The 114677-nt window shown below is 70.5% G+C and carries 97 protein-coding genes and 2 pseudogenes (2 of these 99 cut by a window edge); 57 read left to right on the forward strand and 42 right to left on the reverse strand.

Annotation, left to right across the window (positions count from 1 at the left end; translation table 11 throughout):
• The 3 genes in view from ACWFRJ_RS17355 to ACWFRJ_RS17365 are tightly spaced (at most 23 nt apart) and all read left to right on the forward strand, a layout consistent with a single transcriptional unit that may run on beyond the window.
• Positions 1 to 120, forward strand: partial view of an NUDIX hydrolase gene (locus tag ACWFRJ_RS17355; RefSeq protein ID WP_453530681.1) — the 3' end only. It extends 417 nt beyond the left edge of the window; 120 of the gene's 537 nt are visible here — the last part of the coding sequence; its start codon lies beyond the left edge, outside the window; it ends in the stop codon at positions 118 to 120.
• A gap of 23 nt (positions 121 to 143) precedes the next feature.
• Positions 144 to 536: a YidH family protein gene (locus ACWFRJ_RS17360; protein WP_453530683.1), complete on the forward strand. Its 393-nt coding sequence runs from the start codon at positions 144 to 146 to the stop codon at positions 534 to 536.
• Complete coding sequence (locus ACWFRJ_RS17365) at positions 533 to 865, forward strand: DUF202 domain-containing protein (protein ID WP_453530686.1); 333 nt, start codon at positions 533 to 535, stop codon at positions 863 to 865. The genes ACWFRJ_RS17360 and ACWFRJ_RS17365 overlap by 4 nt, the downstream gene beginning before the upstream one ends.
• Positions 866 to 911: 46 nt before the next feature.
• Here ACWFRJ_RS17365 and ACWFRJ_RS17370 read toward each other — a convergent pair whose 3' ends face one another.
• Positions 912 to 1868: an NADP-dependent oxidoreductase gene (locus ACWFRJ_RS17370; protein ID WP_453530688.1), complete on the reverse strand. Its 957-nt coding sequence runs from the start codon at positions 1866 to 1868 to the stop codon at positions 912 to 914.
• A 154-nt stretch (positions 1869 to 2022) separates the two neighbouring features.
• Between ACWFRJ_RS17370 and ACWFRJ_RS17375 the strand changes: the two genes are divergently transcribed.
• From ACWFRJ_RS17375 to ACWFRJ_RS17400, 6 genes are all read left to right on the forward strand, one after another.
• On the forward strand, positions 2023 to 2319 hold the full coding sequence (locus ACWFRJ_RS17375; RefSeq protein WP_453530691.1) for a hypothetical protein: 297 nt from the start codon (positions 2023 to 2025) through the stop codon (positions 2317 to 2319).
• Between the two features lie 220 nt (positions 2320 to 2539).
• Entirely contained in the window at positions 2540 to 3571 is a 1032-nt protein-coding gene (locus tag ACWFRJ_RS17380) for a phosphotransferase family protein (protein WP_453530693.1), read from the forward strand.
• A gap of 7 nt (positions 3572 to 3578) precedes the next feature.
• A complete protein-coding gene (locus ACWFRJ_RS17385; RefSeq protein WP_453530695.1) occupies positions 3579 to 4793 on the forward strand; it encodes an acyl-CoA dehydrogenase family protein in 1215 nt (404 codons plus the stop codon).
• Positions 4794 to 4865: 72 nt separating this feature from the next.
• Complete coding sequence (locus tag ACWFRJ_RS17390; RefSeq protein ID WP_453530698.1) at positions 4866 to 5903, forward strand: AAA family ATPase; 1038 nt, start codon at positions 4866 to 4868, stop codon at positions 5901 to 5903.
• The gene (locus tag ACWFRJ_RS17395) at positions 5900 to 6913 is read left to right on the forward strand and encodes a hypothetical protein (RefSeq protein WP_453530701.1); all 1014 of its coding nucleotides are present in this window, start codon (positions 5900 to 5902) and stop codon (positions 6911 to 6913) included. Before ACWFRJ_RS17390 ends, ACWFRJ_RS17395 begins: the two co-directional genes overlap by 4 nt.
• Before the next feature lie 38 nt (positions 6914 to 6951).
• Positions 6952 to 8751: a type IV secretory system conjugative DNA transfer family protein gene (locus ACWFRJ_RS17400; protein WP_453530704.1), complete on the forward strand. Its 1800-nt coding sequence runs from the start codon at positions 6952 to 6954 to the stop codon at positions 8749 to 8751.
• 14 nt (positions 8752 to 8765) lie between these two features.
• Here ACWFRJ_RS17400 and ACWFRJ_RS17405 read toward each other — a convergent pair whose 3' ends face one another.
• Genes ACWFRJ_RS17405 through ACWFRJ_RS17420 form a run of 4 tightly spaced genes read right to left on the reverse strand, consistent with a single transcriptional unit; the run spans position 8766 to position 12735 of the window.
• On the reverse strand, positions 8766 to 9602 hold the full coding sequence (locus tag ACWFRJ_RS17405) for a hypothetical protein (protein WP_453530707.1): 837 nt from the start codon (positions 9600 to 9602) through the stop codon (positions 8766 to 8768).
• Between the two features lie 51 nt (positions 9603 to 9653).
• Positions 9654 to 10247 carry a TetR/AcrR family transcriptional regulator gene (locus ACWFRJ_RS17410; RefSeq protein WP_453530710.1) on the reverse strand — a complete coding sequence of 198 codons (594 nt, stop codon included), beginning with the start codon at positions 10245 to 10247 and terminating at the stop codon, positions 9654 to 9656.
• A 26-nt stretch (positions 10248 to 10273) separates the two neighbouring features.
• Positions 10274 to 12022: a class I adenylate-forming enzyme family protein gene (locus ACWFRJ_RS17415; RefSeq protein ID WP_453530713.1), complete on the reverse strand. Its 1749-nt coding sequence runs from the start codon at positions 12020 to 12022 to the stop codon at positions 10274 to 10276.
• Positions 11968 to 12735, reverse strand: a complete 768-nt coding sequence (locus tag ACWFRJ_RS17420; protein WP_453531189.1) for an SDR family oxidoreductase — start codon at positions 12733 to 12735, stop codon at positions 11968 to 11970. The genes ACWFRJ_RS17415 and ACWFRJ_RS17420 overlap by 55 nt, the downstream gene beginning before the upstream one ends.
• A gap of 155 nt (positions 12736 to 12890) precedes the next feature.
• On the opposite strand from ACWFRJ_RS17420, the gene ACWFRJ_RS17425 reads away from it, so the two are divergent.
• The 4 genes from ACWFRJ_RS17425 to ACWFRJ_RS17440 all read left to right on the forward strand — a co-directional run bounded on the left by ACWFRJ_RS17425 (position 12891) and on the right by ACWFRJ_RS17440 (position 18341).
• Entirely contained in the window at positions 12891 to 14159 is a 1269-nt protein-coding gene (locus ACWFRJ_RS17425) for an exo-beta-N-acetylmuramidase NamZ family protein (RefSeq protein WP_453530716.1), read from the forward strand.
• A 104-nt stretch (positions 14160 to 14263) separates the two neighbouring features.
• The gene (locus ACWFRJ_RS17430; RefSeq protein WP_453530719.1) at positions 14264 to 15592 is read left to right on the forward strand and encodes an erythromycin esterase family protein; all 1329 of its coding nucleotides are present in this window, start codon (positions 14264 to 14266) and stop codon (positions 15590 to 15592) included.
• 59 nt (positions 15593 to 15651) lie between these two features.
• Positions 15652 to 17016, forward strand: coding sequence for an MFS transporter (locus tag ACWFRJ_RS17435; protein ID WP_453530722.1), 1365 nt, complete (start codon positions 15652 to 15654; stop codon positions 17014 to 17016).
• Between the two features lie 53 nt (positions 17017 to 17069).
• Entirely contained in the window at positions 17070 to 18341 is a 1272-nt protein-coding gene (locus ACWFRJ_RS17440) for a serine-threonine protein kinase (RefSeq protein ID WP_453530725.1), read from the forward strand.
• A 15-nt stretch (positions 18342 to 18356) separates the two neighbouring features.
• Here the strand turns inward: ACWFRJ_RS17440 and ACWFRJ_RS17445 are convergent, their stop codons facing one another.
• A complete protein-coding gene (locus tag ACWFRJ_RS17445; protein WP_453530727.1) occupies positions 18357 to 21170 on the reverse strand; it encodes a penicillin acylase family protein in 2814 nt (937 codons plus the stop codon).
• Between the two features lie 238 nt (positions 21171 to 21408).
• Between ACWFRJ_RS17445 and ACWFRJ_RS17450 the strand changes: the two genes are divergently transcribed.
• Complete coding sequence (locus ACWFRJ_RS17450) at positions 21409 to 22017, forward strand: hypothetical protein (protein WP_453530730.1); 609 nt, start codon at positions 21409 to 21411, stop codon at positions 22015 to 22017.
• 19 nt (positions 22018 to 22036) lie between these two features.
• Here ACWFRJ_RS17450 and ACWFRJ_RS17455 read toward each other — a convergent pair whose 3' ends face one another.
• Positions 22037 to 22561, reverse strand: coding sequence for a hypothetical protein (locus ACWFRJ_RS17455; RefSeq protein WP_453530733.1), 525 nt, complete (start codon positions 22559 to 22561; stop codon positions 22037 to 22039).
• Between the two features lie 40 nt (positions 22562 to 22601).
• Between ACWFRJ_RS17455 and ACWFRJ_RS17460 the strand changes: the two genes are divergently transcribed.
• Complete coding sequence (locus ACWFRJ_RS17460; RefSeq protein ID WP_453530736.1) at positions 22602 to 23324, forward strand: 3-keto-5-aminohexanoate cleavage protein; 723 nt, start codon at positions 22602 to 22604, stop codon at positions 23322 to 23324.
• Between the two features lie 109 nt (positions 23325 to 23433).
• The gene (locus ACWFRJ_RS17465) at positions 23434 to 24513 is read left to right on the forward strand and encodes an RNA ligase (ATP) (protein WP_453530739.1); all 1080 of its coding nucleotides are present in this window, start codon (positions 23434 to 23436) and stop codon (positions 24511 to 24513) included.
• A gap of 709 nt (positions 24514 to 25222) precedes the next feature.
• Here the strand turns inward: ACWFRJ_RS17465 and ACWFRJ_RS17470 are convergent.
• Positions 25223 to 25804, reverse strand: coding sequence for a helix-turn-helix domain-containing protein (locus ACWFRJ_RS17470; RefSeq protein WP_453530742.1), 582 nt, complete (start codon positions 25802 to 25804; stop codon positions 25223 to 25225).
• 92 nt (positions 25805 to 25896) lie between these two features.
• Between ACWFRJ_RS17470 and ACWFRJ_RS17475 the strand changes: the two genes are divergently transcribed.
• Together ACWFRJ_RS17475 and ACWFRJ_RS17480 are read left to right on the forward strand one after the other, a co-directional pair.
• A complete protein-coding gene (locus ACWFRJ_RS17475; protein WP_453531191.1) occupies positions 25897 to 27039 on the forward strand; it encodes an aryl-sulfate sulfotransferase in 1143 nt (380 codons plus the stop codon).
• Positions 27040 to 27044: 5 nt separating this feature from the next.
• A complete protein-coding gene (locus ACWFRJ_RS17480; protein WP_453530745.1) occupies positions 27045 to 28415 on the forward strand; it encodes a uracil-xanthine permease family protein in 1371 nt (456 codons plus the stop codon).
• Here ACWFRJ_RS17480 and soxR read toward each other — a convergent pair.
• Complete coding sequence (soxR, locus tag ACWFRJ_RS17485) at positions 28372 to 28839, reverse strand: redox-sensitive transcriptional activator SoxR (protein WP_453530748.1); 468 nt, start codon at positions 28837 to 28839, stop codon at positions 28372 to 28374. The two genes, ACWFRJ_RS17480 and soxR, sit on opposite strands and share 44 nt — an antisense overlap.
• A 116-nt stretch (positions 28840 to 28955) precedes the next feature.
• Here soxR and ACWFRJ_RS17490 point away from each other — a divergent pair, with 116 nt between their 5' ends.
• Positions 28956 to 29420, forward strand: a complete 465-nt coding sequence (locus ACWFRJ_RS17490) for a MaoC family dehydratase (protein WP_453530751.1) — start codon at positions 28956 to 28958, stop codon at positions 29418 to 29420.
• 29 nt (positions 29421 to 29449) lie between these two features.
• Here ACWFRJ_RS17490 and ACWFRJ_RS17495 read toward each other — a convergent pair whose 3' ends face one another.
• The 3 genes from ACWFRJ_RS17495 to ACWFRJ_RS17505 form a co-directional block, all read right to left on the reverse strand.
• The gene (locus tag ACWFRJ_RS17495) at positions 29450 to 30079 is read right to left on the reverse strand and encodes a TetR/AcrR family transcriptional regulator (RefSeq protein ID WP_453530754.1); all 630 of its coding nucleotides are present in this window, start codon (positions 30077 to 30079) and stop codon (positions 29450 to 29452) included.
• A 70-nt stretch (positions 30080 to 30149) separates the two neighbouring features.
• Positions 30150 to 30440 (reverse strand): YiaA/YiaB family inner membrane protein, encoded by a 291-nt coding sequence (locus ACWFRJ_RS17500; RefSeq protein WP_453530757.1) that lies wholly within the window; start codon positions 30438 to 30440, stop codon positions 30150 to 30152.
• Positions 30441 to 30552: 112 nt separating this feature from the next.
• A complete protein-coding gene (locus ACWFRJ_RS17505; protein ID WP_453530760.1) occupies positions 30553 to 31704 on the reverse strand; it encodes an acyl-CoA dehydrogenase family protein in 1152 nt (383 codons plus the stop codon).
• Between the two features lie 96 nt (positions 31705 to 31800).
• Between ACWFRJ_RS17505 and ACWFRJ_RS17510 the strand changes: the two genes are divergently transcribed.
• The 3 genes and pseudogenes from ACWFRJ_RS17510 to ACWFRJ_RS17520 all read left to right on the forward strand — a co-directional run bounded on the left by ACWFRJ_RS17510 (position 31801) and on the right by ACWFRJ_RS17520 (position 34316).
• The gene (locus tag ACWFRJ_RS17510) at positions 31801 to 32451 is read left to right on the forward strand and encodes a TetR/AcrR family transcriptional regulator (protein WP_453530763.1); all 651 of its coding nucleotides are present in this window, start codon (positions 31801 to 31803) and stop codon (positions 32449 to 32451) included.
• A 43-nt stretch (positions 32452 to 32494) separates the two neighbouring features.
• Positions 32495 to 33213, forward strand: a pseudogene (locus ACWFRJ_RS17515) (ArsR/SmtB family transcription factor).
• 98 nt (positions 33214 to 33311) lie between these two features.
• On the forward strand, positions 33312 to 34316 hold the full coding sequence (locus tag ACWFRJ_RS17520; protein WP_453530766.1) for an urea transporter: 1005 nt from the start codon (positions 33312 to 33314) through the stop codon (positions 34314 to 34316).
• Positions 34317 to 34331: 15 nt separating this feature from the next.
• Here ACWFRJ_RS17520 and ACWFRJ_RS17525 read toward each other — a convergent pair whose 3' ends face one another.
• Positions 34332 to 35435 carry a Zn-dependent alcohol dehydrogenase gene (locus tag ACWFRJ_RS17525; RefSeq protein WP_453530769.1) on the reverse strand — a complete coding sequence of 368 codons (1104 nt, stop codon included), beginning with the start codon at positions 35433 to 35435 and terminating at the stop codon, positions 34332 to 34334.
• 59 nt (positions 35436 to 35494) lie between these two features.
• Entirely contained in the window at positions 35495 to 36883 is a 1389-nt protein-coding gene (locus ACWFRJ_RS17530) for an aldehyde dehydrogenase family protein (protein ID WP_453530772.1), read from the reverse strand.
• Positions 36884 to 37213: 330 nt separating this feature from the next.
• Between ACWFRJ_RS17530 and ACWFRJ_RS17535 the strand changes: the two genes are divergently transcribed.
• From ACWFRJ_RS17535 to ACWFRJ_RS17560, 6 genes are all read left to right on the forward strand, one after another.
• On the forward strand, positions 37214 to 38428 hold the full coding sequence (locus tag ACWFRJ_RS17535; protein WP_453530774.1) for a S8 family peptidase: 1215 nt from the start codon (positions 37214 to 37216) through the stop codon (positions 38426 to 38428).
• Between the two features lie 287 nt (positions 38429 to 38715).
• The gene (locus ACWFRJ_RS17540; RefSeq protein WP_453530777.1) at positions 38716 to 39729 is read left to right on the forward strand and encodes a LacI family DNA-binding transcriptional regulator; all 1014 of its coding nucleotides are present in this window, start codon (positions 38716 to 38718) and stop codon (positions 39727 to 39729) included.
• Between the two features lie 129 nt (positions 39730 to 39858).
• Positions 39859 to 41196, forward strand: coding sequence for an ABC transporter substrate-binding protein (locus ACWFRJ_RS17545; RefSeq protein ID WP_453530780.1), 1338 nt, complete (start codon positions 39859 to 39861; stop codon positions 41194 to 41196).
• The gene (locus ACWFRJ_RS17550; RefSeq protein WP_453530783.1) at positions 41193 to 42089 is read left to right on the forward strand and encodes a carbohydrate ABC transporter permease; all 897 of its coding nucleotides are present in this window, start codon (positions 41193 to 41195) and stop codon (positions 42087 to 42089) included. The genes ACWFRJ_RS17545 and ACWFRJ_RS17550 overlap by 4 nt, the downstream gene beginning before the upstream one ends.
• On the forward strand, positions 42086 to 42979 hold the full coding sequence (locus ACWFRJ_RS17555) for a carbohydrate ABC transporter permease (protein ID WP_453530786.1): 894 nt from the start codon (positions 42086 to 42088) through the stop codon (positions 42977 to 42979). The genes ACWFRJ_RS17550 and ACWFRJ_RS17555 overlap by 4 nt, the downstream gene beginning before the upstream one ends.
• A gap of 13 nt (positions 42980 to 42992) precedes the next feature.
• Positions 42993 to 45227 carry a beta-xylosidase/alpha-l-arabinosidase gene (locus tag ACWFRJ_RS17560; RefSeq protein WP_453530789.1) on the forward strand — a complete coding sequence of 745 codons (2235 nt, stop codon included), beginning with the start codon at positions 42993 to 42995 and terminating at the stop codon, positions 45225 to 45227.
• Between the two features lie 10 nt (positions 45228 to 45237).
• Here the strand turns inward: ACWFRJ_RS17560 and ACWFRJ_RS17565 are convergent, their stop codons facing one another.
• The 4 genes from ACWFRJ_RS17565 to ACWFRJ_RS17580 all read right to left on the reverse strand — a co-directional run bounded on the left by ACWFRJ_RS17565 (position 45238) and on the right by ACWFRJ_RS17580 (position 51083).
• A complete protein-coding gene (locus tag ACWFRJ_RS17565) occupies positions 45238 to 46482 on the reverse strand; it encodes an MFS transporter (RefSeq protein WP_453530792.1) in 1245 nt (414 codons plus the stop codon).
• On the reverse strand, positions 46482 to 47927 hold the full coding sequence (locus ACWFRJ_RS17570) for a CitMHS family transporter (RefSeq protein ID WP_453530795.1): 1446 nt from the start codon (positions 47925 to 47927) through the stop codon (positions 46482 to 46484). The genes ACWFRJ_RS17565 and ACWFRJ_RS17570 overlap by 1 nt, the downstream gene beginning before the upstream one ends.
• A 121-nt stretch (positions 47928 to 48048) precedes the next feature.
• Complete coding sequence (locus ACWFRJ_RS17575) at positions 48049 to 50325, reverse strand: molybdopterin-dependent oxidoreductase (RefSeq protein ID WP_453530798.1); 2277 nt, start codon at positions 50323 to 50325, stop codon at positions 48049 to 48051.
• 179 nt (positions 50326 to 50504) lie between these two features.
• Positions 50505 to 51083 carry a TetR family transcriptional regulator gene (locus ACWFRJ_RS17580; protein WP_453530801.1) on the reverse strand — a complete coding sequence of 193 codons (579 nt, stop codon included), beginning with the start codon at positions 51081 to 51083 and terminating at the stop codon, positions 50505 to 50507.
• Between the two features lie 191 nt (positions 51084 to 51274).
• Between ACWFRJ_RS17580 and hmgA the strand changes: the two genes are divergently transcribed.
• From hmgA to ACWFRJ_RS17595, 3 genes are all read left to right on the forward strand, one after another.
• Entirely contained in the window at positions 51275 to 52630 is a 1356-nt protein-coding gene (gene hmgA, locus ACWFRJ_RS17585) for a homogentisate 1,2-dioxygenase (protein ID WP_453530804.1), read from the forward strand.
• A gap of 61 nt (positions 52631 to 52691) precedes the next feature.
• Positions 52692 to 53441 (forward strand): GntR family transcriptional regulator, encoded by a 750-nt coding sequence (locus ACWFRJ_RS17590; protein WP_453530807.1) that lies wholly within the window; start codon positions 52692 to 52694, stop codon positions 53439 to 53441.
• A gap of 15 nt (positions 53442 to 53456) precedes the next feature.
• On the forward strand, positions 53457 to 54656 hold the full coding sequence (locus tag ACWFRJ_RS17595) for a type ISP restriction/modification enzyme (RefSeq protein WP_453530809.1): 1200 nt from the start codon (positions 53457 to 53459) through the stop codon (positions 54654 to 54656).
• Between the two features lies 1 nt (position 54657).
• On the opposite strand, the gene ACWFRJ_RS17600 is transcribed toward ACWFRJ_RS17595, so the two are convergent.
• A complete protein-coding gene (locus tag ACWFRJ_RS17600) occupies positions 54658 to 56073 on the reverse strand; it encodes an MFS transporter (protein ID WP_453530812.1) in 1416 nt (471 codons plus the stop codon).
• Positions 56074 to 56274: 201 nt separating this feature from the next.
• Here ACWFRJ_RS17600 and ACWFRJ_RS17605 point away from each other — a divergent pair, with 201 nt between their 5' ends.
• From ACWFRJ_RS17605 to ACWFRJ_RS17615, 3 genes are all read left to right on the forward strand, one after another.
• Positions 56275 to 57258 (forward strand): zinc-binding dehydrogenase, encoded by a 984-nt coding sequence (locus ACWFRJ_RS17605; RefSeq protein ID WP_453530815.1) that lies wholly within the window; start codon positions 56275 to 56277, stop codon positions 57256 to 57258.
• Between the two features lie 29 nt (positions 57259 to 57287).
• Positions 57288 to 58202 carry an NADP-dependent oxidoreductase gene (locus ACWFRJ_RS17610; protein WP_453530818.1) on the forward strand — a complete coding sequence of 305 codons (915 nt, stop codon included), beginning with the start codon at positions 57288 to 57290 and terminating at the stop codon, positions 58200 to 58202.
• Positions 58203 to 58502: 300 nt separating this feature from the next.
• Positions 58503 to 61307: an ATP-binding protein gene (locus ACWFRJ_RS17615; protein ID WP_453530821.1), complete on the forward strand. Its 2805-nt coding sequence runs from the start codon at positions 58503 to 58505 to the stop codon at positions 61305 to 61307.
• A 37-nt stretch (positions 61308 to 61344) separates the two neighbouring features.
• On the opposite strand, the gene ACWFRJ_RS17620 is transcribed toward ACWFRJ_RS17615, so the two are convergent.
• The gene (locus ACWFRJ_RS17620) at positions 61345 to 62055 is read right to left on the reverse strand and encodes a TetR/AcrR family transcriptional regulator (protein WP_453530824.1); all 711 of its coding nucleotides are present in this window, start codon (positions 62053 to 62055) and stop codon (positions 61345 to 61347) included.
• 62 nt (positions 62056 to 62117) lie between these two features.
• Here ACWFRJ_RS17620 and ACWFRJ_RS17625 point away from each other — a divergent pair, with 62 nt between their 5' ends.
• Both ACWFRJ_RS17625 and ACWFRJ_RS17630 read left to right on the forward strand, forming a co-directional pair.
• Positions 62118 to 63056 carry an ATP-binding cassette domain-containing protein gene (locus ACWFRJ_RS17625; protein ID WP_453530827.1) on the forward strand — a complete coding sequence of 313 codons (939 nt, stop codon included), beginning with the start codon at positions 62118 to 62120 and terminating at the stop codon, positions 63054 to 63056.
• A gap of 64 nt (positions 63057 to 63120) precedes the next feature.
• Positions 63121 to 63903 carry an ABC transporter permease gene (locus ACWFRJ_RS17630; RefSeq protein WP_453530830.1) on the forward strand — a complete coding sequence of 261 codons (783 nt, stop codon included), beginning with the start codon at positions 63121 to 63123 and terminating at the stop codon, positions 63901 to 63903.
• A gap of 17 nt (positions 63904 to 63920) precedes the next feature.
• Here the strand turns inward: ACWFRJ_RS17630 and ACWFRJ_RS17635 are convergent, their stop codons facing one another.
• Positions 63921 to 65093 (reverse strand): epoxide hydrolase family protein, encoded by a 1173-nt coding sequence (locus tag ACWFRJ_RS17635; RefSeq protein ID WP_453530833.1) that lies wholly within the window; start codon positions 65091 to 65093, stop codon positions 63921 to 63923.
• Positions 65094 to 65196: 103 nt separating this feature from the next.
• On the opposite strand from ACWFRJ_RS17635, the gene ACWFRJ_RS17640 reads away from it, so the two are divergent.
• Entirely contained in the window at positions 65197 to 65790 is a 594-nt protein-coding gene (locus ACWFRJ_RS17640) for a CGNR zinc finger domain-containing protein (RefSeq protein ID WP_453530836.1), read from the forward strand.
• 202 nt (positions 65791 to 65992) lie between these two features.
• On the opposite strand, the gene ACWFRJ_RS17645 is transcribed toward ACWFRJ_RS17640, so the two are convergent.
• The 3 genes from ACWFRJ_RS17645 to sigK form a co-directional block, all read right to left on the reverse strand.
• Positions 65993 to 66259 carry a hypothetical protein gene (locus ACWFRJ_RS17645; protein WP_453530839.1) on the reverse strand — a complete coding sequence of 89 codons (267 nt, stop codon included), beginning with the start codon at positions 66257 to 66259 and terminating at the stop codon, positions 65993 to 65995.
• 116 nt (positions 66260 to 66375) lie between these two features.
• Positions 66376 to 66906 carry an anti-sigma factor gene (locus ACWFRJ_RS17650; RefSeq protein WP_453530842.1) on the reverse strand — a complete coding sequence of 177 codons (531 nt, stop codon included), beginning with the start codon at positions 66904 to 66906 and terminating at the stop codon, positions 66376 to 66378.
• A complete protein-coding gene (gene sigK / locus ACWFRJ_RS17655) occupies positions 66903 to 67460 on the reverse strand; it encodes an ECF RNA polymerase sigma factor SigK (protein WP_453530845.1) in 558 nt (185 codons plus the stop codon). The genes ACWFRJ_RS17650 and sigK overlap by 4 nt, the downstream gene beginning before the upstream one ends.
• A gap of 177 nt (positions 67461 to 67637) precedes the next feature.
• On the opposite strand from sigK, the gene ACWFRJ_RS17660 reads away from it, so the two are divergent.
• The 4 genes from ACWFRJ_RS17660 (at position 67638) to ACWFRJ_RS17675 (ending at position 73792) form a co-directional block, all read left to right on the forward strand.
• Positions 67638 to 69197 (forward strand): DUF4331 domain-containing protein, encoded by a 1560-nt coding sequence (locus tag ACWFRJ_RS17660; protein ID WP_453530848.1) that lies wholly within the window; start codon positions 67638 to 67640, stop codon positions 69195 to 69197.
• A gap of 128 nt (positions 69198 to 69325) precedes the next feature.
• Entirely contained in the window at positions 69326 to 70615 is a 1290-nt protein-coding gene (locus ACWFRJ_RS17665) for a tetratricopeptide repeat protein (RefSeq protein WP_453530851.1), read from the forward strand.
• Between the two features lie 43 nt (positions 70616 to 70658).
• Positions 70659 to 72065, forward strand: coding sequence for an urease accessory protein UreH domain-containing protein (locus ACWFRJ_RS17670; RefSeq protein WP_453530854.1), 1407 nt, complete (start codon positions 70659 to 70661; stop codon positions 72063 to 72065).
• 44 nt (positions 72066 to 72109) lie between these two features.
• Complete coding sequence (locus tag ACWFRJ_RS17675) at positions 72110 to 73792, forward strand: serine/threonine-protein kinase (RefSeq protein ID WP_453530857.1); 1683 nt, start codon at positions 72110 to 72112, stop codon at positions 73790 to 73792.
• Positions 73793 to 73806: 14 nt separating this feature from the next.
• Here ACWFRJ_RS17675 and ACWFRJ_RS17680 read toward each other — a convergent pair whose 3' ends face one another.
• Complete coding sequence (locus ACWFRJ_RS17680) at positions 73807 to 74631, reverse strand: SGNH/GDSL hydrolase family protein (RefSeq protein ID WP_453530860.1); 825 nt, start codon at positions 74629 to 74631, stop codon at positions 73807 to 73809.
• Between the two features lie 234 nt (positions 74632 to 74865).
• Here ACWFRJ_RS17680 and ACWFRJ_RS17685 point away from each other — a divergent pair, with 234 nt between their 5' ends.
• From ACWFRJ_RS17685 to ACWFRJ_RS17710, 6 genes are all read left to right on the forward strand, one after another.
• Complete coding sequence (locus tag ACWFRJ_RS17685; protein WP_453530863.1) at positions 74866 to 75297, forward strand: hypothetical protein; 432 nt, start codon at positions 74866 to 74868, stop codon at positions 75295 to 75297.
• A gap of 1 nt (position 75298) precedes the next feature.
• Positions 75299 to 76399, forward strand: coding sequence for a GNAT family N-acetyltransferase (locus ACWFRJ_RS17690; RefSeq protein ID WP_453530866.1), 1101 nt, complete (start codon positions 75299 to 75301; stop codon positions 76397 to 76399).
• A 380-nt stretch (positions 76400 to 76779) separates the two neighbouring features.
• Positions 76780 to 77616, forward strand: a complete 837-nt coding sequence (locus tag ACWFRJ_RS17695; protein ID WP_453530869.1) for a glycosyltransferase family 2 protein — start codon at positions 76780 to 76782, stop codon at positions 77614 to 77616.
• The gene (locus tag ACWFRJ_RS17700; protein ID WP_453530872.1) at positions 77613 to 78647 is read left to right on the forward strand and encodes a glycosyltransferase family 2 protein; all 1035 of its coding nucleotides are present in this window, start codon (positions 77613 to 77615) and stop codon (positions 78645 to 78647) included. The genes ACWFRJ_RS17695 and ACWFRJ_RS17700 overlap by 4 nt, the downstream gene beginning before the upstream one ends.
• A gap of 31 nt (positions 78648 to 78678) precedes the next feature.
• The gene (locus tag ACWFRJ_RS17705) at positions 78679 to 79479 is read left to right on the forward strand and encodes a polysaccharide deacetylase family protein (protein WP_453530875.1); all 801 of its coding nucleotides are present in this window, start codon (positions 78679 to 78681) and stop codon (positions 79477 to 79479) included.
• Positions 79472 to 83494: a lipopolysaccharide biosynthesis protein gene (locus ACWFRJ_RS17710; protein ID WP_453530878.1), complete on the forward strand. Its 4023-nt coding sequence runs from the start codon at positions 79472 to 79474 to the stop codon at positions 83492 to 83494. Before ACWFRJ_RS17705 ends, ACWFRJ_RS17710 begins: the two co-directional genes overlap by 8 nt.
• A gap of 30 nt (positions 83495 to 83524) precedes the next feature.
• Here the strand turns inward: ACWFRJ_RS17710 and ACWFRJ_RS17715 are convergent, their stop codons facing one another.
• Positions 83525 to 84952, reverse strand: a complete 1428-nt coding sequence (locus tag ACWFRJ_RS17715; RefSeq protein WP_453530881.1) for a GH39 family glycosyl hydrolase — start codon at positions 84950 to 84952, stop codon at positions 83525 to 83527.
• A gap of 223 nt (positions 84953 to 85175) precedes the next feature.
• Between ACWFRJ_RS17715 and ACWFRJ_RS17720 the strand changes: the two genes are divergently transcribed.
• Complete coding sequence (locus ACWFRJ_RS17720) at positions 85176 to 86270, forward strand: DUF5925 domain-containing protein (RefSeq protein ID WP_453530884.1); 1095 nt, start codon at positions 85176 to 85178, stop codon at positions 86268 to 86270.
• A 57-nt stretch (positions 86271 to 86327) separates the two neighbouring features.
• Here the strand turns inward: ACWFRJ_RS17720 and ACWFRJ_RS17725 are convergent, their stop codons facing one another.
• A complete protein-coding gene (locus ACWFRJ_RS17725) occupies positions 86328 to 86735 on the reverse strand; it encodes a GntR family transcriptional regulator (protein WP_453530886.1) in 408 nt (135 codons plus the stop codon).
• A gap of 70 nt (positions 86736 to 86805) precedes the next feature.
• On the opposite strand from ACWFRJ_RS17725, the gene ACWFRJ_RS17730 reads away from it, so the two are divergent.
• Complete coding sequence (locus ACWFRJ_RS17730; protein WP_453530889.1) at positions 86806 to 87735, forward strand: N-acetyltransferase family protein; 930 nt, start codon at positions 86806 to 86808, stop codon at positions 87733 to 87735.
• The gene (locus ACWFRJ_RS17735) at positions 87716 to 88225 is read left to right on the forward strand and encodes a DUF402 domain-containing protein (protein ID WP_453530892.1); all 510 of its coding nucleotides are present in this window, start codon (positions 87716 to 87718) and stop codon (positions 88223 to 88225) included. Before ACWFRJ_RS17730 ends, ACWFRJ_RS17735 begins: the two co-directional genes overlap by 20 nt.
• Positions 88226 to 88229: 4 nt before the next feature.
• Here the strand turns inward: ACWFRJ_RS17735 and ACWFRJ_RS17740 are convergent, their stop codons facing one another.
• Positions 88230 to 89351, reverse strand: a complete 1122-nt coding sequence (locus tag ACWFRJ_RS17740) for a methyltransferase domain-containing protein (RefSeq protein ID WP_453530895.1) — start codon at positions 89349 to 89351, stop codon at positions 88230 to 88232.
• A gap of 108 nt (positions 89352 to 89459) precedes the next feature.
• Here ACWFRJ_RS17740 and ACWFRJ_RS17745 point away from each other — a divergent pair, with 108 nt between their 5' ends.
• Positions 89460 to 89600: a hypothetical protein gene (locus ACWFRJ_RS17745; protein WP_389913414.1), complete on the forward strand. Its 141-nt coding sequence runs from the start codon at positions 89460 to 89462 to the stop codon at positions 89598 to 89600.
• Between the two features lie 48 nt (positions 89601 to 89648).
• Here the strand turns inward: ACWFRJ_RS17745 and ACWFRJ_RS17750 are convergent, their stop codons facing one another.
• From ACWFRJ_RS17750 to ACWFRJ_RS17765, 4 genes are read right to left on the reverse strand one after another with little or no spacing between them, the layout of a single operon-like run.
• On the reverse strand, positions 89649 to 90104 hold the full coding sequence (locus ACWFRJ_RS17750; RefSeq protein ID WP_453530899.1) for a GNAT family N-acetyltransferase: 456 nt from the start codon (positions 90102 to 90104) through the stop codon (positions 89649 to 89651).
• Positions 90101 to 91609 carry a tripartite tricarboxylate transporter permease gene (locus ACWFRJ_RS17755; RefSeq protein ID WP_453530902.1) on the reverse strand — a complete coding sequence of 503 codons (1509 nt, stop codon included), beginning with the start codon at positions 91607 to 91609 and terminating at the stop codon, positions 90101 to 90103. The genes ACWFRJ_RS17750 and ACWFRJ_RS17755 overlap by 4 nt, the downstream gene beginning before the upstream one ends.
• Position 91610: 1 nt before the next feature.
• Positions 91611 to 92174, reverse strand: a complete 564-nt coding sequence (locus ACWFRJ_RS17760; protein WP_453530905.1) for a tripartite tricarboxylate transporter TctB family protein — start codon at positions 92172 to 92174, stop codon at positions 91611 to 91613.
• Entirely contained in the window at positions 92171 to 93154 is a 984-nt protein-coding gene (locus ACWFRJ_RS17765) for a Bug family tripartite tricarboxylate transporter substrate binding protein (protein ID WP_453531194.1), read from the reverse strand. The genes ACWFRJ_RS17760 and ACWFRJ_RS17765 overlap by 4 nt, the downstream gene beginning before the upstream one ends.
• A gap of 204 nt (positions 93155 to 93358) precedes the next feature.
• Between ACWFRJ_RS17765 and ACWFRJ_RS17770 the strand changes: the two genes are divergently transcribed.
• Both ACWFRJ_RS17770 and ACWFRJ_RS17775 read left to right on the forward strand, forming a co-directional pair.
• Complete coding sequence (locus ACWFRJ_RS17770; RefSeq protein WP_453530908.1) at positions 93359 to 94045, forward strand: response regulator; 687 nt, start codon at positions 93359 to 93361, stop codon at positions 94043 to 94045.
• A 317-nt stretch (positions 94046 to 94362) separates the two neighbouring features.
• A complete protein-coding gene (locus ACWFRJ_RS17775) occupies positions 94363 to 95355 on the forward strand; it encodes a lytic polysaccharide monooxygenase (RefSeq protein ID WP_453530911.1) in 993 nt (330 codons plus the stop codon).
• A 131-nt stretch (positions 95356 to 95486) separates the two neighbouring features.
• On the opposite strand, the gene ACWFRJ_RS17780 is transcribed toward ACWFRJ_RS17775, so the two are convergent.
• The 3 genes from ACWFRJ_RS17780 to ACWFRJ_RS17790 all read right to left on the reverse strand — a co-directional run bounded on the left by ACWFRJ_RS17780 (position 95487) and on the right by ACWFRJ_RS17790 (position 98461).
• Complete coding sequence (locus tag ACWFRJ_RS17780; RefSeq protein WP_453530914.1) at positions 95487 to 96368, reverse strand: esterase/lipase family protein; 882 nt, start codon at positions 96366 to 96368, stop codon at positions 95487 to 95489.
• A 165-nt stretch (positions 96369 to 96533) separates the two neighbouring features.
• The gene (locus ACWFRJ_RS17785) at positions 96534 to 97211 is read right to left on the reverse strand and encodes a response regulator (RefSeq protein ID WP_453530917.1); all 678 of its coding nucleotides are present in this window, start codon (positions 97209 to 97211) and stop codon (positions 96534 to 96536) included.
• On the reverse strand, positions 97208 to 98461 hold the full coding sequence (locus ACWFRJ_RS17790; RefSeq protein ID WP_453530920.1) for a sensor histidine kinase: 1254 nt from the start codon (positions 98459 to 98461) through the stop codon (positions 97208 to 97210). The genes ACWFRJ_RS17785 and ACWFRJ_RS17790 overlap by 4 nt, the downstream gene beginning before the upstream one ends.
• A 236-nt stretch (positions 98462 to 98697) precedes the next feature.
• Between ACWFRJ_RS17790 and ACWFRJ_RS17795 the strand changes: the two genes are divergently transcribed.
• Positions 98698 to 99606, forward strand: a complete 909-nt coding sequence (locus ACWFRJ_RS17795) for an ABC transporter ATP-binding protein (RefSeq protein ID WP_453530923.1) — start codon at positions 98698 to 98700, stop codon at positions 99604 to 99606.
• A complete protein-coding gene (locus ACWFRJ_RS17800) occupies positions 99603 to 100448 on the forward strand; it encodes an ABC transporter permease (protein ID WP_453530926.1) in 846 nt (281 codons plus the stop codon). The genes ACWFRJ_RS17795 and ACWFRJ_RS17800 overlap by 4 nt, the downstream gene beginning before the upstream one ends.
• 50 nt (positions 100449 to 100498) lie before the next feature.
• On the opposite strand, the gene ACWFRJ_RS17805 is transcribed toward ACWFRJ_RS17800, so the two are convergent.
• Entirely contained in the window at positions 100499 to 101683 is a 1185-nt protein-coding gene (locus ACWFRJ_RS17805) for a DNA polymerase Y family protein (RefSeq protein WP_453530929.1), read from the reverse strand.
• 118 nt (positions 101684 to 101801) lie between these two features.
• A pseudogene (locus ACWFRJ_RS17810) lies at positions 101802 to 104939 on the reverse strand (DNA polymerase III subunit alpha); the annotation flags it as partial.
• Between the two features lie 159 nt (positions 104940 to 105098).
• Here ACWFRJ_RS17810 and ACWFRJ_RS17815 point away from each other — a divergent pair.
• On the forward strand, positions 105099 to 106145 hold the full coding sequence (locus tag ACWFRJ_RS17815; RefSeq protein WP_453530932.1) for a DUF3533 domain-containing protein: 1047 nt from the start codon (positions 105099 to 105101) through the stop codon (positions 106143 to 106145).
• Positions 106146 to 106194: 49 nt separating this feature from the next.
• Positions 106195 to 107340: an AAA family ATPase gene (locus ACWFRJ_RS17820; protein ID WP_453530935.1), complete on the forward strand. Its 1146-nt coding sequence runs from the start codon at positions 106195 to 106197 to the stop codon at positions 107338 to 107340.
• 68 nt (positions 107341 to 107408) lie between these two features.
• On the opposite strand, the gene adhE is transcribed toward ACWFRJ_RS17820, so the two are convergent.
• The 5 genes from adhE to ACWFRJ_RS17845 all read right to left on the reverse strand — a co-directional run.
• Positions 107409 to 110036 (reverse strand): bifunctional acetaldehyde-CoA/alcohol dehydrogenase, encoded by a 2628-nt coding sequence (adhE, locus tag ACWFRJ_RS17825; protein WP_453530938.1) that lies wholly within the window; start codon positions 110034 to 110036, stop codon positions 107409 to 107411.
• Positions 110037 to 110257: 221 nt separating this feature from the next.
• Positions 110258 to 111343, reverse strand: a complete 1086-nt coding sequence (locus ACWFRJ_RS17830; protein WP_453530941.1) for a S1 family peptidase — start codon at positions 111341 to 111343, stop codon at positions 110258 to 110260.
• A gap of 275 nt (positions 111344 to 111618) precedes the next feature.
• Positions 111619 to 112545 (reverse strand): slipin family protein, encoded by a 927-nt coding sequence (locus tag ACWFRJ_RS17835; protein ID WP_453530944.1) that lies wholly within the window; start codon positions 112543 to 112545, stop codon positions 111619 to 111621.
• 202 nt (positions 112546 to 112747) lie between these two features.
• On the reverse strand, positions 112748 to 113647 hold the full coding sequence (locus ACWFRJ_RS17840) for a S1 family peptidase (protein WP_453530947.1): 900 nt from the start codon (positions 113645 to 113647) through the stop codon (positions 112748 to 112750).
• A gap of 271 nt (positions 113648 to 113918) precedes the next feature.
• Positions 113919 to 114677, reverse strand: the 3' portion of a protein-coding gene (locus ACWFRJ_RS17845) for a DUF1684 domain-containing protein (protein ID WP_453530950.1). Its footprint extends 60 nt past the window's final position; the window shows 759 of its 819 coding nt (coding positions 61-819); its start codon lies beyond the right edge, outside the window; its stop codon occupies positions 113919 to 113921.

Consider the following 114677-nt stretch of genomic DNA (forward strand, 5'->3'; position numbering starts at 1 on the left):
GAGGTCGCCTGGCACACCTTCCTCACCGACGCGGAGCTGGAGGAGCGGCTCGGCGAGTGGGCGTGGGTGCCGGACGGTCTCGCCGCGTACGAGCGGCTGCGGGAGTTCCGTGCGGGTTAGGACCCCCGGTTAGGGTGCGACGAGTGAGCAACTTCGTGAACAGCCTGCGCCTGTGGTTCGCGCCCGAGCGGATCCGCGACGAGGGCGACACCCCCGACTACCGCTTCTCGCTCGCCAACGAGCGCACCTTCCTGGCCTGGCTGCGCACCGCGCTCGCCCTCATCGGCGGCGGTTTCGCGGTGGACCAGTTCCTGCCCGACCTGCGCTGGGGGTGGCGCATCGGGCTCGCGCTCGCGCTGCTCGCCGCGGGGGTGCTCAGCTCGCTGCGCGCGGTCAACCACTGGGTGCGCTGCGAGCGGGCCATGCGGCGCGGCGCCGATCTGCCCGTATCGCGCTTCCCGACCGTCCTGAGCCTGGCCGTCGCGGTCGTGGCGCTCGCCATGGTCGTCGTCGTGCTCTTCGGGTGGGAAGGGTGACGGACCGGGACGAGGGGCAGGCCTCAGGCCGCGATCCCGGGTTGCAGCCGGAGCGTACGAGGCTCGCGTGGCGGCGTACGACCCTGTCCTGCACCGTCGCCGCGGTCCTCGCGGCGCGGGCCGCCCTGCAAGAAGGAACGACCGCGGTGGGCGTCGTCGCCTGCGCCTTCTGCCTGCTCCTGTGGCTCGGATTTCTGGGCGTGGCGCACCACAGGATGACCGAGCTCGCTGCCACCAACAGACCGCTGCGGCTTCCGGCGCGGGCCGCGGCGACGGCGGCGCTGTGCACGATGGCGCTCGCCGCGTGCGCGACCGTCATGGTGTTCTGAGCCCTCAGTTCTGAGCCCTCGGCTCTGACCTCTCAGCTCTGATCTCTCAGTCCGTGGTGGACCCGTCCTCCGTCGTCCAGTCCACCGTGACGACGATCTTGCCCCGCGTACGGCCCTCCGCGTTCAGGCGGTACGCGTCCGCCGCCCGCTCCAGCGGGAACGTGTCGGAGACGTGCACCGTGACGACGTCCTGCTCCGCGAGCCGCGTCAGCTCCTTGAGGTCGTCGGCGTCGGGACGTACGAAGCAGTAGTGGCCGCCGAGGCCGATCACCGCGCCGTCCGCGATCGACGCGAGACGGCCGTCGGGTGCGAGGAGCTCTGCGGACACCCTGAGGGTGTCGCCGCCGACCGTGTCGAAGGCGGCGTCCACTCCCTCAGGCGCGAGGGCACGGACGCGTTCGGCCAAGCCGTCGCCGTAGGTGACCGGCTCCGCGCCGAGTTCGCGCAGGTAGTCGTGGTTGCGCTCGCTCGCGGTGCCGATGACGCGGGCGCCCGCGTGCCGGGCCAGCTGGACGGCGATCGAGCCGACGCCGCCGGCCGCCGCGTGCACGAGGACGGTGTCGCCCTCCGTCACCGCGAGCGTCTTGGTGATCACCTGGTAGGCGGTGAGCCCGGCGAGCGGCAGGCCCGACGCCTCGGCGAAGCTGAGGTTGCGCGGCTTGCGGGCGAGGGTGCGCACGGGGGCGGCGACGTACTCGGCGAAGGTGCCGCGCGAGAGGAAGTCCTCGCGCACGTAGCCGATGACCTCGTCCCCCACCGCGAACTCCGGAACGGAGGCGCCCGGCTGCACCACGACGCCCGCGACGTCCCAGCCGGGGATCACCGGGTAGACGGGGTCGAGGATGCCGTCGAGGTGACCGCCCATGCACTTCCAGTCGACGGGGTTGACCGACGCGGCGCGGACTTTCACCAGGACGGTGTCGGGGCCGACCTTGGGGTCGCGCACATCGCCGTACTCGAGGACTTCGGGTCCGCCGTAGTGGCGGTAGCTGATCGCCTTCATGGGGTCGGCTTCCTGGGGTCGGCTTCCGGGGAGTACGCAGTGGGGGAAAGCTGAAACATCAACAAGGCTTCCATATCCCCATCAAACGGGCATCGAGTACTAGCCTGAGAGGGGCACTCCCCTCCCCCCGGCTCCCACAGAAGGTGCACGCGCCATGACCACGCTCCACCACGAACATCCCGTACACGAGCACGTCCACGGCCCGGCCTGCGGGCACCCGGAGGTGCCGCACGGCGACCACGTCGACTACGCGCACGACGGACACATGCACCGCCTGCACTCCGGCCACTGGGACGAGTGCGAGCCCGCCGAGCACGCCGTCCACGAGGCGCACGACCACAAGCACGGCGAGGGCTGCGGGCACAGCTCGGTACTGCACGGCGACCACGTCGACTACGTCCACGACGGACACCGGCACGCGGCGCACGGCGACCACTGGGACGATCACTGAGATCCACCGCCACCTTCCCCCGCACGGGCGCCGACCGGCACTCCGTGGCGGGGGATCGCCATGTCCGGGGGGTCTGACACCGCCGCGATCCCGATCACGTTCCCACTGCGCTCTGGACTACATACCGACTGGTCGGCATCATGAACGTCAGCGCAACGCGCGCCCGACGCGCGCCCGACGCGCGCGGCATTCGACGACGACCGTCCGACCAGGAGCGAAGATGAGCTCAGACCATCCACCAGGCCTCGATCTCGACCAGTTGCGCGGCCATCTGGACAGTGTGCGGCCTGGCCTCGTGGTCGGGCCGCTCTCCGCACGGCTGATCGAGGGCGGCCGGTCGAACCTCACGTACGCGGTGACGGACGGTACCTCGCGCTGGGTCGTACGGCGGCCACCGCTCGGGCACGTGCTCGCGACCGCGCACGACATGAAGCGCGAGCACCGGGTGATCAGCGCGCTGCACGGGACCGCCGTGCCGGTGCCGACGCCGCTGCTGCTCTGCGAGGACGACGCCGTGATCGGCGCGCCCTTCTACGTCATGGAATTCGTGGACGGCACCCCGTTCCGCACCGCCGAGGAGCTGGCCCCGCTGGGCGCCGAGCGCACCCGGGCCGCGGTCCTCGGGCTCGTCGACACCCTCGTCGACCTGCACTCCGTGGACCCACAAGCGGTCGGCCTCGGTGACTTCGGGCGGCCCGACGGCTTCCTCGACCGGCAGCTGCGCCGCTGGGGCAAGCAGCTCGACGCCTCGCGCAACCGCGACCTGGCGGGGATCGACGAGCTGCACGCCGCCCTGGGACGGCAACTGCCCGTCTCCCCCGCGGCCACCGTCGTGCACGGCGACTACCGGCTCGACAACGTACTGATCGGCGATGACGACCAGATCAAGGCGATCCTCGACTGGGAGATGTCCACCCTCGGCGATCCGCTCACCGACCTGGGCCTGCTCGTCATGTACAGCACCAAGCTCGAGCTGCCCGGCTCCCCCATCAGCACCACGGCGGGCGCGGCCGGACACCCGCAGGCCGCCGAGCTGATCGAGCGGTACGCCGCGCGCTCGGGGCGCGACGTCTCCGCGGTCGCCTGGTACACGGCGTTCGCGTGGTTCAAGCTCGCCGTGATCCTGGAGGGCATCCACTACCGGTACACGCTCGGCCAGACGGTCGGAGCGGGCTTCGACCGCATCGGGGAGCTGGTCCCCGTCTTCATCGAGCACGGCCTCACCACCCTCCAAGGACGACAGGAAGGCTGAGACAGCCATGGATTTCGCATTCGACGCCCGCACCGAAGAGCTGCGCGACAAGCTCCTCACCTTCATGGACGAGCACGTCTACCCGGCGGAGCCGATCGCCGATGAGCAGCGCGCCCTCCTCGCGTCGCCCTGGGACACCCCGGCGATCGTCGGCGAGCTGAAGGCGGAGGCCCGCAAGCAGGGGCTGTGGAATCTTTTCTTGCCGGACGCCGAGCACGGTGCCGGGCTCACCAACCTCCAGTACGCCCCGCTCGCCGAGATCACAGGGCGCTCCCCGCACCTGGCGCCCACCGCGCTGAACTGCGCGGCCCCGGACACCGGCAACATGGAGGTGCTCGCCCAGTTCGGGAACGACGAGCAGAAGAAGCGCTGGCTCGAGCCCCTGCTCGCCGGTGAGATCCGCTCGGCGTTCGCGATGACGGAGCCCGAGGTGGCCTCGTCCGACGCCACGAACATCACCACGCTGATCGAGCGCGACGGCGACGAGTACGTCATCACCGGACGCAAGTGGTACATCTCCGGGGCGATGAACCCGGACTGCCAGATCTTCATCCTCATGGGCAAGACGGACCCCGAGAACGCCGACCCGCGCCGCCAGCAGTCCATGGTGCTCGTGCCGCGTGACACCCCGGGCGTCGAAGTACGGCGTGCGATGCAGGTGTACGGCTACGAGGACCACTCCCACGGAGGGCACGCCGAGGTCGTCTTCGACCGGGCCCGGGTCCCCGTGAGCAGCCTGATCGGCGAGGAGGGCGGCGGCTTCGCCATCGCCCAGGCGCGCCTGGGTCCCGGCCGTATCCACCACTGCATGCGGCTCATCGGCATGGCCGAGCGGGCCATCGAGCTGATGTGTCAGCGGGCGGTGGCGCGTACGGCCTTCGGCAAGCCCCTCGCGCAGCAGGGCGTCGTCCAGGAGTGGATCGCGGACGCCCGCGTCGCGGTGGAGCAGCTGCGGCTGCTGGTCCTGAAGACCGCGTGGCTGATGGACACCGTCGGCAACAAGGGTGCGCACACGGAGATCCAGTCCATCAAGATCGCCACCCCGCGCACGGTGGTGGGCATCCTGGACCAGGCCGTCCAGCTACACGGTGCGGGTGGAGTAAGTCAGGACTTCCCGCTCGCCGAGCTCTGGGCCGCAGCGCGGACGCTGCGCTTGGCTGACGGGCCGGATGAGGTGCATCAACGGTCTCTGGCCCGGCGGGAGTTGAAGAAGTACCTCTGATACAAGAGGGCCTCCCACACATCCTCCTCATGTGTCCACCTGGCGTAGCATTGGTTGCGCCGGGAGGGCAACATGACCAATTCAGCACGTGCGGCGCTGGGGCGCCTTGTGGTGGGGCAGGCCCAGGCAGTCGCAGCCCTGAGCCGCCTCATAGACATGCACTTCTCGTGGTTCGAGATGCCGGATCCGCAGCATCGGCCGCCGAACGCCCTCATCATCGGTCCGACCGGCACGGGAAAGACCCATGCCATCAAAGTGGCCGCCGCCGCACTCGGGATTCCCTGCCTGGTGGTCGATTCCACCCGCCTTGTGAGCACGGGAAGTTCGACGACCCTCACGCTTGAGGACATCCTGCAGTCGCTCGTCAAGCGTGCCCGGCCGGTGTCCGGGGGCAGCGCTCCAGAAGACGTGGCGGCACGCGGGATCATCTTCCTCGACGAGTTCGACAAGCTGCGCTACATCAAGCCCACCGACGACACCGCGGCAGTGCAGCGACGGCTGCTGCAGTTCATCGAGGGCGACAGTCTCGACCTGGCGCCCGGCGAGTACGACCTCCCCCGGGACCTGGACACACAGGGAATCCTGTTCATCGCGGCAGGTGCTTTCACCAACATCGAGAGCGTCAAGCACAAGCGGGTCGGGGGAGGTTACTGGGGGGATCTCATCAGACCCGAGGACGTTCACCAGTACGGCTTCCTGGAAGAGCTCGCCGCCCGACTTCCGATCATCATCCAGTTCGACGAGCTCGACACGGAGGATCTGCACGAGATCCTCGACCGCGAAGAAGTGTCGCCACTGAAATTCTATCGCGAGTACTTCAGTCGGCACGGATTTCACCTGGACATCACGCCCGAGGCGCAGGTCGAGATCGCCAAAGCCGCTGCCCAGTCGAAGCTCGGCGCGCGCGGCCTGCACCAGGAGCTGTTCCCGATCCTCAACGATCTCGCGAATCAGCTGATCCCCGCCGACTCGACCCGGCGCGACGCCCCGCCGCACACGCGTTTCGAAATGACGTCGACGATCCACCGTCAGCTGAAGAGCAACAGCTTCACGCTGCAGCCCGAACACTTGACCAGCATAGGCCGACCGTCGACGGAGCCTGATCTGTGAACGAAGAACTAGAGCGTGCCCTGCGTACCCGCAACTACGCAGGCGTCTTCCTCGACCGGGTGACGTGGGGCGACTTCTGCACCGGGTTCACCGAATCTGTCGGGAACATCCGGGGGTTCACCTTCGAGGCCATTCTCTCCGGTGTGGGGCGATGGGCGAGTCTCGTCGATTCGAGCCGGGTGGCACTCCGGCTGCACGGTGCCATCGAAGAGGCGCTCGTCGAGGCCCGGTTCGCCAACATCCCGAACTTGGAGACGAGCATCGGTGACGAGCGGCTCAACTTCCATTTCCGGGACACCGATTACGCTTTCGACCTGGACCTCCACGGCGACGGACGGATCCAGATCAGCCGCCCCGGATCGACACTGCGCACGTTCCACCGCTGGTACACACTCTTCATGCCCACCGTGCCCGGCATCCTCATCAAGGCCATCGCCGCCCTCGATGCGGAGCTCCACAGAACCCTGGAGGGCAACGACAGCGGAACAGTGGCGGCCGACGAGATCGAGCGACGGGTGAAACTGCTCACCGCTTCCTTCACCTTCGATGTCGTCTGCCACAATTTCCACCCGCACCACGTGCGCGACCAGCAGGTCCGCAACCTCGACGTCATGATGCAGAACATCGCCATCCGGCTGCCCGATGCCAACGGCCGCATCGACCGGAGCCTCGACGGCGCACACCACCGGGACTTCGGCAGTTACGGCCGCATGGACTACCGGGTGAGCCGCACGCATCCTACCCACGAAGGCATCATCCAGCAGATGCAAGTCATGGCGCCCTCGGCCTCCGACTGGAGCGGACTGTTCTTTCAACTCGTCTACAGCGGGGCCGACTTCGGCTCCACCCTCCACGGGGAGCGGGTCCGCATCGACTCGCAGCACTTCCTCCAGCCGGCCGCCGGAGCCGACGCCTACATCTCGTTCTTCCGCGACATCGGACTCAAGGGGTTCGTCCACTCCGTCACCGAGGGGTACGACTTCGACACCACATCGGGAAGTCTCGCCTGACGGCACCGGGAGCACCATCGGGAAAGGACGCGACAGCCATGGCGGACGACCTGACCGGCAGCCTTCTGCGGACATCCCGGGACGAGGAGCATCCGCACCGTGTCGCGATGGGCCTCGCCGACGAAGCCGTCCACCGCTGCGAAGTGCTCCAGCCATTGATCGTCTTCGGCCCACAGCGCAGCGGCAAGACCACGAGCGTCGTCATTCCCGCGGTCCTGGAGTGGGCCGGTCCCTGTCTGGTCACCTCGGTACGGTTCGACGTGGTCTCGGCCACCCTCGAACACCGCAGCTCGCTCGGCGAGGTGTTCATTTTCGACCCGGCCGGGCTCACCGAATCCATCGGACGGCGGTTCGCGGCGCACTGCGTGGGGTGGAGTCCGCTGGACTCGATCACGGTCTGGGACGACGCGGTGCGCCAGGCTGAAGCGCTCTCCACCGGCACCGACTTCAAGAGCGTCGCAAACGGCGACTTCTGGTCCAGCCAGGCACGGCTGCTGCTCACCCCGCTGCTGTTCGCCGCGGCACGCACCGGTGGCACGATGGGCGACGTACTGGACTGGCTCGGGATGGACGCACCGGAGCTGGTGGACGTCATGGTGGATCGGCGTCGGCTGCGGGAGGGCGAGCCCGAGTCCAGCGGCTGGCGGCGCTGCCTCAGCCGCCTGATCAACTATGAGAGCTACAACAGCACCACCTACGGCTCCATCTGCGCCACGGCCGCCACGACGCTGGAGGCCTTCGCTCTCGAAGGCGTCGACCGGCGCTGCGCACAGACCAGGCGCCTGTCGCTGCAGACGTTCCTCGACGGCGGCCGCCACACCCTCTTCCTGTGCGCACCACCCCATCAGCAGCGACAGTTCATGCCGCTCTTCACTGCCCTGGCCCGGCAGGTCGTCGGCGAGACGATCGACCGCAACGGCGTGCCGGACGAGCAGGACGGCCAAGGCATCATCGAGATCCCGCTCATGCTCTGTCTCGACGAGGCCGGGAACATCGCCAGGCTCGACGACCTGGACACATTCGCGACGACGGCGGCCGGCAGCGGCATCCAGCTGATCTCCGTGTTCCACGACATGAGCCAGCTCTACGCGGCCTATGGCGAGGACCGCGGCGCCCTCATCGTCAACAACCACCGGGGCAAGCTGTTCCTGCCCGGCAACAGCGACACTCGCACGGGCGTCTTCCTCCAAGACCAGCTGGCGACCACGGACGTACGCCGCCACAAGCGTCGCGGCTGGGACCGCTCCGACCTGCGCGAGATGTCGTCCAAGTCCGCGCTGTGCCTGTACGGAGGGCTGCAGCCCGAGCTGCTCGACCTGCGGCGCTGGAAGGACGATCCGACGCTGCACGGCCTCGTCGACGAGGCGCGCGCCGCCTACCGCATGCCCGTGACGGGAGCGGCTCCTCCGCCGCCGCCCGCGAGTCCGCCCGAGCCCGAGCCCGTCGCCACGCGTGAGGAGCTCCTTGACCTGCGGGACTTTGTCCTCGACATCATCGAGCAGCGCGACCTCGACCGCTCGATCCTTTCGTGCTGGTACGCACACCGCGGCGTCATCGACGAACTCCTCTCTCTCAAGGCGGCCAAGGAACCCAGCGCGGGCGTCGACTGGTACTACTGGCTGGACAACTCGGCGCGGCGTATCGCGGTCCTGTTGCGCCGCTGTCGGGCGGGCCATGTTCCGGCGGCCGCGCACCAGGCCCGCGAGGAGCATCGCAACCAGATCGACCGGGTCATCGCGGCCCTGCCCGCGCCCGTGCCGCCTCCTCCACCCTTGCCGGACCCCTGGTCCGCCGCGGACCCGCCCTGGGCACGCTTTTCTGAGGATGACCCCTTCTGACGCGGTGCACAATCTCAGGTCGTCGGCGCCGCCAGGCCCGGATAGGCCCGGCTGCGCTTGGCGACGGTTCCACGGACGACGTCCAGTTCCCGCAGGGTGAGCCGCGCCGCATTGTCGACATCGAAGACCGTGATCTCACGCGTCCATGTGTGCGTGTCCCGGACGTCACCGCCCAGGTCCTCGGCAAGTACCTCGATGGTGTGCTGCCAGCACCCCCGCTCCACCTGCCACTCGCCCACCGCACGCTCTTGCTCGTGGGAGAAGGCGTGCTCGCCCGACGGCAGGATCCGCACGTCCTCGGTGCCGGACGGCGTGCGTGGATAGCGCACCACGACGGGTTCCGTCCCCCAGTTCTTCACGACCCAGCGGGTCGCCACGCGGACGGCCAGCCCGGGCGGTCCTTCCGGGACGGCCGTGCCGGCCCGGATCGCGGTGGTGCGCCCGTTGCTGACCAGGGAGGCCGTCCAGGTGTCGAACGTGACGCTCACCCGGGGCGCGGACTGGTCGAGGCGGGCGCGTACGGCTTCGTGGTAGGTCTCCAGGGCATTGCTGTACTCGCGACGCCAGGCCTCGTTCTGGGCCCGTGCCTCGCCGCGCATCTGGGCGAGCTGGTCCTGGCCCGCTTTGAAGACCGCCCAGGTGAAGATGACGAACGCCACGTTCGCGCCGGCCACCACGGCGTTCACCAGGTTGCCGCCGAGGTTGCTGTCGCTCAGGGGCACCACCAAGCCGATCAGCAGCACCAGCGCGGCACTGCCAAGGACGGCGGCCCACCGGGTGACAGCGCGCTGCCACACGTCAGGCTGCGGTGAACTGCCGGTTCGCGTAGGGCTGTTCGGGTCTGCGCTCATGGCAGCATCGTGGACGCAGAGGGCGGCCACGACAAGATCCCCAGCCGTGCGCTACGGCCGCAGCGCCCTCAGCAGCAGGTCCGCCAAGTGGTCCGCCACCTGCTGCTGGGTGAGCGGGCCGTCCGGGCGGTACCACGTGGACAGGTGGTGGACCGAGCCGAAGTGGTAGTCCACCACCAGGTCCGCGGGGGTCGCCTCGGAGAAGACGCCGGCCTTCTGGCCCTCCTCGATCAGCGCGCGGAACCGCTCGTGGTAGCGGCGGCGCTCGGCGCGCACCTGCTTGTTCTTCTCCGGGCTCAGGTGGTGCATGGAGCGGAAGAAGATCGAGGCGTCGTCGAGATTGTCGATCGTCGTGACGACCACGTCCGCCGCCGCGTCCCGCACCCGCTGCTCGATGGGCGCGTCGGCGTCCGCGAAGGCGTCGAGACGCTCCTGCTGCACGCGCAGGACGCGTGCGTACACCTCGTGCAGGAGATCGTCCTTGGATCCGAAGTAGTGGTAGAGCGCGCCCTTGGTGACGCCTGCCGACTCCACGATCTCCTGCACCGATGTGCGGTCGTAGCCGCGGTCGGCGAAGAGCCGCGTGGCGGCGGCGAGCAGCCGCTGAGGGACGGGCGTGCCGTCACCGTCCGTCGTCCTGGCCACTGCCGCCACCTGCCTTTCGAGTTTGGCTAGCTCTCGTCTTGCCGAGAGCCCGTGTTGTGGGAGGAACGCAGTTCCCGCCGGAGGATCTTCCCACTTGTGGTCTTCGGGAGTTCCGGCAGGATCTCGACCGCACGCGGGTATTTATAGGCGGCGAGCCGCTCCTTGCAGTACGCGGCCAGCTCGTCCGGTGCGGCATCCGCGCCGGGTCGCAGGCTGACGTAGGCCTTGACCGTCTCGCCGCGGTAGTCGTCCGGGACGCCGATGACCGCCGCCTCACGGACCGCCGCGTGGCTGTAGAGGACGTCCTCGACCTCGCGCGGCCAGACCTTGAAACCGGACGCGTTGATCATGTCCTTCTTGCGGTCGACCACGTAGAGCCAGCCGTCGGCGTCCATGAAGCCGATGTCGCCGGTGCGCAGCTCGCCGCCGGGGAACGCCTCATCGGTGGCGTCGGGGCGCTTCCAGTACCCGGGCACGACCTGCGGGCCGCGCACGGTGATCTCGCCCTGCTCCCCGAAGGGCACGTCCGCGCCGTGGTCGTCGACGATCCTGACGACCGTCTCCGGTCCCGGGACGCCGACGGCCAGCGTGCCGGACACCGGGTCGACCGGCGCCTGAAGGCCCGGCGGCACGGAGGCGCAGGGCGCGGTGCACTCGGTGAGGCCGTAGCCGTTGTGGAGGTAGGGGCCAAGACTCGCGCGGAACTTCTCCACCAGGGCGGGCGGCAGCGGCGCGCCGCCCGAGGAGATCATCTCGAAGGAGTCGAAGTGCTCCCGCGTCACGGAGGGGTGCGCGGCGAGCGCCATGAAGGCCGTGGACGGGCCCACGGTGTACGCGGGCCTGTGCTCGGCGAAGGCGTCCAGGACCACCCCGGCCTCGAAGCGGTAGGCGAGCGCGAGGGTGCCCGCGTTGGTCAGCGCGCCCGCGACCTGCGCCACCATGCCCGTGATGTGGAAGAGCGGCGCCATCGCGAAGTAGCAGGCGCCTTCGGGGATGCCGGAGCCCGTGCGCTGCCGCTCGGCGTTGTAGGTGATGTTGCCGTGGGTGTTCATGGCGCCCTTGGGGGTGCCGCTCGTACCCGACGTATAGCTGATCAGGGCGATGTCGGAAGGGCCGAGCCTGCGGTCTCCCGGTGCGGGCAGTCCCTGCTGTGCGACCGTCACCAGGTCGTCGGCGTCGGCGGCCTGCGGGAGGCGTTCGAAGTCGAGGACGCGCTTGTCGCCCCGGGTCTGCAGGTCGAGCTGGCACGCGGTGAGCACGATGCGTACGGGAGAGGGTGCGGCGCTCTCGCGCAGATACGTCTCCCATGCGTGGTCCGAGCAGATCAGCGCGGTCACGTCGGCGTCCGCGAGGACGTGCCCGACCTCCGCCGACTTGTACATCGGGTTCACCGGTACGACCGTGGCGCCCGCCTTCCACGCGCCGAGCAGCGCGATCACGAAGTGCGGGGTGTTCTGCAGGAGGATCGCGACCCGCTCGCCCCGCGCGAGGCCGCGCGCGGCCAGGTGCCCGGCGACGGAGTCGGTGAGGGCGTCCACCTCGCGGTAGCTCAGGCGGCCGTCGAAGTAGGCGAGGGCGGTGTGCTCGGGGGCCCTGAGCACCGAGGCGCGGAAGGCGTGCACCACGGACTCGGCCGGTTCGACCGGGGCGCGCTGGGCCTCGTTGAGGCGAGCGAGCCAGGGCTTGGCGGCGTATATGGATGCGGTCGGGGTCGCCTCGCTCACTGCTCCGTCGCCTCCCACTTCTGCTGGATGTGGTTCATCCCGGAGAGCCATTTGTCCGGTTCGGCGGCGCGGATGCGGTAGTACTCGGCGACCTCGGGGTGCGGCAGGATCAGGAAGCGGTTCTCCTCGATCCCGGCGAAGAGCGCGTCCGCGACGTCGTCGGGCTCGATCGCGGTGGGCGTGAGCACGAGGTCGCCCGCGGTGCCGGTGGCGGCGAGCATGTCGGTGCGCACGCCCTGGGGACAGATCGCGTGGACGTCGATCCCGCGGTGCCGGTAGGTGAGCGAGAGCCACTCGGCGAAGGCGTACGCGCCGTGCTTGGTGACGCTGTAGGGCGCCGCGCCGATCATGGTGAGCAGGCCTGCCGCCGAGACGGTGGAGACGAAGCGGCCGCTGCCGCGCTCCAGCCACTCGGGGAGCAGCGCGTGGGCCGCGCGGACATGGGCCATGACGTTGACGTCCCAGGCCGCGGCCCAGACCTCCTCAGGCGCCGCCTCGGAGCCGCCCGAGCCGAGGCCCGCGTTGGCGCAGTACACGTCGACGGTGCCGCTGAGGGCCTCTCTCGCCTCCGGCACGATCGTGGACGCGTCCCCCGGCACGGCGACGGCGCCGATCTCGTCGGCCACCGCCCTGGCCTTGGCGGCGTCCAGGTCGTTGACCACGACGCGCGCCCCGGCGGCGGCGAACCGGCGGGCCAGCGCGGCCCCGATCCCGCCTCCGGCGCCGGTGACGACAACTCCCTTGTCCTGCAGGGTCTCCACGATCAGTCTCCTTCGACTGCGGCTCCGCTGTGATCGCAGACTAACCAGTCGGTATGTAGCTAGGGAAGGGGGTCGGGCAGCCAGGTTCGTTCCCCGGCGCGGGTCCGCGCGCTAGCGTGCGTGGCCATGACAGCCACCGCGCTCACGGAGGTCTCTGCATGAACCTGTCCCGACGCAGCCTGTCCAGGCGAGGCCTGCTCGCGGCCACCACCGCCTCGGCCCTCACCACATCGGCGGCCCCCGCCGCCGCGGGAGGCGGCGGCGGATCGGGCACGGGGCGACGACTGCGCACCGGCTTCGAGCGGCTCGCGGCCGACGGCTACGCGCTCCTGGACGGGGAGCGGGTCGGCATCGTCACCAACCCGACCGGCGTCACCAGGGACGTACGCCACATCGTCGACGTCATGCACGCGGACGAGCGCGTGAACCTGGTCGCGGTGTTCGGCCCCGAGCACGGCTTCCGCGGGACGGCCCAGGCGGGCGGCTCCGAAGGGCGCCACGACGACCCGGCGACCGGGCTTCCCGTCTACGACACGTACCAGAAGAGCGGCAAGGCGCTTGCCGACATCTTCACCGCCGCCCGCGTCGACACGATCGTCTTCGACATCCAGGACGCGGGGGCGCGCTTCTACACGTACATCTGGACGCTCTTCGACTGCATGGAGTCCGCCGAGCTCGCGGGCAAGCGGTTCGTCGTCCTCGACCGGCCGAATCCGGTGACGGGGCGCGGCGCGTACGGGCCGGTCCTGCACAAGGAGTTCGCGACGTTCGTCGGCCGGCAGCCGATAGCGCAGGCGCACGGGATGACCGTGACGGAGCTCGCGCTGCTGTTCAACGGCGAGTTCCTCGAACGCCCGGCCGCGCTGGAGACCGTGCGGATGACGGGGTGGAAGCGCTCGGACTTCTACGACGCCTCCGAGCTGCCGTGGGTGCCGCCGAGCCCGAACATGCCCACGCCCGACACCGCCCTCGTCTACAGCGGCACCTGCCTCTTCGAGGGCACGAACCTCTCCGAGGGGCGCGGCACGACCCGCCCCTTCGAGCTGCTCGGCGCGGAGGGCATCGACCGGAAGTGGGCCGCCGCCGCCAATGACGTGGGACTGCGCGGGGTGCACTTCAGGGAGGCCTACTTCGCGCCGACGTTCTCCAAGTTCCAGGGCAGGACGATCGGCGGCGTCCAGCTCCACGTGCACGACAGGGAGTCGTACGACCCGGTGCGCACCGGCATCGCGCTCCTGGTGACCGCCAAGAAGGTGTGGAGCGGTTTCGCCTGGCGCTCCGACAACTGGATCGACAAGCTGACGGGCTCGACGCGGGTCCGCACCATGATCGACGCGGGCGCGGGCACGGACGAGGTGGTGGGCGGCTGGCAGGACGACCTCGCGCGCTTCCGTGCCGTGCGGAGGCGGTATCTGCACTACCGCTAGGGAATTCCCCACCCACGGAAGGGGGGCTTGCCGGATGGCGGGCACCCCTGATGGACCAGGATCGTGATCTTCAGCTCCGTACACCCGAGTTGAGGAGAGCCGGCATGGCACGGACAGCACGCCGCACAGTCCCCCTGGCATTGGTGGGCACGCTCGGCCTTGGGGCACTCATCGCTCCCCAGGCCGCCCAGGCCGAGCCCGCGAACCCGGATCCCGTTCCCGCGATCGAGCGCGCGGCCCACCCCCTGCGCTCGACCGACCCGGGCGGCTCCACGAAGGACCTGCGGGCGATGGGCCGGATGGTGGGCGACGCCAAGGTGGTGGGCCTGGGTGAGGCCACACACGGTTCGCACGAGTTCTTCACCATGAAGGACCGGATGTTCCGCTATCTCGTGGAGGAGAAGGGGTTCACCACCTTCGCCCAGGAGGTCAGCTGGACGACGGGACTGCGCTTCGACGCGTACGTCCACGGGGGCGAGGGGGACGTGCGCGAGCTCGTCCACAAGGAGCTGGCGAAGACGCCCTGGGACACCGAGGAGTACGTAGAGCTCCTGACGTGGATGCGCGCGTACAACGACAAGCACCCGGACCGCCAGGTGCGCTTCCTGGGCGACGACCTCAACTACCCCGAGCTCGGGCACGAGCTGTTCGACGGGGTGGAGGACTACGTCCGCGCGAATGAGCCCGATCTCCTTCCCAGGATCACCGAGCTGTACGCGCCGATCCGCCGTCTCGCGGACGGGGACGCGTACATGGCCAGACCCCAGGAGGAGCGGACGGAGCTGGCCGGGAAGGCACGGGAGGCGCTGAAGCTCCTGAAGGGCCTTCAACCCGCTTCGGATGAGCGGGAGTTCACCTTCGTTCTCCACCACGCCCGGTCCATCTCGCAGACCGCCACGATCTACGCCTTCCCCTTCGACACCCCCGAGGGGATCAAGGACGGCATGCTCTACCGCGACCGCCTGATGGCTCAGAACACCGCGTGGTGGCAGCGGCGCACCGGCGACAAGGTGCTCCTGTCGGCCCACAACGCCCATGTGGGGTACGAGAGTTATGACCCGCAGTACCCGAAGATGCAGGGCGCCTTCCTGCGGGACAGGCTCGGCGAGCGGTACGTCAGCATCGGGTTCACCTTCGACCGGGGGTCGCTCATGGCGCAGAGCGCGGACTCCGAGGTGTGGAAGCCGCGCACCGTCGGCGCGGCCACGCGCGGCATGAACGAGTACACGCTCGACAAGGTGCGCCACGACGACTACTTCCTCGACATGCGGACCGCCCCGGCGACCGCCAGGAAGTGGCTGGGCAAGGGACGGCTGACCCAGAGCATCGGGACGGCGTTCCCGGACGGGCCCCACAAGATCCGGCTCGCGCCCACGCACGACATCCTCATCCATCTGCACCGCGTCACCGCAGCTCACCGCCAGTCTCAATGACCGAGACGAGCCGTTCGAGGGATTGACTGGTCCCTACATCCACCGTGAGAGTGCCGCTCGTGCACAGCGACGCGATCTCACCAGACAAGTCTCCGCAGGACGCCGCCCCTCAGCCGGACGCCGACCACAAGGCGGGCGCCGACCCCCAGCAGGACGGGAGCTCCGAGAGCCTGCGCCGGGTGGCCGTGGCGTCGTTCATCGGGACGGCCATCGAGTTCTACGACTTCTACATCTACGGCACGGCGGCCGCACTCGTCCTGAACGAGGCGTTCTTCCCGACCCTGGACCCGGTCAACGCCACCCTCGCCTCGTTCTCCACCTACGCGGTGGCGTTCGCGGCGCGGCCCATCGGCTCGGTGGTCTTCGGGCACTTCGGCGACCGGGTCGGGCGCAAGTCGGTGCTCGTGGCCTCGCTGCTGCTCATGGGTCTCTCGACGGCGCTCGTCGGGCTCCTGCCCGGCTACGGCACGTTGGGGATCTGGGCGCCGATCCTGCTGATCCTGCTGCGCTTCCTTCAGGGCATCGGGCTCGGCGGCGAGTGGGGCGGGGCCGCGCTGCTCGCGGTGGAGCACGCGCCGAAGAAGAAGCGCGGTCTCTACGCGGCCTTCCCCCAACTCGGCCCGTCCGTCGGCTTCTTCGCGGCGACCGGCGTCTTCTGGCTGCTCTCCGCCGTCCTGTCCGACGACGCGTTCAGGGCCTGGGGCTGGCGCGTGCCGTTCCTGCTCTCCTTCCTCCTTGTCGGCGTCGGGCTCTTCGTGCGCATGCGCATCAGCGAGACTCCGGTCTTCGCGAAGGTCATGGACGCGCAGGAGGCGAGCAAGGTCCCCACGCTCGACGTGCTGCGGCGCTACCCGCGCGAACTGCTGCTCGGCGCGGGCGGGATGATCGTCGCGTACGGCCTCTTCTACACGGCGACGACCTACTGCCTCGCCTACTCCACCGGCACTCTGGGTGTCTCCCGCAACACCATACTGGGGCTCTCGCTGGTCGCCTGCCTCTTCCTCGCGGCCGGTACGTGGCTCGCCGCGACCCGCTCCGACGGCGTCGGCCGCCGCAAGCTGATCATCTTGGGTGCCGGGCTCGCGGTGGTGTGGGGCCTGGTGCTCTTCCCGCTCCTGGACACCGAGCAGCCGGTGCTCATGGCCCTCGCGATCGGCGGCGCGCTGTTCTGCATGGGCGTGGTGTACGGGCCGATGGGCGCGTATCTGCCGGAGCTGTTCGGCACGAACGTGCGCTACTCGGGCGCCTCGCTCGCCTACAACCTGGGCGGCGTGCTTGGCGGCGCGGTCTCCCCGCTGGTGGCGACGCGGCTGCAGTCCGCGTTCGGCTCCTCGTCGGTGGGCTGGTACGTGAGCGCGATGGCGGTCGTCTCCCTGGTGTGTGTTCTCGCGCTGCCCGAAACGCGCGAGCGTGAGCTGGCGTAGCTTCCCCTGCGAGAGATCTGGTCAGTACACCGGGGCCGCGCGACGATGGTCGTGTGGAGCCCTACTGGGAATTGACCTTCGACGCCGACGGGGACGTCGACACCACGCAGCGCGACCGCCTCATCGCCGAGGTGCCCCGTGAGCGCGTCACCGATCTCCTCGTCCTCGCGCACGGCTGGAACAACGACCACGCCATGGCAACCGACCTCTACCGGCGCTTCTTCACGCCGTGCCAGGAGCTCGCGGGACCGCACGTACGGCTGGGGTACGTGGGAGTGCTCTGGCCCGCCATCCGCTTCCCCGACGAGCGGATCCCGGACTACGAGCCCTCGGTCACGGCCACCGGTCCTGGCCCGACGCCGGGCGCGGGACCCCTGCTCGACGAGCCGACCATGCGTCTCCTGTCAGGCACGTTCCCCGACCACGACGCCCAACTCGATCGGATCAGCGCCCTGTTGGCCGAGCGGTCAGAGGTGCAGTCGCGCCTCTACGAGTACGGACGCCTCGTACGCAACCTCGTCGCCGTGCACCAGAACAGCGCCGCCCACCGCTTCGCCGACGACACCTGGACGGGCGTGCCCGCCATGCTGACCGACGACGCGGTCGAGGTCTGCCAGATATTCGCCGCGGCGATGGAGGGCACAGGGCAGCAGGAACTCTTCGGCAGCCTGCGCAAACGGCTCTGGAACGGGGCGCACGAACTCCTGCGCCAGGCCAGCTACTACGCCATGAAACGCCGGGCGGGATCGGTCGGCCAGCTGGGTCTCGGTCCGGCGATCGGGCTGCTCGCCCGTGAGGCGCCGGACGTGCGGGTGCATCTCATCGGGCACAGCTTCGGCGCGCGCCTCGTGGCGTACGCGCTGCGCGGGATGCCCGCGTCGGTGCGCACCGTGAAGTCCACCACGCTGCTCCAAGGGGCCTTCTCGCACTACGCGTTCTCCAAACGGCTTCCGCACGCTCCCTCACGCGGCGGCGCGCTCAACGGGATGCAGCGGCGGATCGACGGCCCCCTGGTCGCCTGCTACTCCCGCCACGACGACGCCCTGGGCAAGATCTATCCCCTGGCGTCGAAGCTCGCCGGTGACTCCTCGACCTTCCTCGGCATCTGGGAGCGCTGGGGCGCCATCGGGTACGACGGCATCCGGGCGGTGGACGGTGCCAAGCGCGTCAAGCTGGGCCGGGCGATCCCCGCCAAGGGGTGCGTGAGCGTGGACGCGTCGGCGGTGGTGCGGCGCGGGGGTCCGCCCGCCGGCGCACACAGCGACATCTGCCACGAGGAGCTGGCGCGTGTCGTGTTCGCCGCAGGACGGATCCCCCGGACGTAACTGACTCCTCTTCCTCTAGCGGTGCTTGGGGAACTCGACGACCTGCTGGTACGTGGGCCGGTTCTGCCACTGGATCGGCCCGTGCGTGATGCCGCCGAGCGCTCGGTGGATGACCGAGTCCGCGCACCACTGGTCGCCCGCCGAGCAGCTGTCGTCCCCGGGGTAGACCTCGTTCGCGGGCTTGGCGACTGCCTGCGTGAGGGTGGCCAGGAGCGCGTCACGGCAGGCGTCCAGCTTCCCCTCGCCGCAGTACTTCTCGCCGAGCTCGCCCTTCACGGGCTCTCCGAGGACCGCCCGCAGATCCTTGTCCGCGAAGCCCCACCAGCCGTACTGGAAGGCCGATCCGGCGTGCGCCCCGGTCGGGCCGTGCCCGGCGGAGGGTGACTCGTCGGTGCCGAGCTGCGCCGTCAGCGAGTCGTAGAGATCCTTGCCCATGCCCGGCTTGAACTCGGCCTCGATCAGCAGGGGCCACCAGGCGTCCATGACGCGTACGGCGTCGGGGTGTGCGTACGTCTTGGAGCCCGCCGCCGTCTGGTTGCGCTGCGCCCCGGCCTTCTGCCATGCCTCCAACTGCTGTACGGCCTTGGCCTGCTGCGGGTCGGTGACGGGCTTGCTCCGCACCACCTTGAGCAGCTCGGGGAGCACCTGCTCACCGCGCAGGTCGGTGACCGCGGCCTCCGACATGGCCTGGGTCAGCGAGGCCCGCGTGACGCCGCCCTTCTCGGTGAGCTTCTTCACCCGCCCGTCGAGCAGGTCGCCGCGGTGCACGGCGCTGATGCCGAAGCCCGCCGTGCTGAAGTCCTTGGCCTGTTTGTTGTTCCAGGAGATGTAGTAGTCCTGGTTGACGGACTGCGGGTGCTCGGCAGGCGGGGTCTGCTTCGAGGTGTTGTTCTCCGGGTCGAAGTCCTGCCATTCATTGGCCTGTTGGGCCTTGATCGGCAGAGCGGGGTCGATGTCCTTGGCGCGCTCCGGGTTGGCGCCGCTGTTGTAGTACGCCGTGTCGCGCGAGTCGGCGTAGAACCAGTTGAAGGCGTAGCTGATGCTCTGGGCGGCCTTCTTGAAGGTCGAGGCGTCCTTGACGTACGTCGGGTCGTTGAGCATCTGGAAGCCGATGATCGAGTCGGCCTCGTGGCGGTAGGTGGAGCGCAGCGAGACGTACGCGACCGGTTTGCCCTCGACGCTCGCGCGGTGCGTCACGACGCCGTACTTCGTGCGGAACACCTGCATGCGGTAGGAGCCCGCGGCCGTAGAGTCGGCGACGGTCGGCTTCCAGGCGTTCTTGCGCTCCAGCTTCTCCATGGGCGTGCAGGTGCCGTGGTGGAGGTAGTGGGTGGACTGCTTGGTGGGGGCGCCGCCGCCCGGTTCGCACAGCTCGACGGCGTACGTGTCCGTGATGTCCTGCCCCGCGGACGTGGCCGACCAGGCGTAGTCCTGGCCGCGCCCCAGCTGGACGTACATGCCGACGCCCGCGAAGGAGACGCCGCGCGCGCTGATGCCGGGGCCCTGGAGCTCCTGCTGCATGAGGAGCTGGGGGGCGAAGTAGCCGGTCTGCGGGCCGAAGACGGCGACCGGGTTTCCGCTCGCGGTGTGCTTCGCGGAGACCACGAGCGCGTTCGACATGCCCTTCTTCTGGCCGTCCTTCTTGAACAGGTCGGCGGGCAGCACGCCGTCGTCGTACATCCCCTGGAGCGGTTCGAGCTTCTTGGGCGCCTTCACCGGGTCCTTGGCGGCGGTCTTGGCGCCGCCCTCACGGTCGAAGACGAGCTGTTCGCGCTCGACCGAACCGGGGTCGGGCATCGCGGTGCCGCGCGCGTTCGCCGGCTTGCCCGCGTACGGGAAGCTCGTGCCGTCGTGGATGGTCTGCACGGCCTCGGGGTCGTTGCGGGCGCGGAAGGACTCCCAGACCTTCGTGCCCTTCTCGACGCCGTACTTCTGCTGTGACGTGAGCAGCGAGAGGGCCGCGTCGACCTCTCCGCCGCCGCCGTTGCCGAAGAGCCCGCCGACGACGGACGCGAGCGCGATCATGTCGGTGACCTTGAAGGGCGCGATCTCGCCGATGTTGGTGATCGCGTCGATCTTGCCGGTGAGGACGTACTCGCCGGGGAAGTAGCGGCCGTTCTTGGACTTCACGCGGTAGGCGTTGAGCCCGTCGATGTAGGCCTGGGCGTCCTCCATGGCCTGCTTGCCGCGCTCGCCCTGACTCGTCTTGATGTACTCGACCTGCTTCTCCAGGTCCTTCTCCTCGTACGGGGCCTGTGGCCAGAACTGTTGCTCAAGACCCTGGTTCGCCAGTGCGCCGCCCGCGAACGAGGTGAGCTCGCCGCGGCCGATGTGCCGGAACAGGTCGATGAGCCAGAGCCGGTCCTGCCCGGCGGCGAAGCCCGCGCCGAACTCGGTGCCGTAGCGCGTGCTGCCCTTGATGTGCGGGATGCCGTACTTCTTGTCCCGGGTGATCGTCACGTCGTCGCGCGGTTTGGTGACGGAGGCGGCCTGGCCGTCGCGGACGCCGAAGGACGCGTCGTTGAAGAACTCCGTCAGCTTGTCGTCGGTGAGCGAAGGATAGCCGGAGGAGAGCTTGTCGTACGGCCCCAACTGGTCTTCCGCATGTGCGGGTTGCGTGCCGAAAACGCGGTGACTGAGTATCTCGGCGAGTGTGGCGTTGCCGTTCGCGCCGGGCGGAAGGACGTCCGCGCACTGCCCCTCGCAGTAGTCGGTGGCCGGTGGGGGCTCGTCGGCGGCCGAACCCGGCTGCGGCGTGAGGAGGGACGCGGCGAGTGCTAGTGCCGCGCTGGCGGTGAGGGTTCTGAGCCGGACGATGCGTCGTCGCATGTGTGCTCCTCTGGGCTCCGCTTGTGCTCCTGTGGGGAGAAGGTGAGGCGGAGGTTACTGGCGGGTTGCCGATCCCGGAAGATGAACATGCGTCGCCTTTTCAAAAACAGCACATAGCTCCAGCTCACCGCCGTCTTATGTCTGCCATCGAAAATCGGATAGAAGTCGAGGGAGCCGAATCGCGTGTCGATACGTCTACTCGGCAACGTCCGAGAACGTGCGACGGAGGTGCAGGGCGATGGCCGGATTCCGGAGTCTCGCGAGACAGGTGCGTGATCCGCTGAGCGATATGGCACTGCGACGGTACTCGCTGCGCAAGTGCCTGGAGAGGTTCGCCCCTTACGGCCACCGGGCGACCTGGGACCATCTGAGCTCCCGAGCGGGCTTCGGACCCGAGGACCGGTCGCCCGACCCGGCGCGGCTGGTGGCCGCGCTCGATGAACTGGAAGCGGCGCGGGCGGTCTGGCTCGCCTACGAGGAGGGCTTCGCGGAGCGCCGCCGCAAGGAGAAGCACGACGGTCTTCGCCGGCCCGGCAGCGTGGACGACTGGCACCGGTGCACCTGGGGAGGGTTCGGGGTCGCCTGGTGCGACAACCCCGGAGTCCACCCCTCCGGATCACTGGCCGAGGTACTTAGCCGACTGATCGCGGCCCTTGAGCGGGATCCGGGCACGGGCTGCCCGGTGTGCGCCCGCTCCGACCTCGTCTGGACACACGGCCTCGCGCACGAGCCCTCGGCGGGCGCCGTCTGCACGGGCTGCGGAATAGTCGTGCCCGACCCGGTGCTCACACCCGCCGCCATGGCGCGGGCGCGGGCACGACGGGAACGGCCGTTGGTCTCGGCGTGACGCCTTGCCGCAGCGGCGGCTAGGGCGTGGGCGTCGAGACGTCCCACTGGATGGCCAGTTTGAACTCGGCGAGCATGAGCGGCGCGGCGATCTTCACGTCGCCCGCGCCGCGTGCCGATATCTTCAGGCCGACCGGTGTCCGCGGATGCACGAACATCTGCCAGGTGTGGGTTCTGTACTGCCCGCCTCTGGTGGGCACCCAGTCGGTGGTGGCCGTCGAGTCGTACCCCGTGGAGCCGCCGAGCGGATCGCGCACGTAGCGTGCGCGGTACTCGGTGGGCCGGTCGTTCGACTGCCAGAAGATCATCGCCGACAGGGTGCCCCAGCCGTCGTGGCTCGGCCAGATGAGCCCGGACCGGGCGTCGGGGAACCGGGACTGGCTCGTGCCGCCCTTGCCGGGGTCGTGCATGCGCCACGGGTCGTACGACTCCTCGGCGTCCTGGTACGGAAACCGCACGAGGTGGTAGCCGTCGCTGTCGTACGTGATCTTCTGTGGCCCCGTACGGGCGGCGTCCCACTTCAACGAACAGATGGCGATTCCCATCGGCCCTCCCCCTGTGTGTCCTCGTCTGTGCTGTCCTGTGGTGATGCAGGTATGTGTGAACGGCGCCCGCGGCGCGGGCGATGGCGCGCTGATCCCCATGTCGCCCGATGCGATGGCCCAGTCCGTGGCCCAGGCGGTCACGGCGGGCGCTCGGGATGTTCATGTACACCCCAAGTCCCCTTGTGGGCAAGACACTTTGGCGCCCCGTGCGGTTGCGGCCACGCTGGAAGCGATCCGCGCCGTGACCTCCGTACCCGTCGGGGTGACCACAGGCTCCTGGGCGGAACCGGACCCGGACAAGCGGGTGGCGGACATCCGCGCGTGGACGGTGCTTCCCGACCACGCGTCGGTCAACTGGCACGAGCCGGGCGCGGAAGCGGTGGCCAGGACGCTGCTCGACCGGGGCGTGGGGGTCGAGGCGGGCATCTGGTCAGGGACGGACGGCGGGGAACGCTTCGCCGCGTCCGCGCTAGGCCCCCGGGTCCTTCGGGTCCTCGCGGAGGTGATGGACCCCGACCCCACCACAGCCCGCGATTCGGCCCGGGCTCTCCTCGCCGTGATAGGCGAGGCGCACGGCCGTCCCGTACTGCTGCACGGGGAGGAGGGCGGCACGTGGCCGGTGCTGCGCCTCTCCGGACGCCTGGGACTGGCAACCCGCATCGGCCTGGAGGACACACTGGTCCTGCCGGACGGGGAACGGGCGACGTCCAACGCGCAGTTGGTGGAGACGGCGCTTTCCGTACTGAGCACGCTGTCCCCGTAGGAGCGCGCACAAAGGGCGGGCGCGACGCTACCAGCCACATATTCGATCGCTCCAGCGCTTTGTCATCGGCACAGTTGACGTCGATGACAGACGTAAAGGAGCCCGTTCCATGTCGACGCTGCGCGTCACCGCCGAAGTGCTGACCATCCACGAGCATCCCAACGCCGACGCGCTCGAACTGGCCCAGGTGGGCCTGTATCGCGCGGTCGTGGCCAAGGGCGCGTACCGCACCGGCGACGTGGCCCTCTACATCCCCGAGCAGTCCGTGCTTCCCGCGGAGCTGATCGAGGAACTGGGGCTCACCGGGCGGCTCGCGGGCGGCAAGTCGGACCGGGTGAAGGCCGTACGGCTGCGGGGTGAGCTGTCGCAGGGCATCGTGTGCCGGCCGCGTGCGCTGGCGGAGGTCGACCTGGCGCGGGCCGCGGCGCGGGGCACGGACTTCACGGAGCGGTTGGGCGTCGTGAAATGGGTGCCGCCGATCCCGCCCACCATGAGCGGTGACGTCGAGTCCGCGCCCGATCTGCTGCCTTGGGTCGACATCGAGAACGTCCAGCGCTACCCGGACGTCTTCGCGCCCGGCGAGCCGGTGGCCGTCACGGAGAAGCTGCACGGTTCCGCCTGCCTGCTGACGTACGTGGCTCGGGAGGGCGACCGGGGCGGCCGGGTGCATGTCTCATCGAAGGGCTTCGGCTCCAAGTCCCTCGCGCTGAAGGAGGATGAGCGCAATCTCTACTGGCGCGCGATCCACGGGCACGGGGTGGCGGGCGCGGCTGCCGCGCTGGCGGAGCGGCTCGGGGCGCGCCGGGTCGGCATCTTCGGCGAGGTGTACGGAGACGGGGTCCAGGACCTGACGTACGGCGCTGACGGGCGGCGCGAGACGCTGGGCTACGCCGTTTTCGACGTGAGCGCGGAGATCGACGGCGAGGTCAGTTGGCTGGACCCGGCGACCGTCCTGGACGGCCGACTGCCGCTGGTACCACGCCTGTACGAGGGTCCGTACGACGCCGAGCGCGTCCTGGAGCTTGCCTCTGGGCGGGAGACGGTGTCGGGCCGGGGCCTTCACCTGCGCGAGGGGGTGGTGATCCGCCCCGCGACGGAGCGGTACTCGCCCATAACCGGGGGCCGCGCCATCGCCAAGGCGGTCAGCCCCGCGTACCTGACCCGCAAGGGCGGCACGGAGTACGAGTGACTCCGTCGGGGGAGCGGCACCCCGGTGCCGGGGCGGGGCCATGCCCATACCTCCGGCACCGGGCGATGCCGAACAAACCTCTCCCACCCACCCGCCCGATCACCCCGCATCCAGCCCTAGACGCACAGGCTTTCCCGCCCACCCGCCCGATTGCCCCGCGATGCCAAAGGGTGGATGGGCGCGGGTGGGGCCGGGGGGGCGCGCGTGCAGCGGCCAGGGTGGGTGGGGTATCTGCACACACGGGGGTGGGTGGGATCAGAGCGGGTGGGGCGGGGATGCGCACATTGCGGCCGAGGCGGGTGGGCGATCTGCACGCGCCGGGGCGAGGCGGGGTGGGCGGGTTGGCTGGTCGCACCCGGGGCAGTGGACGGCGGCAGGGGCGCGACGCGCACAGCCACGGCGGACCAGCCCCACGCACCCGCAGTCGGCAGCGCTCGTGAGGGGACGTGTCGGGATTTCCGCCCGGAGCACGGTAAGCAGCACTCCCCCGCCGAAGCAGACACACGCCCACCAGCGGATGGCGAGGACGGACATCCCGGCGCGGCCCCGCCCCCGAGACGAGCACGCCCCGCACCCGCCGAAGCACAGTTCGCGACGCTCCGGTGCCGAAGCACCCACGCGCCCACCGGTGGATGGCGAGTACGGACACACCGTCGCGGCCCCGCCCCCACAACGGACACGCACCGCACCCGCACCCGCACCCGCCGACTCAGCCGCCCCCCGCGTCCGTAACCCGTACCCCGTCCGCGATCCCCACCACAAGCACCCGCGTCCCCTCCTCCAACGGACGCCACCGGTGCGGCAGTTCGGCCGCGCAGTACAGCGTGTCGCCTCGGTCCAGGCGGTAGACCGAGCCGTCCGCCTCCACCTCGGCCGAGCCGTCCGCGACGTACAGGATCTCGTCGCCCCGGTGGCGGTACTCGCGACCCCAGTCGTGGTCCCCGGTGAACTCCAGCGCGTGCAGCCGCTGATGACCCCGCACCAGCGGCCGCATCCGCGCCTCGCGAGCGCCCTCCCCCTCACTCACGGACGCCGATCCACCGCGCACCACGTCCACCGGGCGCGGCGGATCCGCAGAGGCGAGGAGCTGGACGGCCGTCGTGTCCAGGGCGTCGGCGATGCGCTGGAGCGATCCCATGCTGGGGCGGGAGCGGCCGTTCTCCACCTGGCTGAGGAAGGGCGCCGACACCCCCGCCCGCGCCGCCACATCGGCCAGCGTCAGATCCAGGGCGCGGCGGAGCCTGCGGATCCCGGGACCGATCTGCGGGGCGCCCGCATCACTCGTACCCATATCGCGAAGCCTATCTCCTGGGTTAACGTCTTCCGCACTGCTTAATAAAATTAAGCAACAGAGACGACGAGAGGACGGCCCCCATGACCCCCATGACCTCCGTGGACCAGAACCAGCGCCGCCGCCGCGGCACCGGCCTGATGGCCCTGGACGAGGACGCCAGTTACGGCGGCTACACCCTCTTCGCCCCGCTCACCGGCGGCGGCGAGGTCTATCTGATCGACGCCCACGGCGAGATCGCCCACCGGTGGAACCTCCCGCACCGCCCGGGCCGCCACGCCCGGATCCTGCCGAACGGGAACCTCGCCTACAACGGCGTACTCCCCGACGAGCCCGCGCTCTTCCCCATGTGGCACAAGTACCGCGGCGGGATCATGCAGGAGATCGCCCCGGACGGCACGGTCCTGCGCGAGCACCGCGACCGCTTCCAGCACCACGACGCCCACCACTACGGCGACGGACGGATCCTCTACACCGCCCTCGAGCCCCTGACCGGCGCGGACGCGGACGCGGTCCGCGGCGGAATGCCCGGCTCCGAGGCCGAAGGCACCGTCTGGGCCGACACCATCGTCGAGGTGGACGCCGAGGGGAACACCACCTGGGAGTGGAAGGTCTCCGAGCACCTCGACCGCGCCGACTTCCCGCTCCACCCGGACTACGCCCGCGAGCACTACCCGCTGATCAACAGCGTCCTGCCGACCAGCGACGGCAACATCCTCGCCAGCTTCCGCTCGGTCTCCGCCGTCGTGGTCATCTCCCGCGAGACGGGCGACATCATCTGGCGCTCCGAACCCGGCGTCGTCTCCCAGCAGCACTGCCCCACCGAACTGGGAGACGGCAACTTCCTCGTCTTCGACAACGGCGTGTTCCGGCCGCACTGGGACGTGCCGTTCAGCCGGGTCATCGAGATCGAGCGGGCGAGCGGCAAGGTCGTCTGGGAGTACCACGACCCGGCCCGCGAGTCGTTCTTCGCGCCGTTCATGGGCAGCGCCCAGCGCCTCCCGAACGGCAACACCCTGATCACCGACTCCCCCGCGGGCCGCCTCTTCGAGGTCACCGCGGACGGCTATCTGTGCTGGGAGTACGTCGTGCCGTTCTTCGGCGGCTACGAGGAGGAAGAGGTCCGCAAGCTCTTCCCGTCCGAGCCGAACGCCGTGTTCCGCGCCTACCGCTACGCCGCGTCCGAACTCCCCTGGCTCACCCTCGGCCTCCCCCTCGCACCAGCGAAGGGCTGAGCCCCGTGGTCGCCGCCGTCGACGAGCGCATCCCACTGCCGCGCCTCGTACCGCTCGCCGTCCAGCACCTCCTCGCCGGGATCGCGGCCCCCGTCTCCTCGGTGATCCTGATCGGTACGACGCTGCGCCTGACCACCGGCCAGACGGCCTCGCTGCTCAGCGCCACCCTTGTCCTGTGCGGCATCGGGGCGCTGCTCCAGTCCCTCGGGGTGCGGGCGCTGCGCGTCGGCGCCCGGCTGCCGTTCCTGATGCTGCCGGGCGGGGCCGCGGTGGCGATCTTCCTGCAGATCGGGAAGGAGTACGGGGCCGCGACGGCGTCCGGCTCCGTACTGATCGCCGCCGTGTTCCTGATCTGCGTACTTCCCTTCTACGGAAGGGTGGTCCGGCTGTTCCCGCCGCTCGTGATGGGGACGACGGTCGTCCTGATCGGCATCAACATGATCAAGGTGACCGCGCCGATGGTGGCGTCGGGCCCCGGCGCGGGCTTCGCGACGCTCGGCGTCATCGCGGTCCTCTTCCTCGTGCTGCGGGGCGTATGGCGGCAGATGGCGGTGCTCTTCGGCCTCGCGGGCGGCACGCTCATCGCGCTCCTGCTCGGCACGGACATCCACCTCGCGTCGGGCGCCGCGTTCGCACTGCCGGACCCCTTCCCCTACGGCACCCCGCACTTCGACCTGCTCGCCGCGATCCCGCTGCTCGTCTTCTCGCTCGCCTCGCTCGCCGAGGCCACCGGGCAGACCGTGCTCAACAGCGAGGCGGTCGGCCGCACCCCGGACGCGGGCCGGGACGTGCCGCGCATCGCCCGCGCCGACGCCCTCGTCTCCCTGGGCGCGGGGGTTTTCGGTACGTCCCTGATGGTGACCAGCGCCGAGAACATCGGCATCGTCCAACTGACGCGCGTACGCAGCCGGTTCGTCACGGCGGGCGCGGGCGTGCTGCTCGTCGTCTGCGGCCTCCTGACACCGCTGACCCGGCTGCTCGCCGCCATTCCCGAACCGGTGGTCGGCGCCGCGGGTCTGGTGATCTACACGGTGATCGCCGTCCTCGGCTTCAGCATGCTGTCCCGGGTCGACCTCACGCACGGCACGGACAGCGTGGTCGTCGCCCTGGCCCTCGTCGTGGGGCTGCTGCCGGTGATGACCCCCGAGCTGTACGCGCCGCTGCCGTCCTGGGCGCACACGATCCTCGGCAGCGGAGTGGCGGCGGGCGCGCTCGCCGCGGTGCTCCTGAGCCTGACCTTCCGCCATCTGGGACCGAAGGAACGGACCGAGGTCACGCCCGACATCACGCCCGACATCACGCCCGACATCTCGCCCGACGTCACGACCGACCTCACGACCGGGGCCGGCGCTCCACCAACAGACGGGAGCCGGTGAGGCGTTCGCCGAAGACGTCGTCCGGGTTGGAGAGCACGCAGTTCTCCAGGGAGAGACAGCCGCAGCCGATGCAGTCCGTGAGGTGATCGCGCAGACGGCCCAACTGCGCGATGCGGTTGTCCAGTTCGGAGCGCCAGGCCTCCGAGAGGCGCGCCCAGTCCTCGCGGGTGGGGGTCCGCTCCTCGGGGAGCGAGTCGAGCGCCTCGCGGATCGTGGCGAGCGGAATACCGACGCGCTGGGCGGCACGGACGAAGGCCACGCGGCGCAGCGCGTCACGGTGGTAGCGGCGCTGGTTGCCCGACGTGCGGCGACTGGAGATCAGACCCTTGGCCTCGTAGAAGTGCAGGGCGGACACGGCCGCGCCGCTGCGGGCCGATAGCTGGCCGACCGTGAGCTCGTGGATCTTCTCTGGGATCTGGGGCACCCCTCACACCCTAATGGCAGGCCCGTCACCCTCCGCCGACCGTTCCGTTGACACACGTCGGCGCACACCGCATGCTGAGCAAGCGCTTAGTTCAATACTTTGAGGAGGCCAGGGACATGGCAGAGCCGAGGATCTTCGCGTCGCCCGACGACCTGCGTGCCGGAGTCGGCGAGCAGCTCGGGCACAGCGATTGGCTGGAGGTCGACCAGAAGCGGATCGACCTGTTCGCCGACGCCACGGGCGACCACCAGTGGATCCACGTGGACGCGGAGAAGGCGGCCCAGGGCCCCTTCAAGACGACCATCGCGCACGGCTATCTGACGCTTTCGCTGCTGCCGAGCCTGGTGCCGCAGGTCATGCGGGTCGAGGGCATGAAGATGGGTGTCAACTACGGCACCAACAAGGTCCGCTTCCCCTCGCCGGTGCCCTCGGGCTCCCGGGTGCGGGCGACCGCCGTGCTCACGGAGGTCGAGGAGACCAAGGACGGCGGCGTACAGATCACGGCCAAGGTCACCGTCGAGCGCGAGGGCGGCGACAAGCCCGCCTGCGTCGCCGAGTCGGTCTCCCGCTACTACTTCTGACGCCTGCCGCCAGACCTGACCAGGCCCGACTAGGCCTGCTCCCGGGCCCCCACCATCCGCAGCACGAGGTCGGCGTAGAGCGCGCCGACCTCGTCGGGCGTCCGCTGCCCCGCGACGTTGAACCAGCGGGCCACGTCGATGCAGAGCGAGAGCACGGCAAGGGTGGTGCCGGGCACGTCGGGAACGTCGAACTCCCCCGCCCGCACGCCCTCGTTGATCATGTCCCGCACGGCGGCGTCCGACTGGCGGCGCAGCGCGATGATCTCCGTGCGGTGCTCGTCGCCGAGCGCGTCCAGCTCGTACTGGACCACGCGTGCGGTGGTGTGGTGGTCGGCGTGCCAGCGGACGAAGGAACGTACGGCGTCGGCGAGCCGCTGTGCCGCGCTGCCGGGACCGTCGGCCGCGGTGCGCAGGACCCGCAGGGCCTTGTCGTGGCCGATCCTGCTGATGCGGTGGAGCAGCTCTTCCTTGGTCTTGTAGTGGATGTAGAGCGCCGCCGGGCTCATGCCGGCGCGGCCGGCGATGTCCCGGGTCGTCGTCGCGTGGTAGCCACGCTCGGCGAAGGCCTCGACGGCGGCGATCAGCAGCCGCCGTGCCGCATCAGGCGTGACCTCGCCCCATGGCAGGTCCTCGCCCTCGGTCTGCTCCGCCGTGCTCATCGTCCACGCTCCTTCCGCCCGTCGGGAGGACACCATACCCCTGACGGTGAGCAAGCGCTTAGGACGCCGGTCAGACCACCGGCTTGAACGGGTCGTGTTCGGCGAGGATCTTGTCCAGGCGGGCCTGGTCGACGCGGCTGACGAGCTGGCCCGCCTCCTGCCGGTCCCGGATCACCTTGGCGAGGGTGAACGCGGACGTCGTCAGGTACAGGACGGAAATGGCGAGGAAGGCGCGGATCCACCCGCTCACGTCGAGGCTGTAGATGCCGACCGCCGTCGCGCCGAGCGCCACGGCGAACGACGCGACCGCCTGGCCGTAGTAAGCGGTGGTGCCCTGCTGCTTGACCGGTGTCTCACTCATGATCAGAGTCTCGCCCGGGAGCGGCCTCGCCACATCCGCTCCCGTACTCAGCTCGCGTACTCAGCTCCCTTACTCAGCACGCGCGTTCACCGCGCACGTTCACCGCGCACGTTCAGAAGGCCGAGACCCCCGTCAGTGCCCGCCCGATGACCAGCTTCTGGATCTGGCTCGTGCCTTCGTAGAGCGTCATCACGCGGGCGTCGCGCAGCAGCTTGCCCGCCGGGTACTCGTCGATGTAGCCGTAGCCGCCGAAGACCTGGAGCGCGTTGTTGGCGGCGCGCACGGCGGCCTCGGACGCGAACAGCTTGGCCTTGGATGACTCCGTGGTGAAGGGCTGCCCGCGGTCGATCAGGTCGGCGACCCGCCAGGTCAGCAGGCGTGCGGCGTCCACGTCCACCGCGATGTCGCTGATCAGCTCCTGCACCAGCTGGTGCCCCGCGATGGACTTGCCGAACTGCTCGCGCTCACCCGCGTACGACACCGCCGCGTCCAGGGCGGCCTGGGCGATGCCCACGCATCCGGCGGCGACCGACATCCGCCCCTTGGCGAGCGCCGACATGGCGACGGAGAAACCCTTGCCCTCGGGCGCCATCATGGCCGACGCCGGGACGCGCACGTCCTGGAGGACCAGCTCGGCGGTGGCCTGGCCACGCAGGCCGAGCTTGCCGTGGATGGTGCGGCGGCTCAGACCGGGGGCGTCGGTCGGCACGAGGAAGGCGGAGACGCCCTTGTGCCCGGGGGTGTCGTTCGTCCGCGCGAAGAGCAGTACGACATCGGCCCAGCTGCCGTTCGTGATGAACATCTTGGAGCCGTTGATGACGTAGTCGTCGCCGTCGCGCACGGCCTTCGTCGAGAGGTTCCCCGCGTCGGACCCGGTGCCGGGCTCGGTGAGCCCGAAGCAGCCGACGTACTCACCGGAGGTGAGCCCCGGCAGCCACTGCCGCTTCTGCTCCTCGCTCCCCCAGTACGCGATGGTCTTGGCCACGAGCCCCAGGGAGACCGACACGATGCCGCGCACGGACGAGTCGCCGCGCCCCAGCTCCTCGGTCACCAGGCAGTAGGCGAGATGATCGCCGCCCGAGCCGCCGTACTCCTCGTCGACGGTGAGCCCGAGGAAGCCGACCTCGCCGAGCTTCTTCACGATGGACCGGTCCACGCTCTCGGCGCGGTCCCACTCGATGACGTGCGGGGCGATCTCGCGGGCCACGAAGTCCTTGGCCAGCTGCCGTACGGCGGACTGCTCCTCGCTGAGCTCCAGATTCATCGCGGGGCACCTCTTCGGATCGACTCTTGGGACCAGGTTCGGGTCAGATTTAAATTAGCACTGCTAGTTTCTTGCGGCAGCCCTACTATGTGCGGCATGGCCCGACCGCGCAAGCCCCTCCTCAGCAGAGATCGCATCGTCGAGACGGCGCGCGCGCTCGTGGACGCCGAGGGCCTCGCCGCCGTCTCTACGCGCCGCCTCGCCGCCGAGCTCGGGGTCAGCGGACCCTCGCTCTACAACCACTTCCGTACGAAGGACGAGATCCTGGAGGCGGTCGCGGACTCGGTGAGCGCGCAGGTCGATCTGTCGATGTTCGAGGCCGCCGACGCGCGCGACTGGCGCACGTCGCTGCACGACTGGGCCGTCTCCTACCGCGCGGCGCTCACCCTGCACCCCAACATCGTTCCGGTCCTCGCGAGCGGTCCCGGCCGCCGTCCGGCAGGGCTGCGGCTTGCGGACGCGGTGTTCGGGGCGATGGTCGACGCGGGCTGGCCCGCCGCCCAGGCCACCTCGATCGGCGCGCTGATGCGGTACTTCATCATGGGCTCGGCGCTCGGCTCCTTCGCCGGTGGCTTCGTGGACGACCAGACCGCGTACGACCCGGCCGACTATCCGCACCTTGGCCAGGCCCACCTTCTGGCCGACCGCCAGCAGGAGATCGACGAGCGGGCCTTCGAGGCGGGCCTTCGCGCGCTGCTCGACGGCCTCGCACTCCAGTACCCGCAGGTCGCGGCACCCACCGGCTGACCGTTCGGCGCGCACCGAACGGTTCCCGGCGCATCCTTGGGCCATGACCGACCCCGCAACGCCACGCCTCGCCGCGCTCGCCCGGCTCATCGCCGACGAGACGCGCGCCGCCTGCCTGCTCGCGCTCCTCGACGGCCGGGCCTGGACCGCGGGCGAGCTGGCGCGGCACGCGGGGGTCGCCGCGTCGACGCTGAGCGAGCACCTGGGGAAGCTGATCGCGGGCGGCCTGCTCGCCGAGGAGCGGCAGGGCCGACACCGCTATGTCCGCATCGCCGACGCGCGGGTGGCACAGCTGATCGAGGACCTGACCGCGTACGTACGTCCCGGCGAGGTCGCGGTCCGGCCGCCGCGCACGCTGCGGGAGTCGAGCGCGAGCGGGGCGATGGCGCGGGGGCGCACCTGTTACGACCATCTGGCGGGCCACCTGGGGATCACGATCACCCGGGCGATGACGGAGCGCGGGCTGCTGCGGCAGGACACGGGGTTCGCCCTGACCGACGAGGGGATCGGCTGGTTCGGGGAGTTGGGCATCGGCCTGGAGCACACCGGCAGGCGCCCGCTGGTCCGCGCCTGCCTCGACTGGACGGAGCGCAGGCCGCATCTTGCGGGGTCGCGGGCGCGGCACTGTGCCGCCATGCGCTCGACGCCGGGTGGTGCGTGCGGATCGGTTCGCAGCGGGCGGTCAAGGTGACGCCGGCGGGGGCCCGGGCGCTGGAGACGCACCTCGGTATCACCGCCGGTGTCGCCGCGCCCCATACTTAGATGTAAGGTGCATTCGTCTTGCCGGGCGAAACATGGACGTAACACGGGAGCGAGCCGTGCGGCACTCAACGGATGCCAAGAGCCAGCCACTTGGGGCCTTGTCCTTCGCCACCCACGTCCTGCGCGGCCAGGCGCAGGTCACCTTCCTGCCGAGCGCGGCGGCAGGCGCCCTGTTCTGCGTGGCGCTCTTCGCGGCGGGCTGGGAGTACGGCCTCTACGGCCTGGCGGGAACGGCCGTCGGTACGGCCACCGCGCGGCTGCTGGGGGCGGCGCACGACCGCGTCTCGACGGGGCTCGAAGGCTTCAACGCCTGCCTGACCGCCCTGTGTTTCGCCGTGTTCCTCGGTGCCGGGCACTTGTCGACGGCCGCGCTCGCCCTCGCGGGCTGTGTGGTGGTCACGGTCGTGACGGCGGCGGCGGTCAACGTCCTCGCCGCCTGGGACCTGCCCTCGCTCACGCTCCCGTACTGCCTGCTCGCGAGCGCGATGACGATCGCGGCGCCCGGCTTCGAGCGGGTCTGGCACCACGGGGACGCCCTGGCCGCGCTGACGCGCGCGGCGACGGGCCCGACCTCGCTCCGACCCGCCGACCTGGCAAAGGCGTTCTTCGCCGACTTCGCCCAGATCTTCTTCATGCCGCAGTGGTACGTCGGCGCGGTGCTGCTCGTGGGCCTCTTCGTCGCGAGCCGCCGCGCGGGGGCCGTCGCGTGCCTCGGCAGTGTGGTCGGGATCGGCTCGGCATGGGCGCTGGGGGCACCGGCCGCGCAGATCGCGGACGGCACGATGGGATACAACTCGGTGCTCGTCGCTCTCGCGCTGTGCGGCGTCTTCCTTCCGGTGCGGGGTGCGACACTCGCGTACGCGATCGTGGGCGCCGCCACGGCGACCGCCGTCAGCTCGGCGATATCGGCGCTCCTCGCGCCGTCCGGCGGGCACACGTTCACCTGGCCGTTCGTCCTGACGACGCTCGCGTTCCTGGCGGCGGCAAAGTCCTTCTCCCGGCTGCGTACGACGGCTCCGGCGCCGTCGGCTGTGACGGCGCCGGAGCTGTCCTTGGCGGCCGGGGGCGTCAGCGAGAACTCGCCCGCCCCGCAAGCACCTTGACGGAGGACGGGGCGATCACGGTGAGGCCGGTCCGCCCTGGAACACCACCAGCGCCCGGCCCCCCTTCCCCGCGACCATGTTCTCGAAGGCCGCCGGGATGCCGTCCAGGGCGATGCGATCGGTCACCAGGCCGCTCAGGTCGAAGCGCCCGGCGCGGATGTGGTCCGCCAGGACCGGCAGGTCCACCGCGGGGTCGGAGTTCCCGTACACGCACCCCGAGAGCGTCCGACCCCAGTGGAAGATCTCCAGGGCGTTGAAGGCGACCTGCTGGTCCTTGCCGCCGATGCCGACCACCGTCGTACGCCCGCCGCGCCGCGTGGACTCCCAGGCCGTCCGGATCGTCACCGCACGCCCCACGCACTCCACCGCGACGTCCACGCCCTGACCGCCCGTCAGCTTGCGGATGTCCTTCGCGGTCTTCTCCGAGGCGACCACGTACTCCGTCGCACCGGCCGACCGCGCCAGCTCCTCCTTCTCCGGGGACACATCGACCGCGATGATCTGCGAGGCACCGGCGATCCGCGCCGCCTGGAGCGTAGCGAGGCCCACTCCCCCGACCCCGAAGACCGCAACAGTCTCGCCCTCGCGGACCTTCGCGGAGTGGTGCACGGCGCCGTACCCGGTGAGCACGGCGCAGCCCAGGAGCGCCGCGTCCGTCAGCGGGACACCGGCCGGGGACGGCAGTACGCAGTTGCCGGCCACCACCGTCTCCTCGGCGAACGCGGCGACGTTCAGACCGGGGTGGAGGTCGGCGCCGTCCGAGGCGCGGTGGGCGTAGACATCGGCGGCACCGGCCAGCGCGTTCACGCACAGCCACACCTCGCCGAGCGAGCAGGCGTGACAACTTCCGCAGGACGGAGCCCAGTTGAGAACCACCTCGTCGCCCGGTGCGACGTGGGTGATCCCCTCGCCCACGGACACCACCGTTCCCGCGCCCTCGTGCCCGAGCACGGCGGGCACGGGCACCCGCATCGTGCCGTTGGTCAGGGACAGGTCGGAGTGGCAGACCCCGGCGGCGGCGAGGCGCACCCGCACCTGGCCCGGGCCCGGCTCGGGCAGGTCGATCTCGGTGATCTCCAGGGGAGAGCCGACGGCGGGCAGAACAGCGGCGCGGACCACGGTGACGTACTCCTTGTGAAGGCGCGGAACAGAGTTCAGAGGTTCAGAAGTTCAGAGGTTCAGAACTGGAGGGACTTCGTCTGGAGGTACTCCGCAAGGCCGTGCGGGCCCAGCTCCCGGCCGACGCCCGACTGCTTGTAACCGCCGAACGGCGCGGAGGGGTTGAAGCTGCCGCCGTTGATGTCGACCTGTCCCGTGTCCATGCGGCGGGCGAACGCGATCGCCTCCGCGTCGTCGGCCGCCCAGACAGCTCCCGCGAGCCCGTACACGGTGCCGTTCGCGATCCGCAGGGCGTCGGCCTCGTCCTCGTACCTGATGATCGAGACGACCGGGCCGAAGATCTCCTCCTGGGCGATCGTCATGTCAGGGGTGACGTCGGCGAAGACGGTCGGCTGGACGTAGTACCCCTGCTCGCGCGGCACTTCGGAGCCGCCCGCGACCACGCGGGCGCCCTCTTCGACGCCCTTGTCGATGTATCCGCGCACGCGCGCGTGCTGCTTGGCGTTGACGACGGGGCCGATGCGGGTGCCGTACTTGGCGGCCGCTTGTGCCGCGAGCGAGACCGCCTCGTCGTACCGCTCGGAGTCGACCAGCATGCGGGTCCACGCGCTGCACGTCTGGCCCGAGTTGGACATGACGTTGGCGACACCGGCCTTGACCGCCTTGGCCAGGTCGGCGCTGGGCAGGATGACGTTGGCGGACTTGCCGCCGAGCTCCAGGGCGACGCGCTTGACGGCCGCGCCCGCGGTCGCGCCGATCTGCTTGCCGACCGCCGTCGAGCCGGTGAAGGAGACCAGGTCGACGCCCTCGTGCTCGGCGAGCGCCTGCCCCGCGACCGGGCCGAGCCCGGTGACCAGGTTGAAGACACCGGCGGGGATGCCCGCCTCGTGCGCGGCCTCGGCGAAGAGCTGGGCGGTGAGCGGGGTGTCCTCCGCGGGCTTCAGGACGACCGTGCAGCCCGCGGCGAGCGCGGGGGCCACCTTGTTGACGATCTGGTGGAGGGGGTAGTTCCAGGGCGTGATCGCGCCGACCACACCGACCGGCTCCAGGTAGACCGTGGAGTTTCCGATCTTCTCCTCGAAGGCGTACGTCGCCGCGAGCTCGGCATAGGACCCTGAGACCAGGATCGGCACGCCCGCGTGCACCATCTGCGAGAACGGGAGCGGCGAGCCGAGCTCCGCCGTCACCGTCTCGGCGATCTCGTCCTTGCGGGCGACCAACTGGTCACGGAGCGCCCCGATGAGCGCGGCACGCTCGGCGGGCGGGGTCGCGGCCCAGGCGGGGAAGGCCTCGCGGGCGGCCCCGACCGCCGCGTCGATGTCCTGCGCCGTACCGGCGGGGACCTGGCCGATCGGCTGCTCGTCGGCCGGGTTCAGGACCGTGATCGTGTCCGTGCCGACGGCGGGCCGCCAGGCGCCGCCGATGTACATGCCGTCGTGGGCCTTCATCGCACTCCTCAAGTCGTCGTCTCGGGTGGTCGTCCGCACCCCAAACTAGCGCTGATAGTTTTTCGGCACCAGGGGCGTCCGGGCAGGGGACATTCCCCCCGGCCCGGCACCTACCCCCCACGGGTTCCTCCGAAGTTCGATTTCGTGCATGTGACAGACACATGTCAAGACGCCAACTCCCTTGATCTACGCCCGTAGAGCCGACATTCTGCTGTTCGCGCCGGGAGCGGAACACTCCACTCCTGGCTGTGTGTGCGATCACGCACACGCCCCCACAGTTGCGCCGCCCGACCCAGGGCGCGCGCCGCCTATGAGGAGGACTCCCTCGTAATGGCAATGCTGCGCAGCAAGAAGACTGTGATCGCCGCGGCGATCTCGACCGCGACCGCCGCCGCTCTGTTCGGTGCGGTCACCGCCCTTCCGGCCCAGGCCGCCCCCGCCGAGGGCACGGTGATCGGCGCCGGTTCGGCCGACGCCGTCAAGGGCAGCTACATCGTCACCCTGAAGAAGAACTCGGGCTTCAGCGCCGCCTCGACCCAGGGCAAGGGCCTGATATCCGAGTACGGCGGGTCGGTGAAGAAGACCTTCAAGTCCGCGCTCAAGGGCTACACCGTCGAGCTGAGCGCGGCGGAGGCGAGACAGCTGGCCGCCGACCCCGCCGTCGCCTCGGTCGAGCAGAACCAGCGGGTCCAGGCCGACGCGACCCAGAGCAACGCCCCCTGGGGTCTGGACCGCATCGACCAGACGAGCCTGCCGCTGTCCGGCACCTACACCTACCCGGACACCGCGGGCTCGGGTGTCACCGCGTACGTGATCGACACCGGTGTGCGCATCACGCACTCCGAGATCAGCGGACGCGCGGTGAACGGCTACGACGCCGTGGACGGCGACAACACCGCCCAGGACGGCAACGGCCACGGCACGCACGTGGCCACCACCATCGCGGGCAAGACCTACGGTGTCGCCAAGAAGGCCAAGATCGTGGCCGTCCGCGTGCTCGACAACAACGGCTCCGGCACGACCGCCGGTGTCATCGCGGGCATCGACTGGGTGACGAGCAACCACGCGGCGGGAGCCCCCGCCGTGGCCAACATGTCGCTCGGCGGCGGCGCCTCCACCACGCTGGACAACGCGGTGAAGAACTCCATCGCCGACGGCGTCAGCTACGCGGTCGCCGCAGGCAACGAGGGCGTCAACGCCTCCTCGTCGTCCCCGGCGCGGGTCCCCGCTGCCATCACGGTCGGCGCCACCAGCAACACGGACGCCAAGGCCAGCTGGTCCAACTACGGCTCGGTCCTCGACATCTTCGCGCCGGGTGTCTCGATCACGGCGGGCTGGAACACCAGCGACACCGCCACGAACACCATCTCCGGTACGTCGATGGCCACTCCGCATGTCGCGGGTGCCGCGGCGGTCTACCTGGCGGGCCACACCTCGGCCACGCCGGCGCAGGTCTCCACGGCCCTGGTGAACGGCGCCACGTCGGGCAAGGTCACCAGCCCGGGCACCGGTTCGCCGAACAAGCTGCTCAAGATCGTCCAGTAGTACCCGGGTAACACCGGAGCAGTACCCCGTTCCCCGGAGGCAGCCGGCGCCTCCGGGGAACATCTGCTCGTCGGCTCGTTGACTCGTCGGCTCGTTCAGCGGCGGCGCGACCATCCGCCGCGACCGGCAGCGCGCACGCGGCCCCGCGTAAGTTCGGTAACTTCATGGATGTCCCTCTCCTCTAGGCTTCACGTCAACTCCGGTGTTCCGGAAGACTTCTGCAAAGTTTCGAGAATGCGTCCGGAACGGTAAGGGCGTGACGGGGACTCGTCAATGGAGGTGGGGAAGTGAGCCGGTCAAGGAGCAAGGTGACCATCACGGAGATAGCCCGGCAGGCGGGCGTCTCCGTGCCGACGGTGTCGCGGGTGGTCAACGGCCGGTCCGACGTCTCGGAGGAGACCCGCGCGCGCATCGAGGACCTCCTGCGGGAGCACGGCTACGAACGGCGGTCGAGCGCGCCCGGCAGCCGCGCCGCCCTGGTCGACCTGGTCTTCAACGACCTCGACAGCCCCTGGGCCGTGGAGATCATCCGCGGCGTGGAGGAAGTGGCGCACGCGGCGGGCGCCGGCACGGTCGTCTCCGCGATCCACGGCGCATCCGGCTCGGCCCGCCAGTGGATGAAGAACCTGCGGGCCCGCGCGTCGGACGGCGTGATCCTGGTGACCTCCGTCCTGGAACCGATGCTCCACGACGAACTGCGGCGGCTCGGCGTGCCGCTCGTGGTGATCGACCCGGCAGGATCGCCCGCCCTCGACGCACCGACCGTGGGCGCCACCAACTGGGCGGGCGGCATGGCGGCGACGGAGCATCTGCTCTCCCTCGGCCACCGCAGGATCGGCTTCATCGCGGGCCCGCCGCGGCTCCTGTGCTCGCGGGCCAGGCTCGACGGCTACCGCGCGGCGCTGGAGAGCGCGGGCGTGCCCGTGGACGACGCGCTGATCGTGCCGGGCGACTTCTACCACGCGTCCGGGTTCGCCGGAGCGGGCGAACTCCTCGCCCTCGCCGAGCCGCCGACCGCGCTCTTCGCCGCCAGCGACCAGATGGCCCTCGGCGCGATCGAGGCCCTGCGGCGGCGCGGCCTGCGCGTTCCCGAGGACCTCAGCGTGGTGGGCTTCGACGATCTGCCGGAGGTCAGCTGGTCCGCGCCGCCCCTGACGACCGTGCGCCAGCCCCTGTCCGACATGGGGAAGCTGGCCGCCCGCACGGTGCTGCGGCTCGCGCTCGGCGAGGAGCCCGCATCGCCCCGGATCGAGCTGGCCACGGAGCTGGTGGTGCGCGCGAGCACGGCACCGCGCGCCTGATCCCCCGCCGTAAGCCACCTCCCCCGAACTCCCTTTCCTGTCAGGAGCGTTGACACGTCCGGACGCCGCCCGTAACTTCCGTGCGCATCGACCGATAATTTTCGGAACTCTTCCGGAAGGTGCGCCGCGATGCCTACCCCTCCCCTCCGCCGACCGCGCCGACGCATACGTACGGCCCTGGCCACCGCGGCCCTGACGCTCGCCGCCACCGGCCTCGCCGCCTGTGGTGGCAGCGGCGGCCCGCAGGACAGCGCGGGCGGCGGTGGCGCCACCCTTGAGGCCTGGGTCTACGGCGATCCGTCGGCCGCCGTGCAGCGCAAAGTCGTCGACCGCTTCAACAAGACCTCGGACGTCAAGGTGAAGCTCGTCGAGATCCCCGGCGAGGGCTACCAGGACAAGATGCGCACCTCCATGGGCACCGCCAACGCCCCCGACATCTTCTTCAACTGGGGCGGCGGCTCCATCAGCGACTTCGCCGCCAAGGACATGCTGGTCGACCTCGGCCCGTACATGAAGAAGGACCCGGCGCTGAAGAAGGCGTTCATCCCCTCGATCCTCGACGCGGGCCGCATCGACGGGACGTACTACGGCGTCCCGATGCGCGGCATGCAGCCGGTGATCCTCTTCTACAACAAGAAGGTCTTCCGCGAGGCGGGCGCACGGCCCCCGTCCTCCTGGGACGACATGCTCGGCCTCATCGACATCTTCAAGGAGAAGGGCGTCACGCCGTTCGCACTCGCGGGCGCCGATCCGTGGACCGAGCTGATGTGGCTGGAGTACCTCCTCGACCGGTTCGGCGGCCCCGAGGTCTTCCAGAAGATCGTGGACGGCGACAAGTCCGCCTGGAACGACCCCGCCATGATCAAGGCGGGCGAGACGATCCGCGATCTGGTCGACCGCGGGGCCTTCGGCAAGAACTACAAGTCGGTCAACTACACGGCGGACGGCGCCTCCACCCTGTTCGCCCGCGGCAAGGCCGCCATGCATCTGATGGGCAGCTGGGAGTACGCCAACCAGCAGGCCAACCAGAAGGAGTTCGCCAAGTCGGGCCTCGGCTGGACCTCGTTCCCCGCGGTGCCCGGCGGCAAGGGCGACCCCAAGGACGTCGTCGGCAACCCCACCAACTACTGGTCCGTCAACGCGACCCAGGTGAAGAAGGGCGAACGGCGCGACGCGGCGGTGAAGTTCCTGAAGTTCGCGTCGCAGCAGAGTTACGCCAAGGACCTCGTCGCCAACGGAGACGTACCGGCGACCTCTGACGCGAAGGCGCAGCTCACCGCGCACGAGAACCCCGAGTACGCCACGTATCAGTACGACATGGTGAGCGAGGCCCCGTCCTTCACGCTCTCCTGGGACCAGGCGCTGCCCGCCAGATTCACCTCGCCGCTCACCAACAACCTGCAGAAGCTCTTCAACGGCGACCTGAGCCCGAAAGGCTTCGCCGACGCGATGCGGGGAGTGAAGTGAGTCCGTCGTCCCGCGGTCCCGGACGCCCCGGACTCCTGTGGGCCGCGCCAGGCGCCCTGTTCTTCCTCTGCTTCGCGCTCGGCCCGCTGCTCCTCGTCGCCTACCTCTCCTTCACCGAGTGGGACGGGCTCGGCGGGCTCCCCTCCTTCAGCGGCACAGGCAACTGGAGCCGCCTGTGGGAGGACTCCACGATGCGGGGCGCGGTGGTACTGAGCCTGCTGCTCACCGCGCTGACGTGGCTCGTCCAGACGCCGATCGCGCTGCTGCTCGGCGTCTGGGCGGCCGGTAGGCAGAAGAACCGCGCTGTCCTGAGTGCCATCTTCTTCCTGCCGCTGCTCGCCTCGTCCGTGGCGCTCGCGCTGCTCTGGAAGACGCTCCTGGACCCCAACTTCGGTCTGATCGCCGACATCGGTCCGTGGATCGGCTTCGCGGACGGCGATGTGCTCGGCTCGTCGAACGGCGCGTTCGGCGCTGTCCTGTTCGTGGCGGCCTGGCAGTTCATCCCGTTCCACACGCTGCTCTACCAGGGCGGCGCCCGGCAGATCCCGCGCTCCCTCTACGACGCGGCGTCGATCGACGGGGCGGGCACCGTCCGGCAGTTCTTCCACATCACGCTGCCGCAACTGCGCAACACCGTCATCACATCGACCGTCCTGATGGTGGTCGGCGCGCTGACGTTCTTCGACACCGTCCTGATCCTCACCGAGGGCGGCCCCGGCACGGACACCACGATCGTCCCCTACTGGATGTACGAGACGGGCTTCGTCTCCCGGGACATGGGCTACGCGAGCGCGATCGCCACAGCGCTGGTCGTGGTCGCGACGGGCATCTCACTGCTTCTCGTACGGCTCACCGGCTTCGCGGCGATGCGCTCCACCAGGGAGGGCCTGTGACAAGCACCCTGGAACGGCCTGAGCGCCCCGACACCCGCAGCCCCGCACGGCCGCCGCACAAGACCCGCCGACGGCGCCGGCGCCCCAACCTCCCCGCCGGAGCCGCCTCGCTCCTCTGGCTGGTGATCATCGCGCTGCCGCTGTACGTCCTGCTGACCACGACCCTCCAGTCGCGCGACGCCTACTTCGACCGGGGCCCGCTCTCCGTCCCCACCGAGCCGACCCTCGACAACTACCGCCGCGTCCTGGACAGCAGCTTCTTCACCTACCTCCTCAACACGGCGGTGGTGACGGTCGCCTGTGTCGCCATCGTCCTGGTGCTCGGGGTGTGTGTCGGCTACGCGGTGGTGCGTGCGCGGGGCCGGGGCGCCCAGCGCCTCTTCCAGATGTTCCTGCTCGGCCTGGCGATCCCCGCCCAGGCGGTGATCATCCCGGTCTTCCTGCTGATCACGAAGCTGGAGCTGTACGACTCGCTGCTCGCGGTGATCCTGCCGACGGCGGCGTTCGCGCTGCCCGTGAGCGTGCTGATCCTCGCCGGTTCGATGCGGGACATCGACGAGGAGCTGTACGAGTCGATGGCCCTCGACGGCGCGGGCCCGGTCCGCATCCTGCTGCGCCTGGTCGTACCGATGTCGCGCACCGGCATCTCCACGGCCGCCGTCTACACCGCCTTGCAGGCCTGGAACGGCTTCCTCTTCCCGCTGATCCTCACCCAGTCCCCCGAGTCCAGGGTGCTCACCCTCGGCCTCTACGACTACGTCGGCGAGTTCCGCGTCGACGTCCCGGCGCTGCTCGCCGCCGTGGTCCTGTCCATCGTGCCCATCTTCGCCGTGTACCTCTTCGCCCGCCGTCAGCTGGTCGACGGTCTGATGGGCGCGGGCGGCCGCTGACTTGAGGAGTTCCATGGTCCACCCCTGGCAGGACACCACGCTGGCCGCGCCCGAGCGGGCGGCGGACCTGCTCGCCCGGATGACCGCACAGGAGAAGCTCGCACAGCTCTACAGCGTCTGGCCGGGATCGGACGCCCAGGAGGAGAGCGCCGATGTGGCGCCGCTCCAGCACGAGGTGGCGCAGCGCGTCGACCTGGAAGAGCTGCTCCCCCACGGGCTCGGCCAGGTGACACGCCCCTTCGGCACGGCGCCGGTGGAACCCGCCGAGGGCGCGGCCCGGCTCGCCGCCCTCCAGGAACGTGTCCGCGCCGCGAACCGCTTCGCCCTGCCCGCCGTCGCCCACGAGGAGTGCCTCACCGGCTTCACCGCCTGGCAGGCGGCCGTCTTCCCCACACCGCTCGCCTGGGGTGCCTCCTTCGACCCCGAACTTGTCGGCAGGATGGCCGAGTCGATCGGTACGTCGATGCGCGCGGTCGGCGTCCACCAGGGGCTCGCCCCGGTCCTTGACGTCGTACGCGACCCCCGCTGGGGCCGCACGGAGGAGTCGATCGGCGAGGACCCGTACCTGGTGGCGACCATCGGCACGGCCTACGTGAAGGGTCTCCAGTCGGCGGGCATCATCGCCACGCTCAAGCACTTCGCCGGGTACTCGGCCTCTCGCGGGGCCCGCAACCACGCCCCGGCGTCCATCGGCCCGCGCGAGCTGGCGGACGTCATCCTGCCTCCCTTCGAAATGGCGATACGGGACGGGGGCGCCCGCTCCGTCATGCCCGCGTACAACGACCTGGACGGTCTCCCGGCCCACGCCCACCAGGCGCTGCTCACCCAACTCCTGCGGGAGGAATGGGGGTTCACGGGAACGGTCGTCTCCGACTACTTCGGGGTGTCCTTCCTGGAGTCGGCACACGGGGTCACGGACTCCAGGGCGGGCGCGGCGGCGCTCGCCCTCTCGGCGGGCGTGGACATCGAGCTCCCGGCGGTGCGGTGCTTCGGGGCGGGGGAAGCACCGCAGGACGCGGTGGACCGGGCGGCGCTTCGCGTACTGACCCAGAAGTGCGAACTCGGCCTCCTGGACCCCGACTGGACGCCGGCTCCCCCCACACTGACGCCCGTGGACCTCGACCCACCCCATATGCGCCAGCTGGCGCGCGAGTTGGCGGAGGAGTCGGTGGTCCTGCTCGCCAACAGGGACAGGGCGCTGCCCTTGGCGCACAACACGCGGATCGCCGTGGTGGGCCCGCTCGCCGACGACCCGGCGGCGATGCTCGGCTGCTACACCTTCCCGCGCCATGTGGGCGTGGAGCATCCGCAGTTGCCGATGGGCGTCGCCGTGCCGACGCTGCTCCAGGCGTTGCGGGCGGAGTTCCCGGGGGCCACGTTCGTCGAGGACCCGGCGGACGCGGAGGTGTGCGTGGCCGTGGTCGGGGACCGCTCGGGGCTCTTCGGGCGGGGCACGTCGGGCGAGGGATGCGATGCGGCGGACCTCGAACTGCCCGACGGCCAGGGCGACTTCATGGACACGGTTCTCGCCTCGGGCACTCCCACGATCCTGGTGCTCCTCTCCGGCCGCCCCTACGCGCTCGGGCGCTGGGCGGACCGTCTCGCCGGGGTGGTGCAGGCGTTCTTCCCCGGTGAGGAGGGCGGGGGCGCGGTCGCGGGTGTGCTTTCGGGCCGGGTCAATCCGTCGGGGCGGCTCCCGGTCGGCGTGCCCCGCGAGCCGTCGGGCCAGCCCTGGACGTACCTGGCTCCCCCGCTCGGCCACCGCGGCGAGGCGAGCAACCTCGATCCGACGCCGCTGTTCCCGTTCGGGCACGGGCTCTCGTACACGACGTTCGCGTGGGACGTGTCCCCTGCCCCGGTGGAAACCCCCGTCGAACTGCCCACGGACGGCGAGACGACCCTGCGCGTCACGGTCACCAACACGGGGGATCGCCCCGGAGCCGAGGTGGTCCAGCTCTACCTCCACGATCCCGTGGGCCGGGTGGCGCGCCCCGTGGCCCGCCTGATCGGCTACGCCCGTGTGCCGCTGCTCCCGGGCGAGTCGGCGGAGGTCCACGCCACGTTCCACGCGGACCTGGCGTCGTACACGGGTCCCGAGGGGCGCCGCGTGGTCGACCCGGGGTCGCTGGAACTCCGGGTCGCGGCATCCAGCTCGACGGTCCACCATCGGGTGCCGCTGGTCCTGACGGGGCCTGAGCGGATCGTGGGCCATGAGCGGCGTATGAGGTGTGAGATGCGGGTGAAGTAGAGGGGCGAGATCAGCCCCTCCGGCGTTTGAGGAGCGGGGGTCTGGGGGCAGAGCCCCCAGTCTCGGGAAGGGGCGGGATTGGGGAAGGCCCCGCAGGGCTACTACGCCTCAGTCCCAACCCGGCCGCCACCAGCAACAGCCCCCCAAGCATCACGAAGGGAGCGGCAACCCCCGCAACCCCCGCGATCAGCCCCGCCCCGGCTGGGGCAGCGACCTGCCCCAGCCGATTACCCGTAAGCCGCAACGCAAGCGCAGTAGACCGCGCCCCGTCCGGGGCGGCCTGCACCACCGTCGTCATCGACAACGGCTGCCCAACCCCCAGGCAGAACCCCAGCAGAACAAGCATCACCCCCAGCCCCCACACAGGCACCGGCAACGCAACGCCCGCACACAACACCGCGGCCAGCAAACACGTCACAACGATGAGGACCGTACGCCCGAGCAGATTGATCAGCGGCGTCATCACCAGTCGGCACGCGATCGTCGCGGCGGCCCGCATCGAGAGCAGCACCCCGACCGTCGCGGGCGCGATACCCCGGTGCTCACCGACCACGGGCAGATAGGCGGTGAGGATGTCCGTCGCGGAGAGCACCGCGAGGCTGATGAAGATCCCCGCGGGGACGCCCCGGGTGCGCAGGATGCCGAGCACCGGGACCTTGTCCCCCCGCTTCGGCGAGGCACCGGATGGACGGACGTGCTCGATGCGCCACAGCGAGGTGAAGGAGACGGCAGCGACCGCCCCTGAGACGAGCAGGGCGAACGCGCTCGTGCGCCCCATGTCCGCCCCGATGAGAAGACCAGCTGCGATCGGCCCGACCAGCTGCCCGAGCGAGGCGCCGATCGTGAAGTGCCCGAAGTTGCGGTCCTGTTCGTCGGGGGCGGACTGCCGCGCGACGATCGACTGGGCGCCGATCACGAAGCAGAGGTGGCCGAGGCCCATCACACCGCTCCAGGCGGCGAGCACCCCGAGCGAACCTGCCGTGCCGCTCAGCGCGCACCCGCCGGAGATCAGGACGACGCCGATCGGAAGCAGCGGCGCGCACCGCCCGGTGTCCGTCCTGCGCCCCAGCGGCACGGCCGCGAAGAGCGGAAGCAGGGCGTACACACCCGCGATGACGCCGATCGCCCGCTCGTCGGCGCCCAGCGAGAGGGCCCGGTAGGAGACGGCAGGACGCGCCATCGACACCGCCCCCTGCGCGAAGCTGAAGGCGATGACGAGGCGCAGCAACCAGGCGCGGCCCGGTGTCGATGGCATCAGATGATGCCGAAGAGGATTCCGGAGCCGAGCACCACGAGCGAGGTGAGCACGGCCCATTTGACGGTGAACTTGGTGTGGTCGCCGAACTCGACCTTGGCCATGCCGACGAGGACGTACACGGCGGGCACCAGCGGGCTCGACATGTGCAGGGCCTGACCGGCGATCGAGGCGCGGGCGATCTCGAGGGTGCCGACGCCGTGCGCCTGGCCCGCCTCTGCGAGTACCGGCAGGACGCCGAAGTAGAAGCCGTCGTTCGACATGAAGTAGGTGAGCGGCAGGGAGAGGAGTCCGGTGACCAGGCCCATCTGCGGGCCCATGCCCTCCGGGATCGCGTCGACGAGCCACTTGGCCATGCTGTCGACCATGCCGGTGCCCTGGAGGACGCCGGTGAAGACGGCGGCAGCGAAGACCATGCCGGTGACGTTGAGGACGTTCTCCGCGTGGGCGCCGATGCGGGCCTTCTGGTCGGGCATGTGCGGGAAGTTGACCGTCAGGGCGAGTGCGGCGCCGAGCAGGAAGAGGACCGGGATCGGCAGCCACTCCATGATCATGGCGGTGAGCAGGACCACGGTGAGACCGGCGTTGAACCAGTAGAGCTTGGGGCGCAGGGTGGAACGGTTGGGGTCGAGCCCCTGGAAGCCGTCGTCGTCATCGGCGTCGGCGTCACCGGAGGCGTCAGAAGCGTCCGTGCCGGAACCCGCTGCTCCGGCGCCCGCTCCCCCAGTGGCCTTCTTGACGAGCGACGTACGGCCGCCGTCGGAGCCACCCGCACCCACCAGAACCGTCTCGCTCGCCGTCTCCTTCTCCAGGACCTCGTCCAGGGAGAGCATGCCGAGCCGCTTGCGCTCCCGCAGACCCAGGGCGTAGGAGAGCAGGAAGACCGCCACGAGGCCCATGGCGAGCGCCGGGATCATGGGGACGAAGATGTCGGCCGCGTCGACCTTGAGCGCGGTCGCGGCGCGGGCCGTCGGGCCGCCCCAGGGCAGGGTGTTCATGACGCCGTTGGCGGTGGCCGCGACACCCGTCATGACGACGAGGCTCATCTTGAGGCGTTTGTAGAGCGGATACATCGCCGAGACCGTGATCATGAAGGTCGTCGAGCCGTCGCCGTCGAGCGAGACGATCGCGGCGAGCAGCGCGGTGCCGACCACGATGCGCACCGGGTCCGCCTTGCAGAAGCGCAGGATGCCCCGGACGATCGGGTCGAAGAGGCCGACGTCGATCATGACGCCGAAGTACACGATGGCGAACATGAGCATGGCCGCCGTGGGCGCCAGGTTGCCGACGCCTTCGAGGACGTAGTCCCCGAGATGAGCTCCCTTTCCTACGAATACGCAGAAGAGTGCGGGGATCAGGACCAGTGCCGCGATCGGCGACATCTTCTTCATCATGATCAGCACCAGGAAGGTGGCGATCATGACGAATCCGAGGATTGTCAGCATGGGGGCTACCTAACGTTCACCATCGAACTCCCACCAGGTCTGGCGGTCCGGTTGACGTTAGGACCCGCTATCCAGCGTTAACAAGATGTTGACGTGCGAGCAATAAGCGCAAAACTCCAGGTCAACGACTTGCTGTCGCCGTCGGTGTCGGAACGAGGGCCGGAACGAGGGCTGTGAGGGACACCGGGAAGCCGTTGAGCACGGACGTCCCGGAGAGCGGGTCGAGGAGCGTGCCGTCCAGGAGCTGGTTCACATTGGCCCCGGGGTTCTCCGCCGCGACGGCAAGGCGTGTGCCGGGGCGGTCGTGGCCCCAGCCGTGCGGCAGGCTGACCACTCCGGGGCGCACGGCGTCGGTCACCTCCACGGGGACGGTGAGCGAGCCGCCGGCTGCGGCCACGCGCGCGTGGCCGCCGTTCTCCAGGCCGATGCGGGCCGCGTCCTCGGGGTGGACGTGCAGGGTGCAGCGGTTGGATCCGCCGGTGAGGGTGCGGACGTTGTGCATCCAGCTGTTGTTGGAGCGCAGATGGCGGCGGCCTACGAGGACGAGCTCGTCCGGGGTGGCACGCAGGGCGCTCGTGAGGCGCGGAAGGTCGTCCGCGATCGGTGCCGGGAAGAGTTCCACGCGTCCGCTGCGCGTCTTGAGCACCTGCGGGAGGCGGGATTCCAGCGGCCCGAGGTCGATGCCGTGCGGGTGGGCCAGGAGCCGCTCCAGGGTGAGACCGTCCTCGCGTGCGCCGAATCCGTCGCCGTAGGGGCCCAGGCGCAGCATCAGGTCGAGCCGCCGCTGGGGGCCGCTCCCGCCGGTGAGCTGGGCGGCGAGTTCCTTGGGGTCACGGCCGTACACGGCCGAGTGCGGCTCGGTGACGGCCTTGCCGAGGGTCCGCTCGACGACCATCGTGTCGACGGCCGCCGGGTCGGCGCCGTGCATGCCGCTGACCGCGAGGACGAGCCGGGCGAGGATCTCCGTCTCGGCCATCCTGCCGTCCGAGAGGGGCAGTGCGGCGGGGGTGTGGCGGACCTGGTTGCGTACGGCGAGCGCGTTGAAGGCGAAGTCGAAGTGGGCGCTCTGCGAGGGCGGGGGCGGCGGCAGGACCACGTGGGCGTGGCGGGAGGTCTCGTTCAGATACGGGTCGACGCTGACCATGAAGTCGAGGGAGGCGAGGGCCTTGTCGAGGCGGTCGCCGTCCGGCGCGGAGAGGACGGGGTTGGCGGCGACGGCCACGACGGCGCGGATCGCTTCGTCGCCGGGGGTGTCGATCTCCTCGGCGAGCGCGGCGATCGGGAGTTCCCCCTTGGCCTCCGGGTGGCCGCTCACGCGGCTGTGCCAGCGGCCGAGCGCGAAGCCCTTTCCGGGTCCTGCCGGGCGGGGTTCACGGTCGGTGGCGGAGAGCGGGAACAGGGCGCCGCCCGGCCGGTCGAGGTTGCCGGTGAGGACGTTCAGTACGTCGACCAGCCAGTTGGTGAGCGTGCCGTAGGCGACGGTGCTCGCGCCGACGCGGGCGTAGACGGCGGCGGTGGGCGCGGCGGCCAGTTCACGGGCGAGGGCGCGGATGGTGTCGGCGGGCACGTCGCAGGCCGCTGTCACGGCGTCGGGGGTGAAGTGACGCAGGGCTTCCCGTACGTCGTCGACCCCCTCCACCCGCTCGTCGAGCGCGCCGAGGTCGGTCAGCTTCTCCTCGAAGAGGACCTGCACCATGGCCGCGAGCAGCAGCGCGTCCGCGCCGGGCCTGATCGCGAGGTGGCGGTCGGCGAGCTTCGCGGTGCGGGTGCGGCGCGGGTCGACGACGGTGAGCGTGCCGCCGCGTGCGCGCAGCGCCTTCAGCTTGCCCGGGAAGTCGGGGGCGGTGCACAGGCTCCCGTTGGAGTCCAGGGGGTTGGCGCCGAGCAGGAGCAGATGGTCGGTGCGGTCGAGGTCGGGCACGGGGATGGCGAAGGCGTCGCCGAAGAGGAGCCCGCTGGAGACGTGCTTGGGCATCTGGTCGACGGTGCTCGCGGTGAACACGTTGCGGGTGCCGAGGGAGTTGAGGAGCACGGGCGGGTAGAGGCCGCCCGCCATGGTGTGCACGTTCGGGTTGCCGAGCACCACGCCGACCGCGTGCGGCCCGTACCGCTCGATCAAGGGGCGAAGCCCTGCGGCGACGGCGTCGAAGGCCTCGTCCCAGGTCGCCTCCTGGAGTACGCCGTCCTTGCGTACCAGCGGCCCCTTCAGACGGTCGGGGTCGGAGTCGGCCTCTCCGAAGGAGGCACCTTTGGGGCAGATGAAGCCGTGGCTGAACACGTCGTCGCGGTCGCCGCGCGCGCCGGTCACCCGTGCACCGTCGGAGGTGCCTTCGATGGTGAGCGTGAGCCCGCAGGTGGCTTCGCAGAGTGGGCAGATACGCAGGGCGGTGCTGGGCATGGAGAACCCTCCAGGGTCCAGGGCGGCGGCTACGGCGCACGTGCGCTCTCACCATACCGACCGGTATGCATGCCGTCAGGCCCCCGCGAGGGTCAGGTCGCAAATCCGCGAGCCCCCGGGCGCCGGGACCCGCCCCCTGTTCAGTCCAGCTGTTCAGTCCAGCTGTTCAGTCCAGCTGTTCAGTCCAGTGAACCCGCGAAGTAGGAGTGCAGCAGTGTCCGCGTCTCGTCGATCAGGTCGGGATCGCCCGACGGACGGACGCGGAAGGCGAGTTGGAGGACCGCGTCCACCGCTTCGACGCCCACGAGCACGGTGCGGCTCAGTTTCTTGTCCAGCGGCCGGTCCAGGTGCGCGGCGAGCAGTCCCGCCACCCGCTCGGCGACGTCCGAGTTGGCGTCGGGCATCGCGCCGGGCGCCGAGGGGATGCCGAAGTCGACCAGGCCGAAGCCGGGGACGGTGCGCTTCATGGCGAGGTACTCGTCGAAGGCCGCGTCGACCGCGCCGCGCCAGTCGCCGCGCTCCACCCCGGCCATGCGCGCCGCCACGCGCTCTCCGTAGGCGTCGAGGTTGCGGTGGGCCAAGGCGTCGGCCATGGCCCGCTTGTTGCCGAAGAAGCGGTAGACCGAGCCGATCGGTACACCCGCGCGAAGGGCGACGGCGCGGGTGCTCAGTTCCTCGTAGCCGACCTCGTCCAGGACGGCGGCGCAAGCGTCGAGGATGCGGGTCAGACGCTCGGCGCTGCGCTCCTGCACGGGCACCCGGCGCAGGGTTTTCGGGGGCGGCGGGGGCTTCTGCTGATCACTACGGGGATCGCTGCGGGAATCACTGCGGGGATCACGGTGGGGCATCCCGGGAGAGTAGAGCATTGTTCACATCCATGGATCCCCCTTGCGGAAGGAAAACGTGAATCCTACGGTGTCCTATAGGAATCGTTGACGAGGGAGCGATGATGAGCCGGGAACACACCACCGACGCGAGCCGTGCGGACGCGAACGGCGCGCGCAAGACGGCGGAGGCACTGACGTACCTCTCCGGCTTCGGTAACGAACACAGCTCCGAAGCAGTGCCCGGCGCGCTGCCGCACGGCCGCAACTCACCCCAGCGCGCACCGCTGGGGCTCTACGCGGAGCAGCTGAGCGGCACCGCCTTCACCGAGCCCCGCGCGCACAACCGCCGCTCGTGGCTCTACCGCATCCGCCCGTCTGCCGCGCACCCGGCGTTCACCCGCGTCGACAACGGCGCCCTGCGCACCGCGCCCTTCGCCGAGACGCCCGACCCCAACCGCCTGCGCTGGAACCCGCTCCCCGAGCCCGCGCCCGGCACGGACTTCCTCGCGGGCCTGTGGACCCTGGGCGGCAACGGAGACGCCACCCAGCGCACCGGCATGGCCGTGCACCTGTACCACGCCAACTCCTCCATGACGGACCGCGTGTTCAGCGACGCGGACGGCGAACTCCTGGTCGTCCCCGAGCAGGGCGGCCTGCTCCTTCGCACCGAGTTCGGTCTTCTGCACGCCGAACCGGGCGAGGTGGCGCTGATCCCGCGCGGGGTGCGCTTCCGCGTGGAACTGCTCGACGAGAGCGCCCGCGGGTATGTGTGCGAGAACTACGGAGCGGCCTTCCAGCTCCCCGACCTGGGCCCGATCGGCGCGAACGGCCTGGCCAACGCACGGGACTTCAGGGCTCCGGTCGCCGCATATGAAGACAACGCCGTGGACGAGCGGCCGGTGGAGGTGGTGAACAAGTTCTGCGGAAATCTGTGGAAGGCGACCTACGACCACTCTCCGCTCGACGTCGTCGCCTGGCACGGCAACCACGTCCCGTACGTGTACGACCTGCACCGCTTCAACGTCCTCGGCTCCATCAGCTACGACCACCCGGACCCGTCGATCTTCACGGTGCTCACCTCGCCGTCGGACACCCCGGGCCTCGCGGGCGTGGACTTCGTGGTGTTCGCGCCGCGCTGGCTGGTCGGCGAGGACACCTTCCGCCCGCCGTACTTCCACCGGAACGTGATGAGCGAGTACATGGGCCTGATCGAGGGCGCGTACGACGCGAAAGCGGAGGGCTTCGTGCCCGGCGGCGGCTCGCTGCACAACATGATGTCGGCGCACGGCCCCGACCGCGACACCTTCGAGAAGGCGTCGGCCGCCGAGCTGAAGCCGCAGAAGATCGACGACGGTCTTGCCTTCATGTTCGAGACGCGCTGGCCGGTGACGGCGACCGAACAGGCAGCTCAGGCCTCCCATCTGCAGCGCGGATACGACGATGTGTGGGAGGGTCTGGAGCGCCATTTTCGAAACTGATCCCGTTACCGCCCGTAACTGATCCAGTTTCGAAGCCGCTGCGGACTGATTCGGAGAGACCGTGACCGCCTTCGCCCCGGACTCGATCGTCCTGAATCGCAAACTGCCGCTCTGGTACCAGGTGTCGCAGTCCCTGCGCGCCTCGATACTCGGCCGCACGCCCGATGCCCCGCTCCGGCTGCCCACCGAGGAGCAGCTCGCGGGGCACTACGGCGTGAGCGTCCTGACCATGCGCCAGGCGCTCAAGGAACTGGAGGACGAGGGCCTGATCACCCGGCACAGGCGGCGCGGCACGTTCATAGAGCCCAGCGCCCAGCGCGGCTCCCCGGTCCGGCTGCTCGGCTCGGTCGACGCGATCGTGGCCCAGCAGTCGGGCATGAGCACCGAGCTGCTCGCGCACGGCACGGCTCCGGTCTCCGGCGAACTCTCCGAGCACTTCCCGGATCTGGCCGAGGTGGCGACGTACCACCGGCTGCGCAGCGACGAGAAGACGGGCGAACCGACCAATCACGCCCATAACTTCATCCGCCCCGAACTCGCGGAGCGCGTCGACCTCGACGATCTGGCGCGCTGGCCCATGACGAAGGTCCTGCGCGATGTCGTGGGAGTGCGCATCAGCCGCATCACCGACACCGTCGAGGCCACGCTCGCCGACCCGGAGACGGCCCGCCTCCTCGAAGTACCCCTGCTCAGCCCGATCCTGCACTACACGGGCATCACGTACGACCCCGAGGGCCGCGCCCTGGACGTGGCACGCATCCACTACCGCGGCGACCGCTTCTCCTTCACGGTCACCCTCGACGCGACGTAAGGGTCTCGACGTACGATGCCGGGCGTGACGCACGACGAAGCGGCGCTGCTCGCCGACCTGATGCCGTGGTCCGTCGCACCGCTCCGGCCGGGCCGCGGGTGGCCGATGGGACCGGACGCCGCATCCCTCAGATCCCGCTGGGCCACGTTCGTGCGGGCGGACACGGCCGAGCGCGAAAGACTCCTCGGCCCCTCGCGCTCGCGCACCCTGCACACCGCGGTCGCCCAACTCCCCGGCCACCAGGCCTCGACGGTCCCGCTGGCCGCCGAATCGGGCCCCTGCCCCGATCCCGTACGCGTCCTGCACGGCCCCTTCGACGAGCAGTGGCTGATCCCGGACCACCGGCTCATCGACGTCGCTCGCCCGGAACTGTGGCGGGTCGCGGGCGAGGGCCAGCTGTTCCTCGTCGAACAGGGTTACGTCACCGGCTCCACGGGCCCCGCGATCCTTGCCTCCGCCGTACTGCCCGACGGCCGCTCCCCCGCCGGGCGGCCGGGCCGGATCCGCCCGCTGTTCCGCCGCCCCGGCGGGCTCGAACCCAATGTGGCGCCGGGGCTGCTAGCCCATCTCTCCGCGACGCTCGGCCAGGACGTCGGCGCCGGGGATCTGCTCGCCTGGACGCTGGCCGTGGCGAAGGCTTCTCCGGCCGGGTGCCGGGTGCCGCTGACGTCCGACGCCGACGTCTGGGAGCGGGGTACGGAACTGGGGCGCCGCATGCTCGCGCTCCAGGCGCCCGGTGACGGAACGCGGCCCAAGCTTCCCGGCGGACGGCGGCCCTACGTACGCGCGCCGCTGCCCGCCCGTCCCGCGGAGCTCTCGTACGACGCCGACGAGGAGGCGCTGTGCGTGGACGCGGGCCGCATCTCGCCGGTGCCGCGGGAGGCGTGGGAATGCGAGGTGAGCGGGGTGCGGGTCCTCGAGCTGTGGTTCGAGCGGCGTATGGCCGCCGGCGAGGCGGGCTCCCTGGAGGCGATCCGGCCCGTGGAGTGGCCGCAGACGTGGACGTCCGAGCTGCTTGAGCTGATCACGGTACTTGCGCTGCTCGTGGAACTCCGTCCTGCGCAAGCCGAGTTGACCGCGGATCTCGGCATCCGCATCACGGCGGAAGCGCTGCGTCGCGCGGGCGTGCTTCCCGCGCCCGATGCCGCGCGGCGCCCCGCGTCGGTGCTCGACCACCACGAGGAGGGACCCGGCGGCCAGTTCGCTCTCCTGTGAGCTACTCGTCACCGGCTGCCTTGCTGCGGCCCGGTCCCGCGCCCGCCCCGAGCAGCGCGACCAGTCCGGCTACCTGCAACAGGGCCAGCGCGACGACACCGGTACGGAAGCCGACCGCTCCCCCGCCGCCGACGCCGTACGCGAGCGCCGCGATCGCGGGGCCGACGGTGAAGCCGAGGGTGCGGAAGGTGCTGCCGACGCCGCCGCTCGTGCCCACCATGTCGGGCGGTGCGGCGGCCAGGATCGAGGCGTTCACCGGCGTACCGAACAGCGCCTGCCCCACGCCGATCACCGCGAGCCGCCAGCCGATGTCGAACAGCCCCGCGCCGGGACCGAGCGTCAGCATGCTCAGCAGGCCACCGATGACCAGGAGCAGCCCCGCCGCCCCCAGGAGCCTGCCGGGCAGCTTGTCGGCGAGCCGGCCGCTGACCGGTGAGCACAGGGCCACGGCGCCGATGAAGAAGACCATCGCGAGGCCCGTCATGGCGGCGCTGCCGTGCAGGACGTCGGCGACGTAGAAGGGCAGCAGGAAGTAGGAGAGTCCCACGAACGTGCCGGTCAGCAGGAGCGAGAGAACAGGGAGGCCGATCGCCCTGCGCCGCAGGAGCCCGATCACCGGGCGCGCCGAGCGCAGCCGCGTCCACCAGACCGCGAGCCCGGCGGCGGCCACCGCGAACAGCGCGGCGACGGCGGGCTGTCCGGCCTCGATCCGGTCGAAGGCGACCAGGAGCGCGGTCACCGAGCCGCCGAGGACGAGGCCGTCGCCCACCAGGGACCGGTCGGGCCGGGTGAACCCGCCCCCGGTGGAGGGGATGTAGCGCGCGCCGAGCCAGATCACGACGATCAGGACCGGAACCTTCATCAGCATCACGGGCCGCCAGCCGTACGCGTCCGCGACGAACCCGCCCAGGGACGAGCCGCCCATCGAACCGATCGGCATGATCGTGGCGATGTAGCCCATCGCGCGGCCCCGCTGCTCGGGCCGTACGACCGCGGCGACCACCGGCAGGTAGACGGCGGCGGCCAGCGCGCCCGCGACGCCCTGGAGAACGCGGGCCGCGAGGAGCACCGGCAGGTTGGGCGCGAGGGCCGCGAGGACGCTGGTGAGGCCGATCGCCGGGACGGAGAAGAGGAACAGGGCACGGAGGTCGACCCGGTCCGTCCACCGCCCCGCCGGGATCGCGAGAGCGGCCGTGGGCAGGGCGTAGGCGAGGAGTACCCACTGGGTCGCGGAGGTTCCCACGCCGAGGTCGGCGCCGATCGCGGGGAGCGTCACGGCGGAGAGGCTCAGCTCCAGGGTGACCATCAGGAGGGCGAGGGCCATGACGGCGACCGGCGTCCAGCGGGTCTTCGTGAGGGCGGTCTCGGCGGGGGGCGTCTCGGCCGGGGGCGTGGTGTCACAGGTCGCGTGCGTCATGGGGTCGACGCTAGGAACGGGGGCCGGTGCGGCGCCTCTGTCGTACGACTGGGAATGACCGGGTGAGGGGACCCCGGTAGATACCTGGTCGCATGACAGGTAGGTACCCGGTCGCATGACGGAGGCGCCGCGCAGCCCCCTGTCCCTAGCTTTCTCGGTGTCGGCACGACGTCCGGCACGTACTGCGAAAGCGAGTTGACCATGCGAGCGATCCGACTGCACGCGTTCGGCGGGCCCGAGAACCTGCGGTACGAGGAGGTCGCCGACCCGGTGCCTGGCCCCGGCCAGGTACGTATCGCCGTGGAGGCCGCGGGAGTCCATCTCCTGGACACGGCGCTCCAGAAGGGCGAGGCCGATGAACTCCCCTTCCCCATGCCCGAGTTGCCGATGACCCCGGGCCGGGAGGTGGCGGGCGTCGTGGACGGTCTCGGCGAGGGAGTGGACGACGAGTGGCTCGGCAGGCGGGTGGTGACGCACCTGGGCCTGGTCAACGCGGGCTACGCGGAGCTGGCCGTGCGCGAGACCGACGCGCTGTTCCCGCTGCCCGACACGCTCTCGTACGAGGCCGCGATCGCCATGGTCGGCACCGGCCGGATGGCGCTCGGCGTCCTGCACGTCGCCGCGCTCGAACCGGACGACGTGGTCCTGGTGACGGCCGCGGCGGGCGGCATCGGCACGCTCCTCGTGCAGGCCGCGCGGAACGCGGGCGCGACCGTGGTGGGCGCGGCGGGCGGCCCCGGGAAGACCGCGCGGGTGCGGGACCTCGGCGCGGACGTGGCCGTCGACTACGCCGAGCCCGACTGGGCGGAGAAGGTGCGCGCGGCGCTCGGGGGCCGCGAGGTGAGCGTGGCCTTCGACGGCGTGGGCGGCGATGCGGGACGCTCCGCGCTCGGACTCCTGGGCTTCGGCGGCCGGTTGGTGATGTACGGCTGGTCGTCGGGCGCGCCCACGGAGCTGGGCACCGAGGACCTCCGTGGGCGCCTTCTGACGGCGACGTACGCGCTGGGTCCGCGGATCGCGCGCGTCCCCGGGGGCCTGCGCGGCCTCCAGGTACGGGCGCTCGACGAGGCGGCACGCGGCACGCTCGTACCGGCGGTGACGACGTTCCCGCTGCGGGAGGCGGGGGCGGCGCATGCGGCGCTGCTCGGGCGGGAGACGGTGGGAAAGGTGGTCCTCAAGCCATGAGTACGGGACATCCAGAGGAAGGAACGACGATGCGAGCGGCTGCGTTCACGGCGTACGGCCCGGCGGAGGTACTGCGCCCGGTGGACCTGCCCGTCCCCGCCCCCGGTCCTGGCGAGGTCCGTGTACGGGTGCGGGCGGCCGGGGTGATGCCCTTCGACATCGGGCTGCGGGAAGGCGAGATCAGGCCTCCGGGGGTCGTGTTCCCCGTCGTGCCGGGCAACGAGTTCGCGGGGACGGTCGACGCGGTCGGCTCCGGCGTCACGGGCTTCGGTCCCGGTGATCCGGTGCTCGGCTTCTCGCTGCTCGGTTCGTACGCGGAGTACGTCGTGGTCCCTGAGGAGAATCTGGTCGCCAAACCGGACCAGATGGAGTGGGCGGTGGCGGGCGGCTTCTCGGGCAACGCACAGGGTGCGCACATGGCGCTGAGCGCGATGCGGGTCGGCCCCGGCGACACGGTCCTGATCAACGCGGCTGCGGGCGGACTCGGCACGCTGGCGGTGCAGTTGGCGAGGGCATGGGGCGCGACGACGGTCATCGGCACGGCGAGCGAACCCAACCACGACCATCTGCGGGCGCTGGGCGCGATCCCGGTGACGTACGGCGAGGGGCTCGAGGACCGGGTACGTGCGATCGCCCCGCAGGGCGTGGACGCGGCGCTCGACGGGGCGGGCGCGGAGGCGCTGCGGGCCTCGGCGGCGCTCTCCAGGCACCCGGACCGCGTCATCACCATGGTCGACGCGGATGAGGCCCGCCGCCTCGGCCTCCCCGAACTCACCGGCACAAGAACGGCGTCCCGCCTCGCGAAGATGACGGAGCTGTACGAGAAGGGCGCACTGCGGGTGCACATCCGCGCGGAGTACGCACTGGAACGGGCGGCGGACGCGCATCGTGAGGTGGAGCGGGGGCATGGCCGCGGCAAGGTGGTTCTGGCGTGGACGCCTTGAACCCCGTCCACTGCACCCCCGGCTGCCGTGCCGCCGCGCTTCCCTGAACGCCGCTTCGCGGCGAGTCTCTCCCGCCCACCCACCCATTGCTCGGCATCACAAGGCACCGCGGGGCAACGGGACGAGCCGAACAGGGCGGGAGGGCAAGATCCCCCACGAACCCCACGACGCGGGGTATCGGGTGGGTGGGTGGGAGACATCCGCCGCGAAGCGGTGGGCCTGTTCTTGGCGCCACACGAGGCGGACGGCACAGACAGAGGCGCCCAGCGATGGGCCGGTGGCGACCATTAGGGTCGAGCCATGCTCTACGGACGCGGCAGCGAAACGGCCAGGCTGGAAACCCTGTTGGCCCAGGCCCGGCAGGGCCACAGCGCCGCCCTCGTCGTACGAGGAGAGGCCGGCATCGGCAAGTCCGCGCTCCTCGCGCACACCGCGGCCACCGCCACGCACCACCGCATGAGCCTGCTGCAAGCAACCGGCATCGAGGCCGAGAGCGAACTCCCCTTCGCAGGGCTGCACTTGCTTCTGCACCGCGTGACCGACCGCATCGACGACCTGCCGGAGCCGCAGGCCAAGGCGTTGCGCGCGGCACTCGGACTCGCGCCGAGCGCACGGGCCGACCGCTTCCTCATCGGCCTCGCCGTGCTGACCCTCCTGGCGGACCTCGCGGGCGAGGCAGGCGAAACAGGCCAGGCAGGCCAGGCAGGCGCAGCAGAAGCAGGCTCCCTCCTCTGCCTCGTCGACGACGCCCAATGGCTCGACCAGGCCTCAGCGGACGCGCTCCTCTTCGCCGCAAGGCGCCTCGCGGCCGAAGGCGTAGTGATGGTGTTCGCGGCCCGCGACGCCCACGCGCCGCCCTTCCCCGCCCAGGGCCTGCCCGAGCTGCGGCTCACGGGGCTCGACGACGAGGCCGCGGTCGAGCTCCTCGCCGAGCACGCGGGTGACCTCCCCGGCTACGTACGCGAGCAGATCCGCAGCGAGTCCGCGGGCAACCCGCTCGCCCTGCGCGAGCTGCCCGCCGCCCAGCGCGAGGGGCACATGCCCTCCTACGGCTTCCACTTGAGCGCGCTGCCACGGCACTCCCGCCTCCTGCGCACCTTCGCGGACCGGATATCCGCGCTGCCCCGGGCCACCAGGACCCTGCTCGTGGTCGCGGCGGCGGAAGGAACCGGCGACCTGACCGTGACGGCCGCCGCGGCGAGCGGACTCGGCGCCGGCGTCACCGATCTGGAGCCCGCCGAGCGCAAGGAGCTGCTCTCCCTCGACGGCGGGCGGCTCGCCTTCCGGCACCCCCTGATCCGCGCCGCCGCCTACCAGAGCGCCCCGGTCGGCGACCGCATCGCCGCACACCGCGCACTCGCCGACGCGCTGCCCTGCGTGGGCAACATCGACCGCCGCGCCTGGCATCTGGCGGCCGCGGCCACGGAGCCCGACGAGTACGTCGCCGGCATCCTGGAGCAGACCGCCGAACACGCCAGGGACCGCGGCGGCTACGCGGCCGTCGCCGCGGCCTGTGAGCGCGCCGCCCAGCTCAGCCCGGACAGCACGCACCGCGCCCGGCGCCTCGCACTCGCCGCGTCGGCCGCATCGGACGCGGGCCAGAACGAACGCGCCGCCGAACTCGCCCTGCGCGCCGCCCCGCATCTGACAGACCCGGCCGTCCTGGCGCAGCTCGCGCAGGTACGCGCCGCCGTCGCCCGTGAGCAGGGCCGCCTCGACGCCTCGTACTCCGTGCTCCTCGACACGGCCGCCGAGATCGCCCCGCACCTGCCGGAGACGGCGGCCTTCATGGCGTACGAGGCGATGACCTCCGCCTGGCTCTCCGGGCACCGGCAGTCCATCGACGAGATCAGCCGCCGCATCGCCGGACTCGACCTCGAGACTCCCCCGCACGCCCTGCCCTACCTGCCCGCGGCCGAGGGTCTCGCCCGGCTCGCGGCGGGCGACCCCGGCAGCGGACTCCCGCCGCTGCGCGCGCTGTTCGACAATCTCCGGGCCGAGCGCCACGACCGCGGGCACACGCTGCGCGAACGCGTCTCGATCGCCTCCTGGTTCTCACCGCTCGGCGCACTCGAGACCGGCAACGACCTCGCCACCGAGCTGGACCGCGAGTGCCGCGAGCAGGGCGCGCTCGGCCCGCTGCCGCTCGTGCTCCTCATGCGGACCCGCGCGCGGATCTTCCTGGGCCGCCACGGCTGCGCCCTGACCGGTGCCGCAGAGGGCCTGCGGATCGCCCAGGACACCGGACAGCCGCACTACGTGGCGCAGTTGACGGGCATCCTCGCCTATCTCGCGGCGCTCGACGGCGACGAGGAGCGCTGCCGCGAGCTCGCCGCCAAGGGCGATCTGCGCCAGGTCATGCCGGGCCAGGTGTGGGGCGGGGTCGCGATCGCCATGCTGGACCTCGGCCTCGGCCGCTACGAAGCCGCCCTTCGCGCGTACGAGGACGTCGCCGCGAGCCCCTCCGGCCACACGATCGTCGTCCTGTACTGCGTTCCGGACCGGGTCGAGGCGGCCGTGCGGACCGGACAGGCCGGTTCCGTGAAGGAGCCGGCGAGGACCTTCGCCGAGTGGGCCGACCGCACGGGGACGGCCTGGGCGCGGGCACTGGCCACCCGCTGCCGTGCGCTGCTCGCCCCTGAGGCGGAAGCCGGAGCGGCGTACGAGGAAGCTCTCGCCCTGCACACCGACGACGGCCGCCCCTTCGAACGGGCCCGCACCCAGCTGCTCTTCGGGGAGTGGCTGCGCCGCGCGGGCCGCAGGAGCGAGGCCCGTGCGCCGCTGCGCGCGGCCCTCGACACCTTCGAACTGCTCGCGTCGCCGCCGTGGGCCGAGCGGGCCCGCGCCGAGCTGCGGGCCACCGGCGAGAGCCGGGCGCGGCACACCGGCGACACGGCGCCCATCGAGCGGCTCACCCCGCAGGAGCGCCAAGTCGTACGGCTCGCGGCGACCGGGATGACCAACCGGGACATCGGCGCCCAGCTCTTCCTGTCGCCGCGCACGGTGGGCTACCACCTCTACAACGCCTATCCGAAGCTCGGCGTGGCAGCACGCGGCGAGCTGGCCCGCCTCGAGCTCCGGGACGAGGAGGAGACCCCGGCCTGAGCGACCGCGACAGGGACAGCGACAGCGCCGGGGCCGCTCAGGCGAACGAATCCAGAAGCCTGTTCAGCATGCGGTCGAAGAGCTCGTCCCCGTCGTCGGGCGCGGGCGCCTCCGCGAACGCCTGCGCGAGCCGCGGGTAGGCCCCGGTGCCCACCTGCCCTGCGAGGTAGGCGAACCGCACCTGCTTCTCCTGCTCCTCCGACCACGGCAGTGACCGCGCGCGCTCCGCCATGCCGAGCTCGTTGGCGACGTACGTCATGACCGAGCCGTTGACCATCCCGATGAGTTCCATCTTGGTGCCGTAGGGCGCGTCGAGCCCCTCCAGGGCGCCGAGGCAGTGCTCCAGGTAGCGCAGGGCGTTCGGGCTGAAGCCGTGGAGCGCCGACATGATCCGGGGCAGCCACGGGTGGCGCCGCATGATCTCGCGCGTCTGGCGGCCCAGCGCCAGCATCTGCGCGCGCCAGTCGCCGTCCTGCGGCCCCGACGACAGCACGTACTCGCCGCTCACCGCGTCGACCATCAGTTCGTGCAGGTCTTCTTTGCGCGGTACGTAGTTGTAGAGCGACATGGTGCCGCAGCCGAGCTCGCCCGCGACCCTCCGCATGGAGAGCGCGTCGATGCCGTCCGCGTCGGCGATGCGGACGGCCGCCGCCGCGATGTCCGCCCTGCTGTACGCGGGCTTCGGGCCACGGCCCGCACGCTCGGGGCGCGCCCAGATCACTTCCGGTTCGGCCGCTCGGCCCGCCATTGATCATCACCTCGCCCCCATCTTAGTTACGTACAGCGTACGTAGTGAGGTACCGTGCGGACATGACTTCTACGTACGCTGTACTTAGTGAGGGTCTGGAGAAGCGCTACGGCTCCGTCCACGCCCTGCGAGGACTGGATCTCGCCGTCCCCGACGGCACCGTCTGCGGGCTGCTCGGCCCCAACGGCGCGGGCAAGACGACGGCGGTGCGGCTGCTCACCACGCTCCAGACACCGGACGCCGGGAGAGCGCTCGTCGCGGGCCACGACGTGGTGCGCGAGGCCGCCTCGGTGCGGCGGCTCATCGGCGTGACCGGGCAGTACGCATCCGTCGACGGGGATCTGACCGGGCGGGAGAACCTGCGGCTCTTCGCGCGGCTGCTGCGGGCCCCACGGGGGCGGGGCGACGAGCTGCTGGAGCAGTTCGGTCTCGAGGACGCCGCCGACCGCCCGGCCCGCACCTACTCCGGAGGCATGCGGCGGCGGCTCGACCTCGCGGCCAGCCTGCTCGTGCGGCCACGCGTCCTCTTCCTCGACGAGCCGACCACCGGGCTCGACCCGCACAGCAGGAACGGCATCTGGGACGCCGTAAGGGAGTTGGCCGCCGAGGGGACGACCGTACTGCTGACCACGCAGTATCTGGAGGAGGCGGATCAGCTCGCCGACGAGGTCGTTCTGATCGACGGGGGGCTCGCCGCGCACCGGGGGACGCCGGCCGCGCTGAAGGCGCAGATCGGGACTTACGTCGAGGTCGTCCTGCCGCAGGACACGGCGGCGCAGGCGCTGCACGCCGCCGCGGTCGTCCTTGACCAGCTCACCGGGACGGAGCCGGTCCTCGACACCGAGCGGCGCACCGCCGGGGTGGTCTCTCTCGATGCGGGTCTCACGCTGCCGCGGATCGTTCGTGAGCTGGACGCCGCCGGGGTTCCTGTCGTTGACGCGACTCTTCGGGCGCCGACTCTCGACGAAGTCTTTCTGCGGCTCGTCGCTCGCGTTTCCTAGACCGCCGCTTCGCGACGGATCTCTTCCCGCCCACTCACCCGAGCACCCCGCATGGAGGCCCCTCTTGAACGCCATCCTCTACGACGGCACCGCCGTCCTCGGCCGGCATCTGCGGCGCATCAAGCACGCGCCCGCCATCCTTGTCATGACGCAGACGATGCCCATCGTCTTCCTGCTCTTCTTCGGTTACGTCTTCGGCAGCGCCCTCGCCATGTCCGGCGGCGACTACCGCGCCTACCTCGTCCCTGGCATGCTCGTCGCGACCGCCGCCAACGGCATCATGACCGGCATGTTCACCGCCGCCCAGGACTCCCACCGGGGCGTCATGGACCGCTTCCGCACGATGCCGATGAGCCGCTCGGCGGTCCCGCTCGGGCAGGCGGTCGCCGATCTGCTGACCACCGCCGTGGGCCTTGTGCCGCTGATGCTCGTCGGGTTCGCCATGGGCTGGCGGATCGAGGGCGGGCCGCTCCAAGCCCTGGGCGCCTTCGCCCTGTTGCTCCTCTTCCGGTTCGCCACGACCTGGATCGGCATCCTGCTCGGGCTCGCCTCACAGAGCGAGGAGGCCGCGGGTCAGCTGGGCGGCGCGACCTTCATGCTGCCGCTGCTCTCGAACGCGTACATCCCCACCGACGGGCTCCCCGGATGGCTGCGCACCGTCGCCGAGTGGAATCCGATCAGCGCGGTGGCGACGGCGGTGCGTGATCTGTTCGGCAACGCGCCCGTCCCCGCGGACGCCGCCTGGCCGGTGGCGCATCCCGTGGCCGGGGCCATCGTCTGGTCCCTGGTGCTGCTCGGCGTGTGCGTACCGCTCGCCGTCCGCCGGTACGCGCGCGGGGGACGGTGAGCGCCGCCGAGAAGTCCTTACCTGCCAGCGGCAAGGACTGCCGCGAGGCCCTCTTGTAGATCTTTGACGAAATGCTCGGGAACCTCCAGCGACGGGAAATGTCCCCCGGCTTCGGGCGTCGCCCATCGGACGATCTGTCGGTACCGCTCCTGCGCCCAGGGGCGCGGACACTTCTCGACGTCGCGGGGATACATGGTGAGTGCTGACGGGACGTCGACCCGGAGTTCGGGATCGAGCGAGTTGTGGCTCTCGTAGTAGATACGGGCCGCCGACGCACCGGTTCGCGTCAGCCAGTACAGGGTGACGTCGTCAAGAACGCGGTCTCTGGAAATCGTCTCGAACGGGCTGTCTTCGGTGTCCGACCACTCGGCGAACTTGTCGAGGATCCAGGCGAGAAGCCCGACCGGCGAGTCGACGAGCGAGTAGCCGATGGTCTGCGGCCGGGTCGCCTGCTGCTTCGCGTACGCAGCGCGATGGCGCCAGAAGTCGCTGGTTTCCTCGGTCCACTCGCGCTCGACCGCCGTGAGCCCGTCCGTCGTCAACCCGGGCGGTCCCTCCGCGAACGTGGTGTGGATGCCGAGAACGTGCGCCGGGAACCTGCCGCCGAGAACCGTGGTGATATTGCCTCCCCAGTCGCCGCCGTGGGCTGCGAACTTGCCGTAGCCGAGCCTTCCCATCAGTTCCACCCATGCGGCCGCGATCTTTTCGGTTCCCCACCCCGTGGTGGTCGGCTTGTCGCTGTAACCGAAGCCCGGAAGCGACGGGACCACGACGTGGAACGCCGGCGCGTCCGCGTCCTTCGGATCTGCCAGCTCGTCCACCACATCGATGAACCGGGCAATGCTGTCCGGCCAGCCGTGCGTCAAGAGGAGGGGAGTGGCATCCGCGCGCGCGGATCGGCGGTGCAGGAAGTGGATTCCCAGACCGTCGATGGTCGTGCGGAACTGGCCGATCTGGTGGAGGCGCGCTTCGAACGCCCGCCAGTCGTAGCCGGTGCGCCAGTAGTTCACGACGTCGACGAGGTCGGCGAGAGGGACACCCTGTTCCCATCGGCGAGGGCCGGGCGCGGCGCGAGGGACCGTCTCAGCCTCCGGTAGCCGCGCCGCGGCCAATCGCGCGCGCAGCTCGTCGAGGTCGGCGTCAGTCGCGTGGGCTTCAAATGCTTGCACGTCGCTGGTGAGACGGGGCATGAGACCTCCTGGCCATCGTGGAACCGGCTACGAACTATCGCGAACCGTCTAAGCCGGTTCTACTATGCCTTCGCGTCAGCGCGCAACCTGCTAAGGTGGTTCCATGCGTGTTGAGTTCCCTGACTTCCGCCTCGGCAGCGTGCTGGCGACCAGCTTCACGGGGACTTTGTCGGAGCGTCACGGCAACGCCGTGGAGCGCATTCCCGCGCCGCAACGGCTCATCGACTGGCTGGCAGTGAGCGGCCTCGCCGTGGACTCCTGCACGGCTGCCCAGCTCGACCTCGCCCGGGAACTGAGGGAGTCGATTCACGCCGCCGCGACAGCGGCCGCGCTCCAGGACGCTCTCCCCGCATCCGCTGTCCAAGTCATCAATGACTACAGCGTTCAGGGGCGGGCCGCGGCGATCCTGACGCCCGAGGGTGCGCGGCAATGGCGGCTCAGCCCGGCTTCCCGCGTGGAAGATGCCCTCAGCGTGATCGCCGCCGACGCGATCAGCATCATCGCGGGCGAACGAGACGGAAAACTGGCTTTGTGCGCGTCGCCGACCTGCCAGGCCGCCTTCTTCGACACCAGCCAGAGCCGCACCCGCAAATGGTGCGACATGAACACGTGCGGGAATCGTCAGAAGAAAGCGCGCTTCATTGCCAACCGGGCCAACCAGGCCAACAAGCGAAAAAACTCCGCATCAGCGGAGTGATCGTCAACTCGGCACATACAAGCCGCCGGTGACATCGGCCGTTCAATCAGCCACATCGGGGCCGGAAAGTTGCGGCGTCAACAGGTACGTATGACACGGGTATTACGGCAGGGGCGTAATGAGTGACGTCCGGCACGGGGAAGGGGCGGGTGGGTGGGAGCAATCCGCCGCTGGCGACGGCCGAACCCCCGACCACCCGTGGTCAGCGACCCCCAAAGAGCGACCGCCGCAGCCTGCGCAAGGGAGCGAAGAGGGAGACCCTTCGCACACGTGCACCTCGGCCACTGTGGTCATGCGCACCCCGCGAGGTCAGCTCACGCATCAGCAACGTCGCCTCCGCCGTCTCACGCTGCGGGACGGCGGGGCCGCCCAGCACTGCGAGATGGCGGTCGAGACGCGAGCTGGTCGCGCTGCTCCCGCAGGTGATCGCAGGGACACGCGCCCTGCTGCGCATCGTTATCTGTTCCATGTCACTCCCCACCCGTACGAGGGCACCCGGCCCAGGGCAGGTTAACTCTATCGCCCCCTCACCACACTCGCGTATCCCGGTCGCATGATTCACCTTCTACGTAAGGAGGTTGACGACTACTCTCCGAATACGACTGATTCCAGGGCGAGTTGGACAAGAGGGGCAGAAGTGGGCCTCTTTGAGCCCCCGACGGGCTCGGTCGTCACTTTCAGTGACCTGCCGGGCGCACTCAGACCTGGCGCGATCAACGGCGTTTCGCCGTCGAGCAGGCCCAGAGAACGGGGCGCCGAGGCGGGCCGCACAAGCCACAGTTGGTGCGCGCGCCCCCGAGACGGCGCCCCGAGCCCCGTGACGCTCACCACGGCGCGCCGCCTGGACTCCGACACGACACGACGTTGATGCCGCGCCCCCCACGCGTCCCTCTCCCCGGCTACCCGGGCGTCAGGAGCCGCCAGGACGTGGGCGATCTCACGTGCATGAAGGCGAGAAGAAGCGCGCGGGAGCGCGGGGGGAGCGCTCGGAGCGACGGGCGCCCGTCGGGTCGGCTCCTGCTCCGCCGTACGTAACGGCACCGCGGGACCGCCATCGCCATCGCCTTCGCCCCACGGTGGGCGCCCACTGGAATGCCGCTCCAAGCCGCGCTTCATGTCGCGTCCCCCGTCGCCGCGCCCAGGCACTCGCGCATCCGCAGCAGTCCGTCCCGCATCCGCGTCTTGACCGTGCCGAGCGGGACGGACAGGCGCCGGGACACCTCGCGATACGTATAGCCGTCGTAGTAGGCGAGGGTGACGGCCTGGCGCTGGAGGTCGGTGAGGCGGCCGAGGCAGCGGCGTACCCTTTCGCGCTCCAGGCCGGCCTCGACCGCCTCGGCGACCTGGTCGAAGGCAGGTCCTTCGCCGCGCTCGACCGCCGCGCGCCGTTCGCGTTCGCTCGCCGCGCGGGTGCTGCGTACCCGGTCCACCGCCCGGCGGTGGGCGAGCGTGAAGATCCAGGCGAAGGCGCTGCCGCGCGCCGGATCGAAGCGGGCCGCCGTCCGCCAGAGTTCGAGCAGTACCTCCTGGACCACTTCCTCGGACTGCGCCGGGTCCCGAAGGACGCGGCGGACAAGGCCGTGGACCGGCCCCGAGACCAGGTCGTACAGCTTCTCGAACGCGGACTGGTCCCCCTTCGCGATCAGAAGCAGCAGTTCGTCCGGCTCCATGCGTGTCCCCCGCCCCCCGGTCCGGTCGCACGGTCCGGTCGCACGGGATTCGTGGCGGGGAAAGCCGGCGGATTGGGAACGGGGGCAATCCGCCGGGCACCGAGCCCCGAATGGCGTTCGTCAGGCGGCTCGCGCGCACCGCGCGAGGTCGCGCGAGGAACAGTAAGGACGGACGCGATGACAGCTATCGCCAAGAGCCGGACGGGGCGCCGCGGCAAGCGCGGCCTCGCGACGCTCGTCTGTGGCGCGCTGGCCGCCGGGGGGCTCGCAGCCGCCGGTGTGACGGCACTGGAACCGGGGGCGGCAAGCGCCTCCAGTCACCGGGAGGCCCCGCTGATCTCGGGGCAGCCCCAGTACGACAACACGGACGTGTACGCGTTCGTGAGCCCCGACAAGCCCGACTCCACGACGATCGTGGCGAACTGGCTGCCCTTCGAAGAACCCGCGGGCGGGCCCAACTTCTATCCGTGGGCCGACGACGCCCAGTACGACGTCCACATCGACAGCGACGGGGACGCGCAGGGCGACCTCCTCTACCGGTGGACGTTCGACACGAAGACCAAGAACGGCGACACGTTCCTCTACAGCACCGGGCCCGTGACGAGCCTCGACGATCCCGACCTGAACGTGACACAGACCTACGACCTCGAACTGATCAAGCTCAAGGACCAGAAGGCCGTCTCGACCACGAAGGTCGCCGATGACGTGCCCACCGCGCCGTCGCACGTCGGCAAGGCGTCCATGCCGGAGTACAAGAAGCTGCGCGATCAGGCGGTGACCCCGGTCAAGGGCGGGGGCTCGACGTTCGCGGGGCAGGCCGACGATCCCTTCTTCCTGGATCTGCGGGTGTTCGACCTGCTGTACGGCGGCGACCTGTCGGAGGTCGGCAGGGACACCCTCAAGGGCTACAACGTGAACTCCCTGGCCCTTCAGGTGCCGAACTCCGAGATACGGCAGTCGGCGAAGCAGCCCACCGTAGGCATCTGGTCGACGACGCAGCGCAAGAACGCGGGCGGCAAGTGGACCCAGGTCTCGCGGCTCGGCAACCCGCTGGTCAACGAGGTGGTCGTGCCGCAGAAGGACAAGGACAAGTTCAACGCGTCCGCGCCCTGGAACGACGCGGACTTCCTGAAGTACGTGACCAGGCCCGAGCTGCCGAAGCTCCTGGAGAAGATCTACAAGCTGAAGGCGCCCGCCGAACCGCGCGACGACCTCGTGTCGGTGTTCCTGACGGGCGTGAAGGGCCTCAACCAGCCGCCCAACGTCAAACCGGCCGAGGCGCTGCGGCTCAACACGTCGGTCGAACCGGCGGATTCGCCCAAGCGGCTCGGGGTTCTCGACGGTGACAACGCCGGGTTCCCGAACGGGCGGCGGCTCGCCGACGACGTCGTCGACATCGAACTGCAGGCCGTCGAGGGCGAACTCACCGGCAAAAAGAACGACTTGGGCGACGCGGTGAACGCCAACGACCAGAAGTTCGGCGGGACCTTCCCGTACGTGGCGCTGCCCACGCCGGGTTCCCGGGGGCCGCTGGCCAAGGGCGGCAAGGCCGATGACAGCTCGGCGCGCAACGCGCTCGGCGGCGGCGCCGTGCCCGGGCGTCCGGGTTCCGGTGGCGGCGACGACACCGATGCCGTCCTGATCGCGTCCGGGGCCGCCGGGGTGGCCGGGGTGCTCCTTGTCGGACTCGGGCTCGCGTGGTGGCGCAGGCGCGGTTCCTCCGGGGTGGCGGGCTGATCCCGCCCCTATGAGCGGCGCGGCCCGCACCTATCCCCCTGCGGGTCGCGCCTTCACTCCTTCCTGCCTTCCTGAAAGGGCTAGTGATGGCACTGCCTCGTCCAGCCGGTCGTACCGCTCGTACTGGGGTGGCGGCCGTCGCTCTCGCACTCGCGATCACCGGGGGCGCCGTCGTGGCCGGCGGTGAGAGCGGGCCCGACCGGTCGCCGTCGTCGTCCGCCGCCGTGGCGCCGGGTGCGCTGCGGGGTGCCGATCTCGATCGTGGCGTCGCGCTGCTCCAGTCCCATCTGCGGGACCAACCGCGGGACTTCGGGGCGTGGGCGACGCTGGGGACCGCCTATGTCGAGGAGGCCCGCACCCAGGGCGACCCGTCGCGGTACCGCGAGGCGGAGCGCGCTCTCGACCGCTCCCTGGAGCTTCGGCCGCGCAATGACGCGGGGCTCGCGGGGCAGGCGGCGCTGGCTGCCGCCCGGCACGACTTCGCGGGTGCGCTGCGCCACGCGGATGCGGCACTCGCTGTGAACCCCTACAGCGAGGGGGCCCTTGCCTCGCGCATCGACGCGCTGGTCGAGCTCGGCCGGTACGGGGCGGCGGCGCGGGCCGCGGACGAGGCCGACGCCCGGCGGCCCGGGGTGCCGGTGTTCACGCGGTACGCGTACGTGCGGGAGCTCCGGGGTGATGTGGCGGGGGCGCGGCGGGCGCTGTCGCGGGCCGTGGGCTTCGGCTCGGGCTCGGGCTCGGGCGGTGGGGACGTCGCGTATGTGTCCACGGCGCTGGGGCAATTGGCTTGGCGCCAGGGCCAGTACGGGGAGGCGCTGAAGCAGTGCGGCAATGCGTTGCGGGCCGACGCCTCCTACCTCCCGGCCCTTGAGTGCAGGGCCCGCGCATGGGCCGGGCAGGGCGATACGGGACGGGCGATACGGGGGCTTCGGGAGGTGGTCGCGCGGGCGCCGCTGCCCGGACCGCTGGTCGCCCTTGGCGAGTTGTACGAGACGCGGGGCGCGCGGGGTGACGAGGCGAAGGCCCAGGAGCAGTACGTACTGGTGTCCGCGTGGCTGTCCCTGGCCCGGGCGAACGGCGTGAACGCGGACCTGGACACGGCGATCGCGTTGACGGACCACGGGGACCGCGCGGAACGGAAGGCGGCGCTGCGGGCGGCGGAGGCGGAGTGGGGACGGCGGCACACGGTCCACACGGCAGACGCCCTGGCCTGGGCCCTGCACGTCAACGGCCACTCCAAGGAAGCCCTGCCGTACGCACGCCGGGCCACGGCCACGGGGTTCCACGAGGCGGCGTTCCTGTACCACCGGGGTGTGATCGAGAGGGCGACGGGCAACGCCGCGGCGGCTCGGCACTGGCTGTCGACGGCGCGGGAGCTGAACCCGGGGTTGTCGGCGAAGACGGGGGCGGCGTCATGAGGCGAGCAGGGACGACTGCCCGCCCGGGAAACGTGGGGTCCCGATGAAGCGGCGCCGCACCCTGGCCTACGGGGCCACCCTGCTGGCAGGGCTGGCACTCGCACTGCTGCCCGCCACCGAGGCCGTCTCCCACCCCCTGGGAAATTTCACCGTCAACCGCTACGACGGCCTCGTGGCCGGCCCGGGGCGCCTGCGGATCGACCACGTCGAGGACCTGGCCGAGATCCCGGCCACCCAGGCCATACCCCGCATCAAGCGCGTAGGGATGCGGAGTTGGGCCGAGAAGCGGTGCGACGACGCCGCCCGAGGCAGCTCGCTGCGGGTCGGCGGACGAGCGGCGGAACTCCGCGTCGAGCGGGCCCGGGCGGTCTCCCGGGACGGCCAGGCCGGTCTGACCACCCTGCGCGTGGAGTGCGAGTTCGGCGCCCCGCTCCCCCGGGGCGCCGAACTCTCCGCCCGGTTCAAGGCCGCGGGCCGACCGGGCCCCGGGTGGCGGGAAGTCACGGCGCGCGGCGACCGGATGACCCTGAGCGCCACAGACGTACCGAAGGAGTCCGTCTCGAAGCGCCTCTCCCGCTACCCGGCGCGGCTGCTCGACTCGCCGCCCGACGAAAGCTCCGCCACCCTGCGGATCACCCCCGGCGGCCCCGCCCTGAGCGAGGAGCGGCCACAGGCACCGGCCGCCTCCGTGCTGCCGCGCGGCGCGGACCGGTGGACGCAGGCCCTCACCGGCCTCGTGGCCCGTCACGACCTCACCCCGGGATTCGCCGCACTCGCCCTGGCCACCGCACTGCTCCTCGGGGCGCTGCACGCCCTCGCGCCGGGGCACGGCAAGACGTTGATGGCAGCGAGCGCCGCCGCGAGGGGACGTGCCTCTCTGCGGGACGTGCTCCCCCTCGCCGCCTCGGTGACCGTCACGCACACCCTCGGGGTGACGGCCCTTGGGCTGCTCGTGGCGGGAGGCTCGGCCGCCGCCCCGTCCGTCATCGCCTGGCTGGGCGTGGTCAGCGGCGTTCTCGTCACCGGAGCGGGAGCCCTGCTCCTGCGAAGGGCCTGGCGTCGCCGCAGGCCCACCCATGACCACCATCACCATCACCACCATCCGCATGAAGCAGCACCGCCCACGCTCCGGGGCGCCCTCTTCCTCGGCTTCGCGGGCGGCCTGGTACCCAGCCCCTCCGCCGTCGTCGTGCTCGTCGGCGCCGCCGCCCTGGGCGAGGCCTGGTTCGGTCTGCTGCTCGTCCTCGCCTACGGGGTGGGGCTCGCCGTCACGCTTACGGCTGCCGGGTTCCTTGTGGTGCGGGTTGGCTCCCTCGCCGCACGGCGGGTCCGTGGGCCCCGGTGGCTGCACCGGGCCACGCACCGGTTCCTGCCGCTCAGTTCCGCCTGTGTCGTATTCGCCCTTGGGTGTGGATTGGTGTTCAAAGGGGCGGCAACAGCACTCGGTTGAGGTAATTTTGTGGAGAATCGCACGGCTGCCGATGGGGGACGCCCGTGAGCGGGAACGAGCGTGTGATCGCGGGGCGCTACCGCCTCCTCGCCCCCTTGGGCGAAGGCGGTATGGGCACGGTCTGGCGGGCCCGCGACGAAGTCCTCGGCCGCGAGGTCGCGGTCAAAGAAGTGCGCGCCCCCGTGGGGATCCCGGCCAGTGACGTCGACCGGCTGTACGCCCGCCTGGAGCGCGAGGCCTGGGCCGCCGCCCGTATCCCGCACCGCAATGTGGTGACGGTCTATGACGTGGCGAGCGAGGACGGCCGCCCGTGGATCGTGATGGAGGTCGTGCGCGGGCTCTCGCTGTCCGACATCCTCGACTCCGAAGGTCCGATGGCGCCGCAGCGCGCCGCCCGCATCGGCGCCGAGGTGCTCGCCGCCCTGCGCGCCGCCCACGAGGCCGGGGTCCTGCATCGCGACGTCAAGCCCGGCAACGTACTCATCGCGAACGACGGGCGGGTGGTCCTCACCGACTTCGGGATCGCCATGGTGGAGGGCAGTTCGGCGCTCACCATGACGGGTGAGGTGGTGGGGTCGCCCGAATTCCTGGCCCCGGAGCGGGCGTTGGGACGGCGGCCCGGTCCCGAGTCCGACCTGTGGTCCCTGGGCGTGCTGCTCTACGCGGCCGTCGAGGGCAGCTCGCCGTTCCGGCAGGACACCCCGCTCAGTACGTTGCGTGCGGTCGTCGACGAGGAGTTGCCGCCGCCCCGGAACGCCGGGCCGCTGGCCCCGGTCATCGAGGGGCTACTGCGGAAGGACCCCGCCGCCCGGATCTCCGCCGCGGAGGCCGAGAACCAGCTGCGGCTCGTGGCGGCGGGCGGCACTCCCGGTGTCCAGGCACCCCTCCCGTACACACCGACCATCACGTCACAACAGCAACAGCAACAGCAACACCAGTCGCCCTCGCCCTTCCCGCCTCCACCGAACCAGCTGCAAGAACCCGTCGTCGCCACAACCACCGCCACCGCCGCTCCGACCCGTTCGCGCCGCACGGTTCTCGTCCTCACCGCGGGCCTGGTCGCCCTCGCGCTCGCGCTGGGCGGGCTCGCCTACTCCCTGCTCAATCGCGACAACGGCGGCGGGAACGGAAGCAGCAGCGGCTCCTCCGAGGGCGGAGGCGGCGGGAGCGGCGGGAGCGGCGGCGGCTCCGACGGGGGCAAGAACGGCGGCAACAGCACGTCGGGCGGAGGCGGCGGCGGAGGGTCGAGCACCGGCGATGGCAGCGACGGCGGTTCCGACGGCGGCGGTTCCACGACCGGCAGCGGAGGTGGCGGCAACGGCGGAGGGTCGTCCACTCACCCGGCGCAGAGCGTCAAGGTCTCGGTCGTCGGCACGTACACGCAGTACAGCGGTGTCTGCCCGCCGGCCGCGGGGCAGGCACCTTCGTTCACCGCGACGTTCACCGTGGGACGAGTTCCGGTCACCGTCGACTACCGCTGGGTGACCAAGTCCGGCACGCCGAGCGACCCGGGCTGGAAGACCCTCAGCTTCGCCTCCGGGGGCGGGAAGACCAAGCAGGTGCAGCACACGGAGACGGTCGCCGGGGAGCCGGGGTCGACGTATCAGAACGCGATCAGCGTGGAGGTGCGCAGCCCGGTGAAGACCACCTCCAACTCCGTCGCGTACTCGGTGACATGCGAGAAGGAGACCCCGACGGACGGGGCCTCCTCCTCAGCGCCGTACTGAGTGGACCAAGTGGGTCAGGACGCCGCAGCGCTGAACACGGGGAGGTAGCCGCCGGACTGGCCCGCGGCCTTGGGGTGGTAGGACTCGCCGATGTTGGTCCAGTTCACGCTGTGCAGCCACGCGTCGCCCGAGCAGATCTCGTGCCCGCTGAACTTGGAGGCCACATCGCCGAAGGCGAAGCCGTGGTCGGCGGCGCGCTTGGCCGTGGTGGAGTTGAGGAAGTCGGACGCGCTGTTGATGGCGCTGCGTTCCTTCTCGGAGAGACCGGCGACGCAGCCGCCGCCGAGCTTGTAGAAGCGGGGGTATCCGAGCACGACGACCTTGGCGGCCGGTGCCTTGGCGCTGATCGCCGAGTAGACCTTGTCGAGGTTGCCGGGCAGCGTCGACTCGACGTAGCTGCGTGCCGTCGCGATCCGCGCGAGACAGTTGCTCTCGGACTGCAGGACGCAGGTCGTCATGACGTCGGCGAAGCCTGCGTCGTTGCCGCCGATGGAGAGGCTGACCAGACCCGTTCCGGAGCCGAGCGGGCCGAGTTGGCTGGCCACAACATCACCCGTACGAGCACCCGAGCAAGCCGTGAAATTGAAGCTGGAGGGTGAGTTCGCGGCTGCCCAGAGCGCGGGGTACGCGCGCGGAGTGCGCTTGCAGTCGCCGCTTGCGCTGTCGTAGGCGCCGGATCCGACGCCGGAGGAGTAGGAGTCGCCGAGCGCCACATAGCCGGTGGCCGCGGCCTGTTGGTCGCCCTGTTGGTCTGCTTGCGCCGCGGTGGCCCCGGTGAGGGCGAAGGCGGTGGCGAGGAGGAGTGAGGATACGTATGCCGTGATTCGGGACAATCTCATGGAACCTCCCTTAGCAGGATTTCTGCCACGACTGTGGTACCACTCCCCTCCCGCCCCCGGTAGTGTTCATGTCAACAAGTTCGCCTCCAATTCCACTTCCCGCACAGCGAGTTCTCCTGCGGTTCAAGGGCCCCGGGGCGAACATCTCCCCACAGCCTCCGCATCTTGACGCGCCGCCGTCGACTGCGCGACATTGAAGCCCGGCATCCGGCGCGTCGGGGGGCAAAGTCGCCAATGCAGACCATCAGGATCAAGGCACCGTCATCAGACACCGGGCGCGGCCCCGGGGATCCGCCGAGCCGTCACGAAGAAGCGCTGCCGTTGCTCGCGGGCATGGCTGTGGCGGTGGGCGCGGTCGGCGCGGTGCTCGCGCTCACGGACATCGAATCGCCCCTGCGTGCACCCTTCACGCTGTTCTTCCTCCTGGCCGCTCCGGGCTTTGCGATCGGCGCCGCGCTCGGCGGACTTGAGGCATGGGGCCGGATCGTGGCTTCCGTTTCCGGCGCCGTCGCGGTCAACCTGTTGGTGGCCCAAGGGATGCTCGCCCTGCACATGTGGTCGGTACGCGGCGGGGTCGTCGCCATCACCGTGATCGGCTCACTCATCTATCTGCTGGTACTGGTACGGCGAGTGCGACGCCGCACCCCGACGAGGCGGACCTCCTGACGTGGACATCACCGTGCACCGCCCCGGAGAACTCACCGCTGCGGACCGGGTGGCCTGGACAGCGCTCCAGTCCAAGGCGCACCTCAACGGATCGCCGGAGATGGCAAATCCGTTCCTGTCGCCGGAGTTCACCCTCGCGGTGGGCCACTGGCGGCGTGGCGTGCGGATCGCGGTCGTACGCGAGGACGGTGAGCCGGCGGCCTTCTTCCCCTTCGAGAGATCCATCACCGGCGTCGGCCGGGCCATCGGTCTGGGCGTCTCCGACTGCCAGGGCCTGGTGCATCGGCCCGGCTTCACGTGGGACGCGCGGGACCTGTTACGGGCCTGCGGGCTCGCGATGTACGAGTTCGACCATCTGGCCTCCGGCCAGCAGCCGTTCGAGGCAGGCGCCTCCGGCTCCTTCGCCTCCCCCGTCATGGACATCGACCAGGGGTACGAGGCATATCTCGGCCAGCTCAAGGCGAAGTCTCCGAAGTTCACCCGCACGACCCTTTCCAAGGAGCGCAGGCTCGGGCGCCACCACGGCGTCGTTCGCTATGTGCACGACGAGCGCGACCCGGAGGTCCTTGACACCCTGGTGGAGTGGAAGTCGGCCCAGTACCGCAGGACCGGCCGCAGCGACCGCTTCGCGCACGCCTGGATCAATCAGCTCGTGCGCCAGCTCTTCCACACCAGATCCGATCAGTTCAACGGCCTGCTCTCCGTCCTCTACGTCGACGAGGCGCCGGTGGCCGCGCACTTCGGGCTCTGCTCCGAGCGGATCTTCGCCCAGTGGTTCCCGGCCTACGACCCGGCCTACGCCAAATACTCGCCCGGCCTGATCCTGCATCTGCGCATGGCCGAGGCGGCCGCCGCCGACGGCATCGCGTATCTCGATCTCGGGCGGGGTCAGAAGCAGTACAAGGACTCCCTGAAGACACGCGAACTCACCGTGTCCGAGGGGTGGGTGGCTCTGCGCCATCCCGCGGCGATCGGTCACCGGGCGCGGCGCGCTCCGGTAAGGGCCCTGCGCAACACCGTCTTGTCCCGGCCGGAGCTCTTCGAACCGGCCGACAAGCTGCTGAAACGCATGGGTCAAATTCGATCAAGAAAGCAGGAATAGAAGAAAGAAGGCAGGAACGGGGCGCTCCATATGTGCCCACCAAGACCGGCCAAATCATCAAAAACGTGAGGCCTCGTTCCAGGTCTTGCCATAAGGTCTCAATCATCAATACCGTCGTACATCCACCCGCATCGGTCCATCACGCAATGCGATCTAGGGGAGGGCTCAAGATCGCGGTGGTTCCGGCGCGGGGCGCGGTAGGGGGGTGCCGTGCTCGGCTGTTGAATTCGTGCCGAGTTACGTCCCGCGCAATGCCAGCTCACTTTGGCATGCACGGAGATCCATTTCGTCATGTGTAAGTGAGAACCCCCCTTTCGAACCGGATACATAGCCGGACCGCCCGGGGGTGGGCGGTCCACCGGACGAGAGGGATCAGACTCGTGAGTTCTTTTGTGCGCCCGGCCGCCGAGCCGGACCAAGGTCCGTTAAAGAAGCCGACGCTGTCCGGCAACTACCGGCCGATATCGACGCACTTGGCGATCACACCGCCGGTGAGCGTCGTGATTCCCGCGATGAACGAAGCGGAGAATCTTCCCTACGTCTTCAAGTCGCTGCCCGACTGGATCCACGAGGTCGTCCTCGTGGACGGCAATTCCACCGATGACACGGTGGCCGTCGCGCGGGAACTGTGGCCGGACGTGAAGGTCGTCCGACAGCTCGGCAAGGGCAAGGGCGACGCCCTGATCACCGGATTCGAGGCGTGCACCGGCGACATCATCGTCATGGTCGACGCGGACGGCTCGGCCGACGGACACGAGATCGTCAGCTACGTCTCGGCGCTGGTCTCCGGCGCGGACTTCGCCAAGGGGTCGCGGTTCGCCAACGGCGGTGCCACGGACGACATGACGCCGATCCGCAAGCTCGGCAACCACGTCCTGTGCTCCGTGGTGAACGCCAAGTTCGGCGCCCGCTACACCGACCTCTGCTACGGCTACAACGCCTTCTGGAAGCACTGCCTGGACAAGATCGACCTCGACTGCACGGGCTTCGAGGTGGAGACCCTGATGAACATCCGGGTCGTCAAGGCCGGGCTCAAGGTGCAGGAGATCCCCAGCCACGAGTACCTGCGCATCCACGGCGTCAGCAATCTCAGCGCCGTGCGCGACGGTCTGCGGGTCCTGAAGGTGATCCTCACGGAGCGCTCCAACCGCCGTGGGCCGCAGCGCCGCCGCACGCGTGGTGTTCCCTTCCGCACGCGTCAGGGAGAGGTGTCTTGAGCTTTTCCGGACGCCACGGGGGACGCACGGCCGCGGGCATCTCCGTCGTCATCTGCGTCTACACCGAGGACCGCTGGGAGGACATCCTCGCGGCGGTCGCCTCGGTGCGGGCGCAGTCCCTGGCGGCGCTCGAGACGCTTCTCGTGGTGGACCACAACGCCTCGCTCCTGGACCGGCTCGCCAAGGAGTACAAGGAGACCAAGGGAGTGCGGGTGCTCGCCAACGCGGGCCCCCGCGGCCTCTCCGCGGGCCGCAACACCGGCATCGCCGCCTCGGTCGGCGAGATCATCGCGTTCCTCGACGACGACGCCGTCGCGGAGCGGGACTGGCTGCGCCACTTCGCCGAGGGGTACGCCGACCCGAAGGTCTTCGCCGTGGGCGGGCGCACCATGCCGATCTGGGAGTCCCGGCGCAGGCCCGCCTGGTTCCCCGAGGAGTTCGACTGGGTCGTCGGCTGTACGTACAAAGGGCTGCCCGAGGGCCGTGTGCGGGTGCGCAACGTCCTGGGCGGCAACGCGTCCTTCCGTCGCAGCGCCTTCGAGGTGGCGGGCGGCTTCGCGACGGGCATCGGGCGCGACGGCGACAAGCGTCCGCTGGGCTGCGAGGAGACGGAGCTGTGCATCCGTCTCACCCGGGCGAGGCCGGACGCGATCCTGCTCATCGACGACCGCGCGGTGATCCACCACCGCGTCCCCGCGGCGCGGGAGCACTTCCGGTACTTCCGTACGCGGACGTACGCGGAAGGCCTGTCCAAGGCGCTCGTCGCCCGAAGCGTCGGCACGGACAAGGGACTCGAGTCCGAGCGGCGCTATGCCACGCGCGTCCTGCCCGCTGGTGTCGGGCGGGGCCTGCGTGACGCGCTGTTCGCCCGTCCGGGCGGCGCGGGCCGCGCGGGAGCCATTGTGGCGGGCGTGGTCACGGCGGCCGGGGGGTACGTCATCGGCAGTGTCCGCGCGCGGGGGGCAGACGCCACTTTCTCGGTCGTGACGATCGAGGAGGATGCGGACGGCGAGGAGGGGGCTGCCGCATGACCACGGCACCGACCGGCCGAGGGGGGCCGCCATGACCGCCCCCGTGCCCATCCTCATGTATCACTCGATCGCCCATGAACCGACCCTGGAAACACGGCAGTTGTCTGTGTCTCCGGGGGCGTTCGCCGAGCAGCTCCAACTGCTCGGCGAGCGGGGGTTCACACCGATCACCACGGCCGATCTCGCCGCGGTCTGGCGCACTCCCGGCCGGTCGCTGCCGAAGAAGCCCGTCCTGATCACCTTTGACGACGGCTATGAAGGCGTACACCGGCACGCGCTTCCCGTGCTCGCCGAGCACGGCTTCGCCTCGACGCTGTTCGTCTCCACGGGCTGGCTGCGCGGGGCGCACGACACCGGGGGCGGCCTCGACCTGATGCTCGACTGGGACCAGGTACGCCAACTCGCGGCGGCGGGTACGGAGATCGGCGGGCACAGTCATACGCATCCGCAGCTCGACCAGTTGGACGACGACGACCTCTGGTTCGAGCTGCTGCGCTGCAAAGAGATCCTCATCGACGAACTGGGCACCCGCCCTGCCTCCTTCGCCTACCCGTACGGCTATTCGAGCCGCCGTGTGCGCCGCACCGTGCGCGGCGCCGGATTCGCCCAGTCGCTCGCGGTCGGCAACGGCCTCGCGCGGCGCACCCAGGGGCCGTTCGCCCTGCAGCGGGTGACCGTACGCCGCTCCACCGGCATCGAGGAGTTCGCGCGGCTCGTCGAGGGCCGCGGGATCGCCCGCAACTTCGCCAGGGACCGTGCCCACACCAAGGGGTACGCCGTGGTCCGCAGAGCCCGACAGGCCCGCCGGAAGGCAACTCGTACCCGTGTCTGACACGTCGACCGCCCAGGCAGACGTCGCTGGGACTCCCGCCGCCGAACAGCAGCCGCCGTCCGGCAAGTCGGGCAGGCCCCGCAGGATGCGCCTGCCCGGCAGGGGCGGCTCCGGCGGCGGCGGCAACAGCAGTCCCCTGTTCCGCAACGCCTACGCGCTGATGCTGAACACCGGCATCTCCGGCGTGCTCGGCCTCGGCTTCTGGCTCGCCGCCGCTCGGTACTACTCCGAGTCGGCGGTCGGCCAGGGCTCGGCGGCGATCGCCGCCATGAAGTTCCTGGCGGGCCTCACCGCCCTCACCCTGATGGGGGCCCTCGCCCGTTTCATCCCCGTCGCGGGGCGCGCCACGGGCAGGCTCATCTTCCGTACCTACGCGTCCAGTTCCGTGGTCGTGGCGTGCGCCGCGCTGATCTTCCTGCTCACGCTCGACCTGTGGGGGCCCTCGTACAGATTCCTGCACGGCCCGCTGAACGGCCTCGGCTTCATCGCCGCGGTCGTCGCCTGGTCGCTGCTCACGTTGCAGGACGGGGTGCTCACGGGGCTGCGCAGCGCGCTGTGGGTGCCGGTCGGCAACACCGTCTTCTCCATCGTCAAGCTGGGGCTGCTCATCGCGGTGGCCGCGGCGATCCCGACTGCGGGCGTGTTCGTGTCGTGGGTCGCCGCGATCGCCGTGTCGGTCCTGCCGCTCGGCTGGCTGGTGTTCCGGCGGCTCGTGCCACGGCACATCGAGGCGACCCACGACAAGACGCAGCCGCCGACGCTGCGCGAGATGGGCCGTTTCCTGGCCGGCGACTACACCGGCTCGCTCTTCTCGCTCGCCGTGGTCTACCTCGTACCGGTGATCGTCGCCTCGCAGGTCAGCTCGGTCGACAACGCGTACTTCTACATCACCACCACGATCGGCGGCACGGTCAATCTGCTCGCCATCAACATGGGCGCGTCGCTCACCGTCGAGGGCGCGCACGACCCGGCGCGGCTCGCGGCGAACACCCGGGCCGCACTGCGCCGCATGACACGCATCATGCTGCCGGTGTGCGGCCTGCTCTTCCTCTGCGCGCCCTTCATCCTGCGGGTCTTCGGCCAGGGGTACGCGGACGCGGCGACGCCGCTGCTTCGCTGGTTCGCGGTGGGCGCGGCGCTGCGGGTGGTCATGGAGACGTACTTCGCGGTGCAGCGCGCGCAGAGCCGTACGTCCGGGATCGCCTGGATGCAGGGCCTGCTGTGCTTCCTGGTGCTCGGCCTGACGCTCCTTCTGCTGCCGCGCATGGGTCTCACGGGGGCCGGCGTCGCGGAGATCTCCAGCCTCGCCGTGATCGTGGCGATCGCGGCGCCGAAGCTGTACCGGGTGGCGCGGGGGGCTCCCTCCCTCGCGCCGGCCGACGCGGCACCGGACGGCGATCTCGCCGACCTGGGGACATCTGAGGTGCCGCCCCCGCCCGCCGACAAGGTGCCGGGCCATGAGAAGGAGCGGCGCGGGCCCGCCTGGGCGCTGCGCGAGACACTGGACTCGGACACGCTGCAACTGGCCGTGCAGATGGACTTCGAGCATCCGGAGCGCAGGCCCGACATGCGTCCCGGGCCGCCGGGGACGCCCGCGTACGGGACGCGGACACCGGTATTCGGCAGGTCCGCGTTCTCCGCGAAGCCCTCTGGTGAGAAGCCCGCATCCGGGAAGCCCGCTCCTGAGAAGCCCGCGTCCGGGACGCCCGCGTCCGGGACGCCCGCGTCCGAGAAGCCCGCGTCCGAGAAGCCTGCGTCCGAGAAGCCTGCGTCCGAGAAGCCTGCGGGCACGGGGGACGAGCGGGCCGACGGGGACGAGCGGGACGACATGGAGCACCGGCCGACCTGGGCGCTGAGAACACCGCTCAAGCCTCGCGACCCGGCGCCGTCCCCACCGATTCCCGCCTCTGTGTCCTCAGCCGTCACGGCGCCCGCCGAGGAACCGGGCACCGACTCACGCGTGCCGCAGACCCCGCCCGAGCCCGTCGTCGCCCCCGACCCGTTCCCCCGCCGCCGCGCCCTCTTCATGGCGCTGTTCCTCGCCTTCGCGCTGGCCCTCTACTGGCTGCCCGCCCTAGGCATCACAGAGGCGGATCTGGACACGATGGGCGGGCTCGGGCTCATCTCCGTCCTGCCCACGCCGACCCTGCTCGGGGCCGCACTGCTCGTCGTCGTCTTCGCCTCGCTGCTCTGGATGGAGCGGCCGCATCAGGCCCTGCTCCTGGTGACGCTGATCGCCACGGTGGTGTGCCTGCACGCGCTGCCCGCCGTCCTCGAGGACGAGCCGCGGTTCGCGACGGCCTGGCAGCACCTCGGCTTCATGGAGTACATCGACAGGACCGGCTCCGCGGTACCCGACCTGGACGCGCGCTGGAGCTGGCCCGGGTTCTTCGCGGCGGCCACGTTCGTGGCGAAGGCGTGCGGCGTCTCGGACATGACCGAAGTGATCCGCTGGTGGCCCCTTGCCATGCAGCTGCTCTACCTGGCACCGATGCTGCTGCTCACGCGCTCCATGCGGGCGGGCTGGCGCGCCAAGTGGACCGGCCTGTGGATCTTCGCCCTGAGCGGCTGGGTCGGCCAGGACTACTTCTCGCCGCAGGGCTTCACGTATCTGCTCTATCTGGTGTTCGTCGCGGTGCTCCTGGTGTGGTTCCGCGCGCCGCACGTCCTGTGGGCCAAGCGCCGCCCCGGCGAACTCGACGTCGAACCCGCCGACCGGCGCCAGCGCGCGGTGCTGCTCGGGGTCCTGATCACCCTGTTCGCAGCGACGGTCCCGGCGCACCAGCTCACGCCGTTCGTGATGCTCGGCGTCCTCGCCGCGCTCGTCCTGGTGGGCCGCTCGGAGCTGCGCGGCCTGCCGATCCTCTTCGCCGTCTTCGTCGCCGTCTGGCTCGGCTTCCTCGCGGAGCCCTACTGGTCGGGGCACTTCGACGAACTGTTCGGCGGGATCGGCGGCGTCGGCGGCAACGTGTCGTCGTCGGTGTCCGGGCGGATCGAGGGCGGCAGCTCGACCCACCAGCTCGTCCTCTACGCACGCGTGGCCCTGGCCGGCGGCGTCATGGCCCTCGCCTGCTGGGGCTGGTGGCGGCGGCGCGACCACAAGTACACGGAGCGCTCGCTGCTCGTCCTGACCTTCGTGCCGTTCCTGGGCTTCGGCATGCAGTCGTACGGCGGCGAAATGGCACTCCGCGTCTTCATGTTCGCCCTTCCGGGCGCCGCGCTCCTGGCCGGTCTCGCGCTGTTCCCGCGCGCGGGCATCACCGCGAAGGAGCGGGACCGCGACCAGGTGAGCCTCGCGCCCGTCGCCGCGCTGATGGCGGGGCTCATCCTGATGGGCGGCTTCCTGGTGGCGCGCTGGGGCAACGAACCCTTCGAGCGGACCCGGGTCGGCGAGGTCGCCGCGATGGACTACGTGTACGAGCACGACGATCCGACGGTGCGGCTGCTGTGGATGAGCGACGACACGGTCAACAACGTGACGCCCGCGATGCCGTGGGGCACGCGTGACATGGAGAAGGTCCAGTACGTACCGACCCTCGCACCGGCCGACCCTGTCCTGGTCTCCAGCCTGGTGAAGGCGCTCAAGGACGCGGGCCCCCACTCGTATCTGATGATCAACAAGAGTCAGACGGTCTATCTCCAGATGGACGTGGGCTACCCCAGGACCTGGGACACCCGGCTGATCACGCACCTCGACAACCGCCAGGAGCTGAAGAAGGTCTTCACGAACAACGACGCGACCCTCTACACGCTGCGCGATCAGCCGAACGGCAAGGTCCAGAAGGCCGATCCCGGCCCGATCGGCCCACAGATCACCTGGACTCCCTGGTCGGTGATCGGCGCGCTCGCGGCGATCGCCGTGATCCTGCTGCTCGTCACCCGTGAGGTGGTGCGGGTGGCGGTGGAGCCGAGCGTGCGGCAGCTGCGCTGGCTGCAGAGCAGCTTCTGGTTCTCGCTGCCGCTGCTCGCGGTGCTTTTCGCCTCGCTGATCCAGCGGTTCCTGACGATGGCGTGAGGTTCGCCGGGTGCGGGTGGCTGCGGCGGGTCACCGCTTCAGCCACTTCACCCCGTATCCCTTCATCGTGAACCGCTGGCCGTCGACCTTCGCGTCGATCTCACGGTCGAGGGTGTTCACGACGAGCACCGTCTTCTTGTCGGCGAGGACACGCACGTTCGGTACGTCGTCGGGGGCGACGGAGACCTTCTCGTACTCCGTGCCGGGCGGGAACGCGTCGCTGAACCGGGAGAGCAGTTTCAGCATCGGCAACTCCGTTCCTCCATCGGTGAGTTGCGTGTTGCGCCACAGGCAGCCGGCGCAGTCGTCGCCGCTCTTCTTCTGCGGGTTCCAGTAGAAGCCGCTGCTCGCGCCGCCGCGCGCCATCGCCATCAGACCGGACGCCTGGACGGCGACGCGGTGCGGCTCGGACCAGCCGTCGCGGTCGTCGTTGCTGTCGCCCGGTTCCACGTAGTACTCGGCCCACCACAGCGGCAGGTCACCGGTGCGCGCACGCACCCACTTGCCGACCGCCGTGAGCTTGTCGGTGGCCTTGAACTCGTCGGGGAGCATGTCGTCGTCGACGGTGTAGCTGGAGCCGTCCACGACCACGAAGTCGGCGCCCGCCTTGTGCTTGTTCCAGTAGTCGAAGGCGTCGAGGACCCGCTGGTCCATGCGGCCCCAGGCGCCCTTGACCTCATTCGACGCCTCCTCGGTCTGGCGCGGGTCGACGCTGTCCATGACGAGGTAGGGGCCGCCGACCATGATGTCCTTGTTGACCTTCTTGAGGGCCTTGTAGACCAGGTTGTAGAGCTCGGTGTAGCCCTCGTAGTCCCAGCGGCCCTTCTCGCTGTTCCAGAAGCCCTTGAACTCGTTCCAGACGATGAAGTGCCGTACGTCCGGATAGCGCTTGGCGACGGTCGCCGCGAGCTTGGCGAAGTCCTTGTAGTGCTCGGGGTCCGGGGCGGTCTCCAGGGACTGCTGGCTCCAATTGGTGCTTCCCGAACCGGGCTTGCCCCCCTTCATCCAGTCCGGGGAGCAGCACAGGGTGACGACAGGCGTGCCGTCGGTGGCGCGGATGAAGTCGATCCGCTTGTCCATCTCGTCGAAGTCGTAACGCCCCTTGACCGGCTCGGGATTGCCCGCGCCCCAGCCCATGATGTGCTGGTTCTGCGGCAGCGGGCTCGGCAGTCCCGCGAGCATCGCCTCGGCGCGCCGCGTGGCTGCATCTTCGCCCTCGTCCGCGCTGTACTGGGTGTGGGTGAAGCCCCAGCCGACGGCTGGTTCTGCCTCGTCGGGCGGGACTGCGGGGGTGCCGTGCACCTTGTCACCGTCGCGCGTGGTGCCCTCGGTGCCCGTGCCGCCCCCGGGGAGCGTGGTGATGACGGTCAGGATCAGGGCCAGTGCGGCCATAGCAACGCCGAGCAGCGCGGTGAGTCGCCACCGCTGTGCCCCCGATTTCCACTCATGACGTCCCATCAGGGGCAATCGTAACGGGGCCAGTTGGCGGTGGCACAGGTTCCGCACCACAGGTTTGCCACAGTCCCGTGGTCAGTTCCTCGCCGTTTCGCGCCGGTCCTCGCCGGTCCTCGCCGGTCCTCGCCGATCCGCGCCGTTCCTCACCGGACCGCACCTGAACGGAGTACGGCGGAGTATCCAAACCGGGATGCACAAGGGCACTTGCGTGCCGGATCATGGCGGCATGTCTGCGAACCCTCAGGACACCCTGCCGATCCGGCTCAACGTCGACGACAGCGACTCCCCGTCGGATGTCGTGGACGCCCTCTTCCTCGGCCGCTTCGCCACCGGCGAGCAGCCCTTCTCGCACAGCTCCAACATCGACCGTGTCAAGTCGGGATCCACGCTGCTCCCACCGGGTGCGACGGTGCTGCGCGCGGCCCGCGACGACGACCGCAGCGCGACGCTTGCCGAGGGCGACGGCTGGACGCTCCTGATCTCCCGCTGGAACCGCGGCGCGGACGTCACAGTGACGGCGACGAGCGCCGACCTGGCGGAGAAGGTCCTGAAGCAGGCGACGGACGGCGCGCAGGACGAGCCGGAGCCGCAGCCGGACAACGTGACCATGGGGTTCTGGTACGTGTCTCCGCGGCGCGGCCCGCACCGCACCACGCGGCAGATCGCCGCCGGTACGTGGGAGGAGGTGCGGGAGAACTACACCGCGCCGGTCGCCGAAGCCATGGACTCCCTGATGAAGACAACCCCCGAGGACATCTCGGGCCGCCTCCTGCTCCTGCACGGCCCGCCGGGCACGGGCAAGACGTCGGCGCTGCGGACGCTCGCGCGGTCCTGGCGCGACTGGTGCCAGGTGGACTGCGTCCTGGACCCGGAGCGGCTCTTCAGCGACGTCGGTTACTTGATGGACATCGCGATCGGCGAGGACGACGGCACGGCGAAGGGCCGCTGGCGGCTGCTGCTTCTCGAGGACTGCGACGAGCTGATCCGCGGGGAGGCGAAGCACACCGCCGGGCAGGCGTTGTCGCGGTTGCTGAACCTGACGGACGGGCTGCTGGGGCAGGGCCGCAACGTCCTGGTCGGCGTGACGACGAACGAGGACCTGGAGCGGCTCCACCCCGCGGTGGTCCGGCCGGGTCGCTGCCTCGCCCGGATCGAAGTCGGAAGCCTGACCCGCGCCGAGTCGATCGACTGGCTCGGCACGGACGAGGGGGTCTCTCGCGAGGGCGCGACATTGGCGGAGCTGTACGCACTGCGGCGCGGCACGTCCCCCACATCGGTCCCGGACCCCCGGGAGGGCGCGGACGCGGGGCTCTATCTTTAGGGGTTTCCGTTGTGCCCACCCGCCAGGGGCGCATACAGCCCCGCCCCGGGGCAAGGGTCACCCCGAGTCCCCGTAAGCCGCGCGCAACGCATCCCGCGCAGCGGAAAGAGCAGCAGCTTCAGTCAGCCCGAGCCGCTGAGCCCGCTCGGCAAAGGCCTGGGCCGCAGCCGATGCCTCCCGCGCCGCCGCGTCCCCGGCCGCCGCCACGAACGTCCCGTGCCGCCCCCGAGTCTCAATCACCCCGTCCGCCTCAAGGGCCCGATACGCCTTGGCCACCGTGTTCGCGGCGAGCCCCAGCTCCTGGGCGAGCCCCCGCACGGTCGGCAACTTGTACCCCACCGGCAGCGCCCCGCCCCGCGCCTGCTCGGCGATCTGGGCCCGCACCTGCTCGTAGGGCGGCACGCCACTGGCACCGGCGCCGCCCCCGGCACTGCCGTCGCTCTCGATCTCGATCTTCAAAGTCACGCGGCGATTGTCCCGCACCCCCGGAAAATAAGAGGCATCCCGACGCGCCACGCACGTAGCGTGCGGCTCCATGACCGTCCTAGTCCGCGCCCTGCGCTCCGGTGACAGAGCCGATGCCGAAGCCTTCGCCGCAGTCCGCCGCGCCTGCGTACCCGCCATGCTCGCCACCGCCGATTCGGTCCTGTTCGACCTGGCGCACGCCCATCCCGACTCCCGCTACCTCCAGTTGGTCGCCGAGGCCGACGGGGAGATCATCGGCACGGCGCAGGTGGGCGTCGCCTACGACAGCCCTCACCCGGGCCAGGGCTTCGCCAACGTCTACGTACTCCCTCGGCGGCGCGGGCTCGGCGCGGGCTCGCTGATCCTGCGGACGGCGGAGGAGTACCTGACGGACAAAGGCGCCACCACGGCCTTCTCCTGGGTCCTCGACGAGCCCGCGAACCGCGCCTTCGCCGCCGACCGGGGCTACCGCGCGAGCCGCTCGGCCCACTTCCTCCGCCTCGACCTGGCGTCCGGCACGCTGCCTCCCCGCCAAGAGCCGCCGGAGGACGTCGAGCTGCGTACAGGTGAGTCGTTCGGGGACGACCCGCGCGCCCTCTTCGCCCTGGACGCGGAGACGGTCGCGGACGAACCGAGCGACGTGGCGGCGGAGTTCACGGACTACGAGCACTGGCTCGCCGAGACGTGGAACCACCCCTTGGTGAACCGCGAACTGACCTCGGTGGCAGTGGTGGACGGCCGCCCTGCCGCCTTCACCCTGGCCCGCACGGACGACGCGTCACGCTACTCGAGCGGCATGACCGGCACCGCACGGGCGTTCCGCGGGCGCGGCCTCGCCAAGCTCGCCAAGAACGACTCCCTGCACCGGGCACGGGCAGCCGGCTGCACCGAGGCGTTCACCGGCAACGACGCGGGCAACGAGCCGATGCTGGCGATCAACAAGTGGTTCGGCTACGAGATCTGCGCGACGGAGGTACGCCATGTCCGAACCCTCGGCTGACAAGGTGGACGTCATCTTGATGAAGGCGGGCCGCACGAAGATCCGTTACCCGGCGGAGGTGGTCGCGGACGACGGCACAGTGGTGACGGTCCGCGCACCGTGGGCGGCTGCCGGGGTAAGGGACTTCGGCTTCGTACGCTTCGAACCGGGCGACGTCTTCACGGAGCACTACTGGCGGGACCGCTGGTACGCCGTGAAGGAGGTCCGCACGTCGACGGGCATCCTGAAGGGCTGGTACTGCGACGTGACGCGCCCCGCGGTAAGGGACGGCGCCACGCTCACAGTGGAAGACCTGGACCTCGACCTGTGGTGCTCGGCGGACGGCAAGACGATCCTGCGCCTGGACGAGGACGAGTTCACCGAGAGCGGCATCAGGGAACACGACCCCGAGGCCGCAACAGCAGCCAAGGCCGCCCTGAACGAACTGGAACGCCTGGCCCACGACGGAGTCCCGCTCTCCCCGCCACTCCCCGGAGCGGCCTCGAACTGAGAACTCAGCCCCCGGTCCCCAACCCGCGGCGCGCAAGAACAACGGTCCGCCCAACCCCACCCCTCTCATACCTCACCGCATCCCCCTCCTCCTGCCAGTGCAGGGCGAACCTCTCCCCCGTGCGCCACGCCTCAAGTGCCGCCCTGCAGTACGCCACCATGTCGTCCGGCAGCGTGGACGCCCTGTGCCAGCTCAGTTCGTCGCACTTGTGGGGTTCCGCGTTGAAGGGCTCGCCGCCCGTGCCGTACGTCGCTTCGAAGAACCAGCCGATGCGGGGTTCCCCGCCCGGGCCCCGGTGTTGGAGGACCAACTCGGCGCTCACGTCATCGGAGGTGAGGTCGAGGCCGATCTCTTCCCTCGCCTCGCGGATCACCGCCGTGCGGACGTCCTCGCCGGGTTCGACGTGGCCGGAGGGGACGTTCAACAAGCCGTCCCCGAAACCCGTGTTGGCGCGGCGGGCGAGGAGCACCTCGTCGCCGCGGCGGAGGATGAGGTGGACGTCCACCACCTCCTTGTGGCGGCGGGGTGCGGGGAGGAGTTCGGGGAGGGTCGCCACCAGCGCGTAGCGCTCGTCCTCCACCCTCCTGCCCCACAGCCGCTCGTCGCCCGACAGGCGCTCTGAGTGGAGGCGGGCCGCCAGGGGTGTCAGTGCACTGATCAGGCGGTCCATGGGGATGCCGGAGGGGTTCGTCGTGCCCCATACGCCCTCGATGAGGATCAGGCGTCCTCCCGGCCGCAGCAGCCCGCACCAGTGCCGCAGCACCGCTGCCGGGTCCGGCACCATCCACAGCACGTGCCGGGCCAGGATCACGTCGAATCGCCGCCCCTCCACCGGAGGCTCCCACGCGTCTCCGACAAGCACCTCCGCCTCGTGCCCCGCCAGCTTCTCGCGGGCCCGTTCCACCATGTTCGGGGACAGGTCCACCGCCGTGACGCGGTGCCCCCGCTCGGCCGCCAGCAAGGACAGGCTTCCGGTGCCGCAGCCCAGGTCGAGGACGTCACCCGTGGCATCCGGCAACCAGTCCCGCAGGCGCCGCGCCCACGCGTCCCGCACCACCGTGTCCCGCAGCCCGTGGTCCGGCTCGTCGTCGAACGTGGCCGCCTCGATGTCCCAGTCGATCGTCATGTCCCGAGCGTGACACCCGCCACTGACAATCCGACTCGGATGAGAAACCCTCCCCGCAGAGGTCTACAGACGTCCCACCTTGGACATCGGTAGTACAGGGAGGCAGCCATGCGCCGTGTGACCGTGCACAAGACCGTCGGTAAGCCCACCAATCGACAGGTCCGGGAGAAGCACGAAGCCGAGGACCGGACCCGCGAACGCCCCGAGGTCCGCAAGGACATCCAGCGGACCTGGTGGCCCGATGGGTGAGAGCTGACGCCCGCAGGGCATGAGACGCCCGCGACAGGGCCCGAAGCGCTAGAGGCTCTTCCTGTAGTGGTAGCGGTCGTAGGCTCCGTCCACCCTGCGCTCGACCATCTCGTAGCCGTACCGCGGGTAGAGCCTTTGGTTCTCCCACATCATCGCGTTCGTGTAGAGCCGGACCTGTGACAGTCCGAGCTCACGCGCCCGATCGTCGACGAAGGCGAGCAGGCGGCGGCCCACACCGTGGCCCGCCGCCTCGGGGTGGACCGCGATGCTGTCCAGGAACAGGTGGTCCTCGTGCGCGACGAGGACCAGGACGCCCACCACCGGGTCCCCGGTGACATACACCCGCCCCGCCGCCACGTCCGCCGCGTGGTCCGCCTCCATGGGGACGGGCACGACACCGATGCGCTCGATGTAGGGGTGGTACGCCGCGTCCGTCACCGCCTTCACGGCGGTGACGTCGGCGGCGGTCGCGGGGCGGATGTCGTCAGTGGTGTCCCGGGTCATGCCTTTACGTCTACGTCATTGCTCCTGCCCCGCACCAGCAGTTTCCGCGCGAGCGGCCAGAGCACGATCAGCGCGATGATCACGTACACCGTGATCGAGAAGGGCGTGTCGAACAGGCCGCTGACGCTGCCGTCACTGATCTGCAGGGCGCGGCGCAGCTGTTGCTCGGCGTTCGGGCCGAGGATGACGCCGATGACGGCCGGCAGGACGGGCAGTCCGTAGCGGCGCATGCCGAAGCCGATCAGGCCGATGATCAGCAGGATCACCAGGTCGAGCGCCTCGCCGCCCACCGCGTACGCGCCCACCGCCGCGAAGAAGAGAATTCCCGCGTAGAGGTAGGGCCTCGGGATGCGAAGCAGCTTCGCCCAGACCGGGGCAAGGGGCAGGTTCAGGGCCAGGAGCAGGATCATCCCCACGAAGAGGGAGGCGATCAGGCCCCACACCAGGTCAGGTTCGCGCTCGAAGAGGAGCGGGCCGGGCTGGATCCCGTACTGCTGGAAGGCGGCGAGCATCACCGCTGCCACCGCCGTCGTGGGCAGGCCGAGTGTCAGCATGGAGACGAGGGTTCCCGCAGCCGATGCCGATGCCGCCGACTCGGGGCCCGCCACTCCCTCGATCGCGCCCTTGCCCCACTCGTCCTTGTGCTTGGACAGGCGCTTCTCGGTGACGTACGAGAGGAAGGTGGGGATCTCCGCGCCGCCCGCCGGGATCGCGCCGAACGGGAAGCCGATGAGCGGGCCGCGCAGCCAGGACTTCCAGGTGCGCTTCACGTCCGCCTTGCCGAGCCAGGGGCGGCCGACCGGGATCGCCTCGCCGCTCGAACGCCGCAGATGGGCGGCGACCCACAGGGCCTCGCCGATCGCGAAGAGGCCCACCGCGACGATCACCACGTCGATGCCGTCGGCGAGTTGGAGCGAGCCGAAGGTCAGGCGCTGCTGTCCGGTCATCTGGTCGAGGCCGACCAGGCCGATGGTGAGACCGATGAGGAGCGAGGCGATTCCCCGTACGCGCGAGGAGCCGAGGACGGACGTCACGGCGATGAACGCGAGCACCATGATGGCGAAGTAGTCGGGTGCCCCGATGTCGACCGCGAGCTCCGCGACCGTCGGCGCGAGCGCCACCAGGAGGGTCGTGCCGATGATGCCGCCCGCGAAGTGACCGATGGCGGCGGCGGCGAGCGCTTGTGCGCCGCGCCCCGCCTTGGCCATCGGGTTGCCTTCCATCGCCGCCACCACCGCGGCGCTCTCACCCGGGGTGTTCAGGAGGATCGAGGTCGTCGAGCCGCCGAACATCGCCCCGTAGTAGATGCCGGCGAACATGATGAACGCGCCGGTCGGCTCCAGGCCGTACGTCACGGGCAGAAGCAGCGCCACCGCCATCGCGGGGCCGATGCCGGGCAGGACGCCGATCGCGGTGCCCAGGAGCACGCCGACGGCGGCCCAGAGCAGGTTCATGGGCGTGAGGGCCGTACCGAAGCCGTCCATCAGGGAGTTGAAGGCGTTCATGTCACAGCACTCCCATCAGTGGTCCGCCGGGCAGCGGCACCCCGAGCAGGTTGTTGAAGACGACGTACGTGACGAGGGAGAGCCCTGCCGCGATGAGCGGATCGCGGTCCAGGTGACGGCTGCCGAGCGCGTACGCGGCGCCCCAGAAGAGCAGGGCGCCCGCGACGGGGAAGCCGAGCGGTTCGATGAGGACGGCGGCGCCGAGGAAGACGCCGGCGAGGAGCAGCACGGTGCGCCAGTCGGCGGGTTCGGACAGGTCGATGTCCTCGCCGCCCTCTGCCTCGCCGCGGCCGCCGCGCAGGACGTCGACCGCGAGGATCACGGCGACGACCAGGAGCCCGATGCCGACGACGATCGGGACCGTCTTGGGGCCGATCGGGCCGCGCTGGGCGATCTCGACGTCCATGGTGAGCGCGTCGCTGAGAACGAGCACACCAAGGGCCAACAGCATGACGCACACGCCGAGTTCGGAGTGCTCGCGCAGCCAGCCGAGCCGACCGCTGCGGCCGCCTCCGCCTCCGTCTCCGTGCTCATCGGGCGGGGTTTCGGTGGTCGAGGTCGTCACAGTCCCAGCTCCTTCAGCACGGACACCACGCTCTTGTCCTGTTCGGCCAGGAAGTCACCGAACTTGTCGCCGGTGAGGAAGGCGTCGTCCCAGCCGTTGGTCTTGAGCGACTTGCGCCACTCCGGAGAGTCGTGGAGCTTCTTGACCAGGCCGGTGAGCTTCTTGCGTTCGGCGTCGGAGAGGCCGGGCGGGGCGACGATGCCGCGCCAGTTGGTGAAGTCGACTTCGTAGCCGGACTCCTTGAGGGTCGGCCCGTCCAGGCCCTTGGCGCGCTTGGGTCCGGTGGTCGCGAGCAGCCGCAGCTCGCCCGACTTGATCTGGTCCAGGTACTCGCCGACGCCCGAGACGCCGAAGGCGACCTTCTTGCCGAGGATCGAGGCGAGGAGTTCTCCGCCGCCGTCGAAGGGAACGTAATTGACCTTCTTGGGGTCGATCCCGGCAGCGCGCGCCATCAGCATGGGGGCCAGATGGTCGGGACCGCCGGGGGAAGAGCCGCCGCCGACCGGGAGCTTGCCCGGGTTCTTCTTCCAGGCGGTGACCAGCTGCTTGATGTTCTTGTACGGCGAGTCCTTGGAGACCACGACGACGTCCGGCTCTTCGGTGAGGCGGGCGATCGGGGTGGTGTCGGCGAGGGTCTTGGGCGAGTCGTTGGAGCGTGCGGCGCCCACGACGCCCAGGCCCATGGACATGGCGAGCTTGCCGTTGCCGTGCTCGCCGACGAGGCGGCTGAGGCCGACGGTGCCGCCGGCCCCTGGCAGGTTGAACACCTCGATGTTGTGGGTGAGTCCGGCGTCCTCGGCGTTCTTCGCCGCGGTCCGGGCGGTGATGTCGTAGCCGCCGCCGGGTGTGTTGGGGACCATGAAGCGCAGGCCGGGGATCTGTGTGCCGGTCTCGGAGTCGCTGCCCGTGGAGAGCAGGGGCGGCCCTGCGAGCACGAGCAGCGCGGCCCCGAGCAGGGCAAGGGGTGTGCGCAGACGCACGGGTGCCACCACCTGTCGGTACGTAGTCGTTTCTGGGGAGTTGATGCGGCCGGGTTCCCCGTGGGGGCGGGAACCCGGCCGCTGTCCGCGGGGACGGGGGTACCTGTGAGGTGGCCCACATGTTGCCTGGGCGTTAAGAAGCTGTCTCTCTTCCGGAATCAACGGACGTTGTGGTCGTTGTGGTCGGGCCCATAGCCTGCGGCGATGACAAGGGTGCTGGTCGTGGACGACGACTTCATGGTCGCCAAACTGCACAGCCGTTATGTGTCCGCGGTGGACGGATTCGCGGTGGTGGGAGTGGCGCACAGCGGCACGGAGGCGCTGGCGGCGGTGGAGCGGCTGCGCCCCGACCTGGTCCTCCTCGACATCTATCTGCCCGATATGGACGGCATCGCGGTGCTACGGGAGTTGCGGGCCGTCGAGGAGCGCGACCGGGACCGGCAGCCGCTCGACGCGCTGTTCATCACGGCCGCGCGGGACGCGGGGATCGTGCGGGCGGCGCTGCGGGCCGGTGCGCTGCACTACCTCATCAAACCGTTCAACCAGGATGCGCTGCGGGAGCAGTTGCTGCACGTGGCGGCGCTGCGGGCCCGCCTGGACGGCCTGGACGAGGCACGCCAGGAGGACATAGACCAGCTCTTCGGCCCCCGCCCACCCGGCTCCCGCGAACTCCCGAAGGGCCTGGCGGCCCACACCGCCGACCTGGTCGAACAGACACTGCGGGGCCACCCGGGCGGCCTCTCCGCCTCGGAGTGCGCCCAGGAGGGAACACTGTCGCGGGTCAGCGCCCGCCGCTATCTGGAGTTCTTCGCGGACACGGGCCGGGTCGAGGTGACGCTTCGGTACGGGGGGACGGGGCGGCCGGAGCGGCGGTATCGGTGGGTGCGGTGAGCTGTTCCGGTGAGCTGTTCCGGTGGGCGGATTCGCCCCTGCCCGGTCTCATGACCGGACGGGGGGCGCATGCGTGCGTCCTGGGTGCCGTCCGGGGCTCAGCCTCAGCCCCCGGTTAGCCCTCCCTTAACCGCACCATAAAGATCGCCATCCCCCCTCCCAGCAGGCGATTTCGGGGATTTCAGCGGCTAGTTTTCTCGTCGCCGGGCCGGTTACGAACCGTCGGCGCCGCATGTGATCGGGGGGCGGCACCGGCCGTTCGTAACCGGCCCGTGTCCCCCACCACCCCCCAGAACCGCCGCTGAGGAGAACCACTCATGACCGCACGTCGCAAGGTCGCCGCGATCGCCGCCGCCGGCATCGCCCCGCTCGCCCTGACCGCCCTTTCGGCCGCCCCCGCCGCCGCGCACGGTTCGATGACGGACCCGGTCAGCCGTGTCTCCGCGTGCTTCCAGGAGGGCCCGGAGTCCCCGACGTCGGCTGCCTGCAAGGCGGCCGTCGCGGCCAGTGGCGCGCAGGCCTTCTACGACTGGAACGGCGTGAACATCGCCAACGCCGCGGGCAAGTCGAAGGAGATCATCCCCGACGGGAAGCTGTGCAGCGCGGGCAACGACAAGTACAAGGGGCTCGACCTGCCGCGCGCCGACTGGCCGTCCAGCAAGATGTCCGGCGGCAACCACACCTTCCACTACAAGGGCACCGCCCCGCACAAGGGCTCCTTCGAGCTGTACATCACGAAGGACTCGTACGACCCGACCAAGCCCCTGAAGTGGTCGGACCTGGAGGAGAAGCCCTTCGTCGACGTGGCCGACCCGAAGATGGAGAACGGCGACTACGTCTTCGACGGCAAGGTCCCCGCCAAGTCGGGCCGCCACCTGATCTACTCGGTCTGGCAGCGCTCGGACTCCCCCGAGGCCTTCTACACCTGCTCCGACGTCGTCTTCGGCAAGGACAGCGGCGGCGGCACGGCGGCGGCTCCGGCCCCGGCCGCCTCCGCGCCCTCCGAGAAGGACATCGCCGCGGGCGCGGACAAGTCCACCGTCGAGCACCACGGCCACGGCGACAGCGACGCCGAGACGGGCGCCGAGGCCTCCGAGGCGGCGCCGGCCGCGGGTGACGACACCGCCGCCAACCAGCCCGAGGTGAACAGCGGCGACCAGAAGCCCGTCGCCGCCGACGAGAACCTCGCCGAGACCGGCGGCGACAGCACCACCCCGTACATCGCGATCGGCGGCGCCGCCGCTCTCGCCATCGGTGCCGCGGCCATGTTCGGCACGGCCCGCCGCCGCACGGCGCGCCACGGCCGCTGAGCTGGTTGAGCGTCCACTGAGCCGCCGCTGAGCCCGGTCGCCCCGGCTCTGCGGCGTGAGGGCCGCCCTCTCCTCGTACGTCACGGGGAGACGGCGGCCCTCTGTTCGTGCGGATGTCCGTCCGGAGCAGTTCAGGAGAAGCACGTACTCGGCGTCGCGTGCGCCGGGTCGAGCGCGTTCGCCACCTCGTGGTGCGCGACGCGGTCGAGGATCCCTATCGCCACGTGCTCGGAGAGGTCCGCGGCGCACAGATCCTGGACGGTGACGTTGCGTACGCCGGGGCCGTTCAGGAATTGCGTGCGGTACGGGGTGACCACTTCGTCGTACTTGGTGGCGATGACGGTGTAGCGCACACCCGGGACGGTGTCGCCGCCTTCGTTGAGCTTGGTCAGGAACGGAGAGCCCGCCACCTGGTCGGCGAGGCCCGGGGTCTTGGTGGTGAGCAGGTCCTCGATGCCCGGGAAGTAGGGCAACAGCTTGGTGAAGCCGAGCAGGGTGGTGCCGTGGTTGTCGGGCGCGAGGCCGACCAGGGCGTTCACCTTCTGCGCGCCGCCGAGGAACTTCAGGTAGTAGCGGGGCATCATGCCGCCCTGCGAGTGGCCCACGAGGTCCGCCTTCGCGGCGCCCGTCGAGGCCAGTACCTTGTCGACGAATGCGTCTAGCTGCTCGGCCGACTTGTCGATCGGGCCGAGACCGTTGAAGAACGGCACGCCGGGCAGCTGACCGTAGTCGAGGGAGAAGACGCAGTAGCCGCGCCTCACCAAGTAGGGCGCGAGGACGAGCCAGTTGTCGATGGAGTTGCCGAAGGTGCCGTGGACCAGGACCACGGGGCGCGGGTGGGCGGCGGACGGCTTGCAGCCGTAGTCGTTCCAGCCGCTCGACGAGGAAGCGGGGGCGGAGGGGGCGGAGGGGGCGGAGGGGGCGGCGGACGCCGTGGGGGCTGTGAGGGTGAGCGCGCCCGTCATGAGAAGGGCTGCGGTGAACGCTCTGAGCGCTCGTCTCCAGGGCAGCATCGGGTGATCTCCTTGCGGCTCAAGGGAGTGGCGATGAGTGAGCCCTGTGATCCGGATCACGAGGATGCCGTGCACACGACAAATTACGGGCGAGTAGTAAAAGTGTGAAGTTACGCGTCGGTAAAACTTCCAGCAGGTACTGGCACGGTCGTCACCTCGGAACGCCTAGCGCGGGGGCGTCACCAGCCCCACCTCGTACGCGATGATGACCAACTGGACCCGGTCCCGGGAGTCGAGCTTGGTGAAGAGCCGCGCCACATGCGCCTTCACCGTGGCCACGGTGATGAAGAGTTCGGCCGCGATCTCCGCGTTGGACAGGCCGCGCCCCACCAGCGTGAGCACCTCGCACTCCCGGTCGGTGATGCCCCCGACCGTCCGCCGGGCCTTCGGCGCCGGATCGGGCCGCGCGGCGAACTCCTCTATCAGGCGCCGGGTGACGCTCGGCGCGATCAGACCGTCCCCCGCGGCCACCACGTGGATCGCGGCGAGGATGTCCTCGAGTGCCATGTCCTTGACGAGGAATCCGCTCGCGCCCGCGCGGAGCGCACCGTAGACGTAATCGTCGTCGTCGAAGGTGGTGAGGACCAGGACGCGCGTCGCCCCGGTCTCCGCCGTGATCAGACGGGTGGCCTCGATGCCGTCCATGCCGGGCATGCGGATGTCCATCACTACGACGTCGGGGCGTACGTCACGGGCAAGGCGGACAGCCTCCGCGCCCGTCCCGGCCTCCCCCACGACCTCGATGTCGGGGGTGTCGGCCATCAGGACGCGCAGGCCCGCGCGGACGAGGGGCTGGTCGTCGGCGAGTACAACGCTGACGGCGGGGCCGGTGGGGCCGGTCATCGGGCCTCCATCGGCGGCAGGGGCGGCAGGGGCGGCAGGGGCAGCAGGGCCGTCACCCGGAAGCCGCCCTCGGGACGCGGTCCCGCGGTGAACTCGCCGTGCAGCAGGGCGACTCGCTCGCGCATGCCGACCAGGCCGAACCCGGTGCCCGCGGGCAGACCGCCGCGGCCGTCGTCCTCTATCCGGAGGGACAGCTCGCCGTCCCGCTGCTCGACGGTCACCCGACAGGCGTCCGTTCCCGCGTGCCGTACGACATTGGTGAGGGCCTCCTGGAGGATGCGGAACGCGGCCAGGTCGATGTCGGGGGGCAGCGGTTCACGCTCCCCCAGTCGGCGGACCTCCGCGCGGACTCCGGCGTCCCGCGCCGACGCGGCGAGACGGTCGATGTCGGCGAGACCCGGGGCGGGTTCGCGGGGTGTCGCGGTGAGCGTGTCACGGGCGACGTCCGGCGCGTCGTCGGCGGCCCCCGGTTCCGACTCCGGCCTCCGCAGCGCGACCAGCGTCCGGCGCAGCCCCGCGAGGGTCTCCCTGCTGGTGGCCTCGATGGTGGTGAGCGCGTTGCGGGCCTCCGCGGGCTGGGTGTCGATGACCCGGCTGCCCACGCCCGCCTGGATGGCGATGACGCCGATGCTGTGGGCGATCATGTCGTGCAACTCCCTCGCGATGCGCAGCCGTTCGGCGGTGACGGCGCGGGCCGTGGCCTGGGCGCGCAGTGCGTCGGCGTGCGTACGGCGCTCACGGGCCGAACTGCCCGCCATCCAGGCGGCGATGAGGGCGACGGCGATGAACGCCGCGGTCTCGCCGTTGTTGGTCGCCCAGCCGGAGCCCTCGCAGCCGTTCGGCAGATACGGGTCGGGTTGGCAGCCCCCGTCGGGCGGGAAGGCGAAGAGGGTGACGGCCTGGGTGGTGAACGCCATGAGGGCGGCGGCGATCGAGGTGCGGCGCGGGCGGGAGGCGGCGAGGTATCCGACGGCGCAGACCCCGGCGAGCATCTGGAGATAGCTGACCTCGATCTTGCGCATCTCCATCGTGGCCGCCACCCCGCCAAGGAGCAGGAAGGCGAGCGCCGGCAGCGGCCTGCGCCTGAGCAGGGACGCGACCACGGCCGTCAGGGCGATCGACCCGAGGACCATCAGGATGTCGAAGCCGTGCTGCGCGTAGTCGAAGGTCACGTACGTGACGAACGGGTAGATGACGGCCCCGCTCCAGGCCAGGCCCGTGCGCACCGACGGCCACAGGCGCCCGGGCACGCGTCGGCTCCGTCCCGCCTCAGTTCTCTCAGCAGTTCCCTCAGTAGTTCTCTCAGCCCCCTCGGTCTCCTCGGCCGTGCCCTGACCTGGGTCGATGTCCATGCGCCGATCGTATGTGCCCTTCCCCCGCAGGGGTATTGGTCCGCGGTCGTACTCCCACGGGCTACCGGAGCCGCCCCCGGGTGTGGCCGACCGCCCGATGCCCGCCGACCCCGGACCCCGGCACCGTGGTCCGGGTGATCGAAGTCAATGAACTGACGAAGCTGTACGGCGACAAGAGCGCCGTCAAGGACCTGAGTTTCCATGTGCGCCCGGGCCAGGTCACCGGGTTCCTCGGACCGAACGGCGCGGGCAAGACCACCACCCTGCGGATGCTGCTCGGCCTGGTCGGCCCGAGCGGCGGAACCGCCACCATCGACGGGCGCCCCTTCCGGGACCGGCCCCGCGGCCTGCGCCATGTCGGCACGCTGCTCGACGCGGGCGACGTGCACGGCGGGCATACGGCCCGCGCCCATCTGCGCGCCCTGGCCCACGGCAACGGCATCCCCCGGAGCCGGGTGGCCGAGGTCCTCGACGAGGTGGGCCTCGCCGAGGTGGCACGAAAACGCGTGGGCGGCTTCTCGCTGGGCATGCGGCAACGCCTCGGGATCGCCACCGCGCTGCTCGGCGATCCGCCGGTCCTCCTCTTCGACGAACCTCTCAACGGCCTGGATCCGGAAGGCGTGTTGTGGGTGCGTGGACTCTTCCGGGGACTTGCCGCCGAGGGGCGCACCGTGTTCGTGTCCAGCCATCTCATGTCCGAGATGGAGAACACCGCCGACCAGCTCGTCGTCATCGGCCGCGGTGAACTCATCGCCGCCGAGAGCGTCCTGGACTTCGCCGCTCGTGGCACCCGCCTGAGCGTGGCGGTGCGCACGCCCGACGCCCCCGCCCTGACGGAGCTCCTGACGGCCGAAGGCGCCTGTGTCCAGGCGGACGCCGAAGCCCTCACCGTCACCGGTCTGCCCGCGTCCCGGATCGGCGACCTCGCCTTCCGGCACGGGATACGGCTCCACGAACTCGCCACCCGCGCCGCGTCCCTGGAAGAGGCGTTCATGGAACTCACCGCCGACAGCGCCGAATACCTCGCGGGGGAACGCCGATGACAACCGTCGCCCTCCCCCACGCCGTCACCGCCGAACCCCGCGCCCGCTTCCGCCATCTCATCGCCGCCGAGTGGATCAAGCTCTGGTCGCTGCGCTCCACCTACTGGGTCCTCGCGGTCGGCGCACTGGTCGTCACCGGGATCAACGCGAACTCCGCCTGGTCCAACCTCGACTGGCTGACGCGTCAGGATCCGGCCCTCGCCGGGGAGACGCCCGGGTACGACACCCTGTCCAGCGCGTTCGTCGATCCCGCCTGGCAGATCCTCATGGTCGTCGCGGGCAGCATGGGCGCCCTCACGGTCTTCGGCGAGTACACCAGCGGCCTGATCCGCACGACGTTCACGGCCGTCCCCGACCGACGTGCGGTGATGACGGCCAAGGCGACCGTCGTGACGGCGGTGATGCTCGCGCTCGGCACGGTCGTATCGGTGGCATCGTTCGGCGTGACGCAGGCGATCCTGCGGGAGCACGGGGGCCTGTCGATCGGCGATCCGGGCGCGTTGCGGGCCGTCGCGGCGTCCGCGCTGCTCGCGCCGCTGTGCGCACTGGTGGGCATGGCCGTCGGGGCGCTGGTCCGGCACGCCACGGGCAGCATCGTCACGACCCTCGTGACGCTGCTACTGCTTCCCGCGCTCCTCCAAGGCGACGAGTACCGGTGGGTCAAGGAGATCGGCAACGCGATGCCGCTCACCGCGTGGAACGCCCTCATCGAGAATCCCGCGATGGACTACACGCCGGCCAAGTACGCGGTGTCGGTCACCGAGGCCTGGATCGTGTTCGCGGTGTGGCCGTTGGCGGCGGCGGCCGTCGCGATCGTGACCGTGCACCGCCGCGACCTCTAGCCGCGCGCGTAGCCACACGTGCAGCCACACCTTTGGCCACCCGGACACGGTTACGCCGCCAGCGTTCCCGGCACGATCGCGCCAGGACCGAACTTCGCCCGCGCCCGGTCGGCCACCGCCTCGATCCGCCGCGCCCTGTCGTCCACCGGGTCGAACATCAGCTGGTGTGCGGCCTGTTCGGCGGGCCCGAGTCCTTCGGCGCGCAGCGAGATGCCGCGCACCCGGGCCCGCTGGAGGCCGAGCGCGTCGTACATCCCGTACGCGGTCGTGGTCAGCGCGCCGGAGTGCGCGGTCGGTTCGGGCAGCGTACGGGTGCGGGTCGTCGTGGAGCGGTCCGCGTACCGCACGGTGAGGGTCAGGGAGCGGCACACCTGATCCTCGTCGCGCATCCGGGCGCCGAGTTCATCGGTGAGCGAGAGCAGTGCCCTGCGGTGCCGCGCGGGATCCAACTCGTCCCGGGGGAAGGGATGTTCGGAGGCGAGGGAACGGGCGGCGGCGTTCGGCACGACGCGCGCGCGGTCGACGCCGTGCGCCTTCTCGTACAGCTCGCGTCCCGCGCGGGCCCCCACGAGGCGTTGCAGCGTGGACAGCGGCGCGGCGGCCACCTTGCCGACGGAGTCGAGCCCGTACCCGCAGAGGGTGCGGGCGGTGGCGCGGCCGACCCCGGGCAGTTCGGCGACCGGCTTCGGCCCGAGGAACCGAGCGACGGCGTCGGGCTCCGGGCCCACGGCCAGAGTCACCCCCGGCGAGGCTCCCCGCACCGCCATCCGCGCCAGCATCGGTCCGGGCCCGGCGCCGATCACGCAGTCCACCCCGTAGAGGGCGAGCGCCCGTACCCGGATCACGGAGGCGAGCTCGACGGCGTCGCGCCCGAAGTAGCGCATCGCTCCCCGCACGTCGACGAGGGCGGCGTCGGGCGGCAGGGCCTCGACGACGGGGCTGAACTCGCCGAGCAGCAGAAGCAGCCGGGGTACGGCGGCCTCGTACATCGGCGGCAGGAGAAAACGCACGCAAAGGGTACTCATCCCGCACTCCTCCTCATCCCGCGCTCCCTGGACTCTGGTGCCACAACTTGCGCCCTGTCGCCGCTCGTTCGCCGGGCGGCTGGAGATCGGCCCAGGGGTGCATCTCGTACCCCGTGGACATCCGGATGCGGCGGCCGTCGTCCGCCGGGGCGCCCTCGGGCTCCCCCGGGTCCGGCCCCGGCTCGGCGAGACGCGCGCCCACCGCCTCAAGGCCGCCCTCCTGCCGCAGCTCCACCAGTTCCGCCAGATTCCATGCCGCCGCGCCGACCACGCTGAGGCTGCGCGGCCCTCGCCGCTGCACCACTCCGCGGACGAGGAGCAGCCAGGAGTGGAAGACGGTGTGCGCGCACCGTTCGTGGGCGTCGTCGAAGAAGGCCAGGTCGACCAGGCCCGTGCCGTCGTCCAGGGTGGTGAAGATGACCCGCTTCCCGGAGCGGATCGGCGGGGTCTGGGTGGCCGCCTTGGCGCCCGCGACAAGGACGGTCGCCCCGTGTTCGGCCTCCCGCAGACGGCGGGCCGTCAGCACGCCGAGCTCCCGGAGGAACTCCGCGTGGTCGCCCATGAGATGGCGCGAGGAGTCCATGCCCAGGACGCCGAGTTCGGCGCTGAGCCGTTCCGCGTCGTCCAGGTCGGGCAGCCCGGCGGGGGCCGTCTTGCGCCCGCCGGACAAGGGGAGTTGAGCCCCGGAGGAGCCGCGCGCGCCCCGCCGCAGCTCCGTCAGGTGCAGCTGCAGATCGCGGCGGTTGGCGCCGAACGCGTCGAGCGCGCCGACCTGCGCGAGCCGCTGCGCGACCGGCTTTCCGGGCCTGGCCCGCTCCCAGAAGTCGAGGAGCGAGGCGTAGGGCTGCCCGTCCGCGATCCGCGCGGCCTCGGCCTCGCTGATGCCGTGGACGTCGGAGAGCGCGAGGCGCAGACCCCACACATCCCGGGCCCCAGGGTTATCAGACACCAGTTCGATACGGTGAGCGACCGCAGACCGGTTCACGTCCAGCGGAAGGATCGGCACCCCCCGGCGCCGCGCGTCCGCGAGCAGCAGCCGCTTCGGGTACATGCCGGGGTCGTGCGTGAGCAACCCCGCGTAGAAGGCGGCCGGGTGATGGGCCTTCAGCCACGCCGACTGGTAGGTGGGCACGGCGAAGGCCACCGCGTGCGCCTTGCAGAAGCCGTACGAACCGAAGGCCTCGATGATCTCCCAGGTCCGGCCGATCGTCTCGGCCTCGTACCCCTTCGACGCCGCCTGCTGCGCGAACCAGAACCGGATCCGCCCCTGCGACTCGGGGTCGGAGAGCCCGCGCCGCACCCGGTCCGCCTCGTCGCGCCCGCAGCCGGTCATGATGTTCACGATGTCGATGATCTGCTCGTGGAAGACGACGACGCCGTACGTCTCCTTGAGCGGCTCCGCCAGATCCGGGTGCGGATAGCGGATGGGCGCGCGGCCGTGCCTGGCCTCGATGAAGGGCCGCACCATGTCGGCGGCGACAGGGCCCGGCCTGAAGAGCGAGATGTCGACGACCAGGTCGTGGAAGGTCGCGGGCTGAAGGCGTCCGACCAGATCGCGCTGGCCCGGCGACTCGATCTGGAAGCAGCCGAGCGTCTCGGCGGACTTGATGAGTCGATACGTCGCCGGGTCGCCCGGCGGCACCGCGTCCACGTCCACCCGCTCCCCCGTGGCCCGCTCGACCTCCCCCACCGCGTGCGCCATCGCCGACTGCATCCGCACGCCGAGCACGTCGAGCTTGAGCAGCCCGAGGTCCTCCACGTCCTCCTTGTCGAACTGGGACATGGGCAGGCCCTCGCCGCTGGTGGGCACGACGGGCGTACGGGCGAGCAGCGAGGCGTCGGAGAGCAGTACCCCGCACGGGTGCATGGCGACCCCGCGCGGCAGTGCGTCCAGGGCCTCGACGAGGTCCCACAGCCGGCCGTGTTTCTCCGTCTCCCCCGCCACCGCCCGCAGTTCGGGCAGTTCCTCCATCGCCGAGCGGGCGTCCCGCGCGCGGATGTGCGGGAAGGACTTGGCGATCTTGTCGATCTCGGCCGGGTCCATGGAGAGGGCGGCGCCCACATCGCGGATGGCGTGGCGGACCCGGTAGGTCTCGGGCATGGCGACGGTGGCGACCCGCTCGGTGCCGAAACGGCCGATGATCGCGCGGTAGACCTCGAGGCGGCGGGCCGACTCCACGTCGATGTCGATGTCCGGCAGGACGGACCGCCGCGTGGACAGGAACCGCTCCATGAGCAGGCCGTGCTCGACGGGGTCGGCGTGCGCGATGCCGATGAGGTGGTTGACCAGGGACCCGGCACCGGAACCGCGCGCCGCGACACGGATCCCCAAGTCGCGTACGTCGTCGACCACTTGGGCCACGGTGAGAAAGTAGGAGGCGAAGCCGTGGTAGGCGATGATGTCCAGCTCGTGGTGCATCCGCTCCCAGTACGCGCGATGCGTGCGGCGCCTGTCGTATCCCCGCAGGACCATGCCCGCCGCCGCCCGCGAGGCGAGCACGCGCTGCGCGGTGCGACGCCCCGCGCCGACGAGGTGCGGCTCGGGGAAGCGCACGGAGCCGATGCCGATGTCGTCCTCGGGGTCGACGAGGCACTCGGCGGCGACCGACCGGGTCTGCTCGACGAGGTGGTGGGCGGTGTCGCGGCGGAATCCGGCCGCCTCCACGATCCGCTCGGCGTTGCCCAGCATGGCGTCGGCGCCTTTCAACCACCGCTCTCCGCTGTCGAGTTCCTTGGTCGGGTCGACGGGGACGAGGCGGCGTGCGGCGTCGAGCACATCGGCGACCGGGCCGAGCCCCGGGTCGGCGTAGCGGACGGCGTTGCTCAGGACGGGGCGGACGCGCTGCTCGGCGGCGAAGCCGACGGTGCGGGCGGCGAGGCGGAGCGAACCGGGGCCTGTGCCTTCGCGGCCGTGCCACACGGACTCCAGCCGCAGCGCGTCTCCGTACCGCTCGCGCCAGGGGACCAGGAGGCGGGCGGCCCGGTCGGGGCGTCCGGCGGCAAGGGCGCGCCCCACATCGGACGCGGGGCCGAGCAGCACGGTCATGCCGTCGCCGTGGTTCTCCTCCCACGGAAGCACCGGCTGCCCCTCGCCGCTCCGGTGCGCGGCGGTGATCAGGCCGCACAGCGCGGCCCAGCCCGTGGCGCCGTCGCGGGCGAGGAAGGTCACGCGCGGGGTCGACTCGTCGATGAAGGCACCGCCGCGCACCGGGGTCCGCCGCCGCGCACCGCGCGCCGCGACCGGCTCCCCCACCGCGAGCTCGGCCCCGAACAGGGGCCGCACCCCCGCCTTCGCGCAAGCCTTGGCGAACCGGACGGTTCCCGCGAGGGTGTCCCGGTCGGTGAGCGCGAGGGCGTCCATGCCACGCTCGGCGGCGCGCTCGGCGAGAAGCTCCGGATGCGAGGCCCCGTACCGCGGGGAGAACCCGGAGACGGTGTGCAGATGCGTGAACCCGAGCACACGCACCTCCTGAAACCCTGAATCGATCCGTTCTCACATCCCCCACCTCCACCATAGACCAAGTTTCGAACGTACGTACGATGCAGGTGTACGGCACCCGGTTCCGCTTCGCCCATTCGGCCCCGCCCACCTGCGGGAACGACAGGAGCCACGGAGCGTGGGGACATGAGTTTCACCGATGATGTGAAGAGCGCCGTCACCCCGCGAGCAGCCCTGCTGGTCATCGGCGTACTGGCCCTGCAACTGCTGTTCATCGCCTCCTACGTAGGGGCCCTGCACGACCCGAAGCCGAAAGACGTGCCCTTCGGAGTCGTCGCTCCGGGTCCCGCGGCGGAGGAGACCTCGGCCAAGCTCGGAAAACTCCCCGGCGACCCGCTCGACCCGCGTGTGGTCAAGGACGAGGCCGCGGCCCGGCACCAGATCATGAACCGCGACATCGACGGCGCCCTGATCGTCGACCCCCGGGGCACCACCGACACCCTTCTGGTCGGCTCGGGCGGCGGCACCGTCCTTGCCACCGCGCTGGAGAAGATCGCCACCCAGGTCGACGGCGCCGAGAAGCGCACGGTCAAGGTCGTGGACGTGGCCCCGGCGTCCGCCAAGGACTTCGACGGGCTCTCGTCCTTCTACCTGGTCGTCGGCTGGTGCGTCGGCGGCTATCTGTGCGCCTCGATCCTGGCGATCAGCGCGGGCTCCCGGGCCACGAACGGCGGGCGCGCGCTGATCAGGACCGGCGTCATGGCGCTCTACTCGATCGCGGGCGGCCTGGGCGGCGCGCTCATCATCGGCCCGGTCCTCGGCGCCCTGCCCGGCAGCATCATGGGGCTGTGGGGCCTCGGCTCCCTCGTCGTCTTCGGGGTCGGCATGATCACGCTCGCCCTGCAGTCGCTCACCGGCATCGTGGGCATCGGCCTCGCCGTCCTGCTCGTCGTGATCGCGGGCAACCCGAGCGCGGGCGGCGCCTTCCCGCTGCCGATGCTGCCGCCGTTCTGGAAGGAGATCGGCCCCTGGCTGCCGCCGGGCGCGGGCACCTGGGTGGCGCGCTCGATCGCGTACTTCAAGGGCAACGCGATCACAGGACCGATGCTGGTGCTCGCCGCCTGGGCGGTCGTGGGCACCGCCGTCACCCTGGCCATGTCCGCACTGCGCGGGGACCGCCAGCCGGGCCGGCGGCCCGCCACGGAGGAGGACACCGGCGCCCACCGCCGGTGAGGAACCGCTCTTTGGAGCCATTGTCAGACCCGGGTGCGAAGCTGAAGCAATGATCACCACCCTGGCGGTCGAGAACTACCGCTCCCTGCGCAAACTGATCGTCCCCCTGGACCGGCTGAACGTCGTGACGGGCGCGAACGGCGCCGGCAAGTCGAGCCTGTACCGCGCGCTGCGGCTGCTCGCCGACTCCGCGCGGGGCGGGTCGGTGGCCGCGCTGGCCCGCGAGGGCGGACTGCCCTCCGCGCTGTGGGCGGGCCCCGCGAAGGCGGAGGCCACCGGCCTGCGCCTCGGCTTCGCGGGCGACGAGTTCGGGTACGCGGTGGACTTCGGATACCCCATCCCCACCTCGGGCACGGGCGCGGCGCCCTCCCTCTTCAACCTCGATCCCGAGATCAAGCGCGAGTCCACCTGGGCGGGCCCCGTGCTGCGCCCCGCCGCGCTGCTCTGCGACCGCGCGGGGCCCGCCGTGCGCACGCGGACGGCCGACGGCGGCTGGCACCGCACCCAGGGCATCCGGCCGTACGACAGCATGCTGAGCGAGCTCGCCGACCCACAGCTGGCCCCCGACCTGCTCAGACTGCGCGAGCTGATCCGCTCCTGGCGGTTCTACGACCATGTACGCACCGACGCCGACGCCCCCGCGCGCGCCGCGCGGATCGGCACCCGCACTCCGGTGCTCGGCCATGACGGCGCGGACCTGGCTGCGGCCCTGCAGACCATCCGAGAGATCGGCGACCCGGCGGCGCTTGACGCCGCGGTGGACGACGCCTTCCCCGGCAGCCGGGTGGAGATCGCCGAGCACAGCGGCCGCTTCGAACTCCAGCTGCGTCAGCGTGGGCTGACCCGCCCCCTCGGAGCGGCCGAGCTGTCCGACGGCACCCTGCGCTATCTCCTGTGGGCCGCCGCACTGCTCACTCCCCGGCCGCCCTCGCTCCTGGTCCTGAACGAACCGGAGACGAGCCTGCACCCGGACCTCCTGCGCCCCCTCGCGGACCTGATCCTCACGGCGACGAAGGAGACCCAGGTCGTCCTGGTGACCCACGCCCAGCCACTGGCCGAAGCGGTGGCCAAGGGGGCGGCCCGCCACCGCGTCGACGTGAACTCCATAGAGCTGCTCAAGGAGTCCGGGCAGACGACGGTGGCGGGCCGGGAGAGCATGCTGGACGAGCCCCTCTGGTACTGGCCCAAACGCTAGCCGCGCCCCGTAAGGGGCGCGGGGAACTGCGCGACAAGCCACGTACGGCCCGCGGACGGCGAACCGGATCAGGCACCCACCCCGTTGCCGTAGTACGCCCGCCGCATCAGCCCCTCCATCTCGGAAAGCATCGGCATCCGCGGATTGGCGGGCGCGCACTGGTCGGCATACGCGTTCATAGCCTGCTCGGGCAGCGCACCGATGAAGGCCGCCTCATCGACCCCCTCCTCCTGGAAGGACCCAGGGAGGCCACACTTGGCCCGCAGCTCCTCGACTGCGAGGGCGTAGAACTCCACCCCCTGCTCAGGGGAATCCGCCGGAAGCCCCAGCATGCGCGCGATCTCCTGGAACCGCTCCGGCGCCCGGTAGACCTCGGCCTTCGGCCACGGAGTGGCCTTGCCGGAGACGGTGCCGTTGTGCCGGATGACGTGCGGCAGGAGCAGCGCGTTGGTGCGGCCGTGCGAGACGTGGAAGGTGTTGCCGAGGGTGTGCGCCATCGCGTGCACCAGACCCAGGAAGGCGTTGGCGAAGGCCATGCCCGCCACGGTCGACGCGTTGTGCATCTTCTCGCGCGCCTCGGGGTCACCGGCCCCGTTCACGACGCACCGCTCCAGGTTCTCGAAGATCAGCTTGATGGCCTGGAGGCAGAGCCCGTCGGTGTAGTCGTTCGCGTACACCGAGACGTACGCCTCGGTGGCGTGGGTCAGCGCGTCGAAGCCGGAGTCGGCGGTGACCGTCGCGGGGAGCTTCATCGGCAGGGTCGGGTCGACGATCGCGACGTTCGGGGTGAGCGCGTAGTCGGCGAGGGGGTACTTCTGCGCGGCCTTCGGGTCGGAGATGACGGCGAAGGGGGTGACCTCGGAGCCGGTCCCGGAGGTGGTCGGAATGGCCACCATCTGCGCCTTCTCGCCAAGCCCCGGGAACTTGAAGGCCCGCTTGCGGATGTCGAAGAACTTCTCCTTGGTGTCCGCGAACTCGATCTCCGGGTGCTCGTACATCAGCCACATGATCTTCGCCGCGTCCATCGGCGAGCCACCGCCGAGCCCGATGATCGTGTCAGGCCCGAAGTCCCGCATGCGCGCGGCTCCGGCCCGCACGGTCGCGAGCTCCGGGTTGGGCTCGACGTCGTCGATGACCTGGACGGTGACGGCTTCGGGGCGCGCGGCGAGGATGTCGGTCACCTTCTGGACGAACCCGAGCGTCGACATCGTCCTGTCCGTCACGATCGAGACCCGCCTGATGCCGTCCATCTCCCCGAGGTAGCGCAGGGAGTTGCGCTCGAAGTAGATCTTCGGCGGGACCTTGAACCACTGCATGTTGGTGTTGCGCCGTCCGATCCGCTTGACGTTGATCAGGTTGACCGCGGAGACGTTGTTGGACACCGAGTTGTGTCCGTAGGAGCCGCAGCCGAGCGTGAGCGAGGGCAGGAAGGCGTTGTAGACGTCACCGATGCCGCCGAAGGTCGACGGCGCGTTGACGATGACGCGGACCGCCTTGACGCGCCTGCCGAACTCCTCGGCGAGCTCCTCGTCCTCGGTGTGGATGGCGGCGCTGTGGCCGAGGCCGTTGAACTCGACCATCCGGGCGGCCAGTTCGAGGCCCTGTTCGGTGGAGTCGGCCTTCAGGGCGGCCAGGATCGGGGAGAGCTTCTCGCGGGTGAGCGGCTCCCCCTCGCCGACCTCCGCGCACTCGGCGACGATGACCGACGTGCCCTCGGGGACCTCGAAACCGGCCTGTTCGGCGATCCACCGCGGCGACCTGCCGACCACCGACGCGTTCAGCTTGGCGCCCGAGCAGTCGGCGCCGTAGGCCGTCGCCCCGAAGACGAACTCCTCCAGCTTGGTCTTCTCGGCCGCCGTGACGACGTACGCGCCGAGCCGTTCGAACTCCGTGAGCCCCTCGTCGTAGATCTCCTTGTCGAGGATCACGGCCTGCTCGGACGCGCAGATCATGCCGTGGTCGAAGGACTTGGAGAGCACGATGTCGTGCACGGCGCGCCGCAGCTTGGCGCTGCGCGCGACATAGGCGGGTACGTTGCCCGCGCCGACGCCGAGCGCGGGCTTGCCGCAGGAGTAGGCGGACTTGACCATGGCGTTGCCGCCGGTGGCGAGGATGATGGAGACGCCCTCGTGGTTCATGAGAAGACCCGTCGCCTCCATCGAGGGCTCCTCGATCCACTGCACGCAGTCCGCGGGGGCGCCGGCCTCGATCGCGGCGTCGCGCACGGTGCGGGCGGCCTCGGCGGAGCAGCGCTGGGCGCTGGGGTGGAAGGCGAAGATGATCGGGTTGCGGGTCTTCAGGGCGATGAGGGCCTTGAAGAGGGTCGTGGACGTCGGGTTGGTCACCGGGGTCATGGCGCAGATGACGCCGACCGGTTCGGCGATCTCCGTGATGCCGTTCAGCTCGTCGCGGGAGATGACGCCCGCGGTCTTCAGGCCGCGCATCGAGTTGACGACGTGCTCGCAGGCGAAGAGGTTCTTGACGGCCTTGTCCTCGAAGAGGCCGCGACCCGTCTCCCGTACGGCCAGCTCCGCCAGTTCCCCGTGCCGGCCCAGTGCGGCGATGGAGGCTTTCTTGACGATGTGGTCGACCTGCTCCTGGTCGTACGAGGCGAACCGGTCGAGCGCGGTCAGCGCTCCCCCGACCAGTCCGTCCACCATCTCGTTCTGTCCGTCCACCATCTCGTTGGCCTCCATGGCGGGGCTCCTTCGGTGAGACCTTTTCGCTTATGCCTCAATTGCACACCTGCGCACCGCCCCGCAGGCGCCGATAAAGGCCTCTCAGGGCGGGCCGAAGGTCCCTTTGTGAACGTTTTCACAAGAAGTGGAATCACAAGAAGGCGCGCAAAAGGGCCGGTCCGCCCGTGGCGAACCGGCCCCACATCTTGCTGCTGCCCCCGCCGGGGGGCGTTCCTACCTCAGCCGATCTCCGCACCGACGGCGCTCAGCACCTCGGGAACCGGCTGGAAGAACGTCTCCCCGCCGGCGCTGCAGTCACCGCTGCCGCCCGAGGTCAGGCCGAGCGCGGTGTCACCCGCGAAGAGCGCGCCCCCGCTGTCGCCGGGCTCGGCGCAGACGTCGGTCTGGATGAGTCCGTTGACGACGTCGCCGTTGCCGTAGTTCACGGTGGCGTCGAGACCCTTGACCGTGCCGTCGTGCACCTGCGTGGTCGAACCACTGCGCTGCACCTTCTGGCCGACGGTCGCGTCGCCCGCCTTGGCGATGGCCTGGGTCGAACCGTCGTAGAGGTCCACCTCGCTGGGGTGCGCGGTGTCGCCGGTGTACTTGACCAGGCCGTAGTCGTTGTCGGGGAAGCTGGAGTCGGCGTTCTCACCGATCACGGGCCCGCCCTGCTTCTCGGACCAGCTCTTGACGGCCTCGGTGCAGTGCCCGGCCGTGATGAAGTACGGAGCGCCGTCCTTGACCACGTTGAAGCCGAGCGAGCAGCGGCTGCCGTCGCCCCAGATGGCGTCGCCACCCGCGATCAGGGGCTTGAACTCCCCCTTGCTGTGCTTGAGTTCGGCCTTGGAGCCGAGCCCCTTCACGACCGAGTCGAGCTTGTCGAGCGAGGCGCCCTTGACCGTGCGGTCCGCCGTGACGACGACCTTGTTGGTGGCCGGGTCGACCGCCCACGAGGTGCCGGGGATGGACGCCTTGTCGCTGAGCGTCGAACGGGCGCTCTTCAGCTGGGCGAGGGAGTTCTCGACGATTCTCGCCTTGGCGCCCGCAGACTCGACCGCGTCCGCCGCGCTCTTGTCGAGGACGTTCACGACGAGGTTCTTGGCCTTGGCGTCGTAGTACGTACCCGCGGCGTCCGAACCGAGGTCCTTGCCGAGGGTCGAGGCGAGCTTTCCGGCCTTCGCGATCGAGAGGGTGTCCGGCGTGGGGGTCGGGGCACTCTCACTTGCGTTCGCAGTCTGGAAGGTGATTCCGGCGGCGATCAGTGCGGTGATGCCCGCACCTGCCACGGCGGCACGTCGCTTGGATATGCGTCGGTGCTTCAATTCACGTCCTCCTGTGGGGGGTCGGCCCGTTCGGTGTGGGGACCTGGGGACCGGAAGGCGTACCGGCACGGAGTCGCTCACGCTGGGAAAGCCGCGTCCATGCCAAATGGTGCGGCCCACTATCCCGATACCGCCTGGTAGCACACAAGGTCTACTTCAGGACGCGCACGCGACAAACACTGTGCGCCCCCTGTGTCTTCACCGATACCGGTCTCACCACGTCGGTTCCCGTTGCAAACACCCCGTGCGAGCGGGTGATCGGCAGTGGGTAAGGACTAGTCCTGTCCGATTCTCGACGCTCCCTGCGCGCCCGGAGCCCCGGCTTCCGAATCCGCCGCACCGAAATCCGGCAGCGCGACGGCGGGCCCGACGGCGGGCTCGACGGCGGGCTCGACGGCGGGCTCAACGGGCGTGGCGGCAGGCTGCTGCTGCGTCGGCGGAGTCGGCTGGGCCCGTTCCAGGAAGCGCAACAGTTCGACGGGGAAGGGCAGCACGAGGGTGGAGTTCTTCTCGGCGGCGACCGCCACCACGGTCTGGAGCAGCCGCAGCTGGAGCGCGGCAGGCTCCTCCGACATCTCGTGCGCGGCCTCGGCCAGCTTCTTGGAGGCCTGCAGTTCGGCGTCCGCGTTGATCACGCGCGCCCGCCGCTCGCGGTCGGCCTCGGCCTGCCGGGCCATGGACCGTTTCATCGTCTCCGGGAGCGATACGTCCTTGATCTCGACCCGGTCGATCTGCACGCCCCATCCGACGGCAGGAGAGTCGATCATCAACTCAAGGCCCTGGTTGAGCTTCTCGCGGTTGGAGAGCAGATCGTCGAGTTCGCTCTTGCCGATGATCGAGCGCAACGACGTCTGCGCCATCTGCGAGACCGCGAAGCGGTAGTCCTCCACCTGGACGACGGCATCGGAGGCGTCGACCACCTTGAAGTAGATGACCGCGTCGACGCGCACCGTGACGTTGTCCCGGGTGATGCCGTCCTGCGCGGGGACCGGCATCGTCACGATCTGCATGTTCACCTTACGGAGCCGGTCGACGAACGGCACGATCATCGTGAACCCGGGTCCGCGCACCCCGCTCTGCAGCCGCCCGAGCCGGAGCACCACACCTCGTTCGTACTGTTTGACGACACGCGCCGCGGCCATCACATAGACCGCTCCGGCACATCCGACGGCCACTCCCGCTGCCACCAGCTCCTCGACCATGCCGGCCCCCCAGGGTCCGAATTGGGCGTGTTGGGCGTGCACTTCGAAGGTAGCGCCGTACGGCGCGCAAAGGGAGACGGGAGACAGGAGAGAGCCCCCGCCCGGACTTCCGGACGGGGGCTCTCCCGCTGCTGGCTGCAGACCTGCTGTCGTACGTGGATCAATGGATCAATGGATCGATATGGATCGATGGAGCAGCGGATCAGTACACGCTCACGCCGTACGCGCTCAGCGCCTCGGTGACCGGCTGGAAGAAGGTCGTCCCGCCCGAGGAGCAGTTGCCGCTGCCGCCCGACGTGAGGCCGAGCGCCTTGGTCCCCGCGTAGAGCGGGCCACCGCTGTCACCGGGTTCGGCGCAGACCGTGGTCTGGATCATGCCGTAGACGATGTCACCGTTGCCGTAGTTGACGGTCGCGTTCAGACCGGTGACCTTGCCGCTGTGGGTACCGGTGGTCGAGCCGCGCCGGGTGACGGTCTGGTTCACGGTGGGGTTGCCCGCGCTGGTGATGTCCTGGCTGCCGACCGTGCCGGGAGGAGTGGCCGAACCGGCGGCGTACTTGACGATGCCGTAGTCGTTGGTCGGGAAGCTCGATCCCGTCGTGGACCCGATCGTCGTGGTGTGTCCGGAGTTGGACCACCAGGTGCCCGCGCCGTCGGTGCAGTGACCGGCGGTGACGAAGTAGTAGGTACTGCCGCTGCGGACGTTGAAGCCGAGCGAGCAGCGCCAGCTGGAGGCGTAGATCGCGTCGCCGCCGGAGACCAGCTTGTTGAACTTGCCGGGAGTGCGCTCGACCTCGAGGGCGTCCGCGTTGCTTCCCGCCGCCTCCCTGATCTTGGCGATCTCGGCCTTGGAGACGGTGCTGTCGGCGGTGACGACCAGGCGGTTCGTCGCCTTGTCGACGCGCCATGCGGTGCCTGCGACATCCGCGTCGAGTACCGCGTTACTCGCGTTGTTGAGCTGCGCCGAGCTGAAGGTGGTGACGTCATTGGCGTTCGCAGCGGGGACGGCGAGCGCGCCGGCGGCCACAAGTCCGGTGGCCACGGCGAGCAGACGGGTGCGTCTCGCTATGCCGCTGCGGGGGGTGGTGCGCTTGTTCCTCACTTGTTGTTCCTCCCAGGGGGAAGTCAGTGGGCCGTGTGGGTTGCGGCCCGTGAGGCGCAGCCAATGGGCAATTGGCAAGCCGGATTCCGGTTACGCCGTGCCCCTGACAAGCGCTGCTCGGGAGTATTCGGGCCGCGGACACCGCGCACAAGAGCGGCTTTCGGCCGTAAGCCATATACATGCCGAGCTGCCCCGGCGGCTGTCGTACCTGTCGTACGCCGCCGGGGCTCGGGTCATCGGCTCTGTTTCTGACGAGCCTGTGTCAGACGAGTCAGCTGTCGATAAGGTTCCGCTCCCCTGCGGCGATTTCGGCGTCAAGGGTGTTGCCCGGGGGCGGGAAGGGGCAGATGAAGTGGTCGGCGAAGGCGCACGGCGGAAGCAGTGCGCGGTTGAAGTCGACCGTCGTGCGCCCCTCGGCGTCGGGCGCGGCGGGCCGCAGGAACCTGAACCGGTAGCTCGACACCCCGCCGGTCGCGTCGCCGAACACCGCCCACAGCGACCCGTCGCCCTCCACCGAAACCTGGAGCGTGTGCTCCGTGCCGGACAGGCTGAAAGCAAGCTCTCCGCCGAGGCCGAGCCCCCGCTCCACCCCGTCCGCGTTGCCGACCTTGACGGTGCGGACCCCGTCGACGGTGCTGTCGGCGGCGTACGGCGTGAAGTGCCCCGGCACCGCCCAGCGCGCGTCGTACTCGGTGGCCTCGATGCCCTGGAAGGCGCGGCGCGTGGCGGACTCCGGGTCGAAGTCGCGTACCGCCCAGAGCCCTTCGCGCCGCAGCACGACCAAACGGCGGTCGCCGTGCCCGACCCGGGCGGCGGCGACCGGGCCGGGGTCTGCGCCGAGACGGGCCTCGCCGTGGAAGAGCTGCCCGTCGAGAGTGAGCCCGTCGTCCACTTCGGCGGTCAGGACGATCTCGTCGCCCGCCTCGGTCCAGCGCCCGGGGATGCCCGGAAGCGATCCGTCCGGGTAGTCCGCGAGCCAGTGCGTGCCGGTGAGAGAGAGCGGGCCGTAGGGCGCCGACACCGTCTCCGT

The organism is Streptomyces sp. NPDC055239 (assembly GCF_053606205.1).

Bases quoted from the DNA above. Each gene is read 5' to 3' on its own strand.
- ACWFRJ_RS17370 (WP_453530688.1), bottom strand. From the start codon at position 1,868: ATGAAGGCGATCAGCTACCGCCACTACGGCGGACCCGAAGTCCTCGAG.
- ACWFRJ_RS17375 (WP_453530691.1), top strand. From the start codon at position 2,023: ATGACCACGCTCCACCACGAACATCCCGTACACGAGCACGTCCACGGC.
- ACWFRJ_RS17380 (WP_453530693.1), top strand. From the start codon at position 2,540: ATGAGCTCAGACCATCCACCAGGCCTCGATCTCGACCAGTTGCGCGGC.
- ACWFRJ_RS17385 (WP_453530695.1), top strand. From the start codon at position 3,579: ATGGATTTCGCATTCGACGCCCGCACCGAAGAGCTGCGCGACAAGCTC.
- ACWFRJ_RS17390 (WP_453530698.1), top strand. From the start codon at position 4,866: ATGACCAATTCAGCACGTGCGGCGCTGGGGCGCCTTGTGGTGGGGCAG.
- ACWFRJ_RS17400 (WP_453530704.1), top strand. From the start codon at position 6,952: ATGGCGGACGACCTGACCGGCAGCCTTCTGCGGACATCCCGGGACGAG.
- ACWFRJ_RS17405 (WP_453530707.1), bottom strand. From the start codon at position 9,602: ATGAGCGCAGACCCGAACAGCCCTACGCGAACCGGCAGTTCACCGCAG.
- ACWFRJ_RS17415 (WP_453530713.1), bottom strand. From the start codon at position 12,022: ATGGCTCTCCGGGATGAACCACATCCAGCAGAAGTGGGAGGCGACGGA.
- ACWFRJ_RS17425 (WP_453530716.1), top strand. From the start codon at position 12,891: ATGAACCTGTCCCGACGCAGCCTGTCCAGGCGAGGCCTGCTCGCGGCC.
- ACWFRJ_RS17430 (WP_453530719.1), top strand. From the start codon at position 14,264: ATGGCACGGACAGCACGCCGCACAGTCCCCCTGGCATTGGTGGGCACG.
- ACWFRJ_RS17445 (WP_453530727.1), bottom strand. From the start codon at position 21,170: ATGCGACGACGCATCGTCCGGCTCAGAACCCTCACCGCCAGCGCGGCA.
- ACWFRJ_RS17450 (WP_453530730.1), top strand. From the start codon at position 21,409: ATGGCCGGATTCCGGAGTCTCGCGAGACAGGTGCGTGATCCGCTGAGC.
- ACWFRJ_RS17455 (WP_453530733.1), bottom strand. From the start codon at position 22,561: ATGGGAATCGCCATCTGTTCGTTGAAGTGGGACGCCGCCCGTACGGGG.
- ACWFRJ_RS17465 (WP_453530739.1), top strand. From the start codon at position 23,434: ATGTCGACGCTGCGCGTCACCGCCGAAGTGCTGACCATCCACGAGCAT.
- ACWFRJ_RS17470 (WP_453530742.1), bottom strand. From the start codon at position 25,804: ATGGGTACGAGTGATGCGGGCGCCCCGCAGATCGGTCCCGGGATCCGC.
- ACWFRJ_RS17475 (WP_453531191.1), top strand. From the start codon at position 25,897: ATGACCTCCGTGGACCAGAACCAGCGCCGCCGCCGCGGCACCGGCCTG.
- ACWFRJ_RS17490 (WP_453530751.1), top strand. From the start codon at position 28,956: ATGGCAGAGCCGAGGATCTTCGCGTCGCCCGACGACCTGCGTGCCGGA.
- ACWFRJ_RS17495 (WP_453530754.1), bottom strand. From the start codon at position 30,079: ATGAGCACGGCGGAGCAGACCGAGGGCGAGGACCTGCCATGGGGCGAG.
- ACWFRJ_RS17500 (WP_453530757.1), bottom strand. From the start codon at position 30,440: ATGAGTGAGACACCGGTCAAGCAGCAGGGCACCACCGCTTACTACGGC.
- ACWFRJ_RS17505 (WP_453530760.1), bottom strand. From the start codon at position 31,704: ATGAATCTGGAGCTCAGCGAGGAGCAGTCCGCCGTACGGCAGCTGGCC.
- ACWFRJ_RS17510 (WP_453530763.1), top strand. From the start codon at position 31,801: ATGGCCCGACCGCGCAAGCCCCTCCTCAGCAGAGATCGCATCGTCGAG.
- ACWFRJ_RS17530 (WP_453530772.1), bottom strand. From the start codon at position 36,883: ATGAAGGCCCACGACGGCATGTACATCGGCGGCGCCTGGCGGCCCGCC.
- ACWFRJ_RS17535 (WP_453530774.1), top strand. From the start codon at position 37,214: ATGGCAATGCTGCGCAGCAAGAAGACTGTGATCGCCGCGGCGATCTCG.
- ACWFRJ_RS17545 (WP_453530780.1), top strand. From the start codon at position 39,859: ATGCCTACCCCTCCCCTCCGCCGACCGCGCCGACGCATACGTACGGCC.
- ACWFRJ_RS17560 (WP_453530789.1), top strand. From the start codon at position 42,993: ATGGTCCACCCCTGGCAGGACACCACGCTGGCCGCGCCCGAGCGGGCG.
- ACWFRJ_RS17565 (WP_453530792.1), bottom strand. From the start codon at position 46,482: ATGCCATCGACACCGGGCCGCGCCTGGTTGCTGCGCCTCGTCATCGCC.
- ACWFRJ_RS17570 (WP_453530795.1), bottom strand. From the start codon at position 47,927: ATGCTGACAATCCTCGGATTCGTCATGATCGCCACCTTCCTGGTGCTG.
- ACWFRJ_RS17575 (WP_453530798.1), bottom strand. From the start codon at position 50,325: ATGCCCAGCACCGCCCTGCGTATCTGCCCACTCTGCGAAGCCACCTGC.
- hmgA (WP_453530804.1), top strand. From the start codon at position 51,275: ATGAGCCGGGAACACACCACCGACGCGAGCCGTGCGGACGCGAACGGC.
- ACWFRJ_RS17595 (WP_453530809.1), top strand. From the start codon at position 53,457: ATGCCGGGCGTGACGCACGACGAAGCGGCGCTGCTCGCCGACCTGATG.
- ACWFRJ_RS17600 (WP_453530812.1), bottom strand. From the start codon at position 56,073: ATGACGCACGCGACCTGTGACACCACGCCCCCGGCCGAGACGCCCCCC.
- ACWFRJ_RS17605 (WP_453530815.1), top strand. From the start codon at position 56,275: ATGCGAGCGATCCGACTGCACGCGTTCGGCGGGCCCGAGAACCTGCGG.
- ACWFRJ_RS17610 (WP_453530818.1), top strand. From the start codon at position 57,288: ATGCGAGCGGCTGCGTTCACGGCGTACGGCCCGGCGGAGGTACTGCGC.
- ACWFRJ_RS17615 (WP_453530821.1), top strand. From the start codon at position 58,503: ATGCTCTACGGACGCGGCAGCGAAACGGCCAGGCTGGAAACCCTGTTG.
- ACWFRJ_RS17620 (WP_453530824.1), bottom strand. From the start codon at position 62,055: ATGGCGGGCCGAGCGGCCGAACCGGAAGTGATCTGGGCGCGCCCCGAG.
- ACWFRJ_RS17625 (WP_453530827.1), top strand. From the start codon at position 62,118: ATGACTTCTACGTACGCTGTACTTAGTGAGGGTCTGGAGAAGCGCTAC.
- ACWFRJ_RS17635 (WP_453530833.1), bottom strand. From the start codon at position 65,093: ATGCCCCGTCTCACCAGCGACGTGCAAGCATTTGAAGCCCACGCGACT.
- ACWFRJ_RS17640 (WP_453530836.1), top strand. From the start codon at position 65,197: ATGCGTGTTGAGTTCCCTGACTTCCGCCTCGGCAGCGTGCTGGCGACC.
- ACWFRJ_RS17645 (WP_453530839.1), bottom strand. From the start codon at position 66,259: ATGGAACAGATAACGATGCGCAGCAGGGCGCGTGTCCCTGCGATCACC.
- ACWFRJ_RS17650 (WP_453530842.1), bottom strand. From the start codon at position 66,906: ATGAAGCGCGGCTTGGAGCGGCATTCCAGTGGGCGCCCACCGTGGGGC.
- sigK (WP_453530845.1), bottom strand. From the start codon at position 67,460: ATGGAGCCGGACGAACTGCTGCTTCTGATCGCGAAGGGGGACCAGTCC.
- ACWFRJ_RS17660 (WP_453530848.1), top strand. From the start codon at position 67,638: ATGACAGCTATCGCCAAGAGCCGGACGGGGCGCCGCGGCAAGCGCGGC.
- ACWFRJ_RS17670 (WP_453530854.1), top strand. From the start codon at position 70,659: ATGAAGCGGCGCCGCACCCTGGCCTACGGGGCCACCCTGCTGGCAGGG.
- ACWFRJ_RS17680 (WP_453530860.1), bottom strand. From the start codon at position 74,631: ATGAGATTGTCCCGAATCACGGCATACGTATCCTCACTCCTCCTCGCC.
- ACWFRJ_RS17685 (WP_453530863.1), top strand. From the start codon at position 74,866: ATGCAGACCATCAGGATCAAGGCACCGTCATCAGACACCGGGCGCGGC.
- ACWFRJ_RS17705 (WP_453530875.1), top strand. From the start codon at position 78,679: ATGACCGCCCCCGTGCCCATCCTCATGTATCACTCGATCGCCCATGAA.
- ACWFRJ_RS17715 (WP_453530881.1), bottom strand. From the start codon at position 84,952: ATGGGACGTCATGAGTGGAAATCGGGGGCACAGCGGTGGCGACTCACC.
- ACWFRJ_RS17720 (WP_453530884.1), top strand. From the start codon at position 85,176: ATGTCTGCGAACCCTCAGGACACCCTGCCGATCCGGCTCAACGTCGAC.
- ACWFRJ_RS17730 (WP_453530889.1), top strand. From the start codon at position 86,806: ATGACCGTCCTAGTCCGCGCCCTGCGCTCCGGTGACAGAGCCGATGCC.
- ACWFRJ_RS17735 (WP_453530892.1), top strand. From the start codon at position 87,716: ATGTCCGAACCCTCGGCTGACAAGGTGGACGTCATCTTGATGAAGGCG.
- ACWFRJ_RS17740 (WP_453530895.1), bottom strand. From the start codon at position 89,351: ATGACGATCGACTGGGACATCGAGGCGGCCACGTTCGACGACGAGCCG.
- ACWFRJ_RS17745 (WP_389913414.1), top strand. From the start codon at position 89,460: ATGCGCCGTGTGACCGTGCACAAGACCGTCGGTAAGCCCACCAATCGA.
- ACWFRJ_RS17750 (WP_453530899.1), bottom strand. From the start codon at position 90,104: ATGACCCGGGACACCACTGACGACATCCGCCCCGCGACCGCCGCCGAC.
- ACWFRJ_RS17755 (WP_453530902.1), bottom strand. From the start codon at position 91,609: ATGAACGCCTTCAACTCCCTGATGGACGGCTTCGGTACGGCCCTCACG.
- ACWFRJ_RS17770 (WP_453530908.1), top strand. From the start codon at position 93,359: ATGACAAGGGTGCTGGTCGTGGACGACGACTTCATGGTCGCCAAACTG.
- ACWFRJ_RS17775 (WP_453530911.1), top strand. From the start codon at position 94,363: ATGACCGCACGTCGCAAGGTCGCCGCGATCGCCGCCGCCGGCATCGCC.
- ACWFRJ_RS17780 (WP_453530914.1), bottom strand. From the start codon at position 96,368: ATGCTGCCCTGGAGACGAGCGCTCAGAGCGTTCACCGCAGCCCTTCTC.
- ACWFRJ_RS17785 (WP_453530917.1), bottom strand. From the start codon at position 97,211: ATGACCGGCCCCACCGGCCCCGCCGTCAGCGTTGTACTCGCCGACGAC.
- ACWFRJ_RS17800 (WP_453530926.1), top strand. From the start codon at position 99,603: ATGACAACCGTCGCCCTCCCCCACGCCGTCACCGCCGAACCCCGCGCC.
- ACWFRJ_RS17815 (WP_453530932.1), top strand. From the start codon at position 105,099: ATGAGTTTCACCGATGATGTGAAGAGCGCCGTCACCCCGCGAGCAGCC.
- ACWFRJ_RS17820 (WP_453530935.1), top strand. From the start codon at position 106,195: ATGATCACCACCCTGGCGGTCGAGAACTACCGCTCCCTGCGCAAACTG.
- adhE (WP_453530938.1), bottom strand. From the start codon at position 110,036: ATGGAGGCCAACGAGATGGTGGACGGACAGAACGAGATGGTGGACGGA.
- ACWFRJ_RS17835 (WP_453530944.1), bottom strand. From the start codon at position 112,545: ATGGTCGAGGAGCTGGTGGCAGCGGGAGTGGCCGTCGGATGTGCCGGA.